The organism is Sphingomonas panni, assembly GCF_022664435.1.
Classification (GTDB): domain Bacteria; phylum Pseudomonadota; class Alphaproteobacteria; order Sphingomonadales; family Sphingomonadaceae; genus Sphingomonas; species Sphingomonas panni.
Genome location: NZ_JAKREU010000010.1, coordinates 1 through 114,951, shown reverse-complemented (window position 1 = coordinate 114,951; position 114,951 = coordinate 1). Strand labels below are relative to the sequence as shown.

Sequence of the window (114,951 nt, the reverse complement as noted above, 5' to 3'; positions counted from 1 at the left end):
CCTGGTCGAGACCGCTCTCGTCCAGCGCCAGCGGGAAGGCAGCGGCGATGTGCATCGCGATCTGCTTGCCCAGCGGCTCCAGCACGTCGACACCGGCGTCCGATTCCAGCGCGACCAGCACGCCGATCTTGCCGAGACCCGGACCGGCCGAGTTGTGAACATACGGGATCACCGCGCCCTTGGCGACTTCGACCGACTTGGCGCGACGCAGCACCTGGTTTTCGCCGATGGTCGAGATGTTGGCGACCAGCGCGTCCTCGACGGTGCCACCGTTCGGCATCGCCTGCGCCTTCAGCGCCTCGACGTCGTCACCCTTTTCCAGTGCGATCGCGACGACATCGCGGACGAAGCTCTGGAACTGGTCGTTCTTGGCGACGAAGTCGGTCTGGCTGTTGACTTCGATCGCGACGCCCTTGGTGCCGGCGACGGCAACGCCGACCAGACCTTCGGCCGCGGTGCGGCTCGACTTCTTGGCGACGGCGGCGAGGCCCTTGGTGCGCAGCCAGTCGACGGCGGCTTCCATGTCGCCGTTGTTCTCGGACAGCGCCTTCTTGCAGTCCATCATGCCGGCGCCCGAGCGCTCACGCAGTTCCTTGACGGCGGCGGCGGTAACTTCTGCCATGATCAGGCTCCTGATTGGTGTTCGATATGCTTGCGGGCGAGGCAGCGCGTGTTCCGCCCTGCCCCGCCCGCACGTCAGTTCCGTGACAGCTTACGCTTCGACAGCAGCTTCCGGCTCGGCGGTCAGCGCTTCCTCTGCCGGCGGCTCGTCCATCGCGCCCAGGTCGCGGCCCGAATGCGCCATCGCCTGCTGACCGCCACGGGTCGCGGCGATCGCGATGGCTTCGCAGTACAGGCGGATCGCACGGCTGGCGTCGTCGTTCGCCGGCACCGGGAAGGCGATGCCGTCCGGCGACACGTTCGAATCGAGAATCGCGACGACCGGGATACCCAGCGTGTTGGCTTCCTTGATCGCCAGCTCTTCCTTGTTCGCGTCGATCACGAACATGATGTCGGGAATGCCGCCCAGATCGCGGATACCGCCAAGCGACAGCTCCAGCTTGTCCTTCTCGCGGGTCAGGTTGAGCACTTCCTTCTTGGTCAGGCCGTGCGTGTCGCCCGACAGCTGCTCTTCAAGGGCCTTCAAGCGCTTGATCGAGTTGCTGATCGTCTTCCAGTTGGTGAGCATCCCGCCCAGCCAGCGATGGTTGACGAAGTGCTGGCCCGACTTCCGAGCGGCTTCGGCGATCGGCTCCTGCGCCTGGCGCTTGGTGCCGACGAACAGGACCTTGCCGCCCGACGCGACGGTCGACGATACGAATTCCAGCGCGCGCGCGAACAGCGGCACGGTCTGCGACAGGTCGAGGATGTGGACGCCGTTGCGATCGCCAAAGATGTACGGCTTCATCTTCGGGTTCCAGCGGTGGGTCTGGTGGCCGAAGTGCGCGCCCGATTCGAGCAGCGCCTGCATGGTGACGACGGGTGCCGCCATAGGATAATTCCTTCCGGTTGATCCTCTGGGAAGCTGGAACCCTTGTCAGGCCGAAGGCCCGGGCACCGGTATGAGCGCTTCCCATGTGGGGTTGAGGCGGCGGCCATTAGCGCAAGTCGTACCGCCAATCAAGGCTTGACGGTGGAACGATATGAGAACATAACAGGCTCAGACACGGACCATGGAACAAGAACTCGGCCAACTGGTTGAGCAGGCTTGCGATTTCATGGTCGCATGATCGGGGAGTTTCGAGATGGCCCTGTTGGTTTCCGCGTTGTTCGCTGTTGGTTTCATCGTCGCTGTCGGCTCGATCGTCCTGACGATCCTGCCCGCCAAGGACCGCATCCTGCGGCTGTTGCGCGGGGGTCCGGAATGGACGATCGACCCGCTTCCTCCGGTTCACCTCACCTCGCGGCGCGGCGTGATCCGTCAGCGCGCCGTTACGGTCGCTGCGCAGCCGCTTCGCGCTGCCGCTTGATCCGCGCAAAGCTGCGAATGCTGAACGGTAGCGTCGCCAGATAGGCGACGCAGACCGCCGTCAGCGTCTGCCACGGGGCGGATACCAGCGCTGCGGCGACGATCACGACGCCGACGATCGCTTCGAAGCGAATATTGCGGCGGAGCTTGAGCGACGACCAGCTATAGGTCGCAAGGCTCGACACCATCAGGAACGCGACGAACGCGACCCATGGGGCGACGAGCCAAGGCGAGCGGAACACGTCTTCACCCGACCAGATCCACGCATAGAGTGGCAGCATCGCCAGTCCGGCACCGGCCGGTGCCGGAATACCGGTCAGGAAACCCGCCGACTTGTGTGGCTGGTCCTCGGCATCGATCCGCGCATTGAAGCGGGCGAGACGCAGCGCGGTGAATACGGCATAGACCAGCGAGACGATCCATCCGACGCGCGGTTCGGCGAGCAGCGCCCACAGATACATGATGAGCGAAGGTGAAACGCCGAACGAAATCGCGTCGGACAGCGAATCCAGCTCGGCACCGAACTTGCTCTCACCGCGCACCAGACGAGCGACACGCCCGTCCAGCCCGTCGAGAACGCCAGCCAGCAGCACCATCAGCACGGCGCGTTCCCACTCCCCCCCGATGGCGAAGCGGATACCGGTCAGACCGGAACACAGAGCGAGTGCCGTGACGGCATTGGGCGCGACGGCGCGCAGCGGGATGCCCCGGACGGGAAGCGGACGGCGCATCCTATTGCGCCACGCCGGTCGGGGCGGCGAGGCCCGGACGACCCAGCACCGTTTCACCGGCGATCGCCCGCTGGCCGAGCGCGACCTGCGGCTCGATTCCTTCGGGCAGGAACACATCGACCCGGCTGCCGAAGCGGATCAGGCCGATCCGCTGTCCGGCGGCGACGAAATCCCCCGCCTTCACGAAGCCGACGATCCGCCGCGCGAGCAGGCCCGCGATCTGGGTGAAGCCGACACGCTGTCCATCCAGCCCCTCGACCACGCTATGCTGGCGCTCATTCTCGTCGCTCGCCTTGTCGAGATCGGCGTTCAGGAACTTGCCCGAGATATAGACCACCTGCCGGATGGTGCCAGCGATCGGCGTCCGGTTGATATGGACGTCGAACACCGACATGAAGATCGACACCCGCACCAGCGGCTGGTCGCCCAGGCCGTTGGCCCCGCGCAGCTCCGCCGGCAGTTCGACCCGCTGGATCATCGTGACCAGCCCGTCGGCCGGCGACACGATCAGCCCGTCGCCCTGCGGCGTGGTACGGACCGGATCGCGGAAGAAGGACGCCACCCACAGCGTCACCAGCCCCATCGGCCATGCCAGCGTCTCCCACGCCATGAAGGCGAAGAAGGCGGTGATAACGGCGGCGATGAGGACGTATTTGCGCCCTTCGGGATGAACGGAGGGCCAGCGCCACTTGACGGTCGTGGTGCCGACCGCGGGCTTGTCGAGCGATGCCATGAGCCGTGGTGTACCCAAGGCGGGCCGTGCTGACAACCGCCCTGCACCGCCAGCGCGGTTGATCCCGCGCGAACGACCCCGTAAGGCCCGCGCAACCGCAACTATATCGAGAGCAGGCGCATGGCGAAGATCAAGGTCAAAACCCCGGTCGTGGAGATCGACGGCGACGAAATGACCCGCATCATCTGGGCTTGGATCCGCGAACGGCTGATCCTCCCCTATCTCGATATCGACCTCGAATATTACGACCTCGGCATCGAAAAGCGCGACGAGACCGACGACAAGATCACCGTCGACAGCGCCAAGGCGATCCAGAAGTACGGCGTGGGCGTGAAGTGCGCCACCATCACCCCTGACGAAGCGCGCGTCGAGGAATTCGGCCTGAAGAAGATGTGGCGGTCGCCCAACGGCACCATCCGCAACATCCTCGGCGGCGTCGTCTTCCGTGAACCGATCGTCATCTCGAACGTGCCGCGCCTGATCCCGGGCTGGACCAAGCCGATCGTCGTCGGCCGCCATGCGTTCGGCGACCAGTATAAGGCGACCGATTTCAAGGTGCCCGGTGCCGGCAAGCTGACCATGAAGTGGGAAGGCGCCGACGGCCAGGTCATCGAGGAGGAAGTGTTCGACTTCCCCGCCGCCGGCGTCGCCATGGGCATGTACAATCTCGACGAATCGATCCGCGATTTCGCCCGCGCGTCGATGAACTATGGCCTCGGCCGCGGCTGGCCGGTGTACCTGTCGACCAAGAACACGATCCTCAAGGCCTATGACGGCCGCTTCAAGGACATCTTCGAAGAGGTCTTCGCGACCGAATTCAAGGACCAGTTCCAGGCCGCCGGCATCGAATATCAGCACCGCCTGATCGACGACATGGTCGCATCGGCGCTGAAGTGGCACGGCGAATTCGTCTGGGCCTGCAAGAACTATGACGGCGACGTGCAGTCGGACCAGGTCGCTCAAGGGTTCGGTTCGCTCGGCCTCATGACCTCGGTCCTGATGTCGCCGGACGGCAAGACGATCGAGGCGGAAGCGGCGCACGGCACCGTCACGCGCCACTATCGCCAGCACCAGCAGGGCAAGGCGACGTCGACCAACCCGATCGCGTCGATCTTCGCATGGACCGGCGGCCTGAAGTATCGCGGCAAGTTCGACGGGACGCCCGACGTGACGAAGTTCGCCGAAACGCTGGAGCGCGTCTGCATCGAAACCGTCGAAGCCGGCCACATGACCAAGGATCTCGCGATCCTGATCGGCCCGCATCAGCCGTGGATGACCACCGAGCAGTTCTTCGAACAGGTTCGCGTCAACCTCGAAGCCGCGATGGGCGCGCAGGGCTAAGCACCTCGTTCACATCGACGGTGCCAAGCGGCGTCCATCCGAACGGATGGGCGCCGTTTGTACGTTAGCGGTTGCTGCATCCGTGCCGCATCCGCAACAATGGTCCCATGCCATTGCCGATTGATTCGACGCCGTTCAGCGATTCGCTGGTCATTCTGGGGGCTGCCGGCCTCGTCATTCCCGCCTTCGCCCGTTTTCGCGTCAACCCGGTCATCGGGTTCATCCTGGTCGGTGTCCTGGTCGGCCCGTTCGGCCTCGGCGCATTGGTCGACCGGGTGCCGTGGCTGTTCCACATCACGATCACCGACCGGCATTCGATCGAACCCTTCGCCGAATTCGGCATTGTCCTGCTGCTCTTCTCCATCGGTCTCGAACTGTCGTTCAAGCGGCTATGGGCGATGCGGCGGCAGGTATTCGGTCTGGGCGCGGCGGAGTTGTTCGGATCGGCGCTGCTGATCGGCGTCGCGCTGATGGCGTTGGGACAGGCGACGGCGGGCGCCATCGGCCTCGGCCTTGCGCTGGCATTGTCGTCCACCGCGCTGGTGCTGCCGATGGCGGGCACCACCGGGCCGGTCGGCCGTACCGCCTTCTCGATGCTGTTGTTCGAGGATCTCGCGCTGGTCCCGATCATCTTCGCGCTGGGCGCCCTCGCCCCGACGGCGAGCGACGAAGGCTGGTCCGGCCTCGCCAACACCCTGATGTGGGGAGGACTCAGCGTCGTCGGTCTCTATGCCGCCGGCCGCCTGTTCCTGCCGCGCCTGTTCGCGCAGGCCGCCCGCACCAAGAGCCCCGAACTGTTCCTGTCGGCCAGCCTGCTGGTGGTGATCGTCGCCAGCCTCGTCACCACCGCCGCCGGCCTGTCGCCGATCGTCGGCGCGCTGCTCGCCGGCCTGCTGATCGCCGAAACCGAATATCATAGTGAGGTCGAGGTCATCACCGCCCCGTTCAAGGGGCTGGCGCTCGGCGTGTTCCTGATCACCATCGGCATGAGCCTCGACCTTGCGACCATCGCCGACAATTGGCCGGAACTGCTCGGCGCGATTGCCGGGGTCGTGGTGCTGAAGGCGGCGGTGACCGGCGGACTGCTCTGGTTCAACGGCGTGCGGCCGGGCACGGCGACGGAAACCGGGCTGTTGATGTCCAGCCCGTCGGAAACCACCCTGATCGTGCTGGCCGCCGCGACGCAGGCGCAGCTGATCCAACCCTCGACCGCCGCCTTCTGGCAGACGGTGACCGCGATCGGCCTGACCATCACCCCGCTGCTGGCCATGTTGGGCAAGCGGGCGTCGCGGCGCATCGAACACCGCGTCGGCGCGCCCGAGGAAGCGCCGGTCGATACGCCCGCAGGCCGCGTCGTCATCATTGGCTTCGGCCGGGTCGGCCGCCTCGTCGCCGAGATGCTCAAGACCCATGGCAAAAGCTATATCGCGGTCGATTCGGATATCGACAATGTCGCCATGGCCCGTGCGGAGGGGCATCCGATCCTGTTCGGCGACGTGTCGCGGTCCGAACTGGTCGACCGCCTCGACCTCGGTCGCGCCTCGGCTCTTGTGCTGACGATGGACGACCCGGTGCTGACCGTGCGCCTGACGCGGCGAGTGCGCGGCTGGGTGCCGAACCTGACCATCCTCGCCCGCGCGCGCGATGCGACCCATGCCGCCGAACTCTATGCCGCCGGGGTCAGCGATGCGGTGCCGGAAACGCTCGAAAGCTCGCTGCAATTGTCGGAGGCGGTGCTGGTCGACCTCGGCGTGGCGATGGGTCCGGTGATCGCATCGATCCACGAAAAGCGCGACGAATTGCGCCAGACGATCCGCGAACAGGCCGATCTGGAGCGCGAACCCCGCATCCGCCGCCTGCGCCGGATCGACGATCCGGTGTAGCGGACGGCCGACATTCATTGCCGAAAGCCGAACCGTCCGCTTCGAACGTCACTTCAGTCGCGGATGCTGCGTCGAACGGCGCTCGCCACGAAGACGTCCTGACTCAAAAAGCGAACCGCGCCCGCCCCAGGATGCGATCGCCGCTATGCCGGCGGTCGCCGATCGCCGCGACCATCCGGTCATCGTTCAGGTCGGTCCCGACATAATCGAGCGCCAGCGTCAGCGGTCCGGTCACATGTTCGACGCCCAGCCGCCAGTCGACATAGGTGCCGCCCGGACGCAGCCGGTCGGCCCGCGCGGCGTCATCGACGGCGCCTGACGACCGCCCTATGCCGCCGACCAGCGTGAACGGCGTCATCGGAATGGCCGCTACCCCCTGCGCCGACAAATAGAGGTTGCTGCCACCAATCGCCCGCTGCGGCGGCGCATAGAGCGCACCGGCGGTCAGTTCGACTGGCCCCAGCGTGTAACGGGCGTCACCACCGAACTCGGCATAGTCCATGCCTCGCTCCGCTCCGGCGAAGACATGCCCGATCGCCCGCGCCCGCAGCGCGATCGGCCCGACATCCCCGCCGATCGCCGCGCCCAGATCGGCAACCGCATCGGCTCCGTCGTGCCGTACCGATCCGCGCAACGCCGCGACACGCGCGTCCAGCTCGACGGCACCAAGTGTCAGCGCGGCATCGCCGGAAATCGACGCCCGCCCTTCGCTCCAGCTCAGCCCCCGCCGACGTTCGTCGGTCGTCGCCTCGACGCCGACGGATGGCAGCGACTGCGCCTGCGCCGCTGCCGTGACCAGCAGCGACGCGACGCCCAATGCTATCCGACCGATCATCCGGCCTGTGCCGTCCCATGCATCCGGTCGACCTCTGCATGCAGCACCGCATGGTCCTGCTGTGCCAGCTGGACCAGTCGTGCCTGCAACGCGTCGTTGCGGCTGGCGACTTCCTCGGCGATCGCCGCCCGTTGCGCACTGCACCAACCTGGCCGACTGCCCTCGATCACTTCATCATGGCTGAAGGAGCGGGCGAGCATCGATCCCGATGCATGGCGCGCCTGCCGCTCGACGACCAGTCCCGCACGCCACAGGCAACGCAGCGTCGACGGACGCCCGCCCGCGCCGACTGCCCCCACTTGCCGATGGGTAACCTGCACCTTTGCGGTATAATCGGACTGTACCGTGCCGCTGCGATGATCGATGCGCGCGCTATGCGCCATGCCGCCCTCCGGCGCGCCCATGGCGACGCCAAGCAACAACCCCACCAATCCGAACGTCATCGCGTGTCTCCTTGTCCTGCTGCGGAGGACGCCGACCCATATTGGCCGGTCGTCCGATCGGACTTTCGTCCGATACGTACATAACCGATGGCCGTGGGGCTGCGTTCCGAAAATCGCCTCGGCAATGCTTTGTTACGAAAGGAAAACACCGCCCGAGGGCAGCCCCTCGGACGGTGTTTTCGTGAACAGACGACGTCGATATCGACGCCCGTCGCTTACTTCATGTGCGCACTCAGCAGCTTGTTCATTTCAAACATCGAGCACGACTTCTTGCCGAACAGCTTTTCCAGCGTTTCGTCCGCCAGGATTTCGCGCTTGTCCTTCGGATTCTGCAGGTCGTGCTTCTTGATATATTCCCACATCTTGCTGACGACTTCGCTGCGGGGCAGCGGGTCGGATCCGGTGATCTTCGCCAGATCGGCCGACGGCGTCACCGGCTTCGCGATTCCGCCCCGGGCGCCGCCGGTCGTCGTGGTTTCCTTGGCCATATTATTCCTCCTAATGCCCCCTGCGAACCGCGCCTTTCCGGCGCGGCAGGTGGGTGGTTATGCAAGGTTCCGAACCGCTTGTCGCGGGGGAAAAGCGACAAACCGTACCGTCAAACGCACGAAATTCCCCCGCGAACCCGCGTCGGACGCCGCTACGGGTTCAGAAACCGAACCGCGCGCGAACCCCGTAGAAGCGCGGCATGGCGGGATAGACGCCATAGGTGCCGGTCTGTTCGGGAATCGCGAAGCCCGAGATGTTGTAATATTGGTTGGTGATATTCTCGACGAAGAGTTCCAGCTGCTTGCTGCGATCGTCGGTCGCCACGCCGATCTTGCCGTTGAGGAGCGGATAGCCGTCATTGCCGACCGCCGTCGCCCCGGTGCCGTCACGGACGATCGACACGTCGCTGTTGTAGCGCATGTCGACATGGAACAGCGCGTTCAGCGTGCTGGTCAGGCGCGGGGTCCAGGTCGCGGCGACGGTGACGACGTTGCGCGGCTGGTTCAGGAACTGGCGGCCATTCTGGTTCTGGAGCGGCGTGCCCGCGAAGTTGTTGCTGGCGTCGTATGATGCGTCGAGCAGCGTATAGCCCAGGCGGAAGCTCAATTCGCGGATCGGCTGGATCAGCGATTCCAGCTCGATGCCCTTGGCGGTCGACTTGGGCACATTCTGTACGACGAAGCTGTTGCCGGCGAAGATCAGCGACTGCAACCCCTTGAATTTCTGATAGAACAGTGCCGCGTTGAACGAGAATTGCCGCGTCAGGCTGGTCTTCAGGCCTAGTTCGTAGCTGTCGACCGTCTCCGCCCCGAATTCGAGGTCGGTTGCCTGCGCGCCGTCGCCGCCCAGCACCCTCGTGTTGAAGCTCGCCTGGTCGAGATTGTAGCCGCCCGACTTGAAGCCGCGATCATAGCTGGCATAGCCCAGCACATCGGGCGTGAACTTGTACGCGAGCTTGGCGGTGCCGGTCAGGCGGCTTTCCGACCGGTCATGGCTGTAATTGCCGTTGAACTCGCTCGATACCGCCGGATTGCAGCTGAGCAGGAACAGGTTCTGGAACAGTGCCGGGCTGGCGGCACGGATGGCCTCGCGATAGATGATCGCACGCTGATCGTTACCGAGGAAGAAGCCGCACGCCGCCGGGTTGCTGTTGATCGACGCCGCCAGCTCCTTGCGCTCGTAATTGTAGCGCAGGCCCAGCGTCAGCGAGAGCTTGTCATTGAAATTGACGATGTTGTGGGTGAACAGCGCAAAGGCGTTGGTATCGACCTGGAAATCGTCGTTATTATTGCCCTGTCCCGCGACGTTCGGCGTCAGCGGCGTGTTCAGATAGTTGAACACCGACGATCCAGGCGCGAAGTTCGCCTGCAGCTGCGGGCTCTGCGCATAGAGCAGCTGCCCGAACAGCGGCACCGTGCCGGTCGGCAGTGCCGCGCCGCCGCGCAGCGACGTCACCAGCTGGGTAAAGGTCGGCACATTGAAGCTGCCGAAGAACTGCGCCTGCCGCCCGATGCCCCCGGCCGAGGGCGGTGCGCCGAGGACACCCGCCAGCAACGTATCGACATAGCGGTTGGCGTCGTTGCCCAGCCGCACCGTATCGCGCAGCTTCAGCTTTTCGTTCAGGTAGAAGCCGCCGACGAGGAAATCGAGCTTCCCGTCGAACAGCTGCCCCTGCAACCGTACTTCCTGCGTAATGTCGCGCAGGGCCGAGCGGTATCCGTCGCGATAGGCGCGATCGATCCCCGAATAGTCGATGTCCTGGTTCCGCAGCACGCGGAAGTCGCGATAGGCGCTGATCGAGGTCAGCTTCATTTCGCCCACATCGGCGTTGATCTCGCCTGACACGCCCCAGTCGCGCACGGCCTCGCCATAGTCGCGGTTGGGCGATGCCGCCATTTTCCGGTCGGACGGCGCGCCGGTATAGATGCCGGTGCGGCCCTGCTGCGCGGCGATTGCCTGGATCGCGGCGGCCGTCGGCCCACGCGTCCCGCTGACCACGCCGCAGCATTGTTCGTCGGTCTTGTAGTAATCGCCGATCAGGCGGAAGCTGAACGCCGAGGTATCGTACAGCGCCTGGCCGCGGACATACCAGCGGTTGATATCGTTGAACGCGCGGTCGGAATTGACGTCCTCGATATAGCCGTCGCGCTTGCGATAACCGCCGTCGACGCGCAGCGCGAGCTGTTCGCTGACCGGCCCGGTCAGCGCGCCCTTCAGTTCGTACGCGTTGAAATTGCCGTATTCGCCCTCGACATAGCCGCCGAAGTCGAACTTCGGCATTGCGGTCGTGACCGACAGCGCGCCAGCCGAGGTATTGCGGCCGAACAGCGTCCCCTGCGGCCCGCGCAGCACTTCGACGCGCTCGATCTCGGGCAGTTCGGCAATGGCGATGCCGGCGCGCGAGCGGAACACGCCGTCGATGAACACGCCGACCGCCGGTTCGAAGCCCGGATTGTCGCCCGCCGTGCCGACACCGCGAATCGACAGCGACGTCGACACTGCCGACGACTGGCCGGTCGTCGTCTGAAGCGAGGGCGCCAGCTGTTCGAGGCCGCGAATGTCGCGCACGCCGGCATCGTCCAGCAGCTGCGCATTCACGGCCGTGACCGCGATCGGCACGTCCTGGATCGGTTCGGCGCGGCGGTTGGCGGTGACGATGATCTCGTTCCCCCAATCGTCATCGCCCTGTGCCGTAGCGTCACCCGGCGCGGCGGGTGCGGTCGGGGTCTCGACCGGTGCCGTCGGCGTCGTCTGCGCCAGCGCCGGGACTGCGCCGGCGACCATCGACAGGGCGGTCGCGGTCAGCAGGTGGAACTTCTTCATGGCATCCCCTCTTCCTCAGCTGCCGATATCATCCGGCTAGGCATGTTGCATTTGGTGACGAAGCATCTATCCCGCGTCAACGGGCAACCTGCATCCGCCGCGCGCTTTCCTCGGCGAACGGGTATGGAAGCCACAGTTGCGGCTTTGCAGGGCATCGACCCTGCCGGCGACAGCGAGTCGAAGATCGGGAATGGAACCAGACGATGTGTGACGCGAACGACGATGCCGCCGGCGGCGAACTGGTCGGCCCGACGCCGAAGATTCCGGTTCCCGACCATGTCGCCGACGCGATCCGCACGCTGATCCGCTGGACCGGCGACGATCCCGATCGCGAAGGGCTGCTAGATACCCCGCTGCGCGTCGCCCGCGCGTGGAAGGAATATACGCAGGGCTATGCCGAGGACCCGGCACACCATCTCGACCGCGTGTTCGAGGAAGTCGGCGGTTATGACGAGATCGTGCTGCTGCGCGACATCCCGTTCCAGTCGCACTGCGAACACCATATGGCGCCGATCGTCGGCAAGGCGCACATCGCCTATCTGCCGAAGGACCATGTCGTCGGCATTTCGAAGCTCGCCCGCGTCCTGCACGGCTATGCCCGGCGGCTGCAGGTGCAGGAACGGCTGACGGCGGAGGTCGCCGACTGCATCTGGAACGGCCTGCGCCCGCGCGGGGTCGCGGTGGTGATCGAGGCGACCCATGGCTGTATGACCTCGCGCGGGGTCCGCACGCCAGGTGTCACCATGACGACCAGCCGGATGATGGGCGTGTTCCGCGACGATGAACGCAGCCGCAAGGAAGTGTTGTCACTGATCGGGCGCGGATGACGGAACGGCCGGGTCGCGCGGGACGTTGCAACGCGATGATCCGTCCCCTCGCCTGCCTCCTCGCCGCAGCGGCGGTCACCGCCTGCTCCGGCCAGCCCCCCGCCACCGCGAACGCGGCCGATTCCGCGCAGCCGGTTGGATCGGTGGGCGGCGTCGCCCCCGCCCCGACGCCGCAGCCGGCACTGGCGCGCGGACTGCCCGACACACCCGAGCCGCACGCCGCGCCGGAATTGCAGCCGATGGTCTATGCCGATTTCGAGGACAAGGACCTGCTCGGTTCCGGCTGCTCCTTCCGCACCGTGCCTCGCGGCCCCGTACTGCTGCTGGTGCGCGATCAGGGCGACGGACTCGTGAAATATGACAAGCGCCTGCGTCGGATCACTGCCGCGACGCCGGGACGCGAGGCGATCCAGACCGGCGGCATCCTGGCCGGCGACAAGGTTTCGTTCACCGTCGACCGTCCGGCGGCCAATGCGGATCCCGCATCGGATTCGACCCGGCAATGGCCCGCCACGCTGACCATGCGCACCGCCGATGGCGGCGAACGCATCTATCGCGAGGGCCGTTGGGAATGCGGCAGTTGACCGGACCCGATTGCGTCGCGGCGACAGGCATAATAGAGCGAGCGCCTGGCCTCGTAGCTCAGCTGGACAGAGCGCCGCTTTCCTAAAGCGGGCGTCGGGGGTTCGAGTCCCTCCGAGGCCACCAGTTTTCCCTTACCCCGTTCGGTTCGAGCAGCTTCGAGCCTGTCGAGAAGCGTACGTCGAGAACACGCTGGTCGGGCACCGCCTTCTCGCCTTCGGTTCTCGACAAACCCGAACCTGCGCTCGAAGCAAACGCAATGGCTCGGAGACTGGTTGGCGCAGCACCGTCGCACCTTGGAACCGATCGCCACTCAGCGCCCAACGCAAACTTCCGTCATTCCCGTGCAGGCGGGAATCCATAGCCGCCGACGTTTCAGCTGGATTCGTGACGCTGGCGCTTATGCACTCCGGCCTGCACGGAAGTGACGACGGCGATGGACCGGCTATTCAAGGAGTTGAATGTCGATACGGTCCTAATTCGCCCGCTCGGGCGGCACGACCGGCAGCGGCAATGGCGCGATCGGCACGCCTTCCTCGACCAGCGCCTTCGCCTCCTCGCGCGTCGCCTGTCCATGGATCGGCGCGGGATCGGCGTCGCCGACATGCATCGCCCGCGCGCGATCGGCAAAGGCGCGGCCGACCCATTCGCTGCCCGACAACGCCTCCTGCTGCGCCTTGGCCAGCGCCGCCAGCGCGGCTTTCATCGCCTCTGGCGGCGGCCCGACGGGACGGTCGCCCTTGGGGGCGATGTTTGGCGCCATCACCGCCTTCTCGATCCGGGCGTCGTCGCACATCGGGCACTGGATCAGCGACCGTTCCCGCTGCTCGGCATAGGCATCGCTCGACGCGAACCACGCCTCGAACACATGGGCGTTGCCGCAGCGCAGGTCGAACACGATCATCGGACGACGTCGACCGGCGGGATCGGACGGCGGTGATCGATCACCGGCACACGCGCCCGCACCGCAGCGACCTGGTCCAGGTCGATCTCGACCATGCCGATCCCCGCCGCTTCCCCCATGTCGAGCAGCACATTGCCCCACGGGTCGATCACCAGCGAATGGCCATAGGTCGTGCGGCCGTCCGCATGGACACCGGTCTGCGCCGCCGCGACGACGAACGCGCCCGCCTCGATCGCCCGCGCGCGCAACAGGACGTGCCAATGCGCCTGTCCGGTCGGTACGGTGAAGGCGGCAGGCACCGAGAGGATCGTCGCTCCCGCATCGCTCATCGCGCGGAACAGGTCGGCGAAGCGCAGGTCGTAACAGATCGACAGCCCCATCGCCCCCGCCGGCGTCCCGACCACACAGGCGCGCTCCCCCGGCGCATAGCTCGCCGATTCGCGCCAGCTCTCCCCGCTCGGCAGCGTCACGTCGAACAGGTGCAGCTTGTCATAGCTGGCCCGCACCGCACCGTGGCCGTCGATCACATAGCCGCGATTGGCAAGACGGCCATCGGCGCCCCGGATCGCCAGCGACCCCAGATGGACCCAGATGCCGACCCGGGCCGCCGCGTCGCGTACCGCCCGCAGCACGCGATCGTCCGCCTCCGTGGCGATCGACGCAGCCGCCCGCTCGCGGTCCCGATCGATCAGTCCCGACATTTCGGGCGTGAACAGCATCGCCGCACCGGATGCCGCCGCCTGCTCGATCGCGTCCACCAGCAGCGCCGCATTGGCATCGGGATCGATGCCGGCAGTCATCTGAAGCAGCGCGAGCTTCATGCCGCCAGCAATGCGTCCAGCTTGCCGTCCCGCTCCAACGCGGCGAGGTCGTCCGACCCGCCGACATGGGTATCGCCGATGAAGATCTGCGGCACGGTCGTCCGGCCGTTGGACTTCGCCAGCATCTCCTGCCGCTTCGGCCCGCCCATGCTGATGTCGATTTCGTCATAGGCCGCGCCCTTGCCGTCGAGCAGCCGCTTGGCGCGCGTGCAATAGGGGCAGAAGGCCTTCGTATAGATGGTGATGCTTGCCATGTTTATCAGTTGTGTCTGCATGGCCCCCTTGTCAATCGTCCGTGCCGACGACCCGTGCCCAGCACAGGACCGTGACCCGCGTCGCGCCGGCCTTGCGCAACGCTGCTGCACAGGCCTCGACCGTCGCCCCACTGGTATGGACATCGTCGATCAGCACCAGTCGCCGCCCGGCGATCGACGCCCGATCGACGACGACAAACGCGCCGCGCACCGCCGTTGCCCGCGCCCGCCCGCTCAAGCCACGCAGCGGCGGCGTTGCGCGGGTGCGGCACAGGGCGTCGCGCAACACCGGCACGCCCCGCATCCGCACCAGCGCATCGGCGATCAGCACCGACTGGTTATAGCCCCGCGTCCATAGCCGCCGCCGGTGGAGCGGGACCGGCACGAGGCCCTCGGCATCCTCGGCCAGATGCCGGACCATCAGCCGTGCCATCGTCGTCGCCAGTGCCAGCCGCCCGCCATATTTCAGCTTCAGCGCGACATCGCGCGCCACCGGTCCATAGGCGACCGCCGCCCGCACCCCGTCATGCCCCGGCGGCTTGTCGAGACAGGGACCACAGCGCATCCCCGGCCCCTGATCGATCGCCATCGGCGTGCCGCAGGCGGCACAGGCCGGGTCGCCCAGAAACCGCAGCCCCGCCCAGCAGGTTGCGCAAAAACGATGGTCCGCCTCCACCACCACGCCGCACCCCGGACACCGCGGGGGCAGCGCCAGGGCGACCAGTTGCGCCATCGCGGCGACGGGCATTCGGGCGAGACGCATCGCCACCCTTGTCGCCGCCCGCGCCACCCGGCACAAGGCGCGGCGTGAGTGCCCCCGATCTCTTTGCCCGCCCCCGCCGCCGCCTCCACCGCGACCGCGCCCAGCCCGGTTTCGCCCGCGCCGATTTCCTGCATCGGTTCATGCTGGAAGGCGTCGAGGACCGGTTGCAGGCGGTGACGCGCAGATTTTCCGACGTGCTGGACCTCGGATGCGCCGATGGCGCCTTCGTACCGCCACCCGGCGCTCGCGTCGCGCGGTTCGATCCGGGCTTCGCCTTTGCCCGCGCCGCACAGGGCGTGCAGGGGGATGAAGACCGGCTGCCCTTTGCCGACGGTGCGTTCGACCTGGTGGTATCGGTCGGCGTATTGGACAGCGTCAACGACCTGCCCGGCGCGCTGACCCTGATCCGCCGAAGCCTGCGCCCCGACGGTCTGTTCCTCGCCGCCTTCACCGGCGGACGCACGCTCCCGACGCTGCGTCAGTCGCTGCTGAGCGCGGAGGCCGACCGGCCGGCGGCGAGGGTCCATCCGCAGATCGATCTGCGTTCGGCCGGCGACCTGCTGGTCCGCGCCGGCTTCGCCTTGCCCGTCGCCGATTCGGAAATGCTGACCGTGCGCTATGCGGGTCTCGGCAAGCTGGTCGACGACCTGCGCGGCATGGGGGCGACCGGCCTGCTGGAACCCGCCCCGCTCGGCCGCGCCGGGCTGATGGCGGCGGCGTCCGCCTTTGCCGATCGCGCCGATCCCGATGGCCGTACCGCCGAACAGTTCGAGGTCATCTACCTCACCGGCTGGTCCCCCGCGCCCAGCCAGCCGCAACCCGCCCGCCGGGGCAGCGCCACCGCATCGCTCGCGGATACGCTGGGCCGGCGCGACGCGGGTTAGACCAGCGCTTCCAGCAGGCCGATCAGCGGCCGGTCGGCCGGCGGCATCGGCAACGCATGGAGCTGGATCGGGCGCAGCCATTGCAGCGCGGTCGCATGGCGCGCGACTGGAATGCCGCGCCATTTGCGCAACGCGTAGAGCAGCAGCAACAGGTGCCGTTCGCCCAGCGCCTCGCTGGCGAACGCCGCCGGGGCCAGGCACTGGTGATCGACGACGACGCCCAGTTCCTCGTCCAGTTCGCGCACCAGCGCCGCCTCCGGCGTCTCGCCCGGTTCGACCTTGCCGCCCGGAAACTCCCACAGCCCCGCCATCGCGGTGCCCGGCGGACGCTGCTGCACCAGCACGCGGCCATCGCCGTCGATCATCGCCGCGGCGGTTACCAGTAAAATCGGGACAGGGCTGGACGACACTTTCTTAACCTCATGCGCGATAGGAACGGGCGATACGACCAGCAGGAGTACCGGTCATGCGTTCAACTCTGCGCGGGATGCGCAGCCTGTGGCGGGACCGGCGCGGCGGGACCGCGATCGAATACGGGCTGATCATGGCGTTGGTCGTCATCGGCATCATCGCGGCGATCACGCAACTGGGCAAGACGACCAGCGACATGTGGAACGGCGTGGCGACAAACGTAACCGAAACCGGGCCGCGCGGTTAACCATCATAATGATTTTCCGGCCAATTCTTTAAACGTTTGTAAACCGCGCTCCCAATAACTTGCCACCTGTCGGACGAGACCTGGTTTCGAACGACCGGGAATTGAAGCACGCAGAACCATGGAGCAGATTATGCAGAAGATCCGTACCTTCCTGAAGAACAGCAAGGGCGCCACGGCAATCGAATACGGCCTGATCGCAGCGCTGATCGCCGTCGCCGCCATCGCCGCGATGCAGGGCCTCGGCAACCAACTGAAGACCACCTTCGGCAACGTCACCAGCAACATGAAGGCGTCGTAAGACAGCGTTCGAACGGTCGGGGCGGCGGAACGGGGGTTCCGCCGCCCCGACCTGTTCAAGAGAACAAAAGGGGATCGCCCTGGCCGGGCCGCGCACACCCGATGCTACAGCCGCCCCATCGCCAAAAACTTCTGCCGCCGCGACAGGCGCAGCGCCGCCCCGTCCTGCGCTACCAGCCCGTTCAGTTCGCCATCGATCGCATCGCCCAGCGCCGCGATCGCCGCTGCCGGATCACGATGCGCCGCGCCCAGCGGTTCGGCCACGATCCGGTCGATCACGCCCAGCGCCTTCAGGTCCTGCGCCGTGACCCGCATCGCTTCGGCCGCCTCAGGGGCCTTGTCGGCAGTGCGCCACAGGATCGATGCGCAGCCTTCGGGCGAGATCACCGAGTAGACGGCATGTTCCATCATCAGCACCCGGTTGCCGGCCGCCAGCGCGATCGCGCCGCCCGAACCACCCTCGCCCAGGATCGCCGACACCATCGGCACGCCGAGGTTCAGCGCCGCTTCGGTCGAGCGCGCGATCGCCTCGGCCTGCCCGCGCTCTTCGGCCTGGATGCCGGGAAACGCGCCGGACGTATCGACCAAAGTGACCACCGGCAAGCCGAACCGGTCGGCCAGCTGCATCAGCCGGATCGCCTTGCGGTAACCTTCGGGCTTACCCATCCCGAAATTGTGGCGCAGCCGCGTCGCGGTGTCGTCGCCCTTTTCATGGCCGATCACCATGACCTTGCGCCCGCGAAACCGCCCGATCCCGCCCAGGATCGCCTGATCGTCGGCAAAGGCACGGTCGCCGCCCAGCGGCATGAAATCCTCGACCAGCCCCGCGACATAATGTTTGAAATGCGGCCGTTCCGGGTGGCGGGCGACCTGCGTCTTCTGCCACGGGGTCAGCTTGGCATAGGTTTCGCGCAGCAGCCGGTCGGACTTGGTCTGCAACCGCCCGATCTCGGTCGCGATGTCCAGCTCGCCATCGGCGGCGGTATCGCGCAGTTCGTCGATGCGCGCCTGCAGCTCGGCGATGGGTTTTTCGAAATCAAGGAAGGTAGCCATGGTCCGCGCCCTATGGCCGTGTCCGCCCTTCGTCAATCAGCGGGTGGCGTTCGTTGACCAGCTGCACCAGCCGCGACGCATCGACATGGGTATAGATTTCGGTCGTGGCGATATCGGCATGGCCCAGCATCGCCTGCAGCGCGCGCAGGTCCGCGCCGCCTTCCAGCAGGTGCGTGGCGAATGCATGGCGCAGCACGTGCGGGCTGATCCGGTCGGGTGCGATCCCCGCTTCCGCCGCCAGCGCGCGGACGATCTGGTACAGCCGCATCCGCGACAAATGGCCCTTGCCCGACGGGAACAGCCACATGCTGTCGGCGGGGACATGCACCCGCCAGCGCGCGACAGCCGCCCGCGACCGGTCGGACAGCGGCACCATCCGCTCGCGCCCGCCCTTGCCCTTCAGGATCATGTACGGCCGGTCGGACGCGATGATCCCGCGCGGCAGCGACACCAGCTCGGTCGCGCGCAGCCCCGATCCGTATAGCAGCTCGAACAGCGCGGACAGGCGCAGGTCGTTGCGATCGGGTGGCACCCGTGCGATCCGCCCGTCGATCGCCGCGAACATCGCATCGATATCGCCGCTCGACAGCGTCTTCGGCAATCCGCGCGACGTACCGGGCCGGGGCAGTGCTGCGCCCGGATCGTCCTCGCGCAGCCCTTCCTCCGCCAGAAACGCGAAGAACCGCCGGAGCGCCGCCGCCTTGCGCGCCACCGTCGCCTTGGCAAGCTCGCCCCAGCCATCGGCCAGCCGCCCGATCGCCGCCGCATCCGCCCCCGCCAGCCGCCCGCCCAGCGCGTCGGACGCCAGCGACAAATCGGTGCGATAGGCGGCGAGGGTATTGCGCGCCGCCCCCGCCTCCGCCGCCATCATCTCCAGAAAGCGGTCGATCAAAACCCGGTCGCTGCCGGGTGCGCTCACGACCGCGCGATCGCTTCCGCCGCGATCATCCGCGCCTCGCCCTCGCGCCCCGCCGCACGCAGCGCGGCGACGATGTGGAACAGCGCCTCGGCCGGCACGCCGCGCCAGTCGGGGGTCTGCATTCCGGTCGCAGCGAGCAGCAGCACCGTACCGCCCTCGCCATTCACGCCCGCGCGGTCGATCGCATCGGTCCACGCATTGCGCGCGCCGACCGCGACGTTCAGTTCGCGCGCCATGCCCTGCACCTGATCGCGCGGCAGGCGGCCAAGGCCAGCCAGCGCGGCGAACAGCAACTGCCCCTTGCGCATATTCTGCCCGGCATAGTCCGACACCGCCCCCGGCGCGACCGACCGGCCCATCGGGTCGGCCACCGTCAGCATCGCCCAGCCATCGCTGCCGACCGGCACGACCCCGCGCCAGCGCAGCGCCGGCAGGTCCAGCCCGGCGGTCAGCATCGACGCGATCAGCTGATCGGCATCGCCGACATGATCGGCGACCGGCGCGATCATCGCCGCCGCCCGCGCGGTCAGCACCCGCCGCGCATAGCCGAGCGGGGAAGTGATTGCCGGTTCCCAGAACTGGCGCAGCATCGCCAGCCGATCGGTATCGCTGCCGGTAAAGGCGGTACGCAAATCGGTCGCCAGCGCCGTCTGCGTGCTGGTCGCATCCTCGTCCGTCGTCAGCTGCGCATAAAGGTCGACCAGCGCCTCGCTCGACAACACGCCCTGCGCGGCGGCAAGGTCCGCATCGGCGAGACGAACGTTCGGCGCATATTGCGGCGCGGTCGCATGCCAGTAGCGGACCTGCGGCCCCACGCCGCCGAACAGGCCGGCAGGCACCGGCGTCGCGCTGGCAGCAGCCATGCCGTATCGCCACGCGGTCAGCCGGTCGATGCCGTCCCACTCGATCGTCGCGGCACGGCGGCCCTGCGCGCCCTTGCCGACCAGCTTTTCGGCGAGCGCGACGTCGATCGCGCCGCCGCCGGGAGCCTGTCGCCGGGCCTGATCGACGATCCGCCCGGCCTGCCCCGCCTCGCCCGACAGGCCGAGGCAGATGGCATTGGCCAGCCGCCAGCCGCGTTCGTTCGACACCCGCATCGCCGGCGCGGTCAGTGGGCAGAGACCGCCCGGATCGCCGGTCGCCAGCATCGCCTGCATCGCGATCTGAAAGAGCTTCGGCGTGTAGTTGTCGATGTCGACCGACTGGACCAGCGCGCGGGCGGGTGCCGCCTCGCCCATCCGCACGAGCAGCCACGCGCGCTCGGCCGCGAAGTCCGCGCCGTCGACGCCCGACGGTGTGGCAATATCCGACACCAGCGCGCGGCGCAGGGCGATCGAGACCCAGCGCGACACGATCGGCGCGTCGAGCGAGCGCATGATCCGTTGCAGCCACGGACCGTCGCCGGTGCCGAAGGCGTTGCCGCCGAACGCGCCGCCTTGCCCCGCAATACCGATGCTGGCGGTCGAGCGCCGCGCATAATCGGGCAGCTCATATTGGCGCAGCGCTTCCGGGCTGACCGGGGTCGGCGTGGCGGTCGCGCTGGGCGTCGGCAGCGGGGTCGCCCCCGGCACGCCGGGAACGCCCGGCAGCGGCTGGACAATCGGCGCGGCCGGCGCGAAATTCGGCGTACCGGGCGCGACCGGGCGGGAGCTGGCGCGCGGGGTCGGCGTGGGGGCCGGGGCCGGCGCATCGCCGAAACCCGGCGGCAGCAGCGATTCGGGCACGTCCTGCCCGATCGCCGGCACCGCGACCGCGATCAGCGCGGCGGCGGCGATCCCGACGCGCAACCGGTCAGTTGGCGAGGTTTTCAAGCGAAACCGCCTTTTCGATCTGGGTCGGCTGCTGCTCGGTCGACCGTCCCGCCAGAACGAACATGCCCGCGACCAGCGCGACGACGACGACGAGGAGAATGACAAGCGAACGCGACATGGATCAGATCGTCCCGAATACGATGGGCCAGGAAAAATACGGCGACGCGCCTTTTGCCCGATCCGCGGGGCGGCTGTATAGCCCCTCCCGCAATGCTGCAAATTCAAGACTCCCTGCCTCAACCCGCCCCCCGCTGGACCGGCCGCCCGATCGTGCTGGTCGGGTTGATGGGCGTCGGCAAATCGACCGTCGGCCGCCGCCTGGCGCAGCGGATGAAGCTCGATTTCGTCGATGCCGACAACGAAATCGAACATGCCGCCGGCATGACCATCGCCGAAATCTTCGAACGCTTCGGCGAAAATCATTTCCGCGACGGTGAACGCCGCGTCATCGCCCGGCTGATCGACGGCACGCCTAAGGTGATCGCCACCGGCGGCGGTGCCTTCATGCAGGCGGACACCCGCGACCTTATCCTCGATCAGGCGCTGGCGATCTGGCTCGACGCCTCCCCCGCCGTCCTGGCCGACCGGGTACGCCGTCGCGATACCCGCCCGCTGCTGCGCGGCAAGGACCCGGAAAAGGTGCTGACCGAGCTCGCCCGCGTGCGAAACCCGGTCTACGCCCTTGCGCCGATCCATATCGTCAGCCAGCACGCGCCGCACGACGCCACCGTTTCCGCCATCCTGAAAGCCATCGGCCAATGACCGTCATCCCCGTCGACCTCGGCACCCGCAGCTACGACATCGTGATCGAGGACGGCGTGCTGGCGCGCGCGGGCGATCATCTGGGGCCGATCGCGCGCGGACGGCGGATGGTGATCGTCGCCGATGCGCAGGTGCCGATGCACCTCGCCACGCTTCGCGACTCCCTTGCGGCCTCCGGCATCGCCAGCGAGGCGATCGAGATTCCGGCAGGCGAACGGTCCAAGAGCTGGGCGACGCTCGAATCGCTGCTCGATTCGCTGCTGGCGCTCGGCGTCGAGCGGGGCGACCATATCGTCGCGCTGGGCGGCGGGGTGATCGGCGATCTGGTCGGCTTCGCCGCCGCGATCCTGAAGCGCGGCTGCGGCTTCGTACAGGTGCCGACGACCCTCCTCGCGCAGGTCGATTCGTCGGTCGGTGGAAAGACCGGGATCAACACCCGCGCCGGCAAGAACCTCGTCGGCGCCTTTCATCAGCCCGCGCTCGTGCTGATCGACCCGACGACGCTCGACACGCTTGCCCCCCGCGAAGTCCGCGCCGGCTATGCCGAGGTCGTGAAATACGGGCTGATCGACGACCCGGACTTCTTTGCATGGTGCGAATCACACGGCACCGCGCTGCTGCTCGGCGATCCTGCGGCGCGCGCCCATGCCATCGCACGCTCGGTTTCGGCCAAGGCGCGGATCGTCGGCGCGGACGAACGCGAGACGACCGGCACGCGCGCATTATTGAACCTCGGCCATACCTTCGGCCATGCGCTGGAGGCCGAAGCCGGCTTCGACGGATCGCTGCTGCATGGCGAGGGGGTCGCGGCCGGTATGGCGCTGGCCTTTGCCTACAGCGCCGAACAGGGGCTGTGCCGTGCCGAGGATGCCGACCGGGTCGCGGCGCATCTGCGCAACGCCGGCCTGCCCGACGGCCTCGCCGCCGCCGGCATCACCGCCACGGGCGAGACGCTGGTCGGGCATATGCTCCACGACAAGAAGCGCGAGGGCGGCACCCTGCCCTTCCTCCTCGCGCGCGGCATCGGCCAGACCTATCTCGACCGCTCGGTCGATCTGGGACAGGTCGCGGCCTTCCTCGACCGGCAGCCCCGCTGATGCCGCGGGGGGTCGCCAAGCGCGACCTGCCGACCAAGGTCTGCCCGGTGTGCCAGCGCCCGTTCGCGTGGCGCAAGAAGTGGGAACGCGACTGGGACAACGTCGTCTATTGCTCGGACCGTTGCCGTCGCACCGGCAAGCCGGATTAACAGATTGAAAGGGTTTTGCGCCCTATCGTAACCGATCGCATGCGTTCGGGATCGATCGGATGGACTACCAACGCCAGGCCCGGCTGTCGGGCAACAATCCGATCCTCGCCTGGCTGGCCGATCCGGTCGTAAAGGTACCGGATACGGCCCGCCCGATGCTGTACGCCTGTGCGCTGTCCGCGCCGTCGGTCGTCGTCATGGCCGCGCTGACCGGCATTTCGATCGGCGTCGCGGCGGCGCTTCGCACCGGCCAACCGATCTTCTGGCTGGTCTTTGCCGCCGAACTGATCCTGCTGGCGCTCCGCCTCGAAGCCCTTCGCCAGGCGCGCCACGCATACCGCGCCGGCGCTCGACCGACAATCGAACGGTCAATGCGGCTGTCGCTCGGCTGGTGCGCCCTGCAGGGACTTTCCGCCTTCGTCATCACCCGCACCGGCGACGTGGTGCTGATGACCCTTGCGACGGCATTCGTCCTCGGGCTGGTCGCGCCGATCTGCGCACGCAACTACGCCATGCCGCGCATGGCGACGCTGATGATGATCCTGTGCGACCTGCCGCTGAAGATCGGGCTTGCGATGTCGCGCGAACCGCTGCTGTGGCTGCTGCTGCCGATGACGGTGCCGCTGTTCATCGGCGTGCGTGCCCTGCTCGGCAATTTCGGGCGGATTTTGGCGAATTCGCTGGAGGCGGCCGAGCACAACCGCCACCTCGCCGGCCATGATCCGCTGACCGGCCTCGTCAATCGTCACGGCCTGAACGAAGTGCTGGCGCGTTTCGATGACCGCTCGATCGAACCGGTGGCGCTTGTCTGTATCGATCTCGACGGGTTCAAGCCCGTGAACGACCGCTACGGCCATGCGGCGGGAGATGCCGTGCTGGTGGAGGTCGCGCAACGCTTGCGACAGGCATCGCCCGACCAGGCGTTCATCGCCCGGCTGGGGGGCGACGAGTTCATGGTAGCGGTCCGCCACCTCCCGCCCGAAGCCGCGGCTGCACTTGCCGAACGCATCCGCGAAACGCTGTCGAGCCCACCCTACCGAATCGCACCCGATATGGTCGCGCCGGTCACCGCCAGCGTCGGCTATGCCTGTCTGCCCGAGGATGCGGCGAGCGTCGATCAGCTGCGACACCATGCCGATGCCGCGCTCTATGCCTCGAAACGGACCGGGCGGGCATTCCGGTACGAAGACAGCCTCGGCCGGATGGACGACGCCGCCTGACTCGTCAGGGGATCTGGCTCTGCGTCGCCTGCTGGTCGCGCCGCCATGCGAACCATTGGCGCAGCATCGCCTGGGTACAGCCGGTCTGCCCGCCGGTGCCGACCACCGAACAGCTGTTGGGCCGCCCGATCCGCGCCTCTTCCATCGCGCTGTCGGCCCGCATCGCCCAGCTGGAGCCGGCCGACGACTTGTCCGGCGGCGCACGAAACCGCTTGGGGATGCGATAGCGCTCATTCTCGCCCAGCCGTGCGCACACCACGATCTCGTCGTCGCTGGTCGGCTTGGGACAGGCTTCCTCGCCATAGACGGTGGCGTTGCGCACCCGCTGCGGCGGCGGTTCGGGCGGCGTATCCTGCGCCATCGCCGGCGCTCCGACTGCCAGGGCCAGTCCCGCCAACACCCAACGCACCATAACCCTATCTCCTTGCCCGGCATCCATACGCGACCGCACCGATGACCAGAACATGAACGCGAAGATTTCGTCCCCGTTGCACCGCGCCCGCAGGACGCTATGGCGGTGCCATGATCCTCGTCATCGACAATTACGACAGCTTCACCTGGAACCTGGTCCATTACCTGATGGAGCTGGGCGTCGAGGTCCGCGTCGAGCGCAACGACAGCCTGACCGCTGCCGACGCATTGAACAGCAATGCGCAGGGATTCCTGATCTCCCCCGGCCCCTGCACCCCGACCGAAGCCGGCGTCTCGCTCGACCTCGTGGCCGCCTGTGCCGAGGCGCAGCGCCCGCTGCTCGGCGTCTGCCTGGGTCATCAGGCGATCGGCCAGCATTTCGGCGGAAAGGTCGTGCGCGGCGGGCTGATGCACGGCAAGACCTCGCCGATCGAGCATGACGGCACCGGCGTGTTCGCCGGCCTCCCCTCGCCCTTCACCGCGACGCGCTACCACTCGTTGATCGTGACCGACATTCCCGACATGCTCGCGGTCAACGCCAGCGCGTCGGACGGCAGCGTCATGGGGTTCCGGCATCGCGAACTCCCCATCCACGGTGTGCAGTTCCACCCGGAGAGCATCGCCACCGAACATGGCCATGCCATGCTCGCCAATTTCCTGAACGACGCAGGGATCGCAGCGAGCCTGCCGGCATGACCGTCACCACCCTGCTCCCCGATCCGTCGACGCCGCTCAGCCACGAAAGCGCCGCCGAAGCCTTTGCCGCGATCCTCGACGGCACGGTGTCGGACGATGCCATCGCGACCTTCCTCACCGACCTCGCCATTCGCGGTGAGACGAGCATCGAGATCGCCGAGGCCGCGCGCGCGCTCCGCCACCGCATGATCCCGATCGCCGCGCCGGCGCACGCCATCGACGTGTGCGGCACCGGGGGCGACGGGCACCATACCCTCAACGTCTCCACCGCCGTCAGCCTCGTCGTCGCCGCCAGTGGCGTGCCCGTCGCCAAGCATGGCAACCGCGCCGCTTCCAGCAAGGCCGGTGCCGCCGACACCCTCGAAGCACTCGGCCTCGACATGGGTGCGGCGGGCGCGATGGCGGAGGCGACGCTGAACGATATCGGCATCGCCTTTCTCTTCGCCGCCAACCATCATCCGGCGATGAAGCGCATCACCCCCATCCGTCAGCGGATCGGGCGGCGTACCATCTTCAACCTGATGGGCCCACTCGCCAATCCCGCGCGCACCACGCGCCAGCTGATCGGCATCGCCCGCCCCGACTATGCGACCGTCTATGCCGAGGCGATGGAGCTGCTCGGTGCCGAAACCGCGCTGATCGTGTCGGGCGAAGAGGGGCTGGACGAAATCTCCGGTGCTGGTCCGACCGTGGTCGTGCCCGTCGGCATGACCATGGCCGACCGCATCGTGCCCGAGGATGCCGGCCTGCCGCGCCATCCGATCAGCGCGATCCGCGGCGGCGACGCGCGCCATAACGCCGCCGCGCTGCGAGCGCTGTTGCGCGGGGAGAAAAGCCCGTATCGCGACGCGGTCCTGCTCAACGCCGCCGCCGCCCTGCTGATCGCCGACACCGCCACCGACCTGCGCGACGGTGCCGAACGCGCCGCAGAGGTCATCGATTCCGGCGCGGCCGACCGCCTGCTCGACCAATGGATCGCCTATTCATGACGATGCTCGACACCATCCTCGCCACCAAGCGCGCCGAAGTCGCCGACCGCAGCGGCCGCGCCAGCATCGCCGACCTCGACGCGCGCGCCAGCGAACAAAGCGCCCCCCGCGGCTTCCGCGCCGCGCTCGACGCCAGGCCGGGCCACGCCCTCATCGCCGAGATCAAGAAGGCCAGCCCGTCCAAGGGGCTGATCCGCCCCGATTTCGATCCCCCCGCCCATGCCCGCGCCTATCAGGCCGGGGGCGCGGCGTGCCTGTCGGTCCTGACCGATATCGACTATTTCCAGGGGGCCGACGACTATCTGGTCGCCGCCCGTGCCGCCTGCGACCTGCCGGTCCTGCGCAAGGACTTCAACGTCGATCCGTGGCAGGTGGCCGAGGCCCGCGCATTGGGTGCCGACGCGATCCTCATCATCGTCGCCGCACTGTCCGACACGCAGATGGCGGAGATCGAAGCGGCAGCGATCGAACGCGGCATGGACGTGCTGGTCGAGGTACACGACCGCGCCGAACTCGACCGGGCGCTGAACCTCCGTTCGCGTCTGATCGGCGTAAATAACCGCAATCTCAAGGACTTCACGGTCAGTTTTGAGCGGACCTATGAACTGGTCGGCCATGCGCCCGCCGGCTGCACCTTCGTCGCAGAAAGCGGCCTGACCACCCGTGCCGACCTCGACGCGATGGCCGAACATGGCGTCCGCTGCTTCCTGATCGGCGAAGCACTGATGCGCCACGAAGATGTCGAAGCGGCCACGCGGGCGATGATCGCTTGAGCCTCACCCATCTCGACGCCGACGGCAGCGCCCGCATGGTCGATGTCGGCGACAAGGTCCCGACCCGCCGCGTCGCCATCGCCACCGGCCGCATCACCATGTCGGCGGAGGCGCTGTCGGCGATCCGCGACGGACTGGTGAAGAAGGGTGACGTCCTCGCCGTCGCCCGCGTCGCCGGCATCATGGCGGCCAAGCGCACCAGCGACCTGATCCCGCTCTGCCACCCGCTGCCACTGACCAAGGCATCGGTCGACTTCACGTTCGAGCGGAACGCGATCCGCGTCACCGCAACGGCCGCGACCGACGGCAAGACCGGCGTGGAAATGGAAGCATTGACAGCTACTTCCACGACACTCCTCACCATCTATGACATGGCGAAGGCGATCGATAAGGCCATGGTGATCGACGGCATCTGCCTGCTGGAGAAACAGGGCGGCAAGTCGGGAGACTGGGTGCGGGGGTAGGTCCCGTACCCCGGCGAAGGCCCGGGTCCAGTTGGGAAGGCGTTCGAGAAGGTCATCCATACCTCCATCGCCATCCCCGCGAAGGCGGGGATCCATAGACGCAACGCCGCTGATCTCCTTTACCGCCAGTGCATATGGATTCCCGCCTCCGCGGGAATGACGATGGAGAGATGGATTCATCAATGGCAAACGGGACTTCAGCACCCCCACAACAAAGGCCAAGCGCATGTCCCTCCTTCCCGTCACCGAAGCGCAGGCCCGCGTCCTCGCCCTCGCCCGCCCCGTCACCCCCGAAACCCTTCCCCTGACCGAAGCCCTCGGCCGCTACGCCGCCGCCGATGTCGTCGCGCTCCGCACGCAGCCCGCCCGCCCGCTCTCCGCCATGGACGGCTACGCCATCCGCTTCGACGACCTGCCCGGCCCATGGGACGTGATCGGGGAGAGCGCCGCCGGCGCCGCCTTCCCCGGCACGGTCGCGCCCGGTCAGGCCACCCGCATCTTCACCGGCGCGGCCATGCCGACCGGCACCGACTGCGTACTGGTGCAGGAAGAGGCGACCCGCGACGGCACGCGCCTGCACCTGTCCAGCGAAGGGCCGGTACGCGGCGGCAATGTCCGCCGCGCCGGTTTGGACTTCCGCGAAGGCGACCTGCTGATCGCTGCCGGCGAACGCATCACCCCCGCCCGCGCCGCGCTGGCCGCCATTGCCGGCCACGGCACCCTGTCGGTCGGCCGCCGCGCCCGCATCGCCATCGCCGCGACCGGCGACGAACTCGTGCCCGCCGGACAGCCCCTTCACGAAGACCAGCTCCCCGAATCCAACGGCCTGATGCTCGCCGGGCTGCTCGCCGACCTCCCGGTCGACCGCGTCGACCTCGGCATCCTGCCCGACCGGATGGAAGCGCTGGTCGACGCCTTCGCCGCGGTCGATTGCGACCTGCTCGTCACCACCGGCGGCGCATCGGTCGGCGACCATGATCTCGTGCGCCCCGCGCTGGCGGCAGCCGGCGGCGAACTCGACTTCTGGCGGATCGCGCTACGTCCGGGCAAGCCGATGCTGGCCGGCCGGTTGCGCGGTGCCGCCGTCCTCGGCCTCCCCGGCAACCCGGTATCGTCGTTCATCACTGCGCTGCTGTTCGTCCGTCCGCTTGCCGCGCGCATCGCCGGTGCCGCCGATCCCATGCCACGCAGTATCCGCGCGAGGCTCGCCCATCCGCTGCCTGCCAACGGCCCACGGCAGGACTATCTGCGCGGCGTCCTGATCGACGGACAGGTGTCGACGGCCGCCATCCAGGACAGCTCGATGCTGCGCACGCTCGCCCGCTCAGACTGCCTGATCATCCGCGCACCCCATGCGCCGGCGGCAGATACCGGCGACTCGGCGGAAATCCTGCAACTCGCTTGACGGCAATCAAATCGTTTCCTATTGGTTCCACGTCTGTTCCGACGGAGGACGTTATGCTGACGCGTAAGCAGCACGAGTTGATCTGCTTCATCGACGACCGGTTGAAGGCGACCGGGGTCTCGCCTTCGTTCGAGGAGATGAAGGAGGCGCTCGACCTCAAGTCGAAGTCGGGGGTCCACCGCCTGATCTCCGCGCTGGAGGAACGCGAATTCATCCGCCGCCTGCCCAACCGCGCCCGCGCGCTGGAGGTGCTGCGGATGCCCGACCGTCCCGTCGCGAAGAAGCCGGCGGCCAAGCCCGCTCCCGCGCCCCGTGCCGCACCGCAGCCTGCGAACGACGTCATCGAACTGCCGCTGCACGGCCGCATCGCCGCCGGTGTCCCGATCGAGGCGATCGAGGGGCAGGCCACCCTGCCCGTCCCCGCCGCCTTGCTGGGGGCCGGCGATCACTATGCGCTGGAAGTGGCCGGGGACTCGATGGTCGAGGCCGGCATCCTCGACGGCGACTATGCGCTCGTCCGCCGCACCGAAACCGCGCGCGACGGCGAAATCGTGGTCGCGTTGATCGAGGATAGCGAGGCGACGCTCAAATATTTCCGCCGCGAGGGCGCGATGATCCGCCTCGACCCGGCAAACCGCAGCTACGACCCGCAGCGCTACCGCCCCGAACAGGTGCGCGTACAGGGCAAGCTGGCCGGACTGCTGCGTCGCTACTAATTCGCAACAGCACACTCGAACGCGAAAACGCGGCAAGTGTGAACTTTGTGAACTTTGGCCGAATATTGGTTGCTGGACAGACACTTAGGGAAAGCGTCAAATCACGGCTGGCGGTCCGTTTGGCGCGGATCAGTGAACCAACCGTCACCCCGGCCTTGAGCCGGGGTCCCGCTTCTTCTGCTACGCTCGCCCAGCAAAAACCCTACCGCCCATTCCCCGGCGCATAGGGCGTCCGAACCGCCTTGTACCATGCTAACGGATGCGCCGGCGGCACTACGCCCGCCGGCAACGCCCGTCCCGAAACCTCGGCGAAATAGGCGATACAGGCATCGCGCCACCACTGCGCCTCGGCCCGCTGGATGGTCAGGAACTGGCTGACCTCGGCGTGGCGCGGGGCATCGACCTGCCCCTGCAGCGCCGCCCACTGAACCTGCATCGCCGCGACCTCGTTCACCCCCCGGTCGTAGCGCGCGACCAGTTCCTCCCACAGCGTCCGCCCCGACGCCATCGGTCGCTCCCATGGCACATGGTGGAACCACAGCAGCAAATCCTCGGGCACCGTCGCCGGATCGCCCCATCGCTTCGCCAGCGCCGGTGCATATTGCCCCACCGCATCGCTACCGCTCCGCGTCCGGTCGAACCCGATGCCCGCCCGGTCGGCCTTGTGGTAGTAGACCGGGTTCCAGTCCGGCCGCGCCAGATCGTCGACCCACGGCCCCGGCCCATAATGGTGCCCCGTCGCGAACAGGTGATGCAGCCCCAGCGGCATCATGTAATCGACCACCGCCTGCCGCGATCGCAGCATCATTGCCGCCACCGGCTCGGCAACCGCCTGCCCCCATGTCATCGCCGCCCAATCGCGTGCGATGTCGCTCGCCCGCTCGTCCGGGTTCCACGCCAGCCGCCCGAACGCATACCAGTTCGCCTGGTCGAACTGCGACCCCGACCAGTTCCGGTCGGTGCCGACATTGGCGACCCCCGCCATCCCGCTCAACCCGCCCGGTCGCTCCAGCACATCGGCGACGGTAGTGCCTTTCCGCGGACGCCAGGTATCGCTGCGCAGCACCTCCTCCCACATCGGGCCGAGGTAGGCGAGGTGGGTAGCGAACCCCAGATATTCCTTGGTAATCTGCACTTCCATCATCAGCGGCGTGCGCGGCATCGCCCCGAACAGCGGATGGAACGGCTCACGCGGCTGAAAATCGATCGGCCCGTTCTTCACCTGCACGATCACATTGTCCGCGAACGTTCCGTCGAGCGGCTGGAACTCGCTATAGGCCTGCTTCGCGCGGTCCGCCGGCTTGTCATGGGCATAGACGAACGCCCGCCACATTACGACCCCGCCATGTGGCTTCAGTGCGGCGGCGAGCATGTTCGCCCCCTCGGCATGGCTGCGCCCATAGTCGCCCGGCCCCGGCTGCCCCTCCGAGTTGGCCTTAACCAGAAAGCCGCCGAAATCGGGGATGCGGGCATAGATTTCGTCGGCCTTCGCCCGCCACCATGCCGCCACCTGCGGGTCGAGCGGGTCGGCCGTCTTCAACCCGCCGACCTCGATCGGTGCCGAGAATTTGGCCGACAGATAGACGCGGATACCCCAGGGTCGGAAAATGGCCGCCAGCCGCTCGACCTTCGTTAGGAACGCCGAAGTCAGCATGTCCGGGTTGGCATTCACGTTGTTCAGCACCGCACCGTTGATCCCGACCGACGCATTGGCCCGGGCATAATCGGTATAGCGCGGATCGCCGAACCCCGGCAGCTTCTGCCAGTCCCACAACGACTGTCCGGCATAACCGCGTTCGACATAGCGGTCGGGATTGTCCCAATGGTTCAGCACCCGCAGCGCCAGTCGCGGCCGCTCGACGATCATAATCCGGTCGAGCGGCTGCCCGGTCTGCACCAGCCTCAGCAGGCGGAGCGCACCGTACAGCACGCCCACCGGCCGGTTCGCGGCGATGACCGTCACCCGCCGCCCCTCGACCGTCATCGACCGCAGCAGATAGCCTTCCGGTCCCAGGTCGGACAGCGGGAGGCCGAGCGCGGCGATCCGTGGCGACCGGGCGGTGCCGATCACGATTGCCCCGTCCACCGTCGCTCCCGTCGCAACCGGTCGACCGATCAGACCCGACAGCCCCCGCTCCAGTTCGCTCGCAGCAAGCGCCGTCGTAGCATCCGGCTCGTCCCGGACGATCGCCGTCGCCCGTGCCGAAACCGCCGCGGCCTGCGCGGCGTCAAGGGGACGATAGCGCAGCCACAGATCATAGCCGTCCTCTGCCCGCGCCGGAGCCGCCCAGGCGAGACACAGCAGCGCGATCCACCCGAGCGATCTCAACATCCGACATCCCCTCTTCCCGTCTTCGCAACGGCGTTGACACCGGCATATCATCCCGATCATGGTAACGCTACCACGTCGCAGAACGCGGACAAGGGAGAGTGTATGACCATGATCGATCGCCGCAGCCTGCTGGCAGGCGGCGCAGCGTTACTCGCCGCACAGGCCACCCCGGCTGCCACCGCACCCGCGACGCTGAAGGCCGCAGCAGCGCAGCGCGGTCGGCGGTTCGGCTCCGCCTTCGCGTGGGCGCCGCCGGGACGCGATGCCGCCTCGTTCGACAACCTGGCCTATGCCGCCCTGCTGCAACGTGACTGTGCGGTGCTGGTCGCCGAGAACCAGATGAAGTGGCAGGCACTCCGCCCCAGTCCCGACCGCTTCGACTTCGCGCAATTCGACGCGATGGTCGACTGGGCGATGCGGCACGGCTTCGCGATGCGCGGGCACACGCTTCTATGGGCATATTCCAAATGGTTTCCGGCGTGGCTGAACAACCAGGACTTCGGCCAGCGCCCCGCCACGGCAGCGGCGGCGATCCTCGACCGGCATATCGATACCGTCGCCAAACGCTATGGCGGCAAGATCCACAGCTATGACGTGGTCAACGAAGCGGTCGATCCCGACACCGGAGGCTTGCGCGAGACGTCGCTGTCGCGCGCAATGGGCGGGACGGCCAACGTCCTCGACCACGCCTTCCGCACCGCCCGTGCCGCCGCGCCCCATGCCGAACTGGTCTATAACGACTATATGAGCTGGGAGGACGGCAACGAGAAGCATCGCGCGGGCGTTCTGAAACTCCTGGAGGAATTCCATCGAAGGGGCACGCCGGTCGACGCTTTGGGGGTGCAGTCGCATATCGGCCTGTTCCAGCCGACCACGAATGCGGCGGCGGTCGCCCACCGACTGGAGCCAGAATGGCGGCGGTTCCTCGACCGGGTCGTGGCGATGGGATATCGCCTGGTCATCACCGAATTCGATGTGCGCGACCGCGGCCTGCCCGCTGCCATCGGGCCACGCGACCGGGGCGTCGCCGACTTCGCGCGCGCCTATCTCGACATCATGCTGTCCTACCCTGAGCTCGGCGACGTCCTCGCCTGGGGGCTGAGCGATCGCTACAGCTGGCTGCGCGGCTTCGAACCGCGGCCCGATGGTGCTATCGCGCGGGGCTGTCCCTATGACATGGACCTCCGGCCCAAGCCTCTGCGCGATGCGATGATCGCCGCGCTGGCGGTAGGGGTACCCACCAAGCGGTAAGAGAGGGGGCGGCGGTATTACCGCCGCCACCCGTCAATAGTCCCGGCTGTAGCGCAGCGAGGCGTTCGACCCGCCGAACGATCCGGTCTGCGACAACAGGCTGAGCGTCCGCGACAGCGCGATCTGGATCTGCGTAGCGGTAAAGCCCCGCGCATCGGTAATGATCTCGATATAGATATCATCGGTCAGATACTTGCCCGCGGCCAGCGACGTGCCGCGCCCGCTCGCCTCATCGCCGCCCAGCACGCGCAGCCGGTCGAACCCGGTCGCCGAGCGCAGCTTGCCCAGCGGGTTCAGCCCGCCGCCGCCCGAACCGCGCAGCGAATTGAGCGCGGCGGCCAGCTGGATCGCCTCGGTCGCCGACAGGTTGGTCACCGAACTGCCGAACAACAGCCGCGACAGCACCTCGTCCTGGGCCAGCGACGGGGTGGAGTTGAACGCGATTTGCGGTGCCTGCGCGGTACCGGACACGTTGATCGTCGCGGTGATCCCCTCGGCCGTGGTCGATGCGACGATATCGATGACCGGGTTGGTGTAATCACTGCCCTCGAACCGGATCATCCCGCGTTCGACCTCGAACCGCTTGCCGGCAAAGGAATAGGTCCCGCGCACCAGCTGCAGCTGCCCGTTGATCGTCGGCGCGGCGGACGTGCCGGCGATGCGCAGGTTCGCCTGCCATTCCGACTCCAGCCCCATGCCCGACACGAACAGCCGATTATTTGCCCGCACGCGGAGCGCCAGGCGGAACAGGCCAGCCGATGCCGCTGCCTGCCGCTGCTGCGTGGCATTGGGCCGGTTCGCATCGCTCTTGCGCCGGACGCCGGTCAGTTCCGGTACCTCGGCCGCACCCTGACGGATGATCTGATACCGCGCCTCGGGAATGATGATATCGCCGGAGATCAGCCCGCCGTCTCGCCCGTTCTGGATGCGGATGTCGCCGGTCGCCGAGGCCCCCAGCGCATCGCTGCGCGCAAGCTGGGCGTCACGCAATTGCGCGCGGATGTCGATCGGGAAGCCACTGTCGGACGCCAGCCCGATGCTGCCCTGTGCGGCAACCGTGCCTTCGCCGGCACGGGCACGCAACTGGGTCAGGTCAAACCGATCGTTGGTGAACCGCCCGTCGATGCCGAGATTGGTGAGCCGCGTGCCCAGCGCCTCATTCTCATAGGTCAGGTTGTTCGCGCGGACGACGCCGGTCAGCTGGGGCGACTGTACCCGCCCGCCGAAGTCGGCGGCGAGGCCGATGGGGCCGGACAATTGCTGGTCGGCCAGTCCCGCAAAGGAGAACAGCACGCCCGACGGTCCATTATAGCGGATCCCGCCCGATAGAGGTGCGGCAAGCATCCGCGTCACCCACGACCCGCTGCCCGGCGGCAGGGGCCGCAGATTGGCGACCATCCGCCCAACCGTCGTCGTACCGCGCCGGATCAGCGCGCGGCCGCTGCCACCTTCGGGTCGAAGGTCGCCGGCAAAGACGATATCGACCGGTTCGGAGACGGACGCGAGGCTGGTCCGCTGGAAATTGCGGATGGTCAGCCGGGCATCGGCGCGCGGGAAGCTCTGGTCCGCGGCCTGCGCGAAATCGAGGCTGCCGGTCGCGGTCCCGCCGATCCCGGTGCCCGGAACGAAGGCGTTGACGATGCTCAGGTCGAGCCGGTCGAGCCGGGTCTGGATCGACATGCCGTTACCATAGACACCCGCCGCACGGATCGATCCCTGATCGAAATCGATGCGCGTCGGGTACAGGCGATAGCCGCCCGGCGCCGACACGATCCGCGCCGGATTGACCGTCTTGAACGGAATCGAATTGGCGACACCCTGCAATGCGACCAGATAGTCGTTCGGCCGCAGCCGGGCATTGGCCGCCACGCGGAACGGGACACCCGACGATCCTTCGGCGAACAGCTGCGCCGTGCCGTTGCCGCCGCGATAATTGATCTTGGCGCGGCTGCGCTGGAGGACGAATTCGCCCATCGACAGGTTCGCGACCTGCGCGTCGGCGACGATCTCCGGCTGGTCGTACAGCACCGCGCTGCCGGTCACGATCGCGCGGCCGATGCGCAGGCCCATATTGCCCGGAATGACCGCGTTCGATGCCTGGGCATTGACGTCGGCCCGCTGATATTTGCCCTGCGCCGACAGGCGCGCGATGCCGGCGACGCCCGATCCGGCGAAGTTCACGCGTCCGGCGAACGGACCGGCATCGGTCGCTTCGACCCGGCTGTCGATATTCATCCCGGCAAAGGTCGCGGAACGGATATCGGCGACCAGACGCGGCGCGGTCGACAGCAGCACATCGGCACGGAACGGGCCGTAATCGGTGTTGCCCGTCGCCTGGATCGCATAGCGATCCCCCTGCCCACGCACCCGTGCCTCAAGGCCTGTCAGGCCGACGCCGACACCCGGCCGCGCGGCGCGCAGCAACACCTGCGGTGCGGCGACCGTGCCGGTCACCCGCGCGGTCAGCGGACCATATTGCGTCGAATAGGCATTGGCATTGACCAGCAGCGGACCCGCAGGATCATAGCGCCCGGACCCGTCGGTGATGCGGAACTGCGGCGCATTCATGCGGACGTTGGAAAAGCTGACAATCCCGTCCGGCCCGACGCCGACATCGGCGCGGGTGGTGGTAACATTTCCGCCCAGGAAATTGCGAATGCCTTCGTTGAACAGGCGGGTGGTCTGCGCGACGACCCGGCCCTTGATCCCGAAGCCACCCTGCGGCGCGGCATAGAGGCTGGCGTCGGTCGTCAGGTTCAGGATGCCGATGCTGGCGACCTCATAATCGTTGATCCGCCCCTTGATCGCACCGGTATAGCGCCCGGTGGTCAGGTTCGCGGCGACGATGGCGGTCGCGTCGATCCGGTCGGACCGGATGCGCAGATTGTCGGACAGCACCTGATCGCCAGCGATCGCTAGGTCGCCGTTGATCGAGACGTTGGTGACCAGCCCACCGACGGCCGCGTTCAGGCCGGAGATGCGGCGCGCCTTGGCAGCGATCGGGATCAGGATACGGTCGGCATCGACCGTCGCCCGCCCTTCGGCATAGAGCTGCTCGACGACGGTTTCGCCGAAACCGAGCGCCGCCGCCTGCACCTTGTAATCAACCGTCGGCGTCCCGAACCCGCCGTCCAGCACGACCGCCGCGCGGACCGAGCGCCCGTTCAGGTTCGGCGCGATCGCACCCGGCGTCAGCAGCATCGCTTCCGTACGGAAATTGCCGAAGCGGCTGTTGCCCAGATCGAGTAGCCCGGCGGCATTGACCGCCAGCGCGCTGGAGCGAAGCTGGATGCGGGTATCCGCTTTCCGATCGGCCAGCGCGGCATCAATCGCGACATCCATCCGCGGCGCGGTCAGGCGCTCGACCGGACCTTGCAGGATCAAGTCCGGCCGGGTCGATCCGCGCACGGTGAAACGGCCATCGCGACCGGTCAGCGCCAGATCGGCCAGCGGCTGTCCGCCCAGCGTGCCGGCCAGCCGCCCGCGCCAGTTGTTCCAGTCACCCTGTCCGTCGACCGTCGCGACGACCGGCGCCTTCAGCCCCGCCATGCCGGCGATCATGCCGTTGGCCGGCCCGGTAATCCGCGCGTCGATATCGAAGCGATTGTCGTCGGGCACGGCATCGAGCTTCAGCGCCACGCGATCGCCGCCGGCGATACCCGGCGCGGCGATCGTCGCGGCGTTCGCGGTGACCTGCGCACGGCGGTCGGCGATATGCACTTCGCCATCAAGCCTGGCGATATGGCGCTGCCCGGTGACGGCCTGGCCAACCTCGATCCGGTCGACCTTCAGGCGGTTCACGTCGATATCGTAATCGGGCAGCAGCGGTGCATTGGGGTCGCCCGGCGGCGTATCCTTCAGCACCGGATTGCGCGCATAGCGGATCAGCGGGCTGGTCAGGCTGCGGATATCGACATGGCCATTGGCAAAGGCGAACGGCCGCCAGTCGACCGCGATCTCCGGCGAATAGGCAAAGACGCCCTGGGTATCGCTCAGCCGCAGTTCACGCACCGTCATCGCGCCATAAAGCGACCCGTCGATCCGGCCGATATTGACCTTAAGCCCCGACGCGGTGGTGTAACCATCGAGCTTGCCGACGATGAACCCGCGGCCGGGCCCGGTATTCAGTGCAAATACCAATGCCACCAGCAGCAGGAGCAGCGCGACGATGGCGATGCCGATCCACTTCAGGATCTTCACCCAGAGGGGCCGATCGCGCACGATCACGGTTTCGGTGGCGGGCGTGTCGATGTCGGTCATCAGAAGGCCTGCCCGATCGAAATATAGAGCGCGATCTTGGATTCTCCCGGACGCCGGGCGAGCGGCGTGGCGACATCGACCCGCATCGGGCCGAAATTGGTATAGAAGCGACCGCCGATACCCGCGCCGAAGCGCAGGTCGGACCCCTTGGGCAGGCTCGATTCATAGACCTGACCGGCGTCGATGAACGGCACGATCCCGAAATTGCCGAAACGATAGCGCGCCTCCAGCGCGAATTCGTTCAGGCTGCGCCCGCCGATCGGCCGGTTCAGGCTGTTGCCATCCTCGTCAACCTCCGGCGTGCGGGGGCCGAGTTCCTGGAACCCAAAGCCGCGTACCGACCCGCCCCCGCCGGCATAATAGCGTCGCGACGGTGCCAGATCGTCGCGGGCAATCCCCTGAATCGACCCGGCGCGCGCGCGGCCGGCAATGACGATGCTCTCGCCGATCGGATAATAGGCGGTGCCCTCGACCATGAAACGGCCATAGGGGCGCACCGCCCCCTGCACCGCCGCCTCGGGACTGACATTCAGCTTCAGGCGGAAGCCCTTGGTCGGGTTCAACAGATTGTCCGACGTATCGAACCCGGCGAACAGCGGCAGCGCGGCGATGCCGTAAGTCTTGCGACGGCGCGCCATCACGTCGAAGTCATAGGTGTCTTCGTTGGTGCCGATCAGTTCCGCGCCATAGGCATAGGTGAAACGCTTCTGCCAGATCGGCGTAGAGTCGTACGACCAGCGAATGCCGAGCGTACCGGTAAACGCCTCGAACGCATCGTAATTGGTGCGGCTGGCGTTGGCGAGGATCTGGAAGGTCCGGTCGCGCCGCCCGGCGTTGGAGCGGCGGAAGGTGACGCCCGCCCCCTGTTCCTGCGTACCCGCGACGCCGCGCACGATCAGCGCCCCTTCGGCGGGGAACAGGTTGCGGTGGGTCCATGATCCCTCGAGACGGACGCCCTGCCCCGTGCCATAGCCCGCTTCACCGGCCAGGGTACGGGGCGGGCCGGCGTCCTGCTTCACCAAGAGGTTAACATATTCGGTGCCGTCCGGTGCGATCTGGCCGGTACGCTGCGGCTCGACCGACACGCCCGAGAACAACCCGGTCGATACCAGCGCCGCGCGCAGGTCATCGACCTTGCGATTGTCGTACAGTTCGCCCTGCTTGAACCGGGCAAGGATACCGACATGCTCGGCATCGAAGGCCAGCTTGCCGGTGGTCGAATAGGTGCCAAACGACGATCGCGGCCCGGTCGTGACCGGCAGGGTATAGGCGCCGGTGACCGTCGTATCGTCGAGCAGGATGTCGCGCTGTCCGACCTCGACGAACGGATAGCCTTGCTGCGGTAGCTTCAGGCTGACATTGGCCTCGGCCGCCTGGATCCGTTCGGCGTCGATCGGATCGCCGACCTTCAGCGGCAATTCGCGATCGACCAGGTTCGGCGGCACCGTCGGCTGGGTATCGATGCGGATCGATCCCAGCGTGAACTGCTTGCCCGGCACCGCCGTCACCACCGCCCGCACGCGCGCACCCGGCGGCGTTTCGATCGCGGAGGTCGCGGTGCCGTCATAATAACCCTTGGCCCGCATGATGCGGATGGCGAGTTGCTCGTCTTCCTTGGCGCGGGCCTGTATCATCGCGGCATTCGCTGCCTTGCCATCGCCCTCGCGCAGCGCCGACAGCGCGCGGAACTGCGTTTCGCCGTCGATCGCGTCGAGGCCGTTGACGACCGTGTCATAGCGGATTTCGACGGCCTTCTGGTCGTCGACGCCGGCGACCTCGACCGGAGTGACGTCGAACGACGATAGCGGCGTCAGCGGCTGGGCCAGCTCGGGCGCTTCGGGAAGGACGGCGTCCGGCAGCGTTTCGGCGGGAAGTTGCGCTTCGGTGGCGGGCGCAGTCGGCGCCGGAAGCGGCTGGACCTGCGGCAGCGGTGCCGGGCTTTTGTCGAATGCCGACATCGGTTCCAGCGGCGCGTTGATATCGCCCGAAAGGGAAGGCAGTGCCGAATTGAACTCAGGATCGGGAACGATCGGCTCGACGGGCGATTGCTGCCCCGTCACGTTTGCCGGGCGCGACGTAGTCCCCTGTCCATGGGCCACCGGGATCAACATCGTCGTTGCGAGCAGCGCAAAACCGGTCCGTGCGCGAAAGTCCCCCAAAACCCTGTCCCCATCCCCTTGGTGCGGGGTGCGACACACAACCCCCGTAAACCGAAAAACGCCAACAGACGGAATTGGTTCAATTTGTACGTTACGCTGCATCCGATTCCCGTGCCGCTGCGTTAGGTAATCGCCGCGAAGGGGAGCCGCTTTGACCGATACCATGCCGCCGATCGACCCTGCCCGCGTCCCGGGCAGCGCATCCGAACATCCGTGGCAGCATCCATGGCCGGCATGGCGCGCGATCTTCCTGCGGGTCTACACCATGGTCGGCTATCACAACCTGACGCTCATGGCGGCGGGTGTCGCCTTCTACGCCTTTCTGTCGTTCGTGCCGCTGCTGGGCGCGATCGTCATGACCTATGGCCTGATCGCCGACCCCTCGACCGTGGCGCGGCATATGCAGACGATCTTCGAACTGGTGCCCGCCGACGCCGCGCGGCTGATCTCCGACCAGCTGATCGCGGTCGTGACCACGGCCTCCACCCAGGCGGGCCTAGGCCTGTTCGTCGCCCTGCTGCTGTCGATCTATGGCGCGATGCGCGCGGCGAGCGCGATCATTCAGGCGCTGAACGTGATCTACGAGGAGGAGGACGAACGCAGCATCGTCACCACCACCCTGTTGTCCGCGATGCTGACCATTGCGGCGATCTTTGCGGCGATCGTCGGCATCCTGTCGGCGGGCGTGCTGACCTGGATTCGCAGCCAGACCGAATTTCTCGGCACGGCCGGTGCGATCCTGATCCAGGGTGCGACCTGGCTGGTCGCGGCGAGCATCGCCAGCGCAGCGATCGCGTTCGCCTATCGCTACGGCCCGGACCGGGCGCGCGCCAAATGGCGCTGGCTGTCGGTCGGCTCGGTCGCCGCGACGCTGTTATGGCTGCTGGCGACGGTATTGTTCGGCATCTATGCGGCCAACTTCGCCAACTACAACGCGACCTATGGCGCGTTGGGCGCGGTCGTCGTGCTGCTGATGTGGCTGTTCGTCTCCAGCCTAGCCATTCTGATCGGGGCGGAAATCAACGCCGAGGCGGAACGGCAGACCGCCGTCGATTCGACTGTCGGTCACCCCTTGCCCATGGGCCGTCGCGGTGCGCGCCTCGCCGATACCCTGCCGAGCAAGCGGCAGATGAAGCCGCGACGCGACCGTTACTGACCGTCGCCGCGCTGTTCCATCGCATCTGCGGCGGCCTGTACCCGGGCCAGCATGTCCCGCAGCACCTCGACCTCCTTCGTACTGAATGAGGCGAACAGTTCCTGCTCGATAAGCAGTGCCTTGGGCGCGACTTCGTCGTACAGCGCCCGGCCGGAAGCGGTGAGCCGCAACAGGTGCGACCTTTGGTCACCGGTATTGGCGCGACGTTCGACCAGCCCCCGGTCGACCAGTGCAATAGCGCCACGGCTGACCGTCACCTTGTCCATGCGGGTGGCGACGCACAGCGCCTGCTGCGTGATGCCGTCGCTCTCGGCGATGACGGTGACGAGCCGCCATTCGGGAATGCGCAGCCCGAACAGCGATCGATAGGTGGAGGCGATGGCGTCCGACACCCGGTTCGATGCGATCGACAGGCGGTACGGAAGAAAATCGTCGAGGAGCAGGCGTTTGTTCACGACATGGATTGTTGCCGCCGTCCCCGCGCCCCGTCAACCGGCGGGGAACCGGTATCATGCGCGAAACGTACTGTGGTTCCAATCACCGGGCCGGGAATCTCCGCAAATGTTCAACTGGAAGCATGAGGCACAGGAACGCCTCGAAACCCTGCTGTTCGACCATGTCGACGACCGCGCCTTTCCCTGTGTCGGGGCGAAGTCGGCCATGGCGCGCGGCACGCTGGACGTGCTGGCCTGCTCGCGGATCGACAGTGCATGGGATGATGTGCGCATCCATGACGCACTGATGCGACTGGCCGAAAATTATCGTCGCGACCGGGCAATGTATCGCAGTTTCGCGGTCGTGTTCGATGGACCGGACGATCTCAGCGAATCCGAATTCGAACGCGCGCTGTGGCAGCGCGTACAGTCGCTGTCCGACAAGGATGTGTGGCGTGGTCAGGATTACGATGCGCGGGTCAGCGCCGATCCCGACAATCCGCATTTCTCGCTCAGCTTCGGCGGCGAGGCGTTCTTCATCGTCGGCCTGCATCCGCGTGCCAGCCGCCCTGCCCGGCGATTCGAACGCCCCACGCTCGTCTTTAACCTGCACGATCAGTTCGAACGGCTACGCGCGGAAGGGAAGTACGAGACGATGCGCGAGAAAATCCTCGTCCGCGACGAAGCCCTTGCCGGCAGTCGCAACCCGATGCTGGCTCGCCATGGCGCTGCGAGCGAGGCCCGGCAGTATAGCGGCCGCGTGGTCGACGACCGCTGGGCCTGCCCCTTTCATTATTCGGGGGAACAGAAGTGAACGTCACCATCCCCGAACGGTCGGGCACCGCCTTCCGGCTGTCCAAGGGCGACACGCTGACGGTTGTCGATCCGCGCGGATGCCAGGTCGCCGACCTGTTGGCGTTCAATGCCGATGATCTGGACGAGGTGATCTCTTCGGGCCGTACGCTGGACTATGCCGAGACGATCCGGCTGACGACCGGCCATAAGCTGTATTCGAACCGCAGCCGGGTGATGCTGGACATCGTCGACGACATGGTCGGCATGCATGATTTCCTGCTGACGCCCTGCTCCTACGACACGTTCGATCATTTCTATCCCGACCTGCCCAGGCATCGCGGCTGCTTCGGCAATCTCGCCGCCGCGTTGGAGCCGTACGGCATCGCGCCGGACCGCATTCCGGTGGCGTTCAACTGTTTCATGAACGTGCCGGTCGACGGGACCACGGGCAAGCTCAGCGTCCTGCCGCCGATTAGCAAGGCGGGCGATACGATCACCTTCCGTGCGGCGATGGACCTCGTGATCGGCCTCACCGCATGTTCCGCACCGGCATCGAACGGGGGCAGCTTCAAACCGATCGAATATCGGATCGAACCGGCGTCAGATCGCCCAGCTTAGGAACGCTGCGCCGGCCAGCAGGGTGCCGAGGGGTATCCGGTCGGTCGCGGCAATCCGGCGCCCCGCCAACCGCAGAACCAGCACGGTGGCCAGCCCGGTCAGCGCCGCGATCAGCAACACCTGCGGCAGCGCGCGCCAACCGAGCCACAGTCCGATCGCACCGAACAGCTTCGGATCGCCGCCGCCCAGCCCGACCCGCCCGCGCATGATCCGATAGGCGCGGGCGACAAGCCACAGCACGCCAAAACCCGCCGCTCCCCCGATCAGCCGGGCCTCGATATCGACGCCCAGCCCGGCCAGACCGCCGGCCAGTGCCACGACCGCCAACGAACCGGTAAGCACATCGGGCAGCCAGAAAGCGGCCAGATCGATCGCGCCGAGTGCCAGCAACACCCAGCCGCACGCCGCAGCCGCCAGCCCTTCCCAACCCGGCGCGACCAGTCCCGCGACCACGCCGATCGCGCCGCCCAGCAATTCGGTGACGACATGCCCCGCCGCGATCGGCGCCGCGCAGGTCCGGCACCTTCCGCGCAGCATGGCGAAGCTGACGAGCGGCACCAGTTCCGATGCCGTAAGCGTCCGTCCGCACCCGTCGCAGGTCGACCGCCCGGCCAATGCCGACCGCCCGGCGGGCCAGCGGATCGCGACCGTCGCAATGAAGCTGCCGAACACCACGCCCAGCATTCCCAGCAGGATCGACCAGAAGGCGGAAGGCAGCGCAGCGGACATGGCCCAGCGCCTAGCGCGATTGCGGCGGCGCGACCATCGCCCTAGATGATAACAAACGAAACCAGAATATGTCCCGGAGAGTGCCCATGTCCGATCCCGTCGTCATCCTGTCCTATGCCCGCACGCCGATGGGCAGCTTTCAGGGGTCGCTGTCCGGGGCCACCGCAACGCAGCTGGGCGCGACAGCGGTAGGGGCAGCGGTCGCACGTGCCGGCCTGTCGGGTGAGGCGGTCGAGCGCATCTACATGGGCTGCGTCCTGCCCGCCGGCCTTGGCCAGGCTCCGGCGCGACAGGCGGCGCTGGGCGCGGGCCTGCCGCAGCATGTCGAGGCGACGACGGTCAACAAGATGTGCGGATCGGGGATGCAGGCGGTGATGATGGCCGCCGACAGCATCGCGGCGGGCTCTGCCGACATCATCGTCGCAGGTGGCATGGAGAGCATGACCAACGCCCCCTATCTGTCGCAACGCCATCGCAGCGGCGCACGGATCGGGCATGATCGCCTGATCGATCACATGTATCTCGACGGGCTGGAGGACGCCTATGAACCCGGCCGGCTGATGGGCAGCTTCGCCGAGGAAACCGCCGCTTCCTATGGCTTCACCCGCGAGGCGCAGGACGCCTTCGCCATCGAATCGCTGCGGCGGGCGCAGGCGGCGCAGAGCTCGGGCGCGTTCGACCGCGAAATCGTCCCGGTCGAGATTGCGGCGCGCAAGGGCACGACCACCATCCGCCTCGACGAACAGCCCGCGCGCGGCGATGTCGCGAAGATTCCGACGCTGAAGCCCGCCTTTGCGAAGGACGGCACGATCACCGCCGCCAACGCCTCGTCGATCTCCGACGGCGCGGCCGCGCTGGTGCTGGCGCGGGCGTCGGTCGCCGACCGGCTGGGACTGACGCCGATCGCGCGGATCGTCGCCCATGCCGGCTTCGCCCACGCCCCCGCCCGCTTCGCCACCGCCCCGGTCTTCGCGATGCGCCGCGCGATGGAGCGCGCCGGGTGGACCGCCGATCAGATCGACCTGTTCGAGGTGAACGAGGCCTTTGCCTGCGTCACCATGGCGGCGATGCACGACCTGAGCCTGCCGCACGACCGCGTGAACGTCCATGGCGGTGCCTGCGCACTCGGCCATCCGATCGGCGCCAGCGGCGCGCGCGTGCTGGCGACCCTGTTGTCGGCGCTGGAAACGCGCGGGCAGAAGCGCGGCCTTGCCTCGCTATGCATCGGCGGCGGCGAAGCGACGGCGCTGGCGCTCGAATTAATCGACTGACCAGCGGAACATTACCCCCTGCCCGGCGTAGGCTACGCCACAGGCGTAGAGAAGGAATTGCCGTGGCGGATCGGGACGATGTGGTGGGATATGACGGCCCGGCAGGCGGCTGGGGCTCGGTCAAGGGGATGTCCAAGGTCCTTGCCAAGGAGCGTAACCGCCCCGCCGCGCTGGCGCAACTCGCCCGGCAGAACAAGTCGAAGGGCTTCATGTGCACGTCCTGCGCATGGGGCAAGCCCGCCGAGCCGCACCCGTTCGAATTCTGCGAAAACGGGGCGAAGGCGACGCTCTGGGACCTGACGCCCAACCGCTGCACGCCGGAATTCTTCGCGAAGCATTCGGTCAGCGAATTGAAGACGTGGAAGGATTTCGATCTCGAACATGTCGGGCGACTGACGCATCCGCTGCGCTACGACCATGCGACCGACCATTATGTCGAATGCAGCTGGGACGAAGCGTTCAGCGCGATCGGTGCGGAGCTGCGTGCGATCGATCCGAAGAAGGCGATCTTCTATGCTTCGGGCCGCGCCAGCCTCGAAACCTCCTATCTCTACGCGCTGTTCGCCCGCCTCTATGGGCACAACAACCTGCCCGACAGTTCGAACATGTGCCATGAGACGACCTCGGTCGCGCTGAAGAAGACGATCGGCGCACCCGTAGGCACATCGATCCTCGACGATTTCGAACATTGCGACGCGATGTTCTTCTTCGGCCAGAATACCGGGTCGAACAGCCCGCGCTTCCTCCACCCCCTTCGCGACGCGGTGAAGCGCGGCTGCAAGGTCGTGACCTTCAACCCGGTCAAGGAACCGGGGCTGATCGCGTTCACCGATCCGCAGAACCCGTTCGAGATGGCGACGCGCAGCGAGACGAAGATCAGCTGCCAATATCATCAGGTGAAGCCCGGCGGCGACGTCGCGGTGATGATCGGCCTCGCCAAACATGTGCTGGCGGCCGAGGACAAGAGCTGGGCCGAGCATCAGGTCCATGTCCTCGACGTCGATTTCATCGAACAACATACCCATGGCTGGGCAGAGTTCGAGGCGATGGTCCGGGCGACCGACTGGGCCGATATCGAACGCGAAAGCGGCCTGCCCCGCGCCGATATCGAGGCGGCGGGACAGGTCTATGTCGAGGCGGACCGGACCATCGGCATCTATGGCATGGGCCTGACGCAGCAGGTCAACGGGTTCGACAACGTCGCCACCTACGTCAACCTGCTGTTGATGAAGGGCAATATCGGCCGCGTCGGCACCGGCATGTCGCCGGTGCGCGGGCACAGCAACGTGCAGGGCCAGCGCACCGTCGGCATTTCGGAGAAGCCCGAACTGGTACCGATGGACCGGCTGCGCGAGCTGTTCGATTTCGAACCGCCGATGGACCATGGCCACAACACCGTCACCGCGTGCGAAGGCATATTGAAGGGCGAGATCGACGCCTTCGTGTCGCTCGGCGGCAATTTCCTGCGCGCGATCCCCGATCTGGAACGGATCGAGGCGGCGTGGCCGCAAATGCGCCTGACGGTGCAGATCGCGACCAAGCTGAACCGCAGCCACCTCATCAACGGCAAGGTCGCGTACCTCCTCCCCTGCCTCGTGCGGACCGAGGTCGACAAGCAGGCGGGCGGCGAACAGATCGTCACGATCGAGGATACGTTCAGCCATATCCACGGTTCGATCGCGACGCACGAGCCGGCGAGCGAGCATCTCAAATCCGAAGTCGCCATCGTGGCCGGAATCGCCAAGGCGACGCTCGATCCCAATCCGAAGGTCGACTGGGACGGGTGGACCGGCGATTATGCGAAGATCCGCAAGCTGATCGAGGAGACCTATCCCGAACAGTTCCACGATTTCGAGGAACGGATGTTCACGCCGGGCGGCTTCTATCGCGGCAATTCGGCACGTGAACGGATTTGGAAGACGGAGAGCGGCAAGGCGGAATTCACCGTGCCCCGTTCGCTCTCGGGCACCACGATTGCCGATGCGCCGGGCCGGCTGCGGCTGGTGACGCTGCGGTCGAACGACCAGTTCAACACCACAATCTATGGCTATGACGACCGGTTCCGGGGCATCACCGGCACGCGCGACGTCGTGATGATGAACCCGAAGGAGATCGAGAAGGCCGGGCTGCACAAGGGGCAGGTCGTAACCATCGTCGGCGACAGCGACGACGGGATCGACCGGCGCGTCGGCGGGCTGAAGGTTGTGCCGTTCGATCTGCCCGACGGCTGCATCGCCGGCTATTATCCCGAACTCAACCCGCTAATCCCGCTCGGCTGGCATGATTTCGGGTCGCAAACGCCGGCGGCGAAGGCAGTGCCGGTGCGTATCGTCGCCTGATGGATCATGGGGGCGTTGCCACCCGGCCAGTGGACCGGGTGGCGGCATCGGGGGATGCCACAGGACAGGACCGGGTGGTCGCGATCGAGGCTCCGGTCGCGATAGAGATCAACGGTCTGGGCTATGCCGTGCTGATGGCGACGCCTGTCGACCTCGACGACCTCGCCTATGGGTTCGTGCTGGCCGAACGATTGGTCGATACGCCGGGCGACGTGATCGAGGTCGCGGCCCACCCCGTCGCCGCCGGTACGCTGTTGCGCGTGATGCTGACCCCCGATTGCCATCACCGGGTGGCGGATCGGGTCCGGCACCGTGTGTCGGAATCGTCCTGCGGATTGTGCGGGATCGAAAATCTCGAACAGGCGCTGCGCCCGCTGCCGTCGCTGGCGGTCGGCAGCAACGCTACTCCGGCGGCTATTCTCGCGGCGGCGGGGACGCTCCGCGACCACCAGCCGCTGGCTCGGGCGACCGGTGCGACCCATGCCGCGGCGCTTTGTGCCGCCGATGGCACCATCCGGCTGGTGCGCGAGGATGTCGGGCGACACAATGGCTTCGACAAGTTGATCGGCGCGATGCGACGTGGCGGTCTGGATTGGGATGGCGGCTTCGCGCTGCTGTCGTCCCGCTGCTCGTTCGAACTGGTGGAGAAGGCGGTGCTGGCGCAATGCCCCCTCCTCGCCACCCTGTCCGCCGCGACTACGCTGGCGATCGATCGCGCTGCCGAGGCCGGGCTGCCGCTCAGGACGTTGGTCCGCGACGACGCGATGCTCGCGACATGACCCGCATCCTGGGCGCGATCCTCGCCGGCGGCCGTTCGACCCGTTTCGGTAGCGACAAGGCGCTTGCGACGCTTGGCGGGCGCGCATTGATCGACCGCGTGGCCGACGCGATCGGTACCCAGGTCGACGCGCTGGTCGTAGTCGGCCGGTCGCATCCGGGCATGGTGAGCGTCGCCGACCGGCCGGCGACCGATCTGGGGCCGCTCGGCGGGGTTGCCGGCGCACTGCATTACGCCGCGACGCACGGCTTTGCCCAGGTGCTGACCGTACCATGCGACGCGCCGTTGCTGCCCGCCGGATGTCGCGATCACCTGTCCAGTGCTGGTCCTGCCGCCTATCTCGCCGACCTGCCGGTGGTCGGATGGTGGCCGAGCAGTGCCGCGCCGGTTCTAGACGGCCTGCTGGCCGGGGGCGGATCACGTTCGGTCCGGGCCTTTGCCGACCGGATCGGTGCGGTCGGGATCGCGGGTCTGGACGGAATTACCAATATCAACACACCGGATGATCTGGCGCTGCTGGCGAAGCACGATATAGCCAGACGGTGATGACCGCGTCGTTCCTGATCCTGCGCATCGGCGACACCCGCCTCGCGCTGCCGATGACGGCGGTGCGCGAGGTGTTGCCGCTGCTGCCGATCGACGCGCCGCCGGGGCTGCCGCGCCCGTTGCTCGGCTTCGTCACGTTGCAGGGGCGACCGGTACCGGTCCTCGCGCCGCACCTGTTGCTCGATCCGCACGCGCCGCTGGCGGGGATCGACCTGTTCGCGCACCTCGTGCGGCTGCGCGACGATATCTGCCTGCTGGTCGACCGGGCGGAGGATGTCGTGACCGGCGCGGTCGGCCCGCTGTCACCCGGCCATAGCCTGAACGCCGCCATCACCGGCGAACTGCCGCTGGCCGATGGCGAGGTCGCGCATGTCGTCGCGGTCGATCGGCTGCTACTGGACGGCGAACGGGCGACGCTGGCCGCGCTCACCGCCGCCGCCGCTACCCGCCAAGACCAGTGGACGGCGACATGATCGGCGACGAAGCCTTTGCGGAGGTGAAGGCGCTGGTCATCGCGCGGACCGGCCATCATTATTATACCGACAAGGACGCGCAGCTCGCCGACCATGTCGCACGGCGCATGACCGCTACCGGCGATGCGACGCTCGGCGACTATCGCGCCCGGTTGCGCGATCCGGCCAATCCAGAATGGCCGCTGCTCGAAAGCGCGGTAACGATCAACGAAACCTTCTTCTTCCGCTTCGCCGAACAGTTCGACGCGCTGAAGACCCGCATCCTGCCCGAGATGATCGAACGCCATCGTGACGACAAGCGACTGCGCATCTGGAGCGTGGGTTGTTCGACCGGGGCGGAAGCGCATTCGGTTGCGATCCTGCTCGCCGACCTGCTGGGCGACGCGATCGACGACTGGCGCATCGCGCTGACCGGCACCGACATCGACGAAGCGGCGGTGGAAGCGGCACGACAGGCGGAATATTCGTCCTGGGCGTTGCGCACCATGGGCGAGAGCGAGCGAGCGCGGCTGTTCGACCGGAAGGGCGACCGCTACCGGCTGAAGGATCGCTATCGCGGTATCGCCCGGTTCGAACGCCATAACCTGCTGACCATGATCGATGTCGCCGCCCCGCTCGGCTTCAGCGATTATGACCTGATCCTGTGCCGCAACGTGCTGATCTATTTCGCCCAGGAGGATGCGACCGCGATCGTCGGCGCGCTCGCCGAGCGGCTGGCGGCGGACGGCATCCTGCTGCTCGGCCATGCCGAACCCAATCCCGGTTTCGACGTGGTCGCCGACAGCGACCTGACCGGCGGCATCCTGACCTATCGTCCGCTCGACACGCGGCCCCGGACGGCCCCCGCCGAGCCGTTACCCGATACGCCGCCGCCGGCAGCGACGCCGGCGCGATCCCCCGCCCCGCGTCTCACGGCCGTTCGCACGTCCCCGCCGCCGCCGGGCCCGGCAGCACCACCGACGGTGGTTCGCGCGCCGGATGCCGCCGCCCATTATTTCGCGGCGCTCGACGCGCTCGCCACGGGGGACAAGGACCGCGCCGAACGCGCCTTTCGCGACGCCCTCTATCTCGACCGGTCGTTCGCCATGGCGCATTACCAGTTCGGCCATTACCTGCTGGCACAGGGCCGCGCGCCCGATGGCCGCCGCAGCCTGACCAATGCGCTGCGCGTCGCGAGCAGCCTTGCGCCCGATACCGAACTGGCCGAAGGCGACGGTATGACTGCCGGTGCCATGACCGCCGCCATCCGCCACACGATCGGAACCGGGCGATGAGCGTGCCGACCATCCTGTCCGACGACCTCGACGCCGATGCCGTCACTGCGATTCTCGCCGCCCGGCAGCGCGCAGTTGCCGGGGTGCGAGAAACCGACGACCGGCCGCGCGAAACACTGCTGCTGTTCGACCTCGGCGGCGTGGCGCACGGGCTGCCGATCGATTGCGTCCGCGCGGTCGCGCCGCTGCCGAAGGTCACGCGCCTGCCCCACGCGCCGGGCGTGCTGCGCGGGCTGGTGGCGTGGCGCGGAACGGTCGTGAACCTGTTCGCGCTGGCCGAACTGCTGGATCACGACGCCGCCGAGCCGACCGCGATGATCGTGCTGCGCCACGAAACCCCGCGCATCGCACTGGCGGTCGACGCGGTGTCCGGCGTCGCCACGGTCCTCCGCACTGACACCGGTCCCACTCTTTCCACCCTCGTAATCGATGACGACCAGCGATTGACACGGATCGACCCGGTCGTGCTGATCGAACGACTTCTCCCCGCACGTCTTCAGGAAGGATAAGGTTTGTCCGTTTCCACCCGGATCGCCGCTGGCTTTGCGGCCCTGACCGCGATCCTCCTCGCGCTCGGCGTCTATGCGCTCGTCCAGATTGGCGACGTCCGCCAGACCGTCGACCTGATCGTCGAACGCGACCTTGCGTCGATGGAGGCGCTGAACCGCATCGATCATGCCTTGTCGCGCAAGGTCGAGCAGCGCGCCAGCCTGGTCCAGGCGTTCCTGACCGGTGATGACAAGCGGGTCCGCGAAGCGACGACCGGATGGCGCAACGCCGTCGAGGAAGCGCAGCGCGGCATCGTCGAACAGGAACGCGCGGCGGAAACCTATCGCGACAATTCGGTCACCGGTGCCCGGTCCGACCTGTGGGCGGCGATGGCGCGTCAGCTGGCAGCGGGCGATCAGGCACTCAAGCAGACGCGCAGCGACGTCGAAACGCAGCTGGCTGCGATCAGTGCGGGCGATCGTGCCGGCGTGCTGGCGATCGAAGCCGACATCGTGCGCGATCATGCCGCCACCGTCGCCCGGATCGGACAGGCGCGCGAGACGCTCAACGTAGCAATCGAACGCGGGCGCGACGCGACGCAGGACGTGTATAATGCCAGCCGCATTTCGATCGTCCTCGGGCTGATCGTCGCGATCATCGTCGCCGTCGCGGTCGCGGTCACGACCCGCCGTTCGATCGTCGGGCCGCTCGATTCGTTCATGTCGTTCGTCGGTCGCATCGGCGAAGGCGACCTGTCGACGACGACCGACGCGACCGGCAAGGACGAGCTGGGGCAGCTCGGCCGGACGCTGAACGACATGGTCGGCGGCCTGCGAACCATCGCCACGCAGAACCGCGCCGCGACCAATGATCTGAACGCCGCCACCACCGAGATCCGTGCGTCGACGCAGGAACAGGCCGCATCGGTCGAGGAACAGCTCGCCGCCGTGCAGGAAACCGCGGCGACCGTCGACGAAATCACGCATAGCGGCGCACAGATCACCCGCCGTGCGCAGGAAGTGATCGCGCAGGCGCAGGCGACGGCGCAGGTCAGCGATGCCGGCCTGAACGCCGTCACCGACACCGCCCGCGCGATGGACGCGATCCGCGAACAGGCCGAAGCGGTCGCGACCAACATCGTCGCGCTATCGGAAAAGACGCAGGCGATCGGCGACATCATCGCGACGGTCAACGACGTATCCGAACGCTCGCACCTCCTCGCGCTCAACGCCTCGATCGAGGCGGCAGCGGCGGGCGAACAGGGTCGCAGCTTCGCGATCGTCGCATCGGAGATGAAGCAACTGGCCGATCAGGCGAAGGGGGCGACCCGCAACGTCCGCTCGATCCTGGGGGATATCCAGCGCGGGATCAATTCGTCGGTGATGCTGACCGAGGAAGCGGTCAAGCGCGTCGCGTCGGGCAAGGAGCGTACCGACGCGGGACATGCCGCGATCGAGGAACTGGCGACCCGCGTGCAGGAAAATGTGCAGACGTTCCAGCAGATCGTGGCATCGACCAACCAGCAACAGATCGGCATCGAGCAGGTCACCATCGCCCTGCAGAATATCCGGGAAGCGTCGCAGCAGACTGCCGCTTCGACCCGGCAGCTCGACCAAGCGGCCGGCGATCTGGGCGAATTGTCGCGCAAGCTGGTCGGCCTGACCGAACGCTACCGCCTGTAACGGGACGGACGCGCGCGTGGACGAGCTTCAGGCCGAATTGCTGGCGGCATTCGCGGAGGAACTTGCCGAGCATATGGCCGGTATCCGTGCCGCACTGGCCGATGCGGATGCCGGGCGCAGCGTCGACCTGCGCGAATTCAGCCGCCGGGCGCACAGCCTCAAAGGCGCGGCGCGCGCGGTCGAGTTGCCTGAAAGCGAAGCGGCGGCACATGAAGCCGAGGCGCTGATCCTCGCCATCGAACGCGGTGAGCGGGCGCTGGACGCGGGAGCGATCGCGGAACTGCGGCGGCTGGCGGATGCGATCGAGGATGGGGCATCGCCCGACACGCCGAACGCCCCACAAGAGGCCGAGCCGGAACGGCGGGTTGCCGTTTCGGGCCATCGGGTCGAAAATCTCGGTCGGTCGCTGCATGTTCTGGCCACCCAGGTCGCAGAACAGGGGATGGTCGCCGACCGCCTTTCCGCTCTGTCGGAGGATCTGGCTGCACTGTCCCCGCTGCTGTCGGGGGCCGAGGACAGCGAGGCGGCCCGACGGCTGCGACAGGCGATGAACGAACTGGATCGCATTCGGGGCCTGCATGGTCGCCTGCGCGATGCGCTCGACCGGTCGAGCGCCGAACTGGAGCGCGATGGCGAACGGCTGCTGCTGCAACCGGTAGCGACGCTGTTCGATGGCTATGAGCGCTCCGTTCGCGATCTGGCGGCGGCCGAGGGCAAGATCGCCCGGCTGCGGACCAACGAAACCGATGGCGAGGCGGATCGGCGCGTGCTGAACGCCCTGCGCGATCCACTCCTCCACGTCCTGCGCAATGCGGTGCGCCACGGTATCGAGACACCCGAACGCCGCCGGAGCGCGGGCAAGGACGACGCCGGTACGATCACCATCGACACCCGGATCGATCGCGGTCGGCTGCTCATCACCATCCGCGACGACGGCGCGGGGCTGGATGACCACGCGATCGTTACCCGTGCCCGTGCCGTCGGACTCATCCCCGCCGATGCGCCATCGCCGCGTGGGCCGGCACTGCACGCGTTGCTGTTCGAACAGGGCCTGTCGACCGCCGAGCGCCTCGACGAAGTCGCCGGGCGCGGCATCGGTCTGTCGGTCGTGGCGGAGGTCTCGCGCCGGCTGCACGGATCGGCCAGCATTGCGCCGGGATCGGGCGGCGGTACGGTCCTGACCATCGCGGTTCCCGTCGCCCTCACCCGTCGCACCCTGCTGCTGGTCGAGGTCGGGGACATGGTTTGCGCCCTGCCGGCCGATGCGGTGCGACAGGTGCTGCGGATCGATCCGGCCGCACTGTCCCCCAGTGGCGGAGAGACGATGCTGCCGGTCGACGGCGAACCGCTGCCCGTGTCGCGGCTCGGCGATGCATTGGGCATGGCGCAGGCCGATGCAGGCGCGACATTGCGGGCGGTCGTGCTGGAGGCCGAGGGCGTTCGCCGCGTACTGGTCGTCGACGCGCTCAGCGACGTTCGCGCGCTGCTGGTCGGCGACGCCGCGGCCATCGCCGCCGACCTGCCGCTCGTTCTGGGCACCGTACTGCTGAACGGAGAGGTCGTGCTGGTCCTCGATCCCGTCCAGCTGGTCCGCGACCGTGCGGCGGGCCGCATCGCCACCGCCTTCACCGCACCGACGCCGGAAACCCGGACCCGGACGATCCTGGTCGTCGATGATTCGATCACCACCCGGACGCTGGAACGCAGCATCCTAGAGGCGCAGGGCTACCGCGTGCTGGTCGAGGTCGACGGGCTGGCGGGTCTGGAACGGCTGCGCTCGGGGCTCGATGCAATCGACCTGGTAGTCGCGGATGTCGAGATGCCGCGGATGGATGGATTCGCTTTGCTGGCGGCGATACGGAACGATCCGGCACTGAAAACTTTACCGGTCATCATGATGACATCGCGCAACAGCCCCGACGATATCGAACGCGGTCTCAGCCTCGGCGCGGATGCCTATGTCACCAAGCAGGATTTCGATCAGGGCAAATTGATCGGCGTCGTTCAGCAGCTGATCTGACCTGATGACGACCCGCAACGCCCCTGCCCGCGTGATGATCGTCGAGGATTCGACGGTGGTGCGCACCTTGCTGACCCATATCGTCGGCAGCGACCCGCGCCTGACCGTCGCCGCCAGCTTTGCGACCGCGGAGGAAGCAATCGCGGCGCTTCCTGCACTCAGGCCCGACGTCATCTCGATGGACATCCGCCTGCCCGGTATCGACGGGTTGGAAGCGACGCGCCGGATCATGGCCAGTCAACCGACCCCGATCGTGGTGATCTCAGCCAGCATGGACGGCGGCGCGATGGGTAACAGCATGGATGCGCTGCGCGCCGGGGCATTGTCGGTCGTCGAAAAGCCGGTCGGGCTGGGCGATGCCGCCTATGCGCAGGTCGCGCACGAAATCCGCACCCAGCTCGCGATCATGAGCGAGGTTGCCGTGGTCCGGCGGCGGATGCCCGCGGCACGGAGTGTCCCCGCGATTCCGCCACGCGTCCGTCCCCCGTCGGTTCTGCTGCTGGCCGCATCGACCGGCGGGCCACCGGCGCTCGCCCGCCTGCTGGGCGCGCTTCCCGCCGACCTGCCGCTGCCCGTCCTACTGGTGCAGCATATGGGCGCGAGCTTCATGGCCGGCTTCGCCAGCTGGCTCGACAGCGTCGTACCGCAGCAGGTCGAACTGGCCCGAAACGGCGAGTTGCCGCGCGCCGGGACGGTGTATGTGGCGCCAGGCGACGCGCATCTGATGCTTACGCGCGGGGGCACGATGCGGGTTGCGACCGATGGCCCGGTCAACGGACAACGCCCGTCGGCCACGCGCCTGATCGAAAGTGCCGCGACCGCACTCGACGGCGCTGCATTGGCCGTGGTGCTGACCGGCATGGGCGAGGACGGCGCGCCCGGCGTACAGGCGCTGCTGGCCGCCGGTGGCCAGGCGGTGGCGGAGGACGCCAGCACGTCGATCGTCTATGGAATGCCTGCCGCCGCACACCGGGCAGGCGCGCTGTCGCTACCGCTCGACCTGATCGCCCCGCATGTGAAGCGCATCGTGGACCGCGCGCGGTGAGCGAGGATGCCGCGATCCTGCTGATCGAGGATTCGGATACGCAAGCGCTGCAGCTGCGGCGGATGTTCGAGCGCGCCGGGTTTCGGATCGACCGGACGCGCGATGCGGAAAGCGCGCTCGAAGCGCTCAATCACAGCCGGCCCGACCTGCTGGTCGTGGATTACCGTCTGCCCGGCATGAATGGCGACGAACTGGTGCGGATCGTGCGCCAGACCAACGCCACCCGGACCCTCCCCATCCTGATGCTGACCGGCGACGATGCGTCGGACGTCGAACGGCAGGGCCTCGACAGCGGCGCCAACGCCTATGTGCCCAAGAGCGGCGGTGGCGAGCTTATCGTGTCCCGGGTGCGGGCGCTGCTGCGACAGGTCCGCGCAAGGCCGACGGGCGATGGTCCCGCTGCGTCGTTGCGACAGGCCCGCCTCCTGCTGCTCGCGCCGCCAGCCGAATCATCGGATCATATGGTAACCCAATTGGTGGCGGAGGGTTATCACGTCGTTCACGTCGCGGGTGTCGACGATGCCCTTGCAGCGATCGATACGGAGAGCGCCGACGGCATCCTCGTCGTACAACCGCGCAATGACGCTCCTTTCGCACTTTCCGCGATGCTCGATGCCCGTCGGACCGAACGGGCGAGCGGCATCGCGCTGGTCGCCCTGACCGACGATGCCGACCCGGCGACCATACTTGCCGGACTGGCGGCGGGTGCGGACGATGTGGTGTCGCGCGGTCGCGACAGCGACATGCTGCTGGTCCGCATTCGCGCCATCGTCCGGCGCAAGCTCGCCCGCGACGAGGAAGCCGCCGGCATCGCGCGCGAACAGGCTCAGGCGATCGCTCTGGCACAGGCGCGTGCAGAGGCGGATTCCGCTGAACGCCTCGCCCGCGCCAATGCCGAACTGGCCGGGGCCAACGCATTGCTGCGCGAAACGCAGGCGCAATTGGTCCAGTCGGCCAAGATGGCGTCACTCGGCGAGCTGGTCGCCGGCATCGCGCACGAGATCAACAACCCGCTGGCGTTCATCCTCGCGCATCAGGCCACCGTCGAGCGTGCCGTCGCCAATGCCGCCAGCGCCGACGAAGTGACCCGCGCCGCATTGCTCACCAAAGCGGCGGATCGGTTGCAGTCGATCCGGTCCGGGCTGACCCGGATTCAGGAACTGGTCGTGAAGCTGCGTCGCTTTTCCCGACTGGACGATGGCGAAGTCTCGCTGATCGATATTCCGGACGCGATCGACGCCGTGCTGACGCTGCTCGCGCCGCGACTGGGCAGCGTCACCGTGGTTCGCGACTATGGTCCGGTACGCAACCTCGAATGCTCCGGGGCGCTGGTCAATCAGGTCGTGATGAACATCGTCGCCAACGCCGCCGACGCCGTCGATCCCGCGCACGGCCGGATCGTCGTGATGACCGGCGCGGCGGACGGCATGTTCTTCATTCGGATCGAGGACAACGGCTCCGGCATCCCGGAGGACCGGCGGGAGCGGATCTTCGAACCCTTTTTTACGACGAAGGATGTCGGTGCAGGAACCGGCCTCGGCCTTGCCATCGCCTATGGCGTCGTCCGGTCGCACGGCGGCACGATCACCATCGACTCCGCCAGGCAGGGTGGCGCTTGCTTCACGATCAGGATACCAGAACGACCGTAATGCAAACCTCCGGTCCCCTGCCCCTGTTGCTGCTGGTCGATGACGAGCCCGAAATCCTGGTCGCGCTCGGTGATCTGCTGGAGGATCGCTATCGCATCCTGTCGACCGCCTCGCCGGTCGATGCGCTGGAACTGGTACGCGCCAATCCCGACATCGCGGTGATCGTGTCGGATCAGCGGATGCCCGAACTGACGGGCAGCCAGTTCCTCGCCCGCGCGCGCAACCATACCGAAGCGGAAGCGATCCTGCTGACGGGCTATGCCGATCTATCGGCGGTCGTGGCCGCGCTGAACGATGGCGCGATCAGCGGCTATGCCAACAAGCCATGGGACGCGGAAGCGCTGCTCGCCATGATCGCCGCCGCCGCCGACCGTTTTGCCTTGCGACAGGCGCTGGCATTCGAACGCGCAGCGTTTCGCGGACTGGCGGATGGATCGGGCGATATCGTGACGATCCTCGACGATCGGGGGCAGGTCGTGCGCGGTGGCCCGCGCCCCGGCGCGGCCGATCCGCGCGACCTCGCCATTCTCGCGCAGGACCGTAGCGACGACGAGGATCGCCATTTCGTTCAGCCCTCGGGCGATAGCTGGACCCATATCCGCCGCATCCCCTTCGCGATCGGTCCTAGCCGCTATTTGCTGAAGATCGAACGCGACGACACCGCCCGCCGGGTGGCCGAACGTCGTCACCACCAGTCGGAAAAGCTGGAGGCGCTGGGCACGCTGTCGGGCGGGATCGCGCATGATTTCAACAATCTGCTGGCGGCGATCATCGGCAATCTCGAACTGGCCGAACGGCGGATCGACGACCGCGACCGGTTGCAGCGTTATCTGGGCGCGGCAAGCGAGGCCGCCGGACGTGGCAGCGCGATCACTCGCCGCTTGCTCAGCTTCAGCCGGCAGCGCGACCTTGCCGCCGAAGTCTTCAGTCCCGACGATACCATCCGGGCGATCGAGGAACTGATCGTGCGGACGGCGGCCGGGCGTATTCGCGTTGCCTATGATTTTGCCGACCCCACCTGGGCGGTGCGGACCGACGTCGGACAGTTCGAGCTGGCGATACTCAACCTTGCCATCAATGCGCGCGATGCGATGGACGGTAGCGGCACGGTGCGGATCGCCACCGCGAATATCGACGATGCCGCCGCCTTCGTACCCGACCTGACTGGCCCGTTCGTCCGGATTTCCGTGAGCGATACCGGGAGCGGCATGGACAGCGCGGTGCGCAAGCGGGTGTTCGAACCATTCTTCACGACCAAGGCGCAAGGGGTCGGCACCGGCCTCGGGCTGCCGATGGTGCGGGCCATGGCGCGCGCTGCGGGCGGCGACGTCACGATCGACAGCGAGGTCGGACGCGGGACCAGCATTCACCTCTGGCTGCCCCGGATCGAGGCGGCGCCGGTTGCTGCTAACCATACCGTGCCGGACCAGTCCACGCCGTTGCGGCTGATGCTGGTCGAGGATGACGCCGAAGTTCGGGCCGTCGTCGCCGCGCAGTTGGAGGGTGCCGGACATCGCGTTACCGTCCATGACTCCGCGGTCCGTGCAGTGGCGGTGCTGGAGGCGGGCGAACGGTTCGACATGGTACTGACCGATTACGCCATGCCCGAACTGTCGGGGATCGACGTCGCCGCGCGTGTTAAGGCCTGTTGCCCCGACACGCCGGTCCTGCTCATCACCGGCTTTGCCGAAATCGGCGACAGCCAGATCGGCGTGCCGGTACTGACCAAACCGTTCACGAGCGAACAGCTGCTGGCCGCCATCGCACAGGCGAGCGCCGGGCGTTCGACTATTTCGGACAGCGTATCCGGCTGAACGGTTGGTCACCGGTCATGATCTTCAACCGGTCGCCCGAAATGCGCAGCGTCTGGGTAGCGGTCCACTGCTGCCCTTCCCCGTCATAGTCTGCGATGAGGCGGATATGGTCCGGCCCGAGTGGCTCCACCCGCTTCACCGTACCGACACTCTCATGAAACCATAGCTCGTCCGGCGTGACCCGCACCCCTTCGACGGAGGCGGCCGGGTCGGCGCAGGCGGCGGCATCGCGGTTCCAGCTGCCGACGAATTGCGCCGGGATATGGTTTTTTGCCACCGCCGCTTCCTCGGGCGGCGGTGCAGGCGTGCCGACATAGCCGCAGCCGCGCACGGTGCGCCGGTCCATTGTGAGTGTTGCGGCAAAGTCGCGCGCGGCACCCGACATGTCATCGGCGCAAGAGGCGCGGACGACCCGGAGCTTCAGCGTCGTACCCCCGCCCTGCGCCTTCCATTCGCGCGCATTCGCCTCCACGCCATGATCGACCACCGGCAGGCGACGCGTGGGGAGGTCGACTCCGCTTAGCGTCAGCACGTCACCATCGATCCTGACCGAATAGAAGGGTTCGTTGGTCGTGACCGTCAGCCGATCGGGTACCGAACTGGTGCCGGCGGGTGTCGCGGTCGGGGTGGCAGCCGCAACCGGGGTCGGCGCACCGGCATTACCCGCAGGAGAGTCGTTCCCGCCCCCGCAACTGCCGAGCATCAGCAGGCCCAGCATCGTAGCAACCCGATCAGCGCGGTACATGACGTCCTCCTGCCAGGCTTACGCCATCGTCGCGACCGGCAAGCGCGGCGATCCCGTCGGGCGACAGGTGCGGTACGGGATCGGCAGCGCGATAGGCGGGAAAGGCGATGACGTCGTTGACCACCGACACCTGTCCGCCGAGTTGCGTCGCCGCGAATAGCCGGCGCGCGAAGGCGGTCGGGATGCGAATGCAGCCATGCGACGCGGGAAAGCCGGGCAGGTCGCCGGCGTGAAGCGCAACGCCGTCCCAAGTCAGCCGCTGCATGAACGGCATCGGCGCGTTGTTGTAGAGGTTCGATCGATGGAACGGCCGCTTCTGCAGGATGCTGTATTCGCCGATCGGCGTCATCTTGCCCGGCTTTCCGGTCGAGACCGTCGTCGCACCGATCAGCCGGTCGCCGCGATAGATGAAAGCCATCTGCATCGGCACGCTGACGACGATGCTGACCGGTCCGGGCAGCGTCGGATCGTCGGCCCAGCGATGGTCGCCCGGCCGCATTGCCACCGCCGCCCGCTCGATCGACAGCGCCGCCGGTTCCTGCGCGGCGGCAGGTAGTGGCAGGATCGCCAGTAACGGTGCGAGGCGTAGCGCGATGCCCATGAGCACCCTTATCCCGCAGCATCGCTCCGATGGCAAATGCAGCGCTAACCATGTTCGCCGGACTCGACCGTCCGTTGCTTCCGCGCGACCAGCGGCGGAACGCCTGGACCCATGTTAATTGAATGGAAGGCCGATCGCCCGTATCTCTGGAACTCAACGATTTGGCGAGGAATTGGATGCGGGACGAAGCAGTTCGATCGCGGCGGGCGGTGCTGAAAGCGGCAGGCGGATTGGCCGGCGCCGTATTGGCACAGGGCTGCACGACGAATGCGATCGTGCCCATCGCGCAGAATGCGCCGGTGATGCCACCGCCGCAGCGTCTGGCGTCGGCATCGGTGCCAGCTGCCCCGGTTCGGCAGATGCGCGCGCCTGCCACCGTCAATCCCCGCCTGTTCGAACGTGCGGTGGCATCGATGGACCGCCATTCGCGTCGCATCCAGCGGACCGATCGTATTGCCATCGCCGACTTTGCCGTCGATTCCGCCCATCCCCGTTTCCAGTTCATCGACATGCACAGCGGCGTCGTCTCGGCGATGCGCGTTGCCCATGGCAGCGGGTCGGACCCGGCGCATTGCGGTCTGCTGACCCGGTTCAGCAACGTGCCGGATTCGAACGCCACGTCGGAAGGCGCATTCATCACCGACAATTATTATGTCGGCAAGCATGGCCGTTCGCAGCGGCTGGTCGGCCTCGACCCGACCAACGACAATGCGCTGATGCGCGCGATCGTCGTCCATGGCGCCTGGTACGCCAACCCGGAAATGATTGCGCAGCACGGCAAGCTTGGGCGCAGCCAGGGTTGTTTCGCAGTTGCCGAGGGCGATCTCGCTCGGGTGTTCGACCTGCTGGGCGAAGGCCGGATGATCTACGCCGCCAAGGTTTGAGCGCGTATTCAGAACGCCGGTCCCGTGGCGGCCGGTTCTCGACGGACGCTGCTCGACAAGCTCGAAGCTGCTCGAACCATCCGGTGCGAAGGTAGCGGGACTTAACCGGTTCCGCATGGCGCCATGTGCCGATAGGGTGCGGCCATGACCACGCACCCCTTCCATTCGATCCACAGCCACGGCCTGCTTCGCGTCGCAGCCTGCACCCCGCCCGCCCATGTCGGCGATCCGGCCGCCGGCGGGCGTGCCGCGATCGAACTGGCACGCCAGGGGCATGATCGCGGCGCAGACCTGCTCGTCTTTCCCGAGCTGAACCTGACATCCTATGCCATCGACGACCTGCACCTGCAGGACGCGCTGTGCGATGCGACCGAAGCGGCGCTGGCGGCGGTGGTCGCGGCGAGTGCCGATCTGCGTCCGGTGCTGTTGCTCGGGGCGGCGCTGCGGCGCAACGGGCGGCTGTACAATTGCGCGGTCGCGGTGTCGCGCGGGCGGATTCTGGGTATCGTGCCCAAGACCTATCTGCCCAACTATCGCGAATATTACGAAAAGCGCTGGTTCGCGCCCGGCGTCGGGCTGACCGGCCTGACGATGACATTGGCCGGACAGGAGGTGCCGTTCGGAACCGATCTGCTCTTCGCCGCCAGCACTCTGCCCGACTTCGTGTTCCATGCGGAAATCTGCGAGGATTTCTGGTCGCCGCTGCCACCGTCGACCGCCGGGGCGATGGCCGGGGCGCTGGTGCTGTGCAACCTGTCGGCATCGAACATCGTCATCGGCAAGGCGCGTGACCGCGAAATGCTGTGCGCATCGCAATCGGCGCGGACCGTCTCCGCCTATATCTACGCGGCGGCGGGCATCGGCGAGAGTACGACCGACCTGTCATGGGACGGTCAGGGATCGGTCCATGAACTGGGCGAATTGCTGGTCCAGTCCGACCGGTTCGACCAGTCGGCCGGGATCGCCTCTGCCGACATCGATCTGGAGCGGCTGCGGTTGGAGCGGATGCGCACCGGCACCTTCAACGACTGCGCCGCCGCCAGCGGCCACCCGGAAACGCGGTTCCGGCGCATCGCCTTCGACCACACCCCCGCGAGCGGCGATACCGGCCTGCTGCGCCCGGTGCGGCGCTATCCGTTCGTGCCGAACACGCCCGAACGGCTGGACGATGATTGCTACGAAGCATTCAATATCCAGGTCGAGGGCCTGCGCAAGCGGCTGGTCGCTTCGGGCACCAAGCGGCTGGTGATTGGCGTCTCCGGTGGCCTCGATTCAACCCACGCGCTGATCGTCGCGGCCAAGGCCTTCGATCGGCTGAAACGGCCACGCACCGACATATTGGGCTTTACCATGCCCGGCTTCGCAACGGGTGAGGCGACCAAGGGCAACGCGTGGAAACTGATGCAGGCGCTGGGCATCACCGGCGATGAGATTGATATCCGCCCCGCCGCACGCCAGATGCTGGGCGACATGGGCCATCCCTTTGCCAGCGGCGAGCCGGTTTATGACGTGACGTTCGAAAATGTGCAGGCGGGTCTGCGCACCGATTACCTCTTCCGGCTGGCCAATCAGCGCGGGGCGCTGGTGCTGGGCACCGGCGACCTGTCCGAACTGGCGCTCGGCTGGTGCACCTATGGCGTCGGCGACCATATGAGCCATTATGGCGTCAATGCTGGCGTGCCCAAGACGCTGATCCAGTATCTGATCCGCTGGACGATCCGCACCGACCAGTTCGATGGTGATACCGATGCGGTCCTCGACGCGATCCTGAATACCGAGATTTCGCCCGAACTGGTGCCCGCCGACGCAGACGGGCGGATGCAGAGCACCGAGGATCGGGTCGGCCCCTACGCCCTGAACGACTTTTTCCTGCATCATATCGTACGCTACGGTCAGCGGCCATCGAAGGTCGCGTTCCTGTGCTGGCACGCGTGGCGCGATGCCGCCGCCGGGCGCTGGCCGATCGATTTCCCGGAGGAAGCCAAGGGCAGCTACGACCTGCCCACGATCGCCCGGTGGCTGGAGAAGTTTCTCTGGCGCTTCTTCCAGACGAGCCAGTTCAAGCGGTCGGCGCTGCCCAACGGGCCGAAGGTTTCGGCGGGCGGTGCCCTGTCGCCGCGCGGTGACTGGCGCGCGCCGTCGGACGGCGTGGCGACGCCGTGGGTCGAGGAACTGCGGGCGAACCTGCCCCCGGTCTAACCCTGCGCGCGTGCGGTCTTTTCCGACGCCGATCCGCCCAGCGCCCAGCGCAGCATCCGCGCCATGCCCTGTGCCCCTGCCCGCACGCCGAGCGGAGCAGTGTTGCGCAGTTCGAGCATCGCCCGCGCCCAAGGCGGCAACAGGTCGATCGCGGCGGCCGTGTTGAGCGCCCCGAACCCCTTCAGGAACGGATTGGGCAAGGGCTGATGCAACAGCGCCTCCCGAACCGTCCGGGTGCGCACGTCGCAGCGCAGTTCGCCCCTAACCGACAGCAACCAGGCATCGACCGCCGCCCGGCTGTCGGGCACGTCCCGCGCGCCCAGTCGTTCGGCAACGACCACATTCTCGACGAAGTATCGGTCCTGGTCGGCGCGCGAGAGATGTGGATCACGGTAGCGCAGATAGGCGCGCAGGAACGAATCCGTCTCCGCGACATGGACCCAGGTCAGCAGATGCGGATCGTTGGCGTCATAGGGCACGCCGCTGGGCAGCACCCCATGCACGCGGTCATGAATGCGCCGGACGCGACCGATCAGGCGCTCCGCCTCGGCCGTGCTGCCATAGGTCGTGGCAGCGATGAACTGGGCGGTCCGCTTCAGCCGGCCGAGCATGTCATGGCGGAAATTGCTGTGATCCCACACGCCTGCCAGCGCGCCGGGATGCAACATCTGCAACAACAGCGCGGTCGTGCCGCCGATCATCATCGACGAGAAATCGCCATGGACCCGCCAGCTGACCGAGTTCGGACCGAACAGTCCGTCGTCACCCGGCGGCCGCCGCAGGTCGATTGCGCCATCGCCGGCTCCGGTCAAGCCACGGACTTGCCGGGCAATTGTCTGTCGCAAAGGGTTCATGGGTAGCAAACGAATGGAGCGCGATCGCAGGTCCGATCGTTACGGAACCAAATCGGCCACTCAAGACCTTTGTCGCCACGTCCTCGAACCGTCAGGCATCGCATGTCCTCAGCGCCCAGCCCGGAAAAACCCCTCCACAGCGTGCGACGCGATGCGGCGATGGCGGGCCGTGAGATGCACGATCCGGGCAACGGCATCTTCTTCGCGGCGGTCAAGACGACGCGGATGCCGATGATCGTGACCGATCCGAACCTGCCCGACAACCCGATCATCTTCGCCAATCCGGCCTTCCTGTCGATGACGGGCTATGGCGGGGAAGAAGTGCTGGGCCGCAATTGCCGCTTCCTGCAGGGGGCTGATACCGACCCCGACACGGTGAAGGAGATTGGTGAGGCCATCCGCGAACAGCGGGAAACCTCGGTCGAGATCATCAATTACAAGAAGAATGGCAGCGCCTTCTGGAACGCGCTGTTCATCTCGCCGGTGTTCGACGGGGATGGAAAGCTGCGCTACCACTTCGCGTCGCAACTGGACGTGACGCGCCGTCGCGATGCCGAGGAAGCGTTGCGACAGGCGCAGAAGATGGAGGCGGTCGGGCAGCTGACCGGCGGCATCGCGCACGACTTCAACAATCTGTTGACGGTGATCCAGGGCTTTACCGACGTCCTGCTCAACCAGATGGAACGCAGCACCGAGCGACCGGTCGAGCCCGAACGCGCCAAACGGTCGCTGCGCGCGGTGATGGAGGCAGCGGATCGTGGCGCTGAACTGACGCAACAGCTGCTCGCCTTCTCCCGCCGCCAAAAACTGTCCGGGCGGGTGACCAATGTCGACGACCTGGTCCGCTCGCTGCTGCCGATGCTCAAACGCACCGTCGGCGACCTGCCGATCACGATCGACGTCAAGCCGTGCGGCGACCACTGCAACGCCCGGATCGATCCGGTGCAGGCGGAGGCGGCGATCCTCGGCATCGTGATGAACGCCCGCGACGCGATGCCAGAGGGTGGCACGATAACCCTGTCGGCCGAACAGGTGACGCTGGACGGCAGCGACCCGCGCTATGGCGACAAGCTGAGCGGGAACTTCGTCGCCCTGTCCATCTCCGACACGGGTACCGGCATGACGGAGGATGTCCGCGCCCGCGTCACCGAACCGTTTTTCACGACGAAGGATCAGGGCAAGGGCACCGGCCTCGGCCTGTCAATGGTCTATGGCTTCATGAAACAGTCCGACGGCGCGCTGCATATCGCGTCGCATGAAGGTGAAGGTACCACCGTATCGCTGCTGTTCCCGGCTGCCAGTTCGGTGCCCGAGCCGATCCGACAGCGACGGGTGCGCGCGGACATGGACCTTCACGGCGACGAAACCATCCTGGTCGTCGAGGACCAGCGCGATGTCGGCGACCTCGCCGAAACGATCCTCAAGGACTTTGGCTATACCGTGCTGCGCGCCGGGAACGGGCCGGAAGCGATCGGCATTCTGGAAAGCGACGCCGCGATCGACCTGTTGTTCACCGACCTCATCATGCCCGGCGGGATGAACGGTGTGATGGTGGCGCGCGAGGCCCGGAAGATGCGCCCGCGCCTGAAGGTGCTGCTGACCACCGGCTATGCCGAGGCATCGATCGAACGGGTCGATGCGCGCGGCACCGAATTCGAACTGATCGGCAAGCCCTATCGACGCATCGATCTGGCCACCCGGATACGCCAGTTGCTCGACGGGCCGACCGGTACCGGTTGATGTGTCGTGTTTTCGGTTATAGTGCAGTACCTTCCCGCCACGATCCCAGTCGCCGGGCAGCGGTATGATGATGAGAGGGCCAGGCTTGGCGACCAGTGCAAACGCCCACGATAACGGCCTGGCGACGTCGCCATCGGACCTTGGGCACGATCTGACCGTCTGCGACCGCGAACCGATCCATATGCCGGGCGCGATCCAGCCGCACGGCATGTTGCTGATCGTCGATCCCGTCGAGGGGGTCGTCGTGGGCGGTGCCGGCGATCTCGCACGGTTGCTGGGTCCCGCCTGGCTGGGCGGATCGATTGCTGGACTGATCGGCGATGCCGGGCTGGAGATATTGCGTTCGACCATCGCGGGGCCGGTGATACTTGGCCCGGCCGGCGACCATGCACTGTCGACCGTCGCCAGTCGCGAGGGCCGTTTCTGGCTGATCGAGCTGGAACCGACCGCGCCCGGTGAACCCGGCACCGACGATGCACTGGCCTGGATCGAACACGGCGGAGAGCAGTTCTCGCGCGCGGCCGATCTCGACGACCTCATGGCGCGCGCCGCGACGGTCTTCGCGCGGCTGAGCGGCTTCGACCGGGTAATGATCTACCGGTTTCTCGACGATGATTCGGGCAAGGTCGTGGCCGAATGCCATGCGCCCGACATGGACGGGTTCCTGAACCACCATTTCCCGGCGTCCGACATTCCGCGTCAGGCCCGCGCGCTCTATGTGCGAAATCGCGTCCGCGTGATCCCCGATGCGCACTATACCCCTGCCCCGATCCTCGGCATCGATCCGGCGCTGGTCGATATCGACCTCAGCAATGTCGGCGTGCGGGCGGTATCGCCGATCCATCTGCAATATCTGCAGAACATGGGCGTCGCCGCGTCGGCTTCGGTGTCGATCGTCAAGGACGGTATGTTGTGGGGACTGGTGGCATGTCATCATCGCCGTCCGCGTGGGCTGTCCTATCTGCAACGAAAGACCTGCGAGCTGATTGCGGCGTCTTTCGCGCAACAGGTCGGCGCAAAGGAAGAAGCTGCGGAATATCGCGAACGCCTGCGCCTGCGCACTGCCGAGGACGCACTGTCGCAGCGGCTGGCGCAGGACGGCGACAACAGCCAGTTGCCCGCCCTGATCGCCAACGACATGCGCCGCCTGCTCCAGGCCGATGGGTTTGTGCTGCAGCGGGGCACGACGCGCCATACCAGTGGCCACGTCCCGCCCGACGACGCCGTTGCGGACATCCTGCAGTGGGTTTGCGCGCAGGGAAGCATCCTGCTCCATACCGCATCGCTCGAACAGCGACTGCCGCCGGCCTATGCCTATCGCGACCTAGCGAGCGGGCTGCTGGCGATTACCCTCTCGGCGGAGGAGCCGGCGGTCCTGCTGTGGTTCCGTGCGGAAACGTTGCAGACGATCCAATGGGCCGGCAACCCGCACAAGGCGGTGGGCCAGACTCCTGATCAGCCCCTGTCGCCCCGCGCCTCCTTTGCGGCGTGGAGCGAGGAAATCCGTGGCCGTGCCCGCCCATGGAGCCCGGCGGAGATAGAGGCAGGGCACCGCCTGTCCCGCCTGTTGTTCGACGCACGGCAGCGGCGGCGGATCGGTGAACTGAACCGTGAGCTCACGCGCGCCGTCACCGACAAGGACGCCCTGCTCGCGCAGCAGGAAACGCTGATCAAGGAAGTGAACCACCGGGTGCAGAACAGCCTGCAACTGGTCGTCGCATTCCTGGCGATGCAGGCCAATGCCGAGAATGACGAGACGCTGACCCGCCATCTGAACGAGGCGCAGCGGCGGCTGTCGGCGGTCGCGCTGGTGCATCGCCGGCTCTATTCCGACGATACGGTGACGGTCATCGACCTCGGCCGCTATATCGAGGACCTGCTGGCCGAGATGCAGTCGTCCATGGGCGACGAATGGACCGGTCGCCTGACCATGGACTTGGCGCCGCTGCTCATCACCGCCGATGCGGCGGTGCAGATCGGGTTGGTGCTGGTCGAACTGGTCATCAATGCCCAGAAATATGCCTATGCCGGACAGCCGGGGCCGATTGCGATCACGCTGGAAAAGGTCCGCAATCGCTTCCGCCTGACGGTCGCCGATCGGGGACGGGGACGCACCGGCGACCGCACCGGATTCGGTACGCGGATGCTGGGGGCGATGGTCAAGCGGCTCGACGGCACGATCGAGGAGAGCGACAATGCACCGGGCCTGCGCTTCACGGTGTCGGCACCGATCGCGACGCCGGACGAGGTATAGGGATGAGACCGTCTGAACGGCGCGGCCCGGCGAACTCGCAGCCCACGTGGTCCTCTGCTCAGTCGGCTTCCGGTCGCCAGCATACGCAGCACCGAACGACGTTACAGGTCTAAAATTTCAACACCTTTTGAGGCGTCCGTCCGATATGACTCGAGGCGCGTTCGCAATGAGCCGACATGCACCTCCAGCTTGTGGCCATCGGGATCAAGAAAATAGACTGAAGCCCCCTCGCTTCCATTGGCTTTCCAAAGCCCACATTCATTCATTAAGCGAATGCTCAGCGCGGTAAAATCATCCTCCGCCACGCTGAACGCGATGTGAGTATAATCCGGATGCGGCGCGGTCCGCACCTGCGCGTCTCGCGAGAGACATAGCCATAAGCTGCCTGCTTCGAGATAGGCACCTTCAGGCCAAACCGCTCTGACATCACAGCCCAGCACATCACGGTAAAATGCCAGCGACCGTTCTACGTCGCTTACGGCCAAAGTGATGTGATTGATGCCCGTCACACGCATAATGAACGGTTCTTCCACCCAAGAGAAAGGGCGCGGTAGCCCGTGGCCACCGCGCCCCTTCCGTGACGCAATGCGTGCAGCCGATTACTCGGCGGCGGTCGCCTTGGCCGGACGCGGATCGCGGCGTTCGGCGATACGCGCCGACTTGCCGGTGCGGCCACGCAGATAATAGAGCTTCGCGCGACGCACGACACCGCGGCGCACGACTTCGATCGAATCGATGTTCGGCGAATAGAGCGGGAAAACGCGCTCGACGCCTTCGCCGAAGCTCATCTTGCGGACGGTGAACGACGAACCCATGCCGGCGTTCGAACGTGCGATGCACACGCCTTCGTAGTTCTGCACGCGGGTCCGCTCGCCTTCGACGACCTTCACGCCGACCTTGAGGGTGTCACCAGCGCGGAATTCGGGGATCGACTTCGATTCGAGGAACTTGGCGATCTGTTCCGCTTCGAGCGTCTGGAGGAGGTTCATTTCTTCTGACCTTCGTCTTGGTTGTGCGCGCCAGAGGGCGACTGGACCCGAGCATCGACATGACGCTCCCACAGGTCCGGCCGCCATAGCCGTGTGTCGGATTCGGACCGTGCCTTGCGCCACGCCGCGATCCGCGCATGATCCCCCGATCGCAACACCTCGGGGATCACACGCCCTTCCCAGTCATAGGGTCGGGTATATTGAGGATATTCGAGAAGGCCGCTTTCGAAGCTTTCCTCGATACCACTCGAAGCCGCGCCCATTACGCCGGGAAGCAGCCGAACGCAAGCGTCGAGCAGCACCAGCGCCCCCATTTCGCCACCCGACAGCACATAGTCGCCGATCGCTACGGGTTCGATATCACGCGCTTCGAACAGGCGTTCGTCGAACCCCTCGAACCGGCCGCACAGGATGATCGCGCCCGGACCGTCGGCCAGTTCGCGCACCCGCTGCTGGGTCAGCGCCTTGCCCCGCGGCGTCATCGCCAGCACCGGTCGCCCGTCGGCCACGCTGTCCAGCGCCGATGCCAGCACGTCGGCGCGCAGCACCATGCCCGCGCCGCCGCCGGCCGGCGTATCGTCGACCGAGCGATGCCTGTCGGTCGCGAAGTCGCGAATCTGCACCGCGTCCAGCGACCAGCGTTCCTCGCGAAGCGCGCGCCCGGCGAGCGATATGCCGAGCGGCCCGGGGAACATTTCGGGGTAGAGGGTCAGGACGGTCGCAGCGAAGGTCATGGCGACAGCCTCTGCCCGCTTGCCAACGGGAACGAAAGCCCCGTCCCGTCATTTGCTCCGGTCATGCCCCCCGCCCTTTTGTCGTCCGATAGCGAAACCATCGACTGCGCCATCATCGGCGCCGGTCCTGCCGGGCTGACCGCCGCGATCTATCTCGCGCGATTTCACCTGACGACCCGCCTGTTCGATTGCGGATCGAGCCGCGCGGCGATGATTCCGCGTACACATAACCATGCCGGTTTCCCTGGCGGCATTCCCGGTCCCGAACTGCTGGCGAGGATGCACCGACAGGCACGCGACTATGGCGCGACGTGCGAGGCGGCCACGGTGACCGCGATCGAGCGCACCGGCGACGACTTCGTGGTCCGTACCGACCGCACCACCCTGCGTGCGCGGACCGTGCTGCTGGCGACCGGCGTGGTCAACCACCGGCCTGCCGGGTTGGAGGATGCGCTGCACGACGATGCGCTCCAGCGCGGCCTGCTGCGCTACTGCCCGATCTGCGACGGGTATGAAGTGACCGACCGTCGTGTCGGCGTGATCGGCACCAGCGGCCACGGCATGCGGGAGGCGCTGTTCCTCCGCGGCTATACCGGCGACGTGACGCTGATCGCGCCCGATACCGAACACGACCTCGACGATGCGTGTATTGCGGCACTCGACGACGCAGGCATTCGTCGCGTCGATGGCCCCTGCGGCGACTATCGGATCAATGGAAATCACCTGATCGTCCGCACCGCTACGGGGGAGCTGGCGTTCGACAGCATCTACCCTGCGCTCGGGTCGCGTATCCGCTCCGAGCTGGCGGTCGCGGCCGGTGCTCGGGCGAGCGAAGATGGCTGCCTCGAGGTCGACGATCACCAACGCACCTCGGTCCCCGGACTGTTCGCGGCGGGCGACGTGGTCAAGGGCTTGGACCAGATCAGCCATGCCATGGGCGAGGCCGGCGTCGCGGCGACCACCATCCGCAACCTGCTGGCCGAGCGCCACCCGATCCGGCGCTGACGCCTTGCCGTCGACGGGGCCGCGCAGTAGCCATATCCACTAATGCGCATAGCCATGCTCCCGATCGCCGCCCTGCTGCTTCCCCTGCCCGTACAGGCGCAGTCGTTCGATCGCATCCTTGCCGCCGCTGCCGAGCGGGACGCGGCACGCAACTGCTCCTCGGCGGGCGCCGGGGAGATCGTGGTCTGCGGCGACCGGGATCGCGACACCCGCTACCGCCTGCCGCTCCCCACGGTGCGCGAAGCCGGAGAGCGAGGCGCGGTTATCGGCGAAGTTCCGTCGCCCTCGGTTCAAGACCCGTTCTTGTCCGGCTGCGGCATCTTTCGCGGGCAACGCCGTTGTTCGAAGCAGGAGGCGGAAGCCTATGGCTATGGTCGTGGCCGCGATCCGGTAACCTTGGTCGGGCGGCTCGTCACGAAGCTGGCCGATCCCGATGCGGAGATAGGTGCGCCACCGACCGTGCCACCACGGGACCGATGATCATTACGCTCCGGGCTTGATCGATCGCCCCGGCGATCGTATCCGAACAAGCGTGACCGAGACGTTGTTCCGCCAGCTTTTCTATACCAGCCGCAGCGTGCCCGGTGTCGATGTCGATCACATTCTGCAACAGTCCCGCCACAACAATGCGGTGGACGGCATCACCGGCCTGTTGTGGCACGATGGCAGCCATTTCCTACAAGTGATCGAGGGACCGGAGTCGAGCGTCGCTGCGACCTATGCGCGAATCGCCGGCGATCCACGCCACACCGACCTGTCGATCCTGTCGGATCGAGCGATCGCCGTCCGCGAATTCGGCTATTGGAGCATGGAGCGCGCCACCCGCACCTTGGCCGATGGCGAAGCGGTCCTTGCCCGGATCGAGCGGCGGCTGGCAGGCGCGCCCGAAACGTTGCGGCAGGCATTCGCCGCCGCGACGGCACGATAAGGTCAGTCGACCGCGAACACCGCCTCGACGACCAGGCGCTCGTTATTCCATTCGGGCACCGCATGCGGCTGCATCGGCACCATGAAGCGCTTGCCACCGGGCCGTTCGATCTCGATCACGTCGCCCGCACCGAAATCGTCTATCGCGACTATCTGCCCCAGCGCATCGCCCGTCGTCGACACGACCGGCAAACCCAGCAAATCCGCGTGATAATATTCGCCTTCGCCCAGCGGCGGTAACTGGTCACGGCCGATCCACAGTTCGGTACCGCGCATGGCCTCCGCCTTGGTGCGATCGGTGATCTCGCGGAACTTCCCTATCACGCCATTGGTGGCGGGCCGCACCGACGCCAAGGTCAGCGCGCCACCGTTCAACGTCGAATAAGTCGACAGGTCGTCGGTGAACAGCTTCAGCCGCACCTCGCCATGCAAACCATGCGCGCCGGCGATCGCCGCCAGCACGACCCGGCTGCGGTCGACCGCGACATCAGGCGTCGGGCGAGCCTTCGCCGCCGGCGGGGGCGTCGTCGCTGCCTTCGGCGGGTTCTTCCGCCGACTGGCCGACATTGGTGGCGTCTTCGTCATGGGCTGACTGTTCTTTGGGGTCGATCATGCGTCATGCTCCTGCTCGGGGTGAGCGGCAACGCATGACGCCGATCAAAGGGTGCCGGCCCGCCTCGAAAGACCGGCTGGCATGTCCTTTTACGCCTCGGCGGTTTCGGCCGGAGCGTTGGCGGCTTCCTCGGCTGCCTTCGCCTTTTCGGCACGCTCTTCGGCGCGCTCGACGGCCTTCTCGCCCGGCTTGCCCTTGGTCGGGTTGTTGCGGGCGGCGCGTTCCTTCACGCCGGCCTTGTCGAGGAAGCGCGCGACACGGTCGGTCGGCTGCGCACCGACGCTCAGCCAGTGGGTCGCACGCTCGGCGTCGAGCACGACGCGCTTTTCGTCTTCCTTGCCCAGCAGCGGGTTATAGGTGCCGATCTTCTCGATGAAGCGGCCATCGCGCGGGCTGCGCGCATCGGCGACGACGATGCGATAGTAGGGACGCTTCTTCGAGCCACCACGCGACAGACGGATGCTGAGTGCCATTATTCTTCTTCCTTCGTTGGTCTGTGTAAGCCGGTTCCGACCGGCGGTTACTTCTTCTTGATAAGGTTTTCGAAGCCGGGGGGCAGCTGCGGCATGCCCTTGCCTCCGGTGAGCCCTGGCAGGCCCGGCATTTCGCCGCCGGCCTTGCTCATCAGATCGCCAAGTCCAGGACCGCCCAGCGCATTGCCGAGACCGCCCATGCCGCCCTTGCCCAGCATCGCCATCATGCCCTTGATGCCGCCCATCTTCTTGAGCTTCTTCATGGCGGTCTGCATTTCCTGGTGCATCTTCAACAGCTTGTTGATGTCCTGCACCGTCGTGCCCGACCCCTTGGCGATACGGATCTTGCGCTTGGCATTGATGAGTTCGGGCTTGGCGCGCTCCTTGGCGGTCATCGACGTGATCATCGCATCCATGCGCAGCAGGATCTTTTCATCCACCGCGCCCGACGCCATCGCCGCCTGCGCCTTCTTCATGCCGGGAATCATGCCCGCCAGCGCGCCCAAGCCACCCATGCGCCGCATCTGCGCCAGCTGCCCGCGCAGGTCGTTCATGTCGAACTGACCCTTGGCAAGACGACCGGCCATCCGCTCGGCATCTTCGGCCTCGATCGACTGCGCCGCCTTCTCGACCAACGACACGACGTCGCCCATGCCGAGGATGCGGCCCGCGACCCGCTTCGGGTGGAACGGCTCGATCGCGTCCAGCTTCTCGCCGGTGCCCGCAAACTTGATCGGCTTGCCGGTGACCGCGCGCATCGACAGCGCGGCACCACCGCGCGCATCGCCGTCCATGCGGGTCAGGATGACGCCGGTCAGCGGCACCTGTTCGGAAAAGTTCTGTGCGACGTTGACCGCGTCCTGCCCGGTCAGCGAGTCGACGACCAGCAGCGTCTCGTTCGGCTTCGCAATGTCCGAGACGGCCTTCATCTCGTCCATCAACGCCTGGTCGACGTGCAGACGACCCGCCGTGTCGAGCATGACCACGTCGAAGCCCTGCAGCTTGGCTGCCTGCAAGGCACGTCGGGCGATGTCGACCGGCTGCTGGCCGGCCACGATCGGCAGCGTCGCGACCTCGACCTGGGTACCCAGCACCGCCAGCTGTTCCTGTGCCGCCGGGCGATTGACGTCCAGCGACGCCATCATCACCTTCTTGCCCTCACGCTTGGACAACAGCTTGGCAAGCTTCGCGGTGGTCGTCGTCTTGCCCGAACCCTGAAGCCCGACCAGCATGACGACGGCAGGCGGCGTGACGGCGACGTCCAGCTCGGCCGTGTCCGGGCCGAGCATGTCGACCAGCGCGTCGTGGACGATCTTGACGACCTGCTGCCCCGGCGTGATCGAGCGTAGGACGTTCTGGCCGACGGCGGCCTCGGTCGCCTTCTCGACGAATTCGCGCGCGACGGGCAGTGCCACGTCCGCTTCCAGCAGCGCCACGCGGACTTCGCGCATCGCCGTCCGGACATCGGCCTCGGTCAGCGCGCCGCGACCGCGCAGACGATCGAACACCCCTCCCAGCCGGTCACTCAGACTTTCGAACACGCGCGCACTCCAGTTGCCAATTCTCGCGAAAAACGCTCAAGCAAAACACGCCGGCGGACGAAACCTCGTCGGCCGGCGTCGCCCTTGGGCGGCATTGCTGAACGATTCCTCGCGGAAACGATCCGCACCCCCTAAAGCAAACGCCCTGCCGGTGCAAGGCACGATGACCGGAGCCGCCCTGCCGACGAACAGAGCAGACGCTTTAACATCTTCTATACCGATGGCTTGCGATAACCCTCGCGCATGGATCGGGATCGGCAACGCGGAACGGAGGGAACAACTCCGCCAGAGACGCGGCAGCGAGTCAGTCGCTGGACGCTGCCGATCTGCGTCTGCGCGATCCTGCTGTTCATCGGCCTGAGCATCGCGGTCATCTCCGGGGTGCTCGACCATCGCTTCTTCGGCGGTGCACCGGTGGAACGCCCGCTCGTCGTCGCGCTGCTCCTCAATGCGCTGCTGGTCGTCTTCGGCTGGCGGCGGCACCGCGCGGTCGAAATCGAAATGCATGGCCGGTCCGAAGCCGAAGAGCGCGCCCGGATGCTGGCGTCGCGCGACCCGCTGACCGGATTTCTCAACCGGCGGTCGCTGAGCGAAGCCGGCGCTGCGTTGCTGAACGCGTCCGTGCGCCGGGAACAGGCGGTCGCGCTGATGATCGTCGACCTCGACCATTTCAAGATGGTCAACGACATGCACGGCCACGACATCGGCGATGCGGTGCTGCGCGCCGCTGCACAGGCGATCGCCGGAGTGATGCCGCCGGCCGCGCTGACCGCGCGGTTCGGCGGCGATGCCTTTGCCTGCGCCTTCGTCTTCGATGCACGCGACCCGTCGACCGTCGACCATGTCGCGTCGCGCGTCATCGCCACGTTGTCGCAGCCCGTCGAGATCGATGATCTGCGCATCCATCTGACAAGCTCGATCGGGGTCGCCCGCTCGGACTTCGACGGGAACAGTATCGACACGCTGCTGCGCGCGGCCGACATCGCGATGTATTGCGCCAAGAAATCGCAGCGGGGCGGCGTCTGCTGGTTCAACCGGGCGATGGAACACGCGCTGATCGACCGCAACGACATCGAAAACGGTCTGCGCCTCGCCATTCCGGCCGGACAGCTCGTTCCCTTCTTCGAACCCCAGATCGACCTGGCGACCGGGCGGCTGTGCGGGTTCGAGGTGCTGGCACGCTGGATCCACCCGACGCAGGGAATCATCCCGCCCGACCGCTTCATTCCGGTCGCGGAGGAATCGGGCCTGATCGCCGACCTCTCGCTGGCGATCATGCGACAGGCCTTCGCAGCGGCACGCGATTGGGACCCCAGCCTGTCGTTGTCGGTCAACATCTCGCCTACCCAGTTGCGCGATGCCTGGCTGGCGCAGAAGATCATCAAGGCGACGGTCGAGGGCGGCTTCGCCCCCAATCGCCTGGAGATCGAGATCACCGAAAGCGCGCTGTTCGACAATCTGGCGCTGGCCCAGTCGATCGTCGGCTCGCTCAAGAATCAGGGCGTGCGCCTTGCCCTCGACGATTTCGGCACCGGCTATTCGTCGCTCGCCCATTTGCGGGCATTGCCGTTCGACAAGATCAAGATCGACAAGAGCTTCGTCCTGTCGATGCTCGACAATGCCGACTCGGCCGCGATCGTAAATGCCATCATCGGGCTTGGTGCCAATCTCAACCTGCCGGTCACTGCCGAAGGAGTCGAGACCGACACCATCGCCGATCGCCTCGCCGCACTCGGCTGTGCGAAGGCACAGGGGTGGAATTACGGCAAGCCGCTGTCGATCGCCGATACCCGCCGGATGCTGGCGGCGCGCGGCCTTCTGCACACCGGCTCGACCGAGCCCGATCTGCCCGACCTTACCAACCGGCGTCAGGCCGGCTGAGATAGGTCGCCTCCGCCTCGGTCGACACCCGGCCGAGCGCGGCGTTGCGGGACGGATAGCGGCCATAATGCGCCAGCACGTCGGCATGTTCGCGCGCGAACTTCAGGTTTACCGGATTGCCCAGCGCCTCGAAACAATGAAGCGAGAAGCGCGAGACCCCGGCATCCTCGCTGTGCATCAGCGGCATGTAGAGAAACGCCCGGCGCTCCGGCGGCAGCGCGCGATCGTCGCCCCGCGCGATGCCGATCAGCGTGAGTTCCAGTGCCAGCGGATCGGCCGCGAACGCCGCCGCCTGCCCGCGGAAGAGGTTCCGCGAAAACTGGTCGAGGACGATTACCGCCGCCAGCAACGTGTCGCGGTCGTCGCGCCACCCCGCAGCGTCGCTTGCCAGCAGACGCTGCTGGAGCGTGCCGAACCGCTCGCCGATCTCGGCATCCAGCGCATCGTCCTTGGCGAAATGCCGCTCCGGCCCGACCGCCTCGAACCAGAAGTCGAGGACTTCGCGCGCCTGTCCGTGGACTTCCCCGGCCGCTGTCCCTAGATCGTCGCCCATGCCATCCTCCTGTGGTCCCGCCATCATAACGCTCGGCTGCCGGCTGAACATCGCGGAAAGCGATGCGATCCGTGGGCTGGTGGCATCGCGCGACGTGGTGGTGGTCAACAGTTGCGCCGTCACCAACGACGCCGTCGCCGCCACCCGGCGGGCCATCCGCAAGGCGCGGCGCGAGCGCCCCGACAGCGAACTGATCGTCACCGGCTGCGCGGCACAGATCGATCCGGCCAGCTTTGCCGCGATGCCCGAGGTTACCCGCGTCATCGGCAATTCGGACAAGCTGAACCCCGTCGCATGGGGATCGAGCGAGCCTGTGATCGTACGCGACATCGCCCGCATACTGGACACCGCGCCGCAACTGGCCGGCGGTTTCGAAGGACAGACCCGCGCCTTTGTCGAAGTACAGAATGGCTGCGATCACGCCTGCACCTTCTGCGCCATCCCCGCCGGACGCGGGCCGTCGCGTTCGGCCGGCATCGCAGCGATCGTGGCGCAGGTCGATACGCTGGTCGCGGCGGGTCATGCAGAGGTCGTGCTCACCGGCGTCGATCTGTCGAGCTATGGCCATGACCTGTCGGAAACGCCGACACTCGGCGATCTGGTCGAGGCGATCATCGCGGCCACGCCGCTGAAGCGGCTGCGCCTCTCCTCGCTCGATCCCGCAGCTATCGACGCCAAGCTGTTCGAATTGCTTACGTCCGAGCCACGAGTCATGCCGCACGCCCATCTGTCGTTCCAGGCCGGCGACGACATGGTCCTCAAGCGGATGCGTCGCCGACACAGCCGCGCCGATGCGGTACGACTGGTCGAACGCCTGAAAACTGCGCGCCCGGAAATCGCTATCGGCGCGGATTTGATCGCCGGCTTCCCGACGGAGGACGATGCGATGGCGGCGAATACGCTGGCACTTATCGACGATTGCGCCATCGTCCATGCCCATGTCTTTCCCTACAGCCCCCGCGCCCGCACGCCGGCCGCGCGGATGCCGCAGGTGCCGCCCCCGGTCGCCAAGGCACGCGCGCAGGGATTGCGCGACGCCGCCGCACGCCGGCATCGCGCCTGGCTGGCCGAACAGATCGGCAGCGTTACCGACATCCTGGTCGAACGTCCCGGCACGCGCGGGCATAGCCCCGGCTTTGCCGACGTCCGGCTCCCCCCCTGCCCGCCCGGTCGCATCGTGACCGCGCGGCTCACTCATATCGAAGGCGATCAGTTGATCGGAATGCCCCTATGAGCCTTTCGTGGCACGAACGCCTGCTCGGCGGCCTGAAGAAGACGTCCGACCGCCTGACCGGCAATCTGGTCGGCCTGTCCGCGGCGCGACTGGACGATGCGACACTGGACGAGATCGAGGAGGCGCTGATCGCATCCGACCTCGGCCCCGCCACCGCCGCCCGGGTCCGCGCCCGCCTGTCGGAAGGGCAGTATGAGCGCAATATGGAGGAGCTGGGCATCCGCCTGGTCGTGGCGGAGGAGATCGAAAAGGTCCTGACCCCGGTTGCCAAGCCGCTGGAAATCGAAGCCTTTCCGCGTCCGCAGGTCATTCTGGTCATCGGCGTCAACGGATCGGGCAAGACGACGACCATCGCCAAGCTTGCCAAGACGCTGGTCGAGCAGGACTATGGCGTGATGCTCGCGGCAGGCGACACGTTCCGCGCCGCCGCCATCGGCCAGCTCCGGACCTGGGCCGAACGGATCGGCGTGCCGATCGTCAGCGGGGCCGAAGGCGGCGATGCGGCAGGCATCGTCTATGAAGCGGTCAAGCAGGCGACCGCCACCGGCATCGACGTGCTGATCGTCGACACCGCCGGGCGCCTGCAGAACAAGCGCGAACTGATGGACGAACTGGCCAAGGTTCGCCGCGTCCTCGGCCGGCTGAACCCCGAAGCGCCGCACGATGTCGTCCTCGTCCTCGATGCGACGACGGGGCAGAACGCGCTCAACCAGATCGAGGTGTTCAAGGAGACGGCGGGCGTCACCGGCTTGGTGATGACCAAGCTGGACGGCACCGCGCGCGGCGGCGTGCTGGTGGCAGCGGCGGAGAAGTTCGGGTTGCCGATCCATGCGATCGGCGTCGGCGAAACCGCTGACGACCTGCGCGGGTTCGACGCGCATGAGGTATCCCGCATCATCGCGGGCGTAGAGCGGGTGCGCAAATGACGACCGACACCAAGCCGCCGGTATCGCCGCTGTTCCGCATGGCGCTCGATTACGGCCCGTTGCTCGTATTCTTCGTCGCCAACCTGCTGGCGAGCAAGATCGGCCTGCCCGACATGGTCGATTCGCTGGCGCAGGTCGTCATCGCCAGCACCGCGTTCATGATCGCCAGCGTCGCCGCGATCATCGTGTCGAAGTGGAAGACGGGGCATATCTCGCCGATGCTGTGGCTGTCGGCCGGCCTCGTCGTCGTATTCGGCGCGCTGACCCTGTATTTCCGCGACGACACCTTCATCAAGATGAAGCCGACCATCGTCTATGCGATGTTCTCGGCGATCCTCACCTTCGGCCTCATCACCGGGCGCCCGTTGCTCCAGCAGTTGCTGGAAACCGCCTATCCGGGTCTGAGCGCGACCGGGTGGCGCAAGCTGACGCTAAACTGGGCGATCTTCTTCGCGTTTATGGCGGTGTTGAACGAGGTCGTCTGGCGCCATTCGACCTGGGATTTCTGGGTCGGGTTCAAGCTTTGGGGCGCGGTGCCGCTGACGCTGGTCTTTGCCGCCGCGAACATCCCGATGCTGCTGCGCCACGGACTGCAGGTCGAGAAGGACGCGCCGCTGCCGCCGGCGGATTGAGCCGCGTCGGCCATCGATGATGTCGGGCGGGCCGATCGCCAGCGCTTGCGCATCGCGCCGACCCGCGCCAAGCAGCGGCGATGCGTATCGCGCTTTATGAACCCGAAATCGCGGGCAACGTCGGGGCCGTCATGCGGCTGGGTGCCTGTCTGGGCGTGGCGGTCGACCTGATCGAGCCGCTGGGCTTCGCATGGGACGACCGCCGGGTGCGACGGACCGCGATGGATTATATCGACCATGTGTCGGTGACCCGCCATGCCGATTTCGCCGCCTTTCGCGCGGCCCGTCATGGCGCGCGGCTGATTTTGTTCAGCACCAAGGCGACGCAGGGCGCCTATGACTTCAACTTTGCGCCCGACGACGTGCTGCTGTTCGGCAAGGAGAGTGCCGGCGTGCCGCAGGCGGTGGCCGACCGCTGCGATATCGGCCTGCGCCTGCCGATCCGGGCGGAGGTGCGCTCGATGAACCTCGCCACCGCCGCCGCGCTGGCGCTGGGCGAGGCATTGCGGCAGACCGGCGGCCTGCCGGGATAAGGAGCGGGCGCCGGTCCCGCGACCGACGCCCCCGCCGTCACCCGAGAACCGCGTCGCCCAGATGGCGCCACGCAACCACCTGCTGCGTCTGTTCGCCCAGCCCGGCAATGCCGAGCGTCATCGTGTCGCCGGCCTTGAGATAGACGGACTCCGGCTTCTTGCCCTCGCCCACGCCCGGCGGCGTACCGGTAATCATCAGGTCGCCGGGATATAGGGTGATATATTCGCTGACATAGGAGATCAGTTCGGCGACGTCGAAGATCATCGTCCGCGTATTGCCCGTCTGCATTCGCGCGCCGTTCACGTCGAGGAACATGTCGAGCGCCTGCGGGTCGGCAATCTCGTCCGGCGTGACCAGCCACGGGCCGACCGGGCAGAAGCTGTCATGCCCCTTCCCCTTCGACCACTGCGTGCCGCGCTGCTTCTGGTTGAAGCGTTCCGACACGTCGTTGGCGATGGTGAAGCCCGCGACGTGCGACAGCGCATCTTCCTTGTCGACGTAGCGCGCGGTCTTGCCGATCACGACCGCCAGTTCGACTTCCCAGTCGGTATGGGTCGATCCGCGCGGCAGCATAACTTCGTCATTCGGGCCGGTCAGCGACGACAGCGCCTTCATGAACATCATCGGTTCGCTCGGCACCGGCAGGTTCGATTCGGCGGCATGGTCGGCATAGTTCAGGCCGATCGCCACGATCTTGCCGATTCCCTTCACCGGAACGCCAAAGCGCGGCGTGCCGTCCACCACGGGCAGGCTTGCTACATCGACCGACAGGTCGCGGATCGTATCGACGGTGATGTCGGCGACCACGCCCGACAGGTCGCGGATGCGGCCATCGGCATCGACCACGCCGGGCCGTTCGGCACCCCGATCGCCAAAGCGGCAGAACTTCATCTCGCATCTCCCAAGGTTCGCGGCCACCACTGTCCGCCTGATCGCCGTCTCCTTGCCCCGCACCAGAGTCAGGTCAAGCGACACCGGTCACAAGGATTTCCATGTCATCGGAACGACCCGCTTCGCGCATACGTATTGCGCGTGACAAGCGTCGGACATTCGATACTGTCGATTCCGACCCGTTTCGAGGAATTTGCGTGACCCAGAATGCCCTCGCCGCCGTTGCCCCGACCACGCCGCCGCTTGCCGAAGCGATCCTCGACACGCTGATCCACCGGATCGGGAAGGATGCGCAGGCGGCGCTCCCGCACGATTGGCTGGCGGCGACGATCCTGACGGTGCGCAACGACATCATCGAACGCTGGATGGCGTCGAGCAAACAGGCGCACGCGGCGGGTGCGAAGCGCGTCTATTATCTAAGCCTCGAATTCCTGATTGGGCGGCTGCTGCGAAATGCGATGGCGAACCTGTCGCGGACCGACGAGGTGCGCGAGGCGCTGACGTCGCTCGGCGTCAATCTTGCCGATCTCGAAGGCGAGGAACCCGACGCGGCGCTCGGCAATGGCGGCCTTGGACGCCTTGCGGCGTGTTTCATGGAAAGTCTCGCGAGCCTCGACCTGCCGGCCTATGGCTATGGCATCCGCTATGTGAACGGCATGTTCCGCCAGCGGATCGACAATGGCTGGCAAGTGGAATTGCCCGAAACCTGGTTGCGCCACGGCAATCCCTGGGAGTTCGAACGCCGCGAGAGCGCCTATCGCATCGGTTTTGGCGGTGAGGTCGTCGGCGACGAGAATGGCGACATTCACTGGCTGCCCGGCGAAACGGTCGAGGCGATCGCCGTCGACACGCCGGTGATCGGCTGGCGCGGCGCGCGCGTGAACACGTTGCGCCTGTGGACCGCCCGTGCGCGCGATCCGATCCGGCTCGACCGGTTCAACGCGGGCGACCATGAAGGGGCGCTGGCCGCATCGGTCCGCGCCGACACGCTGGTCCGTGTCCTGTATCCCGCCGACAGCACGCCTGCGGGACAGGAATTGCGGCTGCGGCAGGAGTATTTCTTCTCCTCCGCATCGATCCAGGACATCGTGCGGCGTCACGTCCAGTATTTCGGCGATATCCGCACCCTGTCGGACAAGGCGGCGATCCAGTTGAACGACACCCATCCAGCGGTGTCGGTTGCCGAACTGATGCGTATCCTGATCGACGACCATGCGCTCGATTTCGACGGTGCGTGGGAGATCACGAAGGCCACGTTCGGCTACACCAACCACACGCTGCTGCCCGAGGCGCTGGAAAGCTGGCCGCTGCCGCTGTTCGAACGGCTGCTGCCGCGCCACATGCAGATCGTCTATGCGATCAACGCGAAGGTGCTGCGCGAGGCGCGGGCGCAGGGGCAGGATGACGGCGCGATCGCCGCGATCAGCCTGATCGACGAAGGCGGCGAGCGGCGGGTGCGCATGGCGAACCTGGCGTTCACCGGCAGCCACAGCGTCAATGGCGTCGCGGCGCTCCACACCGATCTGATGAAGCAGACGGTCTTCGCCGACCTGCACCGCCTCTATCCAGACCGGATCAACAACAAGACCAACGGCATCACGCCCCGGCGCTGGCTGTTCGAGAGCAATCCGGGACTGACCGCGCTGATCCGCGAGGCAATTGGCGACGGGTTCCTCGACGATGCGACGAAGCTCGCCGACCTGAAGCCGTTCGCCGCTGACGCAGCGTTCCGCGAGAAATTCGAGCAGGTGAAGCGCGCGAACAAGGTCCGCCTGTCGCAGCATTTGCGCGAATTGATGGGTGTCCGGCTCGATCCCGACGCGATGTTCGACGTGCAGGTGAAGCGCATCCACGAATATAAGCGCCAGCTGCTCAACATCCTCGAAACGGTGGCGCTGTACGACCAGATCCGCAGCCATCCCGACAAGGACTGGACGCCCCGCGTGAAGCTGTTCGCGGGCAAGGCGGCGTCGAGCTATCACAACGCCAAGCTGATCATCAAATTGGCCAACGATGTCGCGCGGCGGGTCAATGCCGACCCGGCGGTGCGCGGGCTGCTGCGCGTGGCGTTCGTGCCGAACTATAACGTCTCGCTCGCCGAACTCATCATGCCGGCCGCCGACCTGTCCGAACAGATCAGCACCGCGGGAATGGAGGCATCTGGCACCGGCAACATGAAGCTGGCGCTGAACGGCGCGCTGACCATCGGTACGCTCGATGGTGCGAACGTGGAAATCCGCGATCATGTCGGCGCCGACGATATCGTGATCTTTGGCCTGACCGCCGATGAAGTCGCCGAAAAGCGGGCGAACGGCTATAATCCGCGCGACGCCATCGCCGCGTCGCGCGAACTCCAGCAGGCACTCTCCGCGATCAAGGGCGGCGTCTTCAGCCATGACGAACCCGGCCGCTATGCCGGGCTGATCGACGGGCTGGAAAACAGCGACTGGTTCCTGTGCTGCGCCGATTTCGACAGCTATGCGCAGGCGCAGCGACAGGTCGATGCCCGGTGGAGCGACCGCGCCGGATGGAACGCCAGTGCGATCCGTAACGTCGGCGGCGTCGGCTGGTTCTCGTCCGACCGCACCATCGGAGAATATGCCCGTGACATCTGGGACGTGATGTGACCCCCGGCGACGACGCCATCGCCGCGCTGCTCGGCGGGCGTCATGCCGATCCCTTTTCGCTGCTCGGTCCCCATGCCGGGCCGGCGGGGACCTTCGTGCGTGCGTGGCTGCCCGGCGCGCAAAAGGTGCTGGCCCACGACCTCTCCGGCAAGGTGCTGGGGGAATTGCGCCCGGTAGGCGACGGCATTGTTGAGGGGGTGATCGACGCCCCGCCCCAACCGCTGTGGTATTATGCGCGCGGCGGCGGCGGCGAATGGTGGGTGAAGGACCCGTACAGCTTCGGCCCGGTCCTTGGCCCCACTGACGATTTCCTGCTGGCGGAGGGCACCCATCTGCGCCTCCACGACAAGCTTGGCGCGCATCCGATCCGGCACGAGGGCGCGGATGGAATGCACTTTGCGGTCTGGGCACCCAATGCGCAGGTTGTCAGCGTCGTCGGCGACTGGAACATGTGGGATGCCAAGCGTCACCCGATGCGGCGGCGCGCCGATGTCGGGGTGTGGGAAATCTTTCTGCCCGATGTCGGGCCGGGGCAGGCATATAAATTCGCAATCATCGGCGCGAACGGCGAACGCCTGCCGCACAAGGCCGACCCGTTCGCCTTCGAAAGCGAGCTCCGCCCCGCCACCGCCTCGCGCACCGCCCTGCCGCTCGACCATGACTGGCACGATGCGGCGCATCGCGAGCATTGGGCGTCGACCGATCCGCGCCGCGTGCCGATCTCGATCTACGAAGTCCATGCCGGCAGTTGGCAGCGCGGTGACGACGGCTGGTTCCTGCCATGGGACCAGCTGGCCGACCGGCTGATCCCCTATGTCGTCGACATGGGGTTCACCCATATCGAGTTCCTGCCGATCAGCGAGCATCCGTACGATCCGTCCTGGGGATATCAGACGACCGGCCTCTATGCCCCCTCGGCCCGTTTCGGCGATCCGGCCGGGTTCGCGCGCTTCGTCGACGGCGCACACAAGGCGGGGGTCGGCGTGCTGCTCGACTGGGTGCCTGCGCATTTCCCGACCGACGCGCACGGATTGGCACGGTTCGACGGTACCGCACTCTACGAACATGACGACCCGCGGCTGGGCTTCCATCCCGACTGGAACACGGCGATCTACAATTTCGGGCGACGGGAAGTGTCGCAGTTCCTGGTGAACAACGCGCTGTTCTGGGCCGAACGCTATCATGTCGACGGCCTGCGCGTCGATGCGGTCGCCTCGATGCTGTACCGCGACTATTCGCGGCAAGCCGGCGAGTGGATTCCGAATGCCGATGGCGGGCGGGAAAATTGGGAAGCGGTCGAGTTCCTGCGTGCAGCCAACCGCGCGGTGTACCGCGAACATCCCGGCTTCTTCACTATTGCGGAAGAATCGACCTCGTGGCCCGGCGTGTCGAAGCCCGTCCATGAAGGAGGGCTGGGCTTCGGGTTCAAATGGAACATGGGCTTCATGCACGACACGCTGTCGTACATGGCGCGCGAACCGGTGCATCGTTCGCACCATCACGACGAAATCACCTTCGGCCTGACCTATGCCTTCAGCGAGAATTTTGTCCTGCCACTCAGCCATGACGAAGTGGTCCATGGCAAGGGATCGCTGCTGACCAAGATGGCCGGCGACGATTGGCAGAAATTCGCCAATCTGCGCGCCTATTATGCGCTGATGTGGGGCTATCCCGGCAAGAAGCTGCTGTTCATGGGGCAGGAATTCGCCCAGCGTCGCGAATGGTCGGAGGAGCGTGCGCTCGACTGGGAATTGCTGGAGGCGCCCGCACATCGCGGCGTTGTGGCGCTGGTCCGCGACCTCAACCGCCTGTACCGCGATACGCCCGCGCTGCATGCCCGCGACTGCGAAGGCGATGGGTTCCATTGGGCGGTGGTCGACGACGCGGCCAATTCGGTCTTTGCATGGGAACGCCGTGCGCCGGGCGAAGCGCCGGTGCTGGTCGTCAGCAACCTGACGCCGGTGGTTCGCGAGGGATACCGCGTGCCGGTATCGGTCGACGGGGTGTGGCGCGAGGTGCTGAACAGCGACGCGGCAGTCTATGGCGGCGGTGGGATCGGCAATTTGGGCATGGTTACCGCCAGCGACGGCGCGGTCGCACTGACCCTGCCGCCGCTTGCAACGATGTGGTTCGAATATAACGCATAATTTTGGGGGAGAGTGCTGCGTGGAGAGGCGAGGACAACCGTTGGCGCGTGACGCCATGGCCTATGTACTGGCAGGCGGTCGGGGAAGCCGCCTGTTCGAGATGACCGACACCCGTGCCAAGCCGGCGGTCTATTTCGGGGGCAAGAGCCGGATCATCGACTTCGCGCTGTCGAACGCGATCAATTCGGGCATCCGCCGCATCGGCGTGGCGACGCAGTACAAGGCGCACAGCCTGATCCGCCACCTGCAGCGCGGCTGGAACTTCCTGCGTCCCGAACGCAACGAGAGCTTCGATATCCTGCCGGCCAGCCAGCGGATCAGTGAGTTTCAATGGTATGAGGGCACCGCCGACGCGGTGTTCCAGAATATCGACATCATCCACAGCTACAGTCCTGAGTATATGGTCATCCTTGCCGGAGACCACATCTACAAGATGGACTATGAACTCATGCTCCAGCAGCATGTCGATACCGGTGCCGACGTGACCGTCGCCTGTATGGAGGTGCCGCGTGCCGAAGCGTCCGGTTTTGGCGTAATGCATGTCGACGCGAACGACCGGATCATCGATTTCGTCGAAAAGCCGAAGGACCCGCCGGCGATCCCCGGCAATCCCGACATGGCGCTCGCCAGCCTCGGCATCTATGTCTTCCGCACCAAATTGCTCTTCGAACAGCTGCGCCGCGACGCGGATGCCGAAGGGTCGAGCCGCGATTTCGGCAAGGACCTGATCCCCTGGCTCGTCGAGCATGGGCATGCGCAAGCGCATCGCTTCTCCTCGTCCTGCGTGCGCAGCCCGGAAGAGCCACGTGCCTATTGGCGCGATGTCGGCACGGTCGACGCCTATTGGGAAGCCAATATCGACCTGACCGACGTGGTACCGCAACTCGACCTGTACGATCGCAGTTGGCCGCTATGGACCTATTCGGAGATTACCCCGCCCGCCAAGTTCGTCCATGACATCGACGGCCGACGCGGCAGCGCGGTGTCGAGCCTGGTCGCGGGCGACTGCATCGTGTCGGGATCGACCGTACATCGCAGCCTGCTCAGCACCGGCGTCCGCGCGCACAGCTTCAGCAGCATCGACGAATCCGTCATCCTGCCGATGACCCGCATCGGGCGGAACGCGCGGCTGACCCGCTGCGTGGTCGATGCCGGGGTAACGATCCCCGATGGCTTGATCGTTGGTGAGGACCCGCTGCTCGACGGCCACCGTTTTCGCCGGACCGATCGCGGCATCTGCCTCATCACCCAACCGATGATCGACCGGCTGGAGGCGTGATGCGAATGCTGAAGATCCTCCCCGGCACGGGGAGGGGGACCGTCCGCCGGACGGTGGAGGGGGGCGTCGGCATCCACTCCGCGTGGTGTATGGGGAAAGCCCCCTCCACCATGCTCCGCATGGTCCCCCTCCCCGTGCCGGGGAGGATCTGATGCGCGTCCTGTCCATCGCCTCCGAAGCCTATCCCATCGTCAAGACCGGCGGCCTGGCCGACGTCGTCGGCGCCCTGCCCGCCGCCCTAGCCCCCCATGGGATCGAGACGACGACCCTGCTACCCGGCTACTTCTCCGTCGTGAAATCGCTGGGTCGCGCCAAGGCCATCCGCCGCTGGGACGACCTGCTCGGCACGCCCGCCCGGTTGCTCGGCGGGAAGATCGCCGGCCATCCGCTGCTGGTCCTCGACGCGCCGGAGCTGTTTGCCCGCGATGGCGGCCCGTACGGGGATCCGACAGGCCGCGACTGGGACGACAATTGGCGGCGCTTCGCCGCGCTCGGCCGGGCGGCCGCGGACCTCGCGCCGCAATTCGATCTGGTCCATGTGCATGACTGGCAGGGCGCGATGGCACCGGCCTATCTCCGCTACGACGGTGCTGGCGTGCCCAGCGTCCTGACGATCCATAACATCGCGTTCCAAGGCCGCTACGACGCTGCCGTCTTCGCCGGCCTTGAGCTGCCGGACGCGGCCTATGCCCTTGACGGCGTCGAATATTATGGCGGGGTCGGACTGCTGAAGGCCGGGCTGGCCTCGGCCGACGCGATCACCACCGTTTCTCCCAGCTATGCCGAGGAAATCCGCCGCGCCGAATTCGGCATGGGGCTGGAAGGGTTGATCGAGGCGCGCCGCGACCGGGTGTCGGGCATCGTCAACGGCATCGATCCGGCGGTCTGGTCGCCCGAAACCGACACCGCCCTTCCCGCCCTCTATACCGCGCGGACCCTGCCCCGCCGTCGCGTTAACAAGCGCGCGGTCGAGGCGGCATTCGGACTCGATACCAGCGACGGCCCGATCTTCGTCGTCGTCAGCCGGCTGACCTGGCAAAAGGGCATGGACGTGCTGGCCGGCGAACTCGACGCACTGGTTGCGATGGGCGGCCGGCTGGCGCTGCTCGGGTCGGGCGATGCCGCGCTGGAACAGGCGTTCGTCGCTGCTGCCCATCGCCATCCCGGCCGGATCGGCGTTCGCATCGGCTATGACGAAGCGGTGTCGCATCTGTTGCAGGGTGGCGGCGACGCGATCCTGATCCCGTCGCGGTTCGAACCCTGCGGCCTGACCCAGCTCTATGGCCTCGCCTATGGCTGCGTACCGATCGTCGCCCGGACCGGCGGGCTGGCCGACACCGTGATCGATGCGAACGAGGCGGCGATAGCCGCAGGGGTGGCAACCGGTATCCAGTTCGGGGCGGTCACCCCGGACTGCCTGTCGCAGGCGCTGCGCCGGACCATGGCGCTCTATGCCCGGCCCGATCACTGGACGGCGATGCAGAAACAGGGAATGCGCGCCGATTTCTCATGGAAGCGCAGCGGCGCGCGCTATGCCGAACTGTACCGCAGCCTGTTGCCCGCATGATTCCCGGTGCGAGTCCGATCCCCGGCGGCACCCGCTTCGCCGTCCGTGCGCGCGACGCCGCTGCGGTTTGGCTGTGCCTCTTCGACCACGATGCCGAACGGCGCGTGGCAATGGCACGCGATGGCGACTGGTTCGTCTTGGAGGTGGCCGGCGTGGGGCCGGGCCAATGCTATGGCTATCGTGCCGAAGGGGACTGGGCACCCGATGCCGGTCGCTGGTTCGACCCCGCCAAGCTGCTGGTCGATCCCTATGCCGTCGAACTTGACCGTCGCTTCGCCTATGATCCGATCCTGTCAGAGTTCGGCGCGGACACCGCCGCCGTCGTGCCGCACGCGATCGTCCCGGCCCTGACCGCCCCCGCCCCGATCCAGCGCCCGCTGATCGATCCGGCGCGACCGATCTACGAACTGAACGTCCGCGCCTTCACCATCCAGCATCCCGACGTGCCCGAAGCGCAGCGCGGCACCATCGCCGCGCTCGCCCATCCCACGATCATCGCCCACCTTCGCAAGATCGGGGTCGGCACGGTCGAGCTGATGCCGATCGTCGCATGGATCGACGAACGCCATCTCCCGCCGCTCGGCCTGCGCAATGCCTGGGGCTATAACCCGGTCGTGCCGATGGCGATCGATCCGGGCCTTGCACCGGGCGGGGTCGCCGAACTGCGCGACACCGTCACCGCGCTTCACGCCGCCGGGATCGGTGTAGTTCTCGACCTGGTATTCAATCATAGCGGCGAGAGCGATCGCGACGGACCTATCCTGTCGCTGCGGGGCTTGGACAATCGCAGCTATGCGCACGCCTCAGACGGCAACCTCATCAACGATACCGGCACCGGCAATACGCTGGACGCGGGCGATGCCGGAATGCGCGAGTTGATCCTTGCATCGCTGCGACACTTCGCTGCGCTCGGCGTCGACGGGTTCCGCTTCGATCTGGCTCCGGTCATTGCCCGGTCGCCGGGGTTCGATCCGAACGCGCCGATCTTCGCCGCCATCGCCGCCGATCCGCTGTTGCGGGACAAGGTGATGATCGCCGAACCGTGGGACATCGGCCCCGGCGGCTATCAACTGGGCAACTTCCCGGCGGACTGGCTGGAATGGAACGACCGCTACCGCGACGACGTCCGCCGCTTCTGGCGCGGCGATGGCAGCGCGGGGCAACTGGCGACGCGGCTGATGGGATCGGCCGACGTCTTCGGCTCCGTCACCCGCAGCGTCAACTTTCTTGCCGCGCATGACGGCTTCACGCTGGCCGACCTCGTGTCGCACGTCGACCGCCACAATCACGCCAATGGCGAGGATAATCGCGACGGGCATGGCGACAATCTGTCGTGGAACCATGGCGTCGAGGGTGCCAGCGATGATCCGGCGATTGCCGCCGCGCGTGCCGCCGACCTGCGCGCGCTGCTTGCCACGCTGTTCGCGACGCGCGGCTATGTCCAGCTGACGGCGGGCGACGAGTTCGGCCGGTCGCAGCGCGGCAACAACAACGCCTATGCGCAGGACAACGCGATCGGCTGGGTCGACTGGAGCGCACGTGACGTGGCGCTGGAGGACCATGTCGCGGCGCTGGCGACCTGGCGACGGGAAAACCCAGCCGTGTTCGATACCGATGTACCCGAGCAGGCGGTGTGGTTGACGCTCGATGGTGCGCCGATGACGCCCGCGCAATGGGAAGCGCCCGATTGCCCCGGCTTCGAACTGCAACTGCCGGGCGCGACGATCCGCGTGGACCGCCGCGCCCGCACGGTCACGCTGGACTAGGTTCGCGCACCCGCAGCATCGCCACCGCCGCCAGCGCCATCACCGCCGCCGCGACCAGCATGGTATAGGCCGGCTGGGTCGGGAACCATGTCTTGATGATCCCGCCCATGACGGTCGCGACGATCAACTGCGGCAGGACGATGAAGAAATTGAAGATGCCCATATACACGCCCAGCTTCCGCTGCGGCAGCGCGTTGGCGAGCAGGACATAGGGCATGGTCAGCACCGAAGCCCATACGATGCCGATGCCGATCATCGGCACGATCATGCCCAGCCGGTCATGGGTCAGATAGATACCGATATAGGCCGCCGCACCGATCAGGAGGCACAGCATATGCGTCCGCGCCGCGCCGATGCTCCGTGCGAGCACCGGCAGGGTGAACGCCGCGACCGCCGCGACGCCCGAATAGATCGCGAACAACACCCCCACCCAGCTGCCGGCCTGATTATAGCCGTCCGACACCGGATCGACCGTGCCCCACACCTGCTGCGCGATCACCGGCGTCGTATAGACCCACATGATGATGAGCGCCCCCCAAGTGAAGAACTGCACCAGCGCCAGCCGTCGCATCGTGTCGGGCATGGTGGCGAGGTCGCCGATGATGTGGCTCAGCACATTGTCGCCCCGCCCGGCACGCACCAGCGCCGCCGACACCATCTGGGCCACGCCGTACAGCGCGATGCCGGCCGCCACGAAATAGGCCTCGCGCCCGCTTTCCAGCGCGCCGCTCGCCTCCGCCCAAGCGATCAGCGCCGCGACGATTCCACCGCCGACGATCCACAGCGCTCCCCGCGCCGGCACGACCGGCGGCACGGTATCGATCGGCTCCTCGGTCTCCTCGCCGAATGCCGCCAACTCCGCCGGACTATATTCGCGGACGGTGACCACGGTCCACAACACCGCCGCCAGCAGCATCGCGCCGCCGAAATAGAAGCCATAGCGCACGGCGTCCGGCACCTGCCCCGCAGGGGCGGTATTGCTGACGCCGAACACATTCTCCAACACATAGGGGGCGATGCTGGCGACGACCGCGCCGGCACCGATGAACCAGGTCTGGAACGCATAACCCGCCGGCCGCTGCCGGGGGTGCAGCATGTCGCCGACGAACGCGCGGAACGGTTCCATCGATACGTTCAGCGACGCGTCGAGAATCCACAAGGTGATTGCCGCCGCGAGGATGGTCGGCGAATTGGGCATGAAGAACAGCGCGCAGGTACACAGGATCGCACCGATCAGGAAATAGGGCCGCCGACGCCCCAGCCGCCCCCACGTCCGGTCGGAATAATGGCCGATCAGCGGCTGGACCAGCAACCCGGTCAGCGGCGCGGCGATCCACATCAGCCCCAGCTGGTCGATCGGCGTGCCGAGCGACTGGAAGATGCGGCTGGCATTGGCATTCTGCAGCGCGAAGCCGATCTGAATGCCGAAGAAACCGAAGGAAATGTTCCATAGCTGGGCGAAGCCGAGCGTAGGGCGGGTCTGCATTGTCTCAAGCTCCTCCCCGCTCCGCGGGGAGGGGGACCATGCGTTAACATGGTGGAGGGGGGTATCCGCCTCCACCACGGTTGCGTCGCGGGGCGAACCCCCTCCACCGTCCTGCGGACGGTCCCCCTCCCCGCCGAGCGGGGCGGATCGTTACTTCCGCTTCGGTGCCACGAACCGGATCGCTTCGCCACCTCCGGGGGCGAGCGCGATGGTCAGCGTGTCGCCCATCTTCACCTGCCGCTGTTCGATGGTGATCGAATGGCGGGCATCGGTTCGATAATCGGCACTCGGACCGTCGCGATAGATTTTGGCGGTATAGGTCTTGCCGGCATCGAGGAAGTCGAGCTTCACCGTGCTGCTGCGCGCCTCTTCGTCGCCGATTGCGCCCAGGAACCAGTCGTTGCCGCCGGCCGCCTTGCGCGCGATCGTGACGTAATCACCGACCTCGCCGTTCAGCACGCGGGTATCGGACCAGTCGGTCGGCACGTCGCGGATGAATTTGAAGGCGGCCGGATAGCGCGCATAGTTTTCCGGCGTATCGGCGGCCATGACGACCGGCGAATAGAGCGTGACGTAGAGAGCCAGCTGCTTGGCGATGGTCGACTGCAGGAACACACCGGGGCTGCCGGTCAGGCTCAGCACGCCCGGCGTAAAGTCCATCGGTCCGCCCAGGAACTGGGTGAACACCAGGTTCGCCTCATGCTCGGGCGGATTGTTACCGCCGCCGCCCCAGGCATTATACTCCATGCCGCGCCCGCCTTCGCGGCTCAGCCAGTTGGGATAGGTACGGCGCAGGCCGGTGTCCTTCACCGGCTCGTGGCTGTCGATCGACACCTTGTACCGGGCAGCGGCGTTCAGGACGCGCTGATGGTGGTTCACCATCCACTGCCCCTCATGCCACTCCCGATGCTTCGACCCATCGGCATCGACCCGCTCGATCTGGCCGGCATCGGTGACATAGCCGGTCTTCACGACCCGCTCGCCATGGTCCGCCGCCCATTTGAACGCGGTGTCGAGCTGTCTATCGTAATTGCTGACCGATCCGCCGGTTTCGTGATGACCGATCAGCCGCACGCCCTTCGATTTGGCATAGGCAGCCAGCCCCGCCGCATCGAAATCCTCGGTCGGCTGGCTGAAGTTCATGTCGTTGCCATTGCCGAACCAGTCGCCGTCCCAGCCGACATTCCATCCCTCGACCAGCACACCCTGAATGCCGTTGGCGGCGGCAAAGTCGATATAGCGGCGGACGTTCGCGGTGGTGGCGCCGTGCTTCGGCCCCCGCGCCCAGGTCCAGTCGCCCTTGATCATGTTCCACCACACGCCGACGAACTTGCCCGGCTGGATCCAGCTCGACGTATCGCCCAGCTTGTTCGGCTCGTTCAGGTTCAGCCCGATGCGGCTGGCGTAATAGAGGCCCGGTGCATCGTCGGCGATGGCGATCGTGCGCCACGGCGTCGAAAAACCGGCAGCGCGCGATACCTTAGGCCCATTCGATCCGGGGGTCAGCACCGCGCGGAATGTCGTGCCTTCCGCACGGGCGAGGTTCATCGCCGAATAATCGGTCAGCGCCGCCTCATGGATCGCGACATGACGCCCACTGGCGAGCTTCACCGTCATCACCGTCTGCGCGGTGCCGACGGCGTCCAGCGGCGTCTTGTTGTACAGATACTCCTCGCGGTTCCATTCGAACGCCGGCTTCCACCACGCGGTGCCCGGTTCGGCGAAGGCGAACTGGGTCAGTTCGTCCGCGATATTGGCCGTCGTCAGATTGGCCTGCTTGGGCAGGGTGTAGCGAAAGCCGACGCCGTCGTCGAACAGGCGGAAGGTGACCGCCATCTCGCGCTTCAGGTTCTTCGCCTCGCGGAACGTCACCGTCAACTCGGTATGGTTGTCGCGGATCGTCTTCCATTCGCCGAACGGCTGGGTCCACGTGGTGTCCGCCCGGTCACGCTTCGTGCTCGCCAGCGTCAGACCGCGCTCGATCTTCGGCGCGTCGGTGAACAGGAAGCCGAGCTTGCTGTCGTTCAGCACTGCCCGACCGTCCTTCGCGACCGAATAGCTCGGCCGCCCCTCGCCATCGAGGCTGACCGCCACGGTCAGCTTGCCATCGGGCGAGGCCGCCCGCGCCACGACTTCGGCAAAGGCGGGCGAGGCCATCGCAGTCGCACCGGCCAGCGCCAGTGCCCATTTCATCATCCTCATCGCCTTCTCCCTTAACTTTTCAGTCGCGAACCGCGACCTGCGCCGCGAACGGGCCGAACCGGTCGCCGTCCACCGCACCGATGGTTTCGATCGCGCGCATGTCCTTGGCCCCAGCAAAGATCGCTGGCGCATCGGACAGGTTGAACACGCATCGCACGCACTGCCCGTCCAGTTCGCGCTCGAACGCGAAGATCGCGTCCGATGCCTCGATCATCTTCATGCTGCCCGACCGCAGCGCCGGGTGCGCGTTGCGCAGCGCCAGAACGTGACGGGTAAAGGCCAGCAGCGACTGCGGGTCGGCCTCCTGCCGGTCGACTGCCAGCGCACGGTGCGCCTCGCCGGTCGGCAGCCACGGCTTGCCCGCGCCGAAGCCCAGATTCTCGCCATCCGCCGCCCACGGCATCGGCGTGCGGGCACCGTCGCGCGACAGGGTCAGCGGCCAGTTCGCGATCGCTTCGGGATCCTGCAGATCCTCGAACGCGATCTCGACCTGCGGCAGGCCCAGTTCCTCGCCGTTGTACAGGAAGATGTTGCCACGCAGGCAGGCGAGCAGCAGCATCTTGATCCGCCCGAACGCGCCGGCATTGGCCGGGTCGGTCAACCAGCGCGAAACCGCGCGCGGCGCGTCGTGGTTTTCGAACGCCCAGCTCGGCCAGGGTGCATCCTCGCCCCAGGTGTCGAACGCATCGCGCAGGGTTCGAGGCGACAGTTCCGGCGCGTAGAGAAAGTCGAAGCCATAGGCGGTGTTGAGCCGGCGGTCGCCCTCGCAGAACAGCTTCATTTCGCGCGTCGCGTCGTCACCACCGATCTCGGCAACGGTGAAGCGGTCGCCATAGCTGTCGAGCAGCGCGCGGACGCGTTCGAGGAACGCCGGAATGTCCGGGTGCCCCTGGTTGTAGAGCTTGCGCTGGAAATCGAACGGGCGGGTCCGCGTCTTGCCGTTGCTCGGCATCGGCGGATTGTCGCGGAGGTCGGGATCGTGCATCGCGAAGTTGATCGCGTCCAGCCGGAACCCGTCGACACCGCGGTCGAGCCAGAAGCGCGCCGTGTCGAGCAGCGCCTCCTGCAGGTCCGGGTTATGGCCGTGCAGCTGCGGCTGTTCCTTCAGGAAGTTGTGCAGATAATATTGCCCGCGCCGCGCGTCCCACGTCCACGCCGGACCGCCGAAAACGGACTGCCAGTTGCTGGGTGGCGAACCGTCGGGCTTCGCATCGGCCCAGACATACCAGTCGGCCTTGGGATTGGTGCGGCTAGACCGGCTTTCGACGAACCAGGGATGTTCGTCGCTGGTATGCGACCAGACCTGGTCGATGATGATGCGCAGGCCCAGCGAATGCGCCCTGGCGATCAGCGCGTCGAAATCGGCCAGCGTGCCGAAGATCGGGTCGACATCGCAATAATCTGCAACGTCATAGCCGAAATCCTTCATCGGCGATGTGAAGAAGGGCGACAGCCAGATCGCGTCCACGCCCAGCGACGCGACATAATCGAGATGCGCGGTGATGCCCGGCAGGTCGCCGATTCCGTCGCCATTGCTGTCGGCGAAGCTTCGCGGATAAATCTGGTAGATGGTCGCACCATGCCACCATGGGCGCACGGCGGCGGGTTCGGGGGCGATCGCCCGGACGGCTGCTTCGGTCATTATCGGGTCTCCGCGGCACAAACCGCATAGCCAAAAGCGGGAAGGTCGACGCGGATCGCGCCCGGCGCGGTCACGGTGCCGCAGCGGCCGGTCAGCGCCTTGAACCGGGTCGATGCGGTATCGACCTGCACGTTGCGCGTGATCGGCGTGTCCGAGGTGTTGAACAGCAACAGGACTTCGGCATTGCTGGTAGGATCGAAGCGTGAGATCGCCAGCAGCCCCGGCTTGTCCTCCCGCGCGCGCAGGAGCTGTCGGCCACGGGTCAACGCCGGCGTAGCGGTCCTGAGTTTCGCCAGTTCCGCGATCTGGCGATACAGCGGGTGGCCGGGCGTGAAGTTCGCGGTCGCGGTGGTCGCCTTGGTCCCCACCAGCTTGTTGTCATTGTACGACGCCACCTGCGACGCGAACATGTCCTCGCGCGCATCCTGGTCGTTGCCGTCGCCCGCAAAACCCTGTTCATCGCCCGAATAGATGGTCGGCACGCCACGCAGCGTCAGGAGCATCGCGTTCGACAGCATGATCCGCGACAGAATCTCGGCGTCGCTCGCCTGCGGTCGCGCCTGTCGCAGGTAGAAGGCGAAGCGGCCATTATCGTGATTGCCGGTAAAGGTCGGCAACTGCCGCGCCGTCGCCTCACCATTGGCATAGAGAACGTCGCCGTCGAACACCGTCTCGAACACGTCGGTGCCCTTGGTGCCCGCAACGCTCTGCAACACCGCCTCGCGGAACGAGAAGTCGAGGACGGCGGGAAACTTGCCGGTCTTGGTCCAGGCGGCGAGGCCCCCGGCGTCGAGCGACGACAGCGCCACTTCGCCGAACACATGGAAGTTGGGAATGCCGCGCGCCTTGGCCCGTGCCTGCATGGCGGGAACGAACGCCGCCCAGAACTCCGGGTTCACATGGCGCGCGGTATCGATGCGATAGCCGTCGATCCCGAACCGGTCGATCCAGCCGCCGAAAATATCGATCATCCCGGCCACCACGCGCGGGTTCTCGGTCATCAGATCGTCCAGCCCGACGAAGTCGCCCATCTGCGAGCTTTCGTTGGTGAACGTCGTGTTGCCGCGATTATGGTAATAGATCGGGTCGTTCAGCCATGCCGGCACCTTCACCGACCGCTCGGCCGGCGGCACGAACGGGGTATAGGCAAAGGACGGATCGGTCAGCTTCGCGAAATTCTCCGCCGTCTGCACCCCGTCGCCGGCAAAGCCCCGGTTCTTTCCCCCGGCGGCATAGGGATAGTCGGCGCGGCTGCGGTAGACGCACGCGGTCTTGCCCACGCATTCGCGATACTGGATCACGTCGGCCGTGTGGTTGGCGATGATGTCCATATAGACCTTCAGCCCGCGCGCATGTGCCGCGTCGACCAGCGTCTTGAACTCGGCATTGGTGCCCAGATGCGGGTCGACCTGGGTAAAGTCGGTCACCCAATAGCCGTGATAGCCGGCGGACTCATTGCCCGGCCCGCCCTGCACCGGCTTGTTCTTGAAGATCGGCCCGACCCAGATCGCCGTCGCGCCAAGCGACTGGATATAGGGCAGCCGCGCCATCAACCCCTTCAGGTCGCCGCCATGGTAGAAGCCCTTCGACGTCGGATCGAAGCCATGGACCAGCCGGTCGCCGGTCATGCCGCCCCGGTCGTTCGACTTGTCGCCATTCTCGAACCGGTCGGGCAGGACGAAGTAGATCACCTCGTCCTCCGGCGCACGCGCGCGGAAATCCTGCGCGGCGGCGGCGACGGGGAGCGCGCTGGCACCGAGGGTCAGGGCGAGGAGCAGGGATCGGATCACGCGGCAACCTTTGCATCGGGCGCCGGGCAATGGGCGCGCAGGAACTGGTCATGGATCGGCATCCGCGCGACCGTGGCGGCGACATGTTGCGCCGAAATGTCGAGGAACTGGTCGCGTCGGGCGGCGGGCAACGCGTCAGCGAGCGGGTGATAGCCGTTCGCCACTACCCCCTGCCCGACCAGCAGTTGCAGCCAGGCGACCTCAGCGAACAATTCGTGTTCGTCGCGGACGATCCGCCCCGATTGTTCGAACAGCGCAATGCGTTCTTGCAGGCTGTCCGGCAGCGGCGTCGCGCGGCGTTCCTGCCAGAACGGCTCGTCCCGCCCATTCAGCGCATAATGCGCGATCAGGAAGTCGCGGATGCTCAGCCATTCGCGCGCCGACTGCCGGTTGAACTCGGCGATGTCCGCCGCGCGCGGGGTGGCGCTCGGCCAAAGCGACAGCAACCGGGCGATGCCCGACTGGACCAGATGGATCGACGTCGACTCCAGCGGCTCCATGAACCCGGCCGCCAGCCCCAGCGCGACGCAGTTGCCGATCCATGGCGCATGCCGCCGACCCGTGGTGAACCGCAGCGGTCGCGGATCGCCCAGCGCCGTCCCATCGAGATTGCCGAGCAGGATTGCGGCGGCTTCGGCGTCGGACAAATGCGCCCTGGAATAAACGAGGCCGTTGCCGATCCGCTCCTGCAACGGAATGCGCCATTGCCAGCCCGCCTTGCGTGCGGTGGCGCGGGTATAGGGGGTGACCGGCGTAACGGCGGCACAGGGCACCGCCAATGCACGGTCGCACGGCAGCAGCGCCGACCAGTCGTCCCAGCGATCGCCCGCCATTCGCCCGATCAGCAACGCTGCGAAGCCGGAACAATCGATGAAGAAGTCGGCGTCGACCCGACGCCCGTCGTCCAGCGTAACGGCCGCGATCAGACCGGTGTCGCTGTCCTGCGAGACATCGACCACCCGCCCCTCGACCCGGACAACGCCGCCACCCTTGGCCCGTTCGCGCAGATAGGCGGCATAACGTGCCGCGTCGAAATGATAGGCCCAGGCCACGCCGGACGGTGCCTGCGGGTTGCCGGGATCGCGATCGAACCGGTTCTGTGCTGCCGCGACCGCGCAGGCGCTGTGCGACCATAGCGACTGCGGCCGATCGCCGCCGCCCGCCGCCAGCCAGTAATGATGGAACGGCACCAACCCGACCGCACGACCGACCGTGCCGAACGCGTGAATGTAACGGCTGTCCGCGCCGTTCCAGCCGGCGAACTCGATGCCCAGCTTGAAGCTGCCACCGGTGCGTGCGACGAAGTCATCCTCGTCGATGCCCAGATGCTGGTTGAACAGGCGCAGCTGCGGGATGGTCGCCTCACCGACGCCGACCGTACCGATCGCGTCGGACTCGATCAGCGTGACGTGGGTACCCGCCGGCAGGAAGCGGGCCAGCGCCGCCGCCGCCATCCACCCGGCCGATCCGCCGCCGATGATCGCGACCCGGCGGACGGGTTCCTGATCGATCGCCATCCACGCCTCCATCAGGTCACCCGGCCCGCCCCTTCGGAAAGGAGCGGGCACGGGCAGTGCATCAGAACCGGAACGATGCCCCGGCCAGGAAGCGCCGGCCATAGCTCTGATAATCGATCACGGCGAGGTCATAGGCCGGATCGACGGTCGAGAAGCGCTCGTCGGTCAGGTTCTGGCCCTGCACGAAGATCGACAGCCCTTCGAGCGCGGTGCCCTTCTGGAACTCATAGCCGATCTGCGCATCGATGATCGTTTCGTCCAGCGCGCGGCGACGCTGGCGATTGCCGCCGAAGCCCGACAATTCGCCGACGAAGGTCGAACGATAGCGCGCCGATCCGCGGGCGCTGAAGCCCCACTTCTCGAAATAGGCCGTACCGTTGACGACCCACTTCGAATAACCCGGAATGTCCTCGGCCGGCGAGGTCGGGGTCGGCTTGATCTGCGTCTTGGTCCACGACCCGCCACCGGTCACGCCGAACCCGTCGAGGAACGATGCGAAGGTGCTGAGCGGCAGGGTCGCTGCCAGTTCGACGCCATAGATGCTGCCGCCCGCACCGTTGATCGGCACGTCGGCACGGCCCAGCGTCGGGGTACCTGCCGGGGTACCGGTCGGCGTCGGGAAGCCGGCATAATCGAACGGGATCGTCTGGTTATACACGAACGACTTCAGGTCCTTGTAGAAACCCTGCGCCGCGATGTAGCCCGACCGGCCGAAATATTTCTCCAGCGTCAGGTCGAACGAATTCGACCGGATCGGACGGAGATACGGGTTGCCGCCACCGCCGGTGATGATGCGTTCCTGCGGGTTGTAGCCATAGCCCTGCGAGACGCGCATATCGTCCAACCGCGGCCGCTGCACCTGGCGCGCGGCACCCGCACGGACCACCCAGTCGCCCGGCATACGCAGCGACAGGTTGATGCTGGGTAGGACGTCCCAGTAATCCGCGCCGCGGATCGTCGGCACCAACGTCCCCGCCGCAGCGACCAGACCCGACGACTTCTGTTCTGTGTTGACCGCCTGCACGCCGATGTTGCCGGTCAGGATCGATGCGCCGATATCCTGATTGATGTCCGCCTGGACATACATCGTCATCAGGTCTTCTTCGATGCGGAACGCCTTGGCCGGCACATCGAGGCTGGTGTTCGGGTTCAGCTGATACACCCCGCCGGCCAGCAATTCACGCGGATCGTAGCTGAGCATCGGCCCCAGCCCCAGATAGCTGAGGTTCGTCGATCCCTTCACATACTCATCCGGCACGCGCAGCTGACGTAGCCCGCCGCTCAGCGCCAGCAGCGCCTCGTCCGGCGTCAGCGACTTATCGCGATCGGTATAGTTCAGCCCGACCTTCACCGCGCCGAAGAAGTTGTCGAGTTCCTTCTCGACCTCGAAGCGATACTGGGCGATCCGGTCCTTCACGATGCGGTCGTTGAAGTATCCGGCCTGAAGGTTCGAACCACCCCAGCCCAGCGGATCGGTCAGCAGGATCAGGTTCGGGTCGGAATAGTTCAGCGTCGGCTTGAACGACGTGCCGGTCTTGCCGCTAGTGAAGGAGATCGTATCCTTCGCGCCGACATTCTGACCGTATCCGGTGCCGGCATAGCTTTCGAGGATGATCTCTTCGCGATCGGTCTTCGAATAGCTGGCGTCGAGCGTCGCGTTCCAGCCGTCGTCGCCACGCCAAGCCATGTTGTAGCCGAACGAATACAGCTTCGCCTTGCGCTCGAACGCGTCGTTGCGGACCACACCCTCGACATTGCCGAACGTGCCCGACGTGATGAAGCCGTCGCTGTTGGCAGTGGTACCGGTCAGCTTCACGCCGTTGGGATTATTCGGATTGTTGAAGTCCTGACCATAGCCCAGCGGCAGTTCGATGCCGCGCTTGATCTGGTCGTCGTTGAAGTCCGAATAGAAACCGTCGACGGTGACGGTCAGGTTCGGCACCGGCCGATACTGCAACGTGCCCGACAGGCCGAGGCGCTTCAGACGGGTCGAGGTGACGTACGATTTCGACCCGCCGATCACGCCCTGCCCGTTGAAACCGGCATAGCCCCAGGCGTTGAACTCCTGAATCTGGTACGGCTCGTCCAGATAGTTGCCCGACAGCGCGATGCCGATCTTGTCGTCGGCGAACTGGTCGATGTAGGTGCCGTTGACGCGATAGCCCTTGTCACGCGACCCGGCGTTCAGCTTGCCGAGATCGGCATAGGTGCCGCGCGCACCGATCGAGATCGCCTGACGCCCATATTCCAGCGGACGGACCGTGCGCAGGTCGACGGTGCCCGACAGGCCCTGTCCGACCAGGTTCGCCTGACCGGTCTTGTACACCAGCACTTGGCTCATGATTTCGGCCGGATACTGGTCGTACTCGACGGCGCGGTTGTCACCGGTCGAGGTCTGTTCGCGGCCGTTGAGCAGCGTGGTCGAGAAATCGGGCGCGAAACCGCGGATCGAGATCGAGTTCGACCGGCCCGACACGCGCTGCGAGGTCAGGCCCGGCAGGCGGGCGATCGATTCCGCGATCGACGCGTCGGGCAGCTTGCCGATGTCTTCGGCCGAGATCGATTCGACGACCTGGTCGCGGTTCTTCTTTTCGGCAACGGCGTTCTCGAGGCTGGCGCGGAAGCCGGTGACGACGATATCGACGTCCTCTTCCGCCGCCGGCGTCGCGGTCGGATCGGTCGCATCGGCCTGAACCGGTGCGGTCTGCGCGAATGCGGTGCCGGCGCCCGCCAGCAGCCCTGCGACCATCAATGCCGTGATGCTCGAACCCCGCGCCAGCTTGGCGCACGTCGATGCTTGCGATGAATACCGCATGTCCCAATCCTCCCCAACAATGGTTGATTCCCCGGCTCTTTCGCCCGGTTCGTCCGTACCGTCCTATTGAAACCATTGAAGCTTCTTGAGAAGCCGACAGCATACGTATTCAGTCGACGCTTGCCGGTACCGTGCCGGGACCGCTACACCCGGCGAAACGCCCATGGGGGGCAAGGGAAGGACATCGCATGGCGGCGAGCGATAAGCCGACCTCGTTCGATATCGCGGCGTTGGCCGGCGTGTCGCAGCCGACGGTCAGCCGTGCCCTGCGCGGTGACCGGACGGTCAGCGCCGCCACCCGCCTGCGGATCGAGGCGATCGCCGCGCAGTTGAACTACAAGGTCGACAAGAACGCCTCAGCACTGCGGCGTGGCAGCACCTCGACGTTGGCGCTGTTGTTCTTCGAAGATCCCGCGCCCGACGGATCGCGGATCAATCCCTTCTTCCTGTCGATGCTCGGGTCGATCCTCCACACCTGCGGCGCGCGCGGTTACGACCTGCTGACCTCGTTCCAGCAATTGTCCGCCGACTGGCATGTCGACTATGAGGACAGCCGGAAAGCTGACGGCCTGATCCTGCTCGGCTATGGCGACTTCGACGATTATTCGCGCCGGCTGGATCAGCTGGTGGCACAGGGGACGCATTTCGTACGCTGGGGATCGGCCGATCCGGCCCATCCCGGCACCGTCATCGGCTGCGACAATTTTGGCGGCGGTCGCGATGCCGGCGAACATCTGATCGCGCGCGGGCGGCGCAGCATCGCGTTCCTCGGCGACGCGTCCAGCCATTATCCCGAATCCCGCGACCGCTATCGCGGCCTCGCCGCCGCGCTGCAATCTGCCGGCCTCCCGCTCGATCCGGGGTTGCAGGTCGATGCGCTGTCGAGCGAGGCATCGGGCTATGACGCGGCCTGCCGCCTGCTGCGACGGAATATCGCGTTCGACGGCATCTTCGCCGCATCGGACATGATCGCGCTGGGCGCGATGCGGGCGCTGAGCGAAGCGGGCCGCAGCGTGCCCGGCGACGTGGCGATCGTCGGCTTCGACGATATTCCCGCCGCCTCGCTCGCGCAGCCGCCGCTCACCACCATCCGACAGGATTATGCGCGGGCCGGCGAATTGCTGGTCGACATGCTCATCCGCCGCATCGATCGGCGCGAAACCGCGCCCGCTCTCCTTCCGCCCGAACTGGTGGTGCGCAAGTCCAGCTGAAGGGGTTCCCCTCCCCCACTACGTCACCCCGGACTTGATCCGGGGTAACGGTAGGAGAAAATGCGCCCCTCAAATGCCAACCGAAATCTCCGTGCCCGCCACACCGGGGACGTCCACCTCGAACTGGAACAGATTGCCCGCCAGCGGCTGTGCCGCGGCCTGTTCGGCATCGTGATGCTTGTTGGCGGTGGTGGCGAACACCGTTCGCCGGTCCGGCCCGCCGAATGCGACCTTGGTGATCGCATCGACCGGCATCCGCACCGTCTCCAACAGTTCGCCCTGTGGCGAATAACGGCGGATGCCCCAGCCGGCATAGAGGCTGATCCACACGCAGCCCTCGGCATCGACGGCGGGACCGTCGGGATAGCCTTCCTCGTTCGGAATCGACACGAACAGCCGCCGGTCGGTCAGCGACCCGTCCTCGGCGATGGTGCAGGCATAGACCTGCCCGCCCAGCGTATCGACATGATAGAGCGTCCGCCCATCGGGGCTGACCGCCGGACCGTTGGTGATCGACACCGGCGGCGCGGACGCGACGGTGCGGCCGTCCGCCGCCAACCGATAGATGGTGCCCGTCACGGCACTCTCGCCATCATCCATCGTGCCGAACCATAGCCGGCCCGATACGTCGACCGTCGCGTCGTTCAACCGGTTACCCGGCAGATTGGGTTCGGGATCGACCAGCAGCTCGAACCCGCCCGTCACCGGATCGAACCGATGCAGCCCGGTCTGAAGCCCGGCAATGAACTTGCCATCGGCCGAGGGCAGGACGAAGCCGCACTGCGCCGGCGCTGCCCAGCTGCGGCGTTCGCCGTTCGCCGGATCGTAGCGGTGGATGCGCGGGGTCTTGATACAGGTGAACCAGAGCGCCTGATCCCGGTCGACCCAGTTGGGGCCTTCGAGCAGCGGTGCCGACAGGTCCCAGACACTGGCCGGTTCGGACTTCTGTACCTTCGTCATTCTATCGCCACCCTGCATCCACGAAGAAGCTATGCCCGGTTACCAGCCGCGCATCGTCGGAGGCAAGGAACAGGATCATCGCCGCGATATCGCCCGCGACCAGCCGCCCGCTCAGGCACTGCGCCTTGACGATCTCCGCCTCACCCTCCGGCGTGTACCATTTCAGCTGGCGCGGGGTGCGGACGTTGCCCGGAATGACGCAGACCGACCGGATGCCGTCGCCGCCCAGTTCGCGGGCGAAGCTGCGGGTCAGCCCCTCGATCGCCGCCTTCGCGGTCTGGTACAGCGTCAGTTCCTCCAGCGCGAGGTGCCAGCTGATCGACCCCATATTGACGATCACCCCCTTGCCGGCTGCCTTCATCCCCGGAATCACCGCCTGTGCGGCAAAGAACAGGTGGCGTAGGTTCACGCCCATCCGGTTGTCCCAATAGGCTTCGTCGACCTGTTCGATCGTGTGACGGTCGTCGCTGGCCGCATTATTGACCAGTACGTCGAACTCACCGCCCTCGGCGATGGCTTCGGCGATCGCCGCCTGCAACGCAGCGATATCGGTCAGGTCGACCCGCTTGAACGACGGGACCGGCCCCGCGCCGGCCAGTTCCTCGATCAATGCCCGCGAATCCGCCTCGGCAATGTCGAAAAAGGTCACCTGCGCGCCCTGCCGCACGAACCCTTCGACCACGCCCGCGCCGATTCCCGATCCGCCGCCGGTGATCAGCACGCGCTTGTTGGCGAGGGACGGATAGGAGGCGCGGGCTTCGGGCGCGATCGGGTAGGCGAAATCGTCAGGCGACATGGGGAATTTCCAACAAAAGGAGAGGTCAGGCGGTGATCAGGCCACGGCGCGCAAGGTTGCGCATCAGGTCGCGAATGCCGAACGCCCAGGGTGCGGCCGCTTTCGACGTGGTCACGGTGTTGACCAGCTCACCCAGCGACGGCGTGGAGATGCGCACGACATCGCCCGGCTTGTGGGTGAAGCCCCGGCCCGGTTCGTCGCGGTCCTGCACCGGTGCGAACAACGTACCGAGGAACAGGACGAAGCCGTCAGGATATTGATGTTCCGACAGCGCCTGTCGCACCAGATCCTCCGGATCGCGGCTGATCTCGCGCATCGTGCTGGTGCCGGTCAGGACATAGCCTTCCGGCCCGTCGATGCGCAGGTCGACCACGGCGTCGCGCACCGTGTCCATCGTGAAGTTGCCGTCGAACAGGCGAATGAACGGGCCGATCCCGGTCGAGGCGTTGTTGTCCTTCGCCTTGCCCAGCAGCAGCGCCGAGCGCCCTTCGAAATCGCGCAGATTGACGTCGTTGCCGAGCGTCGCGCCGACCGCCCTGCCGTCACTGGTCGCGACGATCACGATTTCCGGCTCTGGGTTGTTCCACGACGAATCCGACCGGATGCCGACCTCGGCACCCCAGCCGACGGTCGACAGCACCGGCGCCTTGGTGAACACCTCCGCATCCGGGCCGATCGCGACCTCCAGATATTGCGACCACATCCCCGCCTCGATCAGCGCGGCCTTCAGCGCAGCCGCTTCGGGCGAACCCGGCTTTACCGAGCGGATACCGCCACCGATGCGCGCTTCCAGATCGCCACGAATACCCTGCGCCGCATCCGCGTCACCGCGTGCACGTTCCTCGATCACCCGCTCCAGCGCCGACACGGCAAAGGTGACCCCCGCCGCCTTCACGCATTGCAGGTCGATCGGCGACAGGATCGGCGGATGGCCGCCCGACCCGTTCGTCAAGGATGACGTATCGCACACCACCGGACCCTCCAGCGACGCGATGTCGTTAAGTTCGAGGAGATCGGCAACAGTCGGCGCATGGGCCGACACGTCGATCACCTCTCCACCGTTCAGCAATACCGGCGTCGGACCGGCGGCGAGCAGCATCCGTCCTACGAGAATCGCCTTGTCGTAATCGACCGGCAGCATTCGGCTGGCATGTTCGAGCGTCATGTCGCTTCCCTTAGTGATTGTGGCGCGGCGTCGTTTCCGACGTCCGGCGATATTTGAGCGCGAGATCGAGGACGCCGCCGTCACCCAGCTGGCCGACCTTCTCGCGATAGATTTCTTCCCATGGCGTCTGGCTGGCGGGCACGGGCGGAATGCCCTCGCCCTTGCGGCGTGCGATCTCGTCGTCGCTCACCAGCATGTCGCAGCGACCATGGTTCAGGTCGATGCGGATCGTGTCGCCGGTCCGCAGCCACGCAAGCCCACCACCGACCGCGCTTTCGGGCGAGGCGTTGAGGATCGACGGGCTGTCCGACGTCCCCGACTGTCGCCCGTCGCCGATCGTCGGCAGGCTCTGGATACCGCGCTGGAGCAGGGACGCCGGCGGCTGCATGTTGGTGACCTCGGCCGATCCGGGCCAGCCGATCACGCCCGCGCCGCGAATGACGAGGATGCAATTCTCGTCGATGTCGAGCGCCGGATCGTCGATGCGGTGGTGATAATCGTCCGACCCGTCGAACACGATCGCCCGCCCCTCGAAGCAACCCTCGTTCCCCGGCTGCGACAGATAGCGCGCGCGGAAATCGGGACCGATCACGCTGGTCTTCATGATTGCCACGTCGAACAGGTTGCCCGACAGGACCAGGAAGCCTGCCTGTTCCTTCAGCGGCTGATTGTATGGCCGGATCACCTCGCGATCGGTCGCAACCCGGTTGGCGACATTCTCGCCCAGCGTCCTGCCGGTGACGGTCGCGACGCTGCCGTCGACCTTCCCCGCAGCGATCAATTCGCTCAGCACCGCCGGCACCCCGCCCGCCCGGTGGAAGCGTTCGCCCAGGAACCGCCCCGCTGGCTGCACATCGACCAGCAGCGGCAGGTCATAGCCGAATTCCATCCAGTCGGACGGATGCAGCTCGATATCGGCATGGCGCGCCATTGCATGGAGATGCGGATGCGCGTTCGACGACCCGCCGATCGCGGTGATGAGCGCGATCGCATTCAGGAACGACTGGCGCGTCAGAATCTTCGAAGGCCGCAGATCGTCATAGGCCATCTCGACGATCCGCCGGCCCGTCTCATACGCGATCTGCCCCCGCTCGCGATACGGTGCCGGGATCGCCGCGCAGCCGGGTAACGACATACCCAGACCTTCGGCTATGGCATTCATCGTCGAAGCCGTGCCCATGGTGTTGCAATGGCCGGCAGACGGCGCCGAAGCGGTCGCCGCCTCCAGAAACTCTTCCTCGGTAATCTCGCCCGCCGCCAGCTTGCGCCGCGACCGCCAGATCACCGTGCCCGACCCGACCAGATCGCCGTCATGCCAGCCATCCAACATCGGCCCGCCCGACAGGACGATCGCCGGGATGTCGACCGTCGATGCCGCCATGATCGCCGACGGCGTGGTCTTGTCGCAGCCGGTGGTCAGCACCACGGCATCGATCGGATAGCCGTTCAGGATTTCGACCAGCCCGAGATAGGCGAGATTTCGATCGATCGCCGCGGTCGGGCGACGGCAATTCTCGAAGATCGGATGGGTCGGAAATTCCATCGGAATGCCGCCCGCCGCTTCGATCCCCGCCTTCACCCGCTTGACCGTTTCCAGATGGATACGGTTGCACGGCGTCAGATCCGATCCCGACTGGGCGATGCCGATGATCGGCCGCCCGCTGGTCAGTTCCTTGGGCGTAATGCCGTAATTCATGAACCGTTCGAGATAGAGCGCAGCCATGTCGAGACGGCCGGGCGCGGCGAACCATTCGCGCGAACGAAACGGGCGGGCGGGAGTGCGGGTCATCTTGTCCACTCGGTCAGAAAGAAAACCCCCGCCCGTAGCAATACGGGCGGGGTGGAAGGTCAGCCCTGCATGTCCTCCAGCTCCTTGCCCTTCGTCTCATGAATGAACTTCTGGACGAGGAAGAAGCTGATGACGGCACAGGCGCCATAGAAGCTGTAGGTGATCGTCAGCCCGAGGCCGGCGGCCATCACCGGGAAGCTCTGCGCGATCAGATAATTGGCGAACCACTGGGCAAAGCCGCAGATGGCCAGCGCCGATCCGCGCATCTGGTTCGGGAACATCTCCCCCAGCATGACCCACATGATCGGGCCCCAGCTGACGTTGAAGAACACGACGTACAGATTGGCCGCCCACAGCGCGAGCGTGCCGAGCTCGGCCGACAGCTGCAGCTTGCCCGCCGCATCCAGCGTGCCGTTGTGGAAGCAGTAGACCAGCGCCCACAGCGTCACCGCCATGCCGGCCGAACCGATCAGCAGCAGCGGCTTGCGCCCGATCTTGTCGACCAGCGCGATGGTCACGAAACACGCCGCGATCGACACCACACCCGACAGGATGTTGATCTGCAGCGACTGGTCTTCGGTAAAGCCAGCCAGCTGCCACAGCGTCGCGCCATAATAGAAGATGACGTTGATGCCGACCAGCTGCTGGAACACCGCCAGCACGAGACCCGCCCATACGATCGGACGGATGCCGCCCTTCACAGGGTCGAGAATGTCGCGCAGCGCCGGACGGTGATCCTTGCTGAACGACGCCTCGATATCGCGGATCTTGACCGCGGCAGCGGCCGGGCCGAACAACCGGGTCAGCACGATGCGGGCCTCGTCCAGCCGCCCCTTCTGCACCAGATAGCGCGGACTTTCCGGGATGAAGAGCAACGCGACGAGGAACACGGCGGCCGGAATGGCCTGCATCCAGTACATCCAGCGCCACGCCTCATAACCGCCCCACCAGATCGAGGTGGAGGCACCGGCGGCGGCGGCGAGGTAATAGTTCACGACGAACGCCGCGGTCAGGCCGGTGATGATCATGATCTGCTGGATGGTCGTCATCCGCCCGCGAATGTTGGCAGGGGCAACTTCAGAGATATAGGCGGGCGACAGCACCGACGCCGCGCCGACCGCCATGCCGCCCATGAAGCGGGCGACGACGAACAGCATCTGCACATGGCTGAAACCCTGGATCAGCGCGCCGATCAGGAACAGGACCGCAGCCAGCATCATCACCTTGCGACGGCCCATCGCATCGGCCAGCCTGCCGGCCAGGAACGCACCGACGAAACAGCCGATCAACAGCGAACCGACGGTGAAGCCCAGCCCCGCCTCGCTGAGACCGAAGGCGGACTTCAGCCCTTCCTGCGTTCCGTTCACCGCACCGCTGTCATATCCGAACAGCAAACCGCCGATCGTCGCCACCGCGACGATGGCGATGACAAGCGCGATATTCACGCGCTCCCCGCTCGCCTCTATCATCCCCATCCACTCCCAGGTTCACTGCCGGACAGGCCGGCGTGTTAGCGGTAACGGTGGCGAATAACTAATATAATTGCAAGCGCCGCCTGCAACGAGCGCAGAATTAAGGAAGATCCTTCAGCGCGGCGCAGGCCCCGACGATTCGCGTACGACCAGTTCATGCTCCAGCACCCGGTCCTCGCCCGCATCCTCACCGGTGCCGGTACGGCGGTCGCGAATCCGGGTCAGGAGCATCTCGACCGCCGCCTCGGCCATCGCAGCGATCGGTTGCCGGATCGTGGTAATCTCCGGCCAGGTCGTCGTCGCCAGCGACGTGTCGTCGAAGCCAACGATGCTGAGATCCTGCGGCACGTGCAGCCCGCGACGATGCGCCACGTTGATCGCCGCCGCGGCCATGTCGTCGTTGCTCGCAAAGATCGCGGTCGGCCGGTCGGTCCGGTCGATCAGCCCTTCGGCCGCGTCGATGCCCGAACGATAGGTGAACAGCCCCTGTTCGACCGGCATGTCGGCCACGTCCAGCCCGGCTTCTTCGATCGCCGCGACGAAACCGCGCCACCGCTCGCCGCTCGCCCCGTTATTGGGGTTGCCGCGTACGAAACCGATCCGCCGATGGCCAAAATCGATCAGATGCCGGGTCATAGCCCTGGCCGCCGCGAAATCATCGATCCGCACCGAATCCCGCCCCGGCAGTGCCATGCCGACCGCAACCGCCACCGACGGCGTGCCTGCGGCGTCCAACTCATCCTGCACCAGCCGCGCGTCGGACAGCGGCGGCGGCAGGATAACACCCTGCACCGGCGTCGACGCAAAGCGCCTTGCCCCTTCGGCTTGCGCTTCGTCGCTGTCCCCGTCGCATGGTTCCAGCACCAGATGGCAGCCGACCTTGCGCGCGCCCTCCAGCGCACCAATCAGAAAATGCGACAAATAGGCCATGGACGGGTTGGCATAGAGCAGCCCGATCTGCGCCGCCTCTCCCGCCGCCAGACTGCGCGCGGCACTGTTGGGCGAATAGTTCAGCTGCGCGATCGCCGCCGCCACCGCCTCGCGCGTCGACTGGCGAACATTGGTGCCACCATTCACGACTCGGGATACGGTCATCGCCGATACGCCGGCGGCACGGGCAACATCCTGAATGGTGACGCTGCCCCCGCTGCGCCGACTGGGTTTTTCCATGTAAACAGAATGCTCCTTCGCAATGCTGAGTATTGCGCGTCCGTCCCGATTGCAAATCGCGACGATCGGTTGACGCATTGCGACCGGCCCGATAGCTGATAGCGCTACCAAATACGGTGACGGCCGCGCCGGACGCCGAATGTCGTGGGAGAGAGATCGTGATCCTGTCGCCGAAGCCCGTTCGCCTTGCGCTCGCCTGTCTGCTGGCGACCGCCGCCACCGGCACCGTCGTCGCACAGAACCGCCCCGCGCGTCCGGCCGCCGCCGAAAAGATGCTCTACAAGGACGCGACGCAGCCGGTGTCGGCTCGCGTCGAGGATCTGCTACGTCGCATGACGCTGGAGGAAAAGGTCGCCCAGATGATCGGCATCTGGGAAAAGAAGGGCGACATTCAGGACGCGCAAGGCAATTTCTCGGCGGCCAAGGCGTCACGCACCTTCCCCAACGGCCTGGGTCAGATCACCCGCCCGTCCGACAAGCGTGGTGTGACCGCCAGCAACAACGCCGCCGGCGTTGCCGCCGACGCGGTGAACCGCACCGCGCGGGAAACCGCCGACTATATCAACGCGGCCCAGCGCTGGGCGGTCGAACAGACCCGGCTCGGTATCCCGATGATCATGCACGAGGAAGCACTGCATGGCTATGTCGCGCGCGGTGCGACCAGCTTTCCGCAATCGATCGCCCTGGCCTCCAGCTGGGACCCGGCTCTGGTCGAGCGTGTCTTCGGCGTGGCGGCGCGCGAAATGCGCGCGCGCGGCGCGAACCTGGCGCTGGCACCGGTGGTCGACGTCGCCCGCGATCCGCGCTGGGGCCGGATCGAGGAAACTTACGGCGAGGACCCTTATCTGGTCGGCGAAATGGGCCTTGCCGCCATTCGCGGGTTCCAGGGCACGACCCTGCCGCTGAAGCCGGACAAGGTCATGGTGACGCTCAAGCACATGACCGGCCACGGCCAGCCCGAAAACGGGACCAATGTCGGCCCCGCCAACATTTCCGAACGCACCCTGCGCGAGAATTTCTTCCCGCCGTTCCAGCGCGCGGTCACCGAACTGCCGGTACAGGCGGTGATGGCGTCGTATAACGAGATCGACGGCATCCCCAGCCATGCGAACAAATGGCTGCTCGACGACGTTTTGCGCCGTGAATGGGGCTATAAAGGCTCGGTGGTCAGCGACTATTTCGCGATCAAGGAACTGAATACCCGCCACAAAATGTACGGCACCGACATGGCCGCCGCCGGGCGCCGTGCATTGGATGCCGGGGTCGACATGGAACTGCCCGATGCGGAGGGCTGGTCGACGCTGGCCCAGATGGTCAAGTCGGGACAGGTGCCGATTGCAAAGGTCGACAATGCGGTCCGGCGCATCCTGACCATGAAGTTCCAGATGGGGCTGTTCGAAAACCCCTATGCCGACGCCGCCACGGCGGAGGCCAAGACCGCGACCCCGGACGCGATCGCGCTGGCTCGCGAAGCCGCGGTGCGGTCGATGGTGCTGCTCAAGAACCAGAACAATCTGCTGCCGCTCGACCCGGCCAAGGTCGGCCGGATGCTGGTCGTCGGCACCCATGCCCGCGACACCCCGATCGGCGGCTATTCCGACGTACCCAAGCATGTCGTCAGCGTGCTGGAGGGGATGCAGCAGGCAGCCCAGGGTCGCTTCTCGGTCGATTATGCGGAGGGCGTGCGCCTCACCCGCAGCCGGCAATGGGCCGCCGACAAAGTGGAACTGGTCCCGCCGGCCGAGAATGCCCCGCTGATCGAGGAAGCGGTGGCCAAGGCGGCACAGGCCGACACGATCCTGCTCGTGCTGGGCCAGAACGAACAGCTCAGCCGCGAAGCCTGGGCCGACCAGCATCTGGGCGACCGGCAGAAACTCGACCTGATCGGCGAACAGAACGAACTCGCCCGCCGCCTGTTCGCGACCGGCAAGCCGGTGGTCGTCGTCCTGCTGAACGGCGGCCCGCTGGCGGCGACCTACCTCGACGCGAGCGCGCCGGCGATCCTCGAAGGCTGGTATCTGGGGCAGGAAACCGGCCATGCCGTCGCCGATGTCGTGCTGGGACGCGCCAATCCGGGCGGCAAGCTGCCGGTATCGGTCCCGCGCAGCGAGGGCCAGTTGCCGATCTTCTACAACCACAAGCCGACGTCGCGGCGCGGCTATCTCTTCGACAGCACCGCCCCGCTCTATCCGTTCGGATATGGCCTGTCCTACACCAGCTTCGACCTCGGTGCGCCGCGCCTTGCCAAGGGGACGATCGGCCGGGACGAAACGGTGCGCGTGTCGGTCGACGTCACCAATACCGGCCGGCGGGCCGGGGATGAGGTCGTCCAGCTCTATGTCCATGACGACGAGGCGACCGTGACGCGCCCGGTGCTGGAACTGAAGCATTTCCAGCGCGTGACGCTACGCCCCGGCGAACGCCGGACGGTGACCTTCGACCTCAAACCGAACGACCTCGCCTTCTGGAACGTCGACATGAAACATGTTGTCGAACCCGGTACATTCACCATCAGCACCGGCAACAGTTCCACCCGGTTGAAAACCGCTACGCTGACCGTTCGTTAATCGCTGGATCAAAGAGTGGTTCGGGCCGGTACGTTCATTTCGGAACGTACCGGCCCACGACCGATCACGACCAGTGCACGGAGTCCGTTGACGAAGGCACCGGATCAATCGTTGGAGCGTTCCGCTGTTTAATCCCAAGGCTTGGCGGTACGATGCTTTCGTTCGAAAGGCGGGAAGCATAGGGGCATGTACGTCGCGGACGCCCCACGACCACATACGCCGTCCCAGCATCCGTCAAGCGATCGCAAGTCTCGCTCGCGAAGCTGAGCCGTGAACCCGACATTGAGCCGAAGACGGTCGTGGGAAGGCGCAATCCGGCAACCGTCGAGGGCGTGAAGACCGCTACTGCAACAACCTTGTATGACACGAAGGAGGCGACGGTTGGGCGTTCCGCCGGCACATGCTCCTGCCGCTCGACGACTGCTTCTGGGCGGCACAGCCTTCAATTCTGCACCTAACCCGCCCTGCGCCGCATCGGTGCACTCAGATGTTTGGTTGCCGCATCTAATGGTGCGGTCTGACGCGAAGTTGGCGGCTCATTTTGGCCGCTCGGTGACGGTGGCCATAGAGCAATGGCTGCAAGGTACTTGCCGGCGTGACGGTCCTACTCGGTGGCAATGCGCCGCCAGTTTTTGATCTGACAAAATAGCCGCTCAACGACGTTCCTGCGGCGGTCAACACACTTGTTAAGCGGCCAATCCGTACCGTGCGCAGGAGTAGATGGGACCCGGCCTTTACGCGTCGGTCAGCCCGCCGGTTGCGCAGACTGTCGGCGCAATAGGTTTGGTCGGCGACGAGACAGCGAACCGACTTGGCGACGCTCAGCAGTGGAACGGCCATGCAGATTTCGACGACGTTAGCGGGTATCAGGGCAAGGGCGACCAGTCAGACGCTGTACTTAGCGAGGCAACGGGCCTTGTAGGTCTGGCTTCCACGCGAGCCACCAATCGTTCGTTTACTACTCGTCCTTTTCGGCCTGTTGCCGAGCAGTGCGCCTTCACATGCTTGCTGCCGATCGACAATTCGTCCAAAACCGGCGATCTTCTTGAACAACCACTGCCACATTTCGCGCAACGCCGATCAGGTATGGCGATTGTAGACGGTGGTCGGCGGGCCACAGGTCACTGGAGCATCACGTCACCGGCAGCCTGTCTTTAGGACATGCAGAATGCCCGAGATCAACGTCCGGTCATCGGTGCGAAACCTGCCGGGCGACCATGAGGGGAGATGCGGCTCGATCGCTGCCCATGTTTCGTCAGATAGCCAAGACAAATGCCGTGCCATAGCTGATACTGCCCAAACTCTGCGGAACTCCCTGTTTACACCGTTGCTTTGACAACTCTAACGTGCTTCCAACCTGGGCATCGGGGCGAGGCTTGACCGCCTGACTTTCCGCTAACTCAGAACTGTTACTAAAGCCAGCTTTGAACAGCGGATCGGTTTGCCGGATAGGGAATGGTTTCTGATCGGGCCGCTGCTGCTGATCCAGCGCAGAGGTAGCGGTCGTCTCGCGGATGACCATCGGCAGTTCTTCGGCGGCATAATCTGGACTCCGCAGACAGGTACGCCGTAGCGACGCCTGTCGGACGAACATGATAGGCGGAGCTACGTGTTCCGTTACTACCGTCGCTGGGCGATGCTGGGCGCACTCACTGGGCATGACGACTGCACCAAGCATCGCTGGCGTAACCAGATAAGGCGACGGTCCGACGAGTTCATTCACTGGTAGAGGTCACTAGGCGGCGTGGACAAATTTGAGCCAGTATCTTGCGGTGGCGAGGTGGACCATGCCGAGGAAGCTGCTGGCCAGCTGGTCGTAACGTGTGGCTCTGGCGCGGTTGATCTTGAGGTGGCCGAACATGCGCTCGATGCGGTTTCGTTGCTTGTAGAGCGACCGGTCATGCTCGATCTTGACCCGCCGGTTTGAGCGGCCGGGGATGACGGGTTCGATGTTGCG

At 66.4% G+C, this 114,951-nt stretch carries 103 protein-coding genes and 1 tRNA gene (1 of these 104 only partly in view); 54 read left to right on the top strand and 50 right to left on the bottom strand.

The features are described from left to right. A protein-coding gene (tsf, locus tag MF609_RS16990; RefSeq protein WP_242417333.1) for a translation elongation factor Ts crosses the window boundary here: on the bottom strand, positions 1 to 622 show its 5' portion. The gene continues 308 nt to the left of window position 1, outside the view; 622 of the gene's 930 nt are visible here — the first part of the coding sequence; it begins with the start codon at positions 620 to 622; its stop codon lies beyond the left edge, outside the window. 90 nt (positions 623 to 712) lie between these two features. After that, complete coding sequence (gene rpsB, locus MF609_RS16985) at positions 713 to 1,492, bottom strand: 30S ribosomal protein S2 (protein ID WP_055792604.1); 780 nt, start codon at positions 1,490 to 1,492, stop codon at positions 713 to 715. Positions 1,493 to 1,745: 253 nt separating this feature from the next. Between rpsB and MF609_RS16980 the strand changes: the two genes are divergently transcribed. Further along, positions 1,746 to 1,970: a hypothetical protein gene (locus MF609_RS16980; protein ID WP_242417332.1), complete on the top strand. Its 225-nt coding sequence runs from the start codon at positions 1,746 to 1,748 to the stop codon at positions 1,968 to 1,970. Here MF609_RS16980 and MF609_RS16975 read toward each other — a convergent pair. Both MF609_RS16975 and MF609_RS16970 read right to left on the bottom strand, forming a co-directional pair. Continuing rightward, the gene (locus MF609_RS16975) at positions 1,933 to 2,700 is read right to left on the bottom strand and encodes a CDP-alcohol phosphatidyltransferase family protein (RefSeq protein ID WP_242417331.1); all 768 of its coding nucleotides are present in this window, start codon (positions 2,698 to 2,700) and stop codon (positions 1,933 to 1,935) included. The genes MF609_RS16980 and MF609_RS16975 overlap by 38 nt on opposite strands. A gap of 1 nt (position 2,701) precedes the next feature. Continuing rightward, positions 2,702 to 3,433 carry a phosphatidylserine decarboxylase gene (locus MF609_RS16970; protein ID WP_242417330.1) on the bottom strand — a complete coding sequence of 244 codons (732 nt, stop codon included), beginning with the start codon at positions 3,431 to 3,433 and terminating at the stop codon, positions 2,702 to 2,704. Between the two features lie 120 nt (positions 3,434 to 3,553). On the opposite strand from MF609_RS16970, the gene MF609_RS16965 reads away from it, so the two are divergent. Both MF609_RS16965 and MF609_RS16960 read left to right on the top strand, forming a co-directional pair. Then, positions 3,554 to 4,774 carry an NADP-dependent isocitrate dehydrogenase gene (locus tag MF609_RS16965; RefSeq protein WP_242417329.1) on the top strand — a complete coding sequence of 407 codons (1,221 nt, stop codon included), beginning with the start codon at positions 3,554 to 3,556 and terminating at the stop codon, positions 4,772 to 4,774. Between the two features lie 107 nt (positions 4,775 to 4,881). Next, positions 4,882 to 6,657, top strand: a complete 1,776-nt coding sequence (locus tag MF609_RS16960) for a cation:proton antiporter domain-containing protein (RefSeq protein ID WP_242417328.1) — start codon at positions 4,882 to 4,884, stop codon at positions 6,655 to 6,657. A gap of 103 nt (positions 6,658 to 6,760) precedes the next feature. On the opposite strand, the gene MF609_RS16955 is transcribed toward MF609_RS16960, so the two are convergent. The 4 genes from MF609_RS16955 to MF609_RS16940 all read right to left on the bottom strand — a co-directional run bounded on the left by MF609_RS16955 (position 6,761) and on the right by MF609_RS16940 (position 11,247). Further along, complete coding sequence (locus tag MF609_RS16955; protein WP_242417327.1) at positions 6,761 to 7,492, bottom strand: TorF family putative porin; 732 nt, start codon at positions 7,490 to 7,492, stop codon at positions 6,761 to 6,763. Then, positions 7,489 to 7,935: a hypothetical protein gene (locus MF609_RS16950; RefSeq protein ID WP_242417326.1), complete on the bottom strand. Its 447-nt coding sequence runs from the start codon at positions 7,933 to 7,935 to the stop codon at positions 7,489 to 7,491. Before MF609_RS16950 ends, MF609_RS16955 begins: the two co-directional genes overlap by 4 nt. Positions 7,936 to 8,150: 215 nt before the next feature. Further along, a complete protein-coding gene (locus tag MF609_RS16945; RefSeq protein WP_055761337.1) occupies positions 8,151 to 8,423 on the bottom strand; it encodes an SWIB/MDM2 domain-containing protein in 273 nt (90 codons plus the stop codon). A 160-nt stretch (positions 8,424 to 8,583) separates the two neighbouring features. Next, entirely contained in the window at positions 8,584 to 11,247 is a 2,664-nt protein-coding gene (locus MF609_RS16940) for a TonB-dependent receptor (protein WP_242417325.1), read from the bottom strand. Positions 11,248 to 11,450: 203 nt separating this feature from the next. On the opposite strand from MF609_RS16940, the gene folE reads away from it, so the two are divergent. From folE to MF609_RS16925, 3 genes are all read left to right on the top strand, one after another. After that, a complete protein-coding gene (gene folE / locus MF609_RS16935) occupies positions 11,451 to 12,074 on the top strand; it encodes a GTP cyclohydrolase I FolE (protein ID WP_242417324.1) in 624 nt (207 codons plus the stop codon). 35 nt (positions 12,075 to 12,109) lie between these two features. Beyond that, positions 12,110 to 12,658 (top strand): hypothetical protein, encoded by a 549-nt coding sequence (locus MF609_RS16930; RefSeq protein ID WP_242417323.1) that lies wholly within the window; start codon positions 12,110 to 12,112, stop codon positions 12,656 to 12,658. Between the two features lie 47 nt (positions 12,659 to 12,705). Next, positions 12,706 to 12,782 (top strand) — tRNA-Arg (locus MF609_RS16925). Positions 12,783 to 13,131: 349 nt separating this feature from the next. On the opposite strand, the gene MF609_RS16920 is transcribed toward MF609_RS16925, so the two are convergent. Genes MF609_RS16920 through MF609_RS16905 form a run of 4 tightly spaced genes read right to left on the bottom strand, consistent with a single transcriptional unit; the run spans position 13,132 to position 15,398 of the window. Then, positions 13,132 to 13,560, bottom strand: a complete 429-nt coding sequence (locus MF609_RS16920; RefSeq protein WP_242417322.1) for a DUF1178 family protein — start codon at positions 13,558 to 13,560, stop codon at positions 13,132 to 13,134. Continuing rightward, positions 13,557 to 14,381 carry a carbon-nitrogen hydrolase family protein gene (locus MF609_RS16915; protein ID WP_242417321.1) on the bottom strand — a complete coding sequence of 275 codons (825 nt, stop codon included), beginning with the start codon at positions 14,379 to 14,381 and terminating at the stop codon, positions 13,557 to 13,559. Before MF609_RS16915 ends, MF609_RS16920 begins: the two co-directional genes overlap by 4 nt. Further along, positions 14,378 to 14,635, bottom strand: a complete 258-nt coding sequence (grxC, locus tag MF609_RS16910; protein WP_242417320.1) for a glutaredoxin 3 — start codon at positions 14,633 to 14,635, stop codon at positions 14,378 to 14,380. Before grxC ends, MF609_RS16915 begins: the two co-directional genes overlap by 4 nt. Positions 14,636 to 14,666: 31 nt before the next feature. Further along, complete coding sequence (locus MF609_RS16905) at positions 14,667 to 15,398, bottom strand: ComF family protein (protein ID WP_242417319.1); 732 nt, start codon at positions 15,396 to 15,398, stop codon at positions 14,667 to 14,669. A gap of 44 nt (positions 15,399 to 15,442) precedes the next feature. Between MF609_RS16905 and MF609_RS16900 the strand changes: the two genes are divergently transcribed. Then, on the top strand, positions 15,443 to 16,282 hold the full coding sequence (locus tag MF609_RS16900; protein ID WP_242417318.1) for a class I SAM-dependent methyltransferase: 840 nt from the start codon (positions 15,443 to 15,445) through the stop codon (positions 16,280 to 16,282). Here MF609_RS16900 and MF609_RS16895 read toward each other — a convergent pair. Then, the gene (locus MF609_RS16895) at positions 16,279 to 16,647 is read right to left on the bottom strand and encodes a (deoxy)nucleoside triphosphate pyrophosphohydrolase (protein ID WP_242417317.1); all 369 of its coding nucleotides are present in this window, start codon (positions 16,645 to 16,647) and stop codon (positions 16,279 to 16,281) included. The two genes, MF609_RS16900 and MF609_RS16895, sit on opposite strands and share 4 nt — an antisense overlap. Before the next feature lie 101 nt (positions 16,648 to 16,748). On the opposite strand from MF609_RS16895, the gene MF609_RS16890 reads away from it, so the two are divergent. After that, positions 16,749 to 16,940: a Flp family type IVb pilin gene (locus MF609_RS16890; RefSeq protein WP_242417316.1), complete on the top strand. Its 192-nt coding sequence runs from the start codon at positions 16,749 to 16,751 to the stop codon at positions 16,938 to 16,940. Between the two features lie 130 nt (positions 16,941 to 17,070). Then, positions 17,071 to 17,238 carry a Flp family type IVb pilin gene (locus MF609_RS16885; protein WP_125660062.1) on the top strand — a complete coding sequence of 56 codons (168 nt, stop codon included), beginning with the start codon at positions 17,071 to 17,073 and terminating at the stop codon, positions 17,236 to 17,238. A 104-nt stretch (positions 17,239 to 17,342) separates the two neighbouring features. On the opposite strand, the gene MF609_RS16880 is transcribed toward MF609_RS16885, so the two are convergent. Genes MF609_RS16880 through MF609_RS16865 form a run of 4 tightly spaced genes read right to left on the bottom strand, consistent with a single transcriptional unit; the run spans position 17,343 to position 21,138 of the window. Continuing rightward, positions 17,343 to 18,290, bottom strand: a complete 948-nt coding sequence (locus tag MF609_RS16880) for an acetyl-CoA carboxylase carboxyltransferase subunit alpha (protein ID WP_242417315.1) — start codon at positions 18,288 to 18,290, stop codon at positions 17,343 to 17,345. A 10-nt stretch (positions 18,291 to 18,300) separates the two neighbouring features. Then, positions 18,301 to 19,182 carry a tyrosine-type recombinase/integrase gene (locus tag MF609_RS16875; RefSeq protein WP_277991307.1) on the bottom strand — a complete coding sequence of 294 codons (882 nt, stop codon included), beginning with the start codon at positions 19,180 to 19,182 and terminating at the stop codon, positions 18,301 to 18,303. A 23-nt stretch (positions 19,183 to 19,205) separates the two neighbouring features. After that, positions 19,206 to 21,020 carry a hypothetical protein gene (locus MF609_RS16870; RefSeq protein WP_242417314.1) on the bottom strand — a complete coding sequence of 605 codons (1,815 nt, stop codon included), beginning with the start codon at positions 21,018 to 21,020 and terminating at the stop codon, positions 19,206 to 19,208. After that, on the bottom strand, positions 21,001 to 21,138 hold the full coding sequence (locus tag MF609_RS16865; RefSeq protein WP_242417313.1) for a hypothetical protein: 138 nt from the start codon (positions 21,136 to 21,138) through the stop codon (positions 21,001 to 21,003). Before MF609_RS16865 ends, MF609_RS16870 begins: the two co-directional genes overlap by 20 nt. A 92-nt stretch (positions 21,139 to 21,230) precedes the next feature. On the opposite strand from MF609_RS16865, the gene MF609_RS16860 reads away from it, so the two are divergent. The 4 genes from MF609_RS16860 to MF609_RS16845 are packed head-to-tail and all read left to right on the top strand — an operon-like array spanning position 21,231 to position 24,248. Next, positions 21,231 to 21,782, top strand: coding sequence for a shikimate kinase (locus tag MF609_RS16860; RefSeq protein ID WP_242417312.1), 552 nt, complete (start codon positions 21,231 to 21,233; stop codon positions 21,780 to 21,782). After that, a complete protein-coding gene (gene aroB, locus MF609_RS16855; RefSeq protein WP_242417311.1) occupies positions 21,779 to 22,879 on the top strand; it encodes a 3-dehydroquinate synthase in 1,101 nt (366 codons plus the stop codon). Before MF609_RS16860 ends, aroB begins: the two co-directional genes overlap by 4 nt. After that, positions 22,879 to 23,028, top strand: coding sequence for a DUF2256 domain-containing protein (locus MF609_RS16850; RefSeq protein ID WP_242417310.1), 150 nt, complete (start codon positions 22,879 to 22,881; stop codon positions 23,026 to 23,028). The genes aroB and MF609_RS16850 overlap by 1 nt, the downstream gene beginning before the upstream one ends. A gap of 59 nt (positions 23,029 to 23,087) precedes the next feature. Further along, a complete protein-coding gene (locus tag MF609_RS16845) occupies positions 23,088 to 24,248 on the top strand; it encodes a GGDEF domain-containing protein (protein WP_242417309.1) in 1,161 nt (386 codons plus the stop codon). Positions 24,249 to 24,252: 4 nt separating this feature from the next. Here the strand turns inward: MF609_RS16845 and MF609_RS16840 are convergent, their stop codons facing one another. Continuing rightward, entirely contained in the window at positions 24,253 to 24,660 is a 408-nt protein-coding gene (locus MF609_RS16840) for a hypothetical protein (RefSeq protein ID WP_242417308.1), read from the bottom strand. Positions 24,661 to 24,770: 110 nt separating this feature from the next. Here MF609_RS16840 and MF609_RS16835 point away from each other — a divergent pair, with 110 nt between their 5' ends. The 6 genes from MF609_RS16835 (at position 24,771) to lexA (ending at position 29,702) form a co-directional block, all read left to right on the top strand. After that, positions 24,771 to 25,355 carry an anthranilate synthase component II gene (locus MF609_RS16835; RefSeq protein ID WP_242417307.1) on the top strand — a complete coding sequence of 195 codons (585 nt, stop codon included), beginning with the start codon at positions 24,771 to 24,773 and terminating at the stop codon, positions 25,353 to 25,355. Continuing rightward, positions 25,352 to 26,344, top strand: a complete 993-nt coding sequence (gene trpD, locus MF609_RS16830; RefSeq protein WP_242417306.1) for an anthranilate phosphoribosyltransferase — start codon at positions 25,352 to 25,354, stop codon at positions 26,342 to 26,344. The genes MF609_RS16835 and trpD overlap by 4 nt, the downstream gene beginning before the upstream one ends. Beyond that, complete coding sequence (gene trpC / locus MF609_RS16825; RefSeq protein WP_242417305.1) at positions 26,341 to 27,117, top strand: indole-3-glycerol phosphate synthase TrpC; 777 nt, start codon at positions 26,341 to 26,343, stop codon at positions 27,115 to 27,117. Before trpD ends, trpC begins: the two co-directional genes overlap by 4 nt. Continuing rightward, entirely contained in the window at positions 27,114 to 27,581 is a 468-nt protein-coding gene (gene moaC, locus MF609_RS16820) for a cyclic pyranopterin monophosphate synthase MoaC (protein WP_277991306.1), read from the top strand. The genes trpC and moaC overlap by 4 nt, the downstream gene beginning before the upstream one ends. A 226-nt stretch (positions 27,582 to 27,807) precedes the next feature. Next, positions 27,808 to 28,986, top strand: coding sequence for a molybdopterin molybdotransferase MoeA (locus tag MF609_RS16815; protein WP_242417304.1), 1,179 nt, complete (start codon positions 27,808 to 27,810; stop codon positions 28,984 to 28,986). Between the two features lie 53 nt (positions 28,987 to 29,039). Next, entirely contained in the window at positions 29,040 to 29,702 is a 663-nt protein-coding gene (lexA, locus tag MF609_RS16810) for a transcriptional repressor LexA (protein WP_242417303.1), read from the top strand. 202 nt (positions 29,703 to 29,904) lie between these two features. Here the strand turns inward: lexA and MF609_RS16805 are convergent, their stop codons facing one another. After that, entirely contained in the window at positions 29,905 to 32,034 is a 2,130-nt protein-coding gene (locus MF609_RS16805; RefSeq protein ID WP_242417302.1) for an alpha-glucuronidase family glycosyl hydrolase, read from the bottom strand. 102 nt (positions 32,035 to 32,136) lie between these two features. Here MF609_RS16805 and MF609_RS16800 point away from each other — a divergent pair, with 102 nt between their 5' ends. After that, the gene (locus tag MF609_RS16800) at positions 32,137 to 33,285 is read left to right on the top strand and encodes an endo-1,4-beta-xylanase (RefSeq protein WP_242417301.1); all 1,149 of its coding nucleotides are present in this window, start codon (positions 32,137 to 32,139) and stop codon (positions 33,283 to 33,285) included. Positions 33,286 to 33,318: 33 nt separating this feature from the next. Here the strand turns inward: MF609_RS16800 and MF609_RS16795 are convergent, their stop codons facing one another. Further along, positions 33,319 to 37,545 carry a translocation/assembly module TamB domain-containing protein gene (locus MF609_RS16795; RefSeq protein WP_242417300.1) on the bottom strand — a complete coding sequence of 1,409 codons (4,227 nt, stop codon included), beginning with the start codon at positions 37,543 to 37,545 and terminating at the stop codon, positions 33,319 to 33,321. After that, positions 37,545 to 39,656: an autotransporter assembly complex protein TamA gene (locus MF609_RS16790; RefSeq protein WP_242417299.1), complete on the bottom strand. Its 2,112-nt coding sequence runs from the start codon at positions 39,654 to 39,656 to the stop codon at positions 37,545 to 37,547. Before MF609_RS16790 ends, MF609_RS16795 begins: the two co-directional genes overlap by 1 nt. 199 nt (positions 39,657 to 39,855) lie before the next feature. Between MF609_RS16790 and MF609_RS16785 the strand changes: the two genes are divergently transcribed. Continuing rightward, complete coding sequence (locus MF609_RS16785) at positions 39,856 to 40,860, top strand: YihY/virulence factor BrkB family protein (RefSeq protein ID WP_242417298.1); 1,005 nt, start codon at positions 39,856 to 39,858, stop codon at positions 40,858 to 40,860. On the opposite strand, the gene MF609_RS16780 is transcribed toward MF609_RS16785, so the two are convergent. Then, positions 40,854 to 41,315 (bottom strand): MarR family winged helix-turn-helix transcriptional regulator, encoded by a 462-nt coding sequence (locus tag MF609_RS16780; protein ID WP_242417297.1) that lies wholly within the window; start codon positions 41,313 to 41,315, stop codon positions 40,854 to 40,856. The genes MF609_RS16785 and MF609_RS16780 overlap by 7 nt on opposite strands. A 106-nt stretch (positions 41,316 to 41,421) precedes the next feature. Between MF609_RS16780 and gntA the strand changes: the two genes are divergently transcribed. Next, positions 41,422 to 42,108 (top strand): guanitoxin biosynthesis heme-dependent pre-guanitoxin N-hydroxylase GntA, encoded by a 687-nt coding sequence (gntA, locus tag MF609_RS16775; RefSeq protein WP_242417296.1) that lies wholly within the window; start codon positions 41,422 to 41,424, stop codon positions 42,106 to 42,108. Next, entirely contained in the window at positions 42,105 to 42,707 is a 603-nt protein-coding gene (locus MF609_RS16770) for a DUF1989 domain-containing protein (RefSeq protein ID WP_242417295.1), read from the top strand. Before gntA ends, MF609_RS16770 begins: the two co-directional genes overlap by 4 nt. Here the strand turns inward: MF609_RS16770 and MF609_RS16765 are convergent. Continuing rightward, complete coding sequence (locus MF609_RS16765; RefSeq protein ID WP_242417294.1) at positions 42,690 to 43,436, bottom strand: prepilin peptidase; 747 nt, start codon at positions 43,434 to 43,436, stop codon at positions 42,690 to 42,692. The two genes, MF609_RS16770 and MF609_RS16765, sit on opposite strands and share 18 nt — an antisense overlap. A gap of 86 nt (positions 43,437 to 43,522) precedes the next feature. Here MF609_RS16765 and MF609_RS16760 point away from each other — a divergent pair, with 86 nt between their 5' ends. The 12 genes from MF609_RS16760 (at position 43,523) to MF609_RS16705 (ending at position 58,816) form a co-directional block, all read left to right on the top strand. Continuing rightward, a complete protein-coding gene (locus MF609_RS16760; RefSeq protein WP_242417293.1) occupies positions 43,523 to 44,707 on the top strand; it encodes an acetyl-CoA C-acyltransferase in 1,185 nt (394 codons plus the stop codon). 62 nt (positions 44,708 to 44,769) lie between these two features. Then, positions 44,770 to 47,046: an FdhF/YdeP family oxidoreductase gene (locus MF609_RS16755; RefSeq protein ID WP_336944974.1), complete on the top strand. Its 2,277-nt coding sequence runs from the start codon at positions 44,770 to 44,772 to the stop codon at positions 47,044 to 47,046. Beyond that, positions 47,046 to 47,825 carry a formate dehydrogenase accessory sulfurtransferase FdhD gene (gene fdhD / locus MF609_RS16750; protein ID WP_419723114.1) on the top strand — a complete coding sequence of 260 codons (780 nt, stop codon included), beginning with the start codon at positions 47,046 to 47,048 and terminating at the stop codon, positions 47,823 to 47,825. Before MF609_RS16755 ends, fdhD begins: the two co-directional genes overlap by 1 nt. After that, complete coding sequence (gene mobA, locus MF609_RS16745) at positions 47,822 to 48,370, top strand: molybdenum cofactor guanylyltransferase (protein ID WP_242417291.1); 549 nt, start codon at positions 47,822 to 47,824, stop codon at positions 48,368 to 48,370. Before fdhD ends, mobA begins: the two co-directional genes overlap by 4 nt. Then, a complete protein-coding gene (locus MF609_RS16740) occupies positions 48,370 to 48,843 on the top strand; it encodes a chemotaxis protein CheW (protein ID WP_242417290.1) in 474 nt (157 codons plus the stop codon). The genes mobA and MF609_RS16740 overlap by 1 nt, the downstream gene beginning before the upstream one ends. Beyond that, a complete protein-coding gene (locus MF609_RS16735; protein ID WP_242417289.1) occupies positions 48,840 to 50,117 on the top strand; it encodes a CheR family methyltransferase in 1,278 nt (425 codons plus the stop codon). Before MF609_RS16740 ends, MF609_RS16735 begins: the two co-directional genes overlap by 4 nt. Then, entirely contained in the window at positions 50,114 to 50,626 is a 513-nt protein-coding gene (locus MF609_RS16730) for a chemotaxis protein CheW (RefSeq protein ID WP_242417288.1), read from the top strand. The genes MF609_RS16735 and MF609_RS16730 overlap by 4 nt, the downstream gene beginning before the upstream one ends. A gap of 3 nt (positions 50,627 to 50,629) precedes the next feature. Then, the gene (locus MF609_RS16725; RefSeq protein WP_242417287.1) at positions 50,630 to 52,288 is read left to right on the top strand and encodes a methyl-accepting chemotaxis protein; all 1,659 of its coding nucleotides are present in this window, start codon (positions 50,630 to 50,632) and stop codon (positions 52,286 to 52,288) included. A 16-nt stretch (positions 52,289 to 52,304) separates the two neighbouring features. Beyond that, entirely contained in the window at positions 52,305 to 54,308 is a 2,004-nt protein-coding gene (locus tag MF609_RS16720; protein ID WP_242417286.1) for a hybrid sensor histidine kinase/response regulator, read from the top strand. Positions 54,309 to 54,312: 4 nt separating this feature from the next. After that, positions 54,313 to 55,353 carry a chemotaxis-specific protein-glutamate methyltransferase CheB gene (gene cheB / locus MF609_RS16715; protein ID WP_242417285.1) on the top strand — a complete coding sequence of 347 codons (1,041 nt, stop codon included), beginning with the start codon at positions 54,313 to 54,315 and terminating at the stop codon, positions 55,351 to 55,353. Then, on the top strand, positions 55,350 to 57,002 hold the full coding sequence (locus MF609_RS16710) for a response regulator (RefSeq protein WP_242417284.1): 1,653 nt from the start codon (positions 55,350 to 55,352) through the stop codon (positions 57,000 to 57,002). Before cheB ends, MF609_RS16710 begins: the two co-directional genes overlap by 4 nt. After that, positions 57,002 to 58,816, top strand: coding sequence for a response regulator (locus tag MF609_RS16705; RefSeq protein ID WP_242417283.1), 1,815 nt, complete (start codon positions 57,002 to 57,004; stop codon positions 58,814 to 58,816). Before MF609_RS16710 ends, MF609_RS16705 begins: the two co-directional genes overlap by 1 nt. Here MF609_RS16705 and MF609_RS16700 read toward each other — a convergent pair. Further along, the gene (locus MF609_RS16700) at positions 58,791 to 59,561 is read right to left on the bottom strand and encodes a hypothetical protein (protein ID WP_242417282.1); all 771 of its coding nucleotides are present in this window, start codon (positions 59,559 to 59,561) and stop codon (positions 58,791 to 58,793) included. The two genes, MF609_RS16705 and MF609_RS16700, sit on opposite strands and share 26 nt — an antisense overlap. Beyond that, on the bottom strand, positions 59,548 to 60,162 hold the full coding sequence (locus MF609_RS16695; RefSeq protein WP_242417281.1) for a L,D-transpeptidase family protein: 615 nt from the start codon (positions 60,160 to 60,162) through the stop codon (positions 59,548 to 59,550). Before MF609_RS16695 ends, MF609_RS16700 begins: the two co-directional genes overlap by 14 nt. 176 nt (positions 60,163 to 60,338) lie before the next feature. Between MF609_RS16695 and MF609_RS16690 the strand changes: the two genes are divergently transcribed. Together MF609_RS16690 and MF609_RS16685 are read left to right on the top strand one after the other, a co-directional pair. Continuing rightward, positions 60,339 to 61,046: a murein L,D-transpeptidase catalytic domain family protein gene (locus MF609_RS16690; RefSeq protein WP_242417280.1), complete on the top strand. Its 708-nt coding sequence runs from the start codon at positions 60,339 to 60,341 to the stop codon at positions 61,044 to 61,046. A 144-nt stretch (positions 61,047 to 61,190) separates the two neighbouring features. Beyond that, the gene (locus MF609_RS16685; protein ID WP_242417279.1) at positions 61,191 to 63,245 is read left to right on the top strand and encodes an NAD(+) synthase; all 2,055 of its coding nucleotides are present in this window, start codon (positions 61,191 to 61,193) and stop codon (positions 63,243 to 63,245) included. On the opposite strand, the gene MF609_RS16680 is transcribed toward MF609_RS16685, so the two are convergent. Further along, entirely contained in the window at positions 63,242 to 64,099 is an 858-nt protein-coding gene (locus MF609_RS16680) for an oxygenase MpaB family protein (protein WP_242417278.1), read from the bottom strand. The two genes, MF609_RS16685 and MF609_RS16680, sit on opposite strands and share 4 nt — an antisense overlap. A gap of 102 nt (positions 64,100 to 64,201) precedes the next feature. On the opposite strand from MF609_RS16680, the gene MF609_RS16675 reads away from it, so the two are divergent. Together MF609_RS16675 and MF609_RS16670 are read left to right on the top strand one after the other, a co-directional pair. Beyond that, positions 64,202 to 65,839, top strand: coding sequence for a histidine kinase famiy protein (locus tag MF609_RS16675; RefSeq protein ID WP_277991305.1), 1,638 nt, complete (start codon positions 64,202 to 64,204; stop codon positions 65,837 to 65,839). Positions 65,840 to 65,924: 85 nt separating this feature from the next. Beyond that, entirely contained in the window at positions 65,925 to 68,093 is a 2,169-nt protein-coding gene (locus MF609_RS16670) for a histidine kinase dimerization/phosphoacceptor domain -containing protein (RefSeq protein WP_242417277.1), read from the top strand. 101 nt (positions 68,094 to 68,194) lie between these two features. On the opposite strand, the gene MF609_RS16665 is transcribed toward MF609_RS16670, so the two are convergent. From MF609_RS16665 to trmD, 3 genes are all read right to left on the bottom strand, one after another. Next, positions 68,195 to 68,608 (bottom strand): VOC family protein, encoded by a 414-nt coding sequence (locus MF609_RS16665; protein ID WP_242417354.1) that lies wholly within the window; start codon positions 68,606 to 68,608, stop codon positions 68,195 to 68,197. 84 nt (positions 68,609 to 68,692) lie between these two features. Next, positions 68,693 to 69,082, bottom strand: coding sequence for a 50S ribosomal protein L19 (gene rplS, locus MF609_RS16660; RefSeq protein WP_056497824.1), 390 nt, complete (start codon positions 69,080 to 69,082; stop codon positions 68,693 to 68,695). After that, on the bottom strand, positions 69,079 to 69,816 hold the full coding sequence (gene trmD, locus MF609_RS16655) for a tRNA (guanosine(37)-N1)-methyltransferase TrmD (RefSeq protein WP_242417276.1): 738 nt from the start codon (positions 69,814 to 69,816) through the stop codon (positions 69,079 to 69,081). The genes rplS and trmD overlap by 4 nt, the downstream gene beginning before the upstream one ends. Positions 69,817 to 69,879: 63 nt before the next feature. Between trmD and MF609_RS16650 the strand changes: the two genes are divergently transcribed. Genes MF609_RS16650 through MF609_RS16640 form a run of 3 tightly spaced genes read left to right on the top strand, consistent with a single transcriptional unit; the run spans position 69,880 to position 71,749 of the window. Further along, positions 69,880 to 70,821 (top strand): NAD(P)/FAD-dependent oxidoreductase, encoded by a 942-nt coding sequence (locus tag MF609_RS16650; RefSeq protein ID WP_242417275.1) that lies wholly within the window; start codon positions 69,880 to 69,882, stop codon positions 70,819 to 70,821. A 42-nt stretch (positions 70,822 to 70,863) separates the two neighbouring features. Then, the gene (locus MF609_RS16645) at positions 70,864 to 71,301 is read left to right on the top strand and encodes a hypothetical protein (protein ID WP_242417274.1); all 438 of its coding nucleotides are present in this window, start codon (positions 70,864 to 70,866) and stop codon (positions 71,299 to 71,301) included. Between the two features lie 52 nt (positions 71,302 to 71,353). Continuing rightward, positions 71,354 to 71,749 carry a BLUF domain-containing protein gene (locus tag MF609_RS16640; protein WP_242417273.1) on the top strand — a complete coding sequence of 132 codons (396 nt, stop codon included), beginning with the start codon at positions 71,354 to 71,356 and terminating at the stop codon, positions 71,747 to 71,749. A gap of 2 nt (positions 71,750 to 71,751) precedes the next feature. Here MF609_RS16640 and rimM read toward each other — a convergent pair whose 3' ends face one another. From rimM to ffh, 4 genes are all read right to left on the bottom strand, one after another. Beyond that, on the bottom strand, positions 71,752 to 72,210 hold the full coding sequence (rimM, locus tag MF609_RS16635; protein ID WP_242417272.1) for a ribosome maturation factor RimM: 459 nt from the start codon (positions 72,208 to 72,210) through the stop codon (positions 71,752 to 71,754). 25 nt (positions 72,211 to 72,235) lie between these two features. Next, positions 72,236 to 72,361 carry a hypothetical protein gene (locus MF609_RS19910; protein ID WP_277991304.1) on the bottom strand — a complete coding sequence of 42 codons (126 nt, stop codon included), beginning with the start codon at positions 72,359 to 72,361 and terminating at the stop codon, positions 72,236 to 72,238. Positions 72,362 to 72,450: 89 nt separating this feature from the next. Then, the gene (gene rpsP / locus MF609_RS16630) at positions 72,451 to 72,834 is read right to left on the bottom strand and encodes a 30S ribosomal protein S16 (protein ID WP_242417271.1); all 384 of its coding nucleotides are present in this window, start codon (positions 72,832 to 72,834) and stop codon (positions 72,451 to 72,453) included. A gap of 47 nt (positions 72,835 to 72,881) precedes the next feature. Beyond that, the gene (ffh, locus tag MF609_RS16625) at positions 72,882 to 74,375 is read right to left on the bottom strand and encodes a signal recognition particle protein (protein ID WP_242417270.1); all 1,494 of its coding nucleotides are present in this window, start codon (positions 74,373 to 74,375) and stop codon (positions 72,882 to 72,884) included. 243 nt (positions 74,376 to 74,618) lie between these two features. Here ffh and MF609_RS16620 point away from each other — a divergent pair, with 243 nt between their 5' ends. Then, positions 74,619 to 76,256 carry a putative bifunctional diguanylate cyclase/phosphodiesterase gene (locus MF609_RS16620; protein WP_242417269.1) on the top strand — a complete coding sequence of 546 codons (1,638 nt, stop codon included), beginning with the start codon at positions 74,619 to 74,621 and terminating at the stop codon, positions 76,254 to 76,256. Here MF609_RS16620 and MF609_RS16615 read toward each other — a convergent pair. After that, positions 76,231 to 76,809: a DUF924 family protein gene (locus MF609_RS16615; protein ID WP_242417268.1), complete on the bottom strand. Its 579-nt coding sequence runs from the start codon at positions 76,807 to 76,809 to the stop codon at positions 76,231 to 76,233. The two genes, MF609_RS16620 and MF609_RS16615, sit on opposite strands and share 26 nt — an antisense overlap. Between MF609_RS16615 and mtaB the strand changes: the two genes are divergently transcribed. The 4 genes from mtaB (at position 76,808) to MF609_RS16595 (ending at position 80,134) form a co-directional block, all read left to right on the top strand. Further along, the gene (mtaB, locus tag MF609_RS16610) at positions 76,808 to 78,043 is read left to right on the top strand and encodes a tRNA (N(6)-L-threonylcarbamoyladenosine(37)-C(2))-methylthiotransferase MtaB (protein WP_242417267.1); all 1,236 of its coding nucleotides are present in this window, start codon (positions 76,808 to 76,810) and stop codon (positions 78,041 to 78,043) included. The two genes, MF609_RS16615 and mtaB, sit on opposite strands and share 2 nt — an antisense overlap. Continuing rightward, the gene (gene ftsY / locus MF609_RS16605) at positions 78,040 to 78,969 is read left to right on the top strand and encodes a signal recognition particle-docking protein FtsY (protein WP_242417266.1); all 930 of its coding nucleotides are present in this window, start codon (positions 78,040 to 78,042) and stop codon (positions 78,967 to 78,969) included. The genes mtaB and ftsY overlap by 4 nt, the downstream gene beginning before the upstream one ends. After that, positions 78,966 to 79,601 carry a septation protein A gene (locus MF609_RS16600; RefSeq protein ID WP_242417265.1) on the top strand — a complete coding sequence of 212 codons (636 nt, stop codon included), beginning with the start codon at positions 78,966 to 78,968 and terminating at the stop codon, positions 79,599 to 79,601. The genes ftsY and MF609_RS16600 overlap by 4 nt, the downstream gene beginning before the upstream one ends. A gap of 80 nt (positions 79,602 to 79,681) precedes the next feature. Then, the gene (locus MF609_RS16595) at positions 79,682 to 80,134 is read left to right on the top strand and encodes a tRNA (cytidine(34)-2'-O)-methyltransferase (protein ID WP_242417264.1); all 453 of its coding nucleotides are present in this window, start codon (positions 79,682 to 79,684) and stop codon (positions 80,132 to 80,134) included. 37 nt (positions 80,135 to 80,171) lie between these two features. Here the strand turns inward: MF609_RS16595 and MF609_RS16590 are convergent, their stop codons facing one another. Beyond that, positions 80,172 to 81,026, bottom strand: a complete 855-nt coding sequence (locus MF609_RS16590; RefSeq protein ID WP_242417263.1) for a 2,4-didehydro-3-deoxy-L-rhamnonate hydrolase — start codon at positions 81,024 to 81,026, stop codon at positions 80,172 to 80,174. A 197-nt stretch (positions 81,027 to 81,223) separates the two neighbouring features. Between MF609_RS16590 and MF609_RS16585 the strand changes: the two genes are divergently transcribed. From MF609_RS16585 to glgX, 5 genes are all read left to right on the top strand, one after another. After that, complete coding sequence (locus tag MF609_RS16585; protein ID WP_242417262.1) at positions 81,224 to 83,653, top strand: glycogen/starch/alpha-glucan phosphorylase; 2,430 nt, start codon at positions 81,224 to 81,226, stop codon at positions 83,651 to 83,653. Further along, a complete protein-coding gene (gene glgB, locus MF609_RS16580) occupies positions 83,650 to 85,800 on the top strand; it encodes a 1,4-alpha-glucan branching protein GlgB (protein ID WP_242417261.1) in 2,151 nt (716 codons plus the stop codon). The genes MF609_RS16585 and glgB overlap by 4 nt, the downstream gene beginning before the upstream one ends. A gap of 19 nt (positions 85,801 to 85,819) precedes the next feature. Then, positions 85,820 to 87,079 carry a glucose-1-phosphate adenylyltransferase gene (glgC, locus tag MF609_RS16575; protein WP_336944953.1) on the top strand — a complete coding sequence of 420 codons (1,260 nt, stop codon included), beginning with the start codon at positions 85,820 to 85,822 and terminating at the stop codon, positions 87,077 to 87,079. Between the two features lie 151 nt (positions 87,080 to 87,230). Further along, positions 87,231 to 88,646 (top strand): glycogen synthase GlgA, encoded by a 1,416-nt coding sequence (gene glgA / locus MF609_RS16570; protein WP_242417260.1) that lies wholly within the window; start codon positions 87,231 to 87,233, stop codon positions 88,644 to 88,646. Continuing rightward, a complete protein-coding gene (gene glgX / locus MF609_RS16565) occupies positions 88,643 to 90,412 on the top strand; it encodes a glycogen debranching protein GlgX (protein ID WP_242417259.1) in 1,770 nt (589 codons plus the stop codon). The genes glgA and glgX overlap by 4 nt, the downstream gene beginning before the upstream one ends. Here glgX and MF609_RS16560 read toward each other — a convergent pair. From MF609_RS16560 to MF609_RS16535, 6 genes are all read right to left on the bottom strand, one after another. Beyond that, entirely contained in the window at positions 90,399 to 91,898 is a 1,500-nt protein-coding gene (locus tag MF609_RS16560) for an MFS transporter (RefSeq protein ID WP_242417258.1), read from the bottom strand. The two genes, glgX and MF609_RS16560, sit on opposite strands and share 14 nt — an antisense overlap. A 150-nt stretch (positions 91,899 to 92,048) precedes the next feature. Beyond that, positions 92,049 to 94,094, bottom strand: a complete 2,046-nt coding sequence (locus tag MF609_RS16555) for a glycoside hydrolase family 97 protein (RefSeq protein ID WP_242417352.1) — start codon at positions 94,092 to 94,094, stop codon at positions 92,049 to 92,051. Between the two features lie 25 nt (positions 94,095 to 94,119). Further along, positions 94,120 to 95,742 carry an alpha-glucosidase gene (locus MF609_RS16550; RefSeq protein ID WP_242417257.1) on the bottom strand — a complete coding sequence of 541 codons (1,623 nt, stop codon included), beginning with the start codon at positions 95,740 to 95,742 and terminating at the stop codon, positions 94,120 to 94,122. After that, positions 95,742 to 97,529, bottom strand: a complete 1,788-nt coding sequence (locus MF609_RS16545; protein ID WP_419723115.1) for an alpha-amylase family glycosyl hydrolase — start codon at positions 97,527 to 97,529, stop codon at positions 95,742 to 95,744. Before MF609_RS16545 ends, MF609_RS16550 begins: the two co-directional genes overlap by 1 nt. Further along, positions 97,529 to 99,049 carry a tryptophan halogenase family protein gene (locus MF609_RS16540; protein ID WP_242417255.1) on the bottom strand — a complete coding sequence of 507 codons (1,521 nt, stop codon included), beginning with the start codon at positions 99,047 to 99,049 and terminating at the stop codon, positions 97,529 to 97,531. The genes MF609_RS16545 and MF609_RS16540 overlap by 1 nt, the downstream gene beginning before the upstream one ends. Before the next feature lie 61 nt (positions 99,050 to 99,110). Continuing rightward, entirely contained in the window at positions 99,111 to 101,864 is a 2,754-nt protein-coding gene (locus MF609_RS16535; protein WP_242417254.1) for a TonB-dependent receptor, read from the bottom strand. 188 nt (positions 101,865 to 102,052) lie between these two features. Here MF609_RS16535 and MF609_RS16530 point away from each other — a divergent pair, with 188 nt between their 5' ends. Then, the gene (locus MF609_RS16530; RefSeq protein ID WP_242417253.1) at positions 102,053 to 103,075 is read left to right on the top strand and encodes a LacI family DNA-binding transcriptional regulator; all 1,023 of its coding nucleotides are present in this window, start codon (positions 102,053 to 102,055) and stop codon (positions 103,073 to 103,075) included. 69 nt (positions 103,076 to 103,144) lie between these two features. Here MF609_RS16530 and MF609_RS16525 read toward each other — a convergent pair whose 3' ends face one another. The 6 genes from MF609_RS16525 to MF609_RS16500 all read right to left on the bottom strand — a co-directional run bounded on the left by MF609_RS16525 (position 103,145) and on the right by MF609_RS16500 (position 110,427). Beyond that, positions 103,145 to 104,035: an SMP-30/gluconolactonase/LRE family protein gene (locus MF609_RS16525; RefSeq protein ID WP_242417252.1), complete on the bottom strand. Its 891-nt coding sequence runs from the start codon at positions 104,033 to 104,035 to the stop codon at positions 103,145 to 103,147. A gap of 1 nt (position 104,036) precedes the next feature. After that, entirely contained in the window at positions 104,037 to 104,831 is a 795-nt protein-coding gene (gene xylB / locus MF609_RS16520) for a D-xylose 1-dehydrogenase (RefSeq protein ID WP_242417251.1), read from the bottom strand. Between the two features lie 25 nt (positions 104,832 to 104,856). Continuing rightward, on the bottom strand, positions 104,857 to 105,996 hold the full coding sequence (locus MF609_RS16515) for a fumarylacetoacetate hydrolase family protein (RefSeq protein ID WP_242417250.1): 1,140 nt from the start codon (positions 105,994 to 105,996) through the stop codon (positions 104,857 to 104,859). A 10-nt stretch (positions 105,997 to 106,006) separates the two neighbouring features. Continuing rightward, positions 106,007 to 107,785, bottom strand: a complete 1,779-nt coding sequence (locus MF609_RS16510) for an IlvD/Edd family dehydratase (RefSeq protein WP_242417249.1) — start codon at positions 107,783 to 107,785, stop codon at positions 106,007 to 106,009. 59 nt (positions 107,786 to 107,844) lie between these two features. Continuing rightward, positions 107,845 to 109,254 (bottom strand): sugar porter family MFS transporter, encoded by a 1,410-nt coding sequence (locus MF609_RS16505; RefSeq protein WP_242417248.1) that lies wholly within the window; start codon positions 109,252 to 109,254, stop codon positions 107,845 to 107,847. Between the two features lie 117 nt (positions 109,255 to 109,371). After that, positions 109,372 to 110,427 (bottom strand): LacI family DNA-binding transcriptional regulator, encoded by a 1,056-nt coding sequence (locus tag MF609_RS16500; protein ID WP_242417247.1) that lies wholly within the window; start codon positions 110,425 to 110,427, stop codon positions 109,372 to 109,374. Between the two features lie 272 nt (positions 110,428 to 110,699). Between MF609_RS16500 and MF609_RS16495 the strand changes: the two genes are divergently transcribed. Further along, positions 110,700 to 112,994: a glycoside hydrolase family 3 N-terminal domain-containing protein gene (locus tag MF609_RS16495; RefSeq protein WP_242417351.1), complete on the top strand. Its 2,295-nt coding sequence runs from the start codon at positions 110,700 to 110,702 to the stop codon at positions 112,992 to 112,994. Positions 112,995 to 114,131: 1,137 nt separating this feature from the next. On the opposite strand, the gene MF609_RS20090 is transcribed toward MF609_RS16495, so the two are convergent. The 3 genes from MF609_RS20090 to MF609_RS16480 form a co-directional block, all read right to left on the bottom strand. Then, positions 114,132 to 114,278 (bottom strand): transposase, encoded by a 147-nt coding sequence (locus MF609_RS20090; protein WP_419723113.1) that lies wholly within the window; start codon positions 114,276 to 114,278, stop codon positions 114,132 to 114,134. Beyond that, entirely contained in the window at positions 114,250 to 114,516 is a 267-nt protein-coding gene (locus tag MF609_RS16485) for a hypothetical protein (RefSeq protein WP_242417246.1), read from the bottom strand. Before MF609_RS16485 ends, MF609_RS20090 begins: the two co-directional genes overlap by 29 nt. A gap of 213 nt (positions 114,517 to 114,729) precedes the next feature. After that, the coding region (locus tag MF609_RS16480; RefSeq protein ID WP_242417245.1) for a transposase at positions 114,730 to 114,951 on the bottom strand (222 nt) is incomplete at its 5' end.

Excerpts from the sequence above, each read along its gene's own strand:
- MF609_RS16800 (WP_242417301.1), top strand. The coding sequence starts at position 32,137 with ATGACCATGATCGATCGCCGCAGCCTGCTGGCAGGCGGCGCAGCGTTA.
- MF609_RS16740 (WP_242417290.1), top strand. The coding sequence starts at position 48,370 with ATGACCGCGTCGTTCCTGATCCTGCGCATCGGCGACACCCGCCTCGCG.
- MF609_RS16920 (WP_242417322.1), bottom strand. The coding sequence starts at position 13,560 with ATGATCGTGTTCGACCTGCGCTGCGGCAACGCCCATGTGTTCGAGGCG.
- MF609_RS16790 (WP_242417299.1), bottom strand. The coding sequence starts at position 39,656 with ATGTTGATCCCGGTGGCCCATGGACAGGGGACTACGTCGCGCCCGGCA.
- MF609_RS16960 (WP_242417328.1), top strand. The coding sequence starts at position 4,882 with ATGCCATTGCCGATTGATTCGACGCCGTTCAGCGATTCGCTGGTCATT.
- MF609_RS16965 (WP_242417329.1), top strand. The coding sequence starts at position 3,554 with ATGGCGAAGATCAAGGTCAAAACCCCGGTCGTGGAGATCGACGGCGAC.
- aroB (WP_242417311.1), top strand. The coding sequence starts at position 21,779 with ATGACCGTCATCCCCGTCGACCTCGGCACCCGCAGCTACGACATCGTG.
- mtaB (WP_242417267.1), top strand. The coding sequence starts at position 76,808 with ATGCCATCCTCCTGTGGTCCCGCCATCATAACGCTCGGCTGCCGGCTG.
- MF609_RS16515 (WP_242417250.1), bottom strand. The coding sequence starts at position 105,996 with ATGACGCTCGAACATGCCAGCCGAATGCTGCCGGTCGATTACGACAAG.
- MF609_RS16955 (WP_242417327.1), bottom strand. The coding sequence starts at position 7,492 with ATGATCGGTCGGATAGCATTGGGCGTCGCGTCGCTGCTGGTCACGGCA.
- MF609_RS16550 (WP_242417257.1), bottom strand. The coding sequence starts at position 95,742 with ATGACCGAAGCAGCCGTCCGGGCGATCGCCCCCGAACCCGCCGCCGTG.
- MF609_RS16980 (WP_242417332.1), top strand. The coding sequence starts at position 1,746 with ATGGCCCTGTTGGTTTCCGCGTTGTTCGCTGTTGGTTTCATCGTCGCT.
- MF609_RS16555 (WP_242417352.1), bottom strand. The coding sequence starts at position 94,094 with ATGATGAAATGGGCACTGGCGCTGGCCGGTGCGACTGCGATGGCCTCG.
- MF609_RS16485 (WP_242417246.1), bottom strand. The coding sequence starts at position 114,516 with ATGGTCATCCGCGAGACGACCGCTACCTCTGCGCTGGATCAGCAGCAG.
- MF609_RS16945 (WP_055761337.1), bottom strand. The coding sequence starts at position 8,423 with ATGGCCAAGGAAACCACGACGACCGGCGGCGCCCGGGGCGGAATCGCG.
- MF609_RS16860 (WP_242417312.1), top strand. The coding sequence starts at position 21,231 with ATGCTGCAAATTCAAGACTCCCTGCCTCAACCCGCCCCCCGCTGGACC.
- MF609_RS20090 (WP_419723113.1), bottom strand. The coding sequence starts at position 114,278 with ATGGCACGGCATTTGTCTTGGCTATCTGACGAAACATGGGCAGCGATC.
- MF609_RS16620 (WP_242417269.1), top strand. The coding sequence starts at position 74,619 with ATGGATCGGGATCGGCAACGCGGAACGGAGGGAACAACTCCGCCAGAG.
- MF609_RS16700 (WP_242417282.1), bottom strand. The coding sequence starts at position 59,561 with ATGTACCGCGCTGATCGGGTTGCTACGATGCTGGGCCTGCTGATGCTC.
- glgA (WP_242417260.1), top strand. The coding sequence starts at position 87,231 with ATGCGCGTCCTGTCCATCGCCTCCGAAGCCTATCCCATCGTCAAGACC.
- MF609_RS16500 (WP_242417247.1), bottom strand. The coding sequence starts at position 110,427 with ATGGAAAAACCCAGTCGGCGCAGCGGGGGCAGCGTCACCATTCAGGAT.
- trmD (WP_242417276.1), bottom strand. The coding sequence starts at position 69,816 with ATGACCTTCGCTGCGACCGTCCTGACCCTCTACCCCGAAATGTTCCCC.
- MF609_RS16560 (WP_242417258.1), bottom strand. The coding sequence starts at position 91,898 with ATGCAGACCCGCCCTACGCTCGGCTTCGCCCAGCTATGGAACATTTCC.
- rplS (WP_056497824.1), bottom strand. The coding sequence starts at position 69,082 with ATGAACCTCCTCCAGACGCTCGAAGCGGAACAGATCGCCAAGTTCCTC.
- MF609_RS16590 (WP_242417263.1), bottom strand. The coding sequence starts at position 81,026 with ATGAAGTTCTGCCGCTTTGGCGATCGGGGTGCCGAACGGCCCGGCGTG.
- MF609_RS16615 (WP_242417268.1), bottom strand. The coding sequence starts at position 76,809 with ATGGGCGACGATCTAGGGACAGCGGCCGGGGAAGTCCACGGACAGGCG.
- MF609_RS16705 (WP_242417283.1), top strand. The coding sequence starts at position 57,002 with ATGCAAACCTCCGGTCCCCTGCCCCTGTTGCTGCTGGTCGATGACGAG.
- MF609_RS16645 (WP_242417274.1), top strand. The coding sequence starts at position 70,864 with ATGCGCATAGCCATGCTCCCGATCGCCGCCCTGCTGCTTCCCCTGCCC.
- MF609_RS16505 (WP_242417248.1), bottom strand. The coding sequence starts at position 109,254 with ATGATAGAGGCGAGCGGGGAGCGCGTGAATATCGCGCTTGTCATCGCC.
- MF609_RS16595 (WP_242417264.1), top strand. The coding sequence starts at position 79,682 with ATGCGTATCGCGCTTTATGAACCCGAAATCGCGGGCAACGTCGGGGCC.
- MF609_RS16890 (WP_242417316.1), top strand. The coding sequence starts at position 16,749 with ATGCGTTCAACTCTGCGCGGGATGCGCAGCCTGTGGCGGGACCGGCGC.
- MF609_RS16665 (WP_242417354.1), bottom strand. The coding sequence starts at position 68,608 with ATGCGTGTGACGGGCATCAATCACATCACTTTGGCCGTAAGCGACGTA.
- MF609_RS16930 (WP_242417323.1), top strand. The coding sequence starts at position 12,110 with ATGATCCGTCCCCTCGCCTGCCTCCTCGCCGCAGCGGCGGTCACCGCC.
- trpD (WP_242417306.1), top strand. The coding sequence starts at position 25,352 with ATGACCGTCACCACCCTGCTCCCCGATCCGTCGACGCCGCTCAGCCAC.
- MF609_RS16815 (WP_242417304.1), top strand. The coding sequence starts at position 27,808 with ATGTCCCTCCTTCCCGTCACCGAAGCGCAGGCCCGCGTCCTCGCCCTC.
- ftsY (WP_242417266.1), top strand. The coding sequence starts at position 78,040 with ATGAGCCTTTCGTGGCACGAACGCCTGCTCGGCGGCCTGAAGAAGACG.
- MF609_RS16760 (WP_242417293.1), top strand. The coding sequence starts at position 43,523 with ATGTCCGATCCCGTCGTCATCCTGTCCTATGCCCGCACGCCGATGGGC.
- MF609_RS16915 (WP_242417321.1), bottom strand. The coding sequence starts at position 14,381 with ATGAAGCTCGCGCTGCTTCAGATGACTGCCGGCATCGATCCCGATGCC.
- folE (WP_242417324.1), top strand. The coding sequence starts at position 11,451 with ATGTGTGACGCGAACGACGATGCCGCCGGCGGCGAACTGGTCGGCCCG.
- MF609_RS16840 (WP_242417308.1), bottom strand. The coding sequence starts at position 24,660 with ATGGTGCGTTGGGTGTTGGCGGGACTGGCCCTGGCAGTCGGAGCGCCG.
- MF609_RS16730 (WP_242417288.1), top strand. The coding sequence starts at position 50,114 with ATGAGCGTGCCGACCATCCTGTCCGACGACCTCGACGCCGATGCCGTC.
- MF609_RS16690 (WP_242417280.1), top strand. The coding sequence starts at position 60,339 with ATGCGGGACGAAGCAGTTCGATCGCGGCGGGCGGTGCTGAAAGCGGCA.
- MF609_RS16540 (WP_242417255.1), bottom strand. The coding sequence starts at position 99,049 with ATGGCGATCGATCAGGAACCCGTCCGCCGGGTCGCGATCATCGGCGGC.
- MF609_RS16895 (WP_242417317.1), bottom strand. The coding sequence starts at position 16,647 with ATGATCGACGGCGATGGCCGCGTGCTGGTGCAGCAGCGTCCGCCGGGC.
- MF609_RS16940 (WP_242417325.1), bottom strand. The coding sequence starts at position 11,247 with ATGAAGAAGTTCCACCTGCTGACCGCGACCGCCCTGTCGATGGTCGCC.
- MF609_RS16600 (WP_242417265.1), top strand. The coding sequence starts at position 78,966 with ATGACGACCGACACCAAGCCGCCGGTATCGCCGCTGTTCCGCATGGCG.
- MF609_RS16650 (WP_242417275.1), top strand. The coding sequence starts at position 69,880 with ATGCCCCCCGCCCTTTTGTCGTCCGATAGCGAAACCATCGACTGCGCC.
- mobA (WP_242417291.1), top strand. The coding sequence starts at position 47,822 with ATGACCCGCATCCTGGGCGCGATCCTCGCCGGCGGCCGTTCGACCCGT.
- MF609_RS16970 (WP_242417330.1), bottom strand. The coding sequence starts at position 3,433 with ATGGCATCGCTCGACAAGCCCGCGGTCGGCACCACGACCGTCAAGTGG.
- MF609_RS16695 (WP_242417281.1), bottom strand. The coding sequence starts at position 60,162 with ATGGGCATCGCGCTACGCCTCGCACCGTTACTGGCGATCCTGCCACTA.
- trpC (WP_242417305.1), top strand. The coding sequence starts at position 26,341 with ATGACGATGCTCGACACCATCCTCGCCACCAAGCGCGCCGAAGTCGCC.
- fdhD (WP_419723114.1), top strand. The coding sequence starts at position 47,046 with ATGGATCATGGGGGCGTTGCCACCCGGCCAGTGGACCGGGTGGCGGCA.
- MF609_RS16905 (WP_242417319.1), bottom strand. The coding sequence starts at position 15,398 with ATGCGTCTCGCCCGAATGCCCGTCGCCGCGATGGCGCAACTGGTCGCC.
- MF609_RS16510 (WP_242417249.1), bottom strand. The coding sequence starts at position 107,785 with ATGACCCGCACTCCCGCCCGCCCGTTTCGTTCGCGCGAATGGTTCGCC.
- MF609_RS16525 (WP_242417252.1), bottom strand. The coding sequence starts at position 104,035 with ATGACGAAGGTACAGAAGTCCGAACCGGCCAGTGTCTGGGACCTGTCG.
- MF609_RS16495 (WP_242417351.1), top strand. The coding sequence starts at position 110,700 with ATGCTCTACAAGGACGCGACGCAGCCGGTGTCGGCTCGCGTCGAGGAT.
- MF609_RS16850 (WP_242417310.1), top strand. The coding sequence starts at position 22,879 with ATGCCGCGGGGGGTCGCCAAGCGCGACCTGCCGACCAAGGTCTGCCCG.
- grxC (WP_242417320.1), bottom strand. The coding sequence starts at position 14,635 with ATGGCAAGCATCACCATCTATACGAAGGCCTTCTGCCCCTATTGCACG.
- MF609_RS16735 (WP_242417289.1), top strand. The coding sequence starts at position 48,840 with ATGATCGGCGACGAAGCCTTTGCGGAGGTGAAGGCGCTGGTCATCGCG.
- MF609_RS16765 (WP_242417294.1), bottom strand. The coding sequence starts at position 43,436 with ATGTCCGCTGCGCTGCCTTCCGCCTTCTGGTCGATCCTGCTGGGAATG.
- rpsB (WP_055792604.1), bottom strand. The coding sequence starts at position 1,492 with ATGGCGGCACCCGTCGTCACCATGCAGGCGCTGCTCGAATCGGGCGCG.
- glgX (WP_242417259.1), top strand. The coding sequence starts at position 88,643 with ATGATTCCCGGTGCGAGTCCGATCCCCGGCGGCACCCGCTTCGCCGTC.
- gntA (WP_242417296.1), top strand. The coding sequence starts at position 41,422 with ATGTTCAACTGGAAGCATGAGGCACAGGAACGCCTCGAAACCCTGCTG.
- MF609_RS16530 (WP_242417253.1), top strand. The coding sequence starts at position 102,053 with ATGGCGGCGAGCGATAAGCCGACCTCGTTCGATATCGCGGCGTTGGCC.
- MF609_RS16885 (WP_125660062.1), top strand. The coding sequence starts at position 17,071 with ATGCAGAAGATCCGTACCTTCCTGAAGAACAGCAAGGGCGCCACGGCA.
- MF609_RS16950 (WP_242417326.1), bottom strand. The coding sequence starts at position 7,935 with ATGACGTTCGGATTGGTGGGGTTGTTGCTTGGCGTCGCCATGGGCGCG.
- MF609_RS16795 (WP_242417300.1), bottom strand. The coding sequence starts at position 37,545 with ATGACCGACATCGACACGCCCGCCACCGAAACCGTGATCGTGCGCGAT.
- MF609_RS16805 (WP_242417302.1), bottom strand. The coding sequence starts at position 32,034 with ATGTTGAGATCGCTCGGGTGGATCGCGCTGCTGTGTCTCGCCTGGGCG.
- rpsP (WP_242417271.1), bottom strand. The coding sequence starts at position 72,834 with ATGGCACTCAGCATCCGTCTGTCGCGTGGTGGCTCGAAGAAGCGTCCC.
- cheB (WP_242417285.1), top strand. The coding sequence starts at position 54,313 with ATGACGACCCGCAACGCCCCTGCCCGCGTGATGATCGTCGAGGATTCG.
- MF609_RS16680 (WP_242417278.1), bottom strand. The coding sequence starts at position 64,099 with ATGAACCCTTTGCGACAGACAATTGCCCGGCAAGTCCGTGGCTTGACC.
- MF609_RS16675 (WP_277991305.1), top strand. The coding sequence starts at position 64,202 with ATGTCCTCAGCGCCCAGCCCGGAAAAACCCCTCCACAGCGTGCGACGC.
- MF609_RS16835 (WP_242417307.1), top strand. The coding sequence starts at position 24,771 with ATGATCCTCGTCATCGACAATTACGACAGCTTCACCTGGAACCTGGTC.
- MF609_RS16880 (WP_242417315.1), bottom strand. The coding sequence starts at position 18,290 with ATGGCTACCTTCCTTGATTTCGAAAAACCCATCGCCGAGCTGCAGGCG.
- MF609_RS16685 (WP_242417279.1), top strand. The coding sequence starts at position 61,191 with ATGACCACGCACCCCTTCCATTCGATCCACAGCCACGGCCTGCTTCGC.
- MF609_RS16845 (WP_242417309.1), top strand. The coding sequence starts at position 23,088 with ATGGACTACCAACGCCAGGCCCGGCTGTCGGGCAACAATCCGATCCTC.
- xylB (WP_242417251.1), bottom strand. The coding sequence starts at position 104,831 with ATGTCGCCTGACGATTTCGCCTACCCGATCGCGCCCGAAGCCCGCGCC.
- MF609_RS16865 (WP_242417313.1), bottom strand. The coding sequence starts at position 21,138 with ATGTCGCGTTCGCTTGTCATTCTCCTCGTCGTCGTCGTCGCGCTGGTC.
- MF609_RS16975 (WP_242417331.1), bottom strand. The coding sequence starts at position 2,700 with ATGCGCCGTCCGCTTCCCGTCCGGGGCATCCCGCTGCGCGCCGTCGCG.
- MF609_RS16535 (WP_242417254.1), bottom strand. The coding sequence starts at position 101,864 with ATGCGGTATTCATCGCAAGCATCGACGTGCGCCAAGCTGGCGCGGGGT.
- MF609_RS19910 (WP_277991304.1), bottom strand. The coding sequence starts at position 72,361 with ATGATCGACCCCAAAGAACAGTCAGCCCATGACGAAGACGCCACCAAT.
- lexA (WP_242417303.1), top strand. The coding sequence starts at position 29,040 with ATGCTGACGCGTAAGCAGCACGAGTTGATCTGCTTCATCGACGACCGG.